The 111,968-nt window shown below is 63.4% G+C and carries 111 protein-coding genes (2 of these 111 cut by a window edge); 67 read left to right on the top strand and 44 right to left on the bottom strand.

Translation table 11 applies throughout. The annotated features are described in order from the left end of the window. Positions 1-908, bottom strand: partial view of a 2-hydroxyacid dehydrogenase gene (locus tag BLW71_RS14550; protein WP_091796970.1) — the 5' portion only. The gene continues 34 nt to the left of window position 1, outside the view; only the first 908 of its 942 coding nucleotides appear in the window; the start codon lies at positions 906-908; the stop codon falls past the left edge of the window. Positions 909-1,266: 358 nt separating this feature from the next. Between BLW71_RS14550 and BLW71_RS14545 the strand changes: the two genes are divergently transcribed. Both BLW71_RS14545 and BLW71_RS14540 read left to right on the top strand, forming a co-directional pair. Further along, complete coding sequence (locus BLW71_RS14545; RefSeq protein ID WP_091796968.1) at positions 1,267-1,869, top strand: RBBP9/YdeN family alpha/beta hydrolase; 603 nt, start codon at positions 1,267-1,269, stop codon at positions 1,867-1,869. Positions 1,870-2,003: 134 nt separating this feature from the next. Further along, positions 2,004-3,029: a sulfate ABC transporter substrate-binding protein gene (locus BLW71_RS14540; RefSeq protein ID WP_091796966.1), complete on the top strand. Its 1,026-nt coding sequence runs from the start codon at positions 2,004-2,006 to the stop codon at positions 3,027-3,029. Positions 3,030-3,119: 90 nt separating this feature from the next. Here BLW71_RS14540 and bioB read toward each other — a convergent pair whose 3' ends face one another. The 12 genes from bioB to BLW71_RS14475 all read right to left on the bottom strand — a co-directional run bounded on the left by bioB (position 3,120) and on the right by BLW71_RS14475 (position 17,333). Continuing rightward, positions 3,120-4,199 carry a biotin synthase BioB gene (gene bioB, locus BLW71_RS14535; RefSeq protein ID WP_091796964.1) on the bottom strand — a complete coding sequence of 360 codons (1,080 nt, stop codon included), beginning with the start codon at positions 4,197-4,199 and terminating at the stop codon, positions 3,120-3,122. A 34-nt stretch (positions 4,200-4,233) separates the two neighbouring features. Continuing rightward, complete coding sequence (bioD, locus tag BLW71_RS14530; protein WP_091796962.1) at positions 4,234-4,965, bottom strand: dethiobiotin synthase; 732 nt, start codon at positions 4,963-4,965, stop codon at positions 4,234-4,236. Next, positions 4,962-6,146 carry an 8-amino-7-oxononanoate synthase gene (gene bioF, locus BLW71_RS14525; RefSeq protein ID WP_091796960.1) on the bottom strand — a complete coding sequence of 395 codons (1,185 nt, stop codon included), beginning with the start codon at positions 6,144-6,146 and terminating at the stop codon, positions 4,962-4,964. The genes bioD and bioF overlap by 4 nt, the downstream gene beginning before the upstream one ends. Next, positions 6,146-7,507: an adenosylmethionine--8-amino-7-oxononanoate transaminase gene (gene bioA, locus BLW71_RS14520; RefSeq protein ID WP_091796958.1), complete on the bottom strand. Its 1,362-nt coding sequence runs from the start codon at positions 7,505-7,507 to the stop codon at positions 6,146-6,148. The genes bioF and bioA overlap by 1 nt, the downstream gene beginning before the upstream one ends. Positions 7,508-8,774: 1,267 nt before the next feature. Next, a complete protein-coding gene (locus tag BLW71_RS14515; RefSeq protein WP_091796957.1) occupies positions 8,775-10,049 on the bottom strand; it encodes a dienelactone hydrolase family protein in 1,275 nt (424 codons plus the stop codon). A gap of 570 nt (positions 10,050-10,619) precedes the next feature. Beyond that, positions 10,620-11,069 (bottom strand): YchJ family protein, encoded by a 450-nt coding sequence (locus BLW71_RS14505; protein WP_091796955.1) that lies wholly within the window; start codon positions 11,067-11,069, stop codon positions 10,620-10,622. A gap of 7 nt (positions 11,070-11,076) precedes the next feature. After that, complete coding sequence (locus tag BLW71_RS14500) at positions 11,077-12,207, bottom strand: acyl-CoA dehydrogenase family protein (RefSeq protein WP_091796953.1); 1,131 nt, start codon at positions 12,205-12,207, stop codon at positions 11,077-11,079. Positions 12,208-12,231: 24 nt separating this feature from the next. Then, entirely contained in the window at positions 12,232-12,909 is a 678-nt protein-coding gene (locus tag BLW71_RS14495; RefSeq protein ID WP_091796951.1) for an SDR family oxidoreductase, read from the bottom strand. Positions 12,910-12,945: 36 nt separating this feature from the next. Then, a complete protein-coding gene (locus BLW71_RS14490; protein ID WP_177205038.1) occupies positions 12,946-14,154 on the bottom strand; it encodes an acetyl-CoA C-acetyltransferase in 1,209 nt (402 codons plus the stop codon). Further along, the gene (can, locus tag BLW71_RS14485) at positions 14,147-14,923 is read right to left on the bottom strand and encodes a carbonate dehydratase (protein ID WP_091796949.1); all 777 of its coding nucleotides are present in this window, start codon (positions 14,921-14,923) and stop codon (positions 14,147-14,149) included. Before can ends, BLW71_RS14490 begins: the two co-directional genes overlap by 8 nt. Before the next feature lie 93 nt (positions 14,924-15,016). Further along, positions 15,017-16,846: a bifunctional isocitrate dehydrogenase kinase/phosphatase gene (gene aceK / locus BLW71_RS14480; protein ID WP_091796947.1), complete on the bottom strand. Its 1,830-nt coding sequence runs from the start codon at positions 16,844-16,846 to the stop codon at positions 15,017-15,019. Between the two features lie 82 nt (positions 16,847-16,928). Next, the gene (locus BLW71_RS14475; RefSeq protein ID WP_091796945.1) at positions 16,929-17,333 is read right to left on the bottom strand and encodes a MerR family transcriptional regulator; all 405 of its coding nucleotides are present in this window, start codon (positions 17,331-17,333) and stop codon (positions 16,929-16,931) included. 187 nt (positions 17,334-17,520) lie between these two features. On the opposite strand from BLW71_RS14475, the gene BLW71_RS14470 reads away from it, so the two are divergent. After that, positions 17,521-18,594, top strand: a complete 1,074-nt coding sequence (locus tag BLW71_RS14470) for an MBL fold metallo-hydrolase (RefSeq protein ID WP_091796944.1) — start codon at positions 17,521-17,523, stop codon at positions 18,592-18,594. A 78-nt stretch (positions 18,595-18,672) separates the two neighbouring features. On the opposite strand, the gene BLW71_RS14465 is transcribed toward BLW71_RS14470, so the two are convergent. The 6 genes from BLW71_RS14465 to argS form a co-directional block, all read right to left on the bottom strand. Then, the gene (locus tag BLW71_RS14465) at positions 18,673-20,259 is read right to left on the bottom strand and encodes an ABC transporter substrate-binding protein (RefSeq protein ID WP_091796942.1); all 1,587 of its coding nucleotides are present in this window, start codon (positions 20,257-20,259) and stop codon (positions 18,673-18,675) included. Between the two features lie 261 nt (positions 20,260-20,520). Then, positions 20,521-21,339: a cobalamin-binding protein gene (locus BLW71_RS14460; protein ID WP_091796940.1), complete on the bottom strand. Its 819-nt coding sequence runs from the start codon at positions 21,337-21,339 to the stop codon at positions 20,521-20,523. 3 nt (positions 21,340-21,342) lie between these two features. After that, positions 21,343-22,122, bottom strand: coding sequence for an SDR family oxidoreductase (locus BLW71_RS14455; RefSeq protein WP_091796938.1), 780 nt, complete (start codon positions 22,120-22,122; stop codon positions 21,343-21,345). 15 nt (positions 22,123-22,137) lie between these two features. After that, on the bottom strand, positions 22,138-22,776 hold the full coding sequence (locus tag BLW71_RS14450) for a thiol:disulfide interchange protein DsbA/DsbL (protein WP_091800849.1): 639 nt from the start codon (positions 22,774-22,776) through the stop codon (positions 22,138-22,140). Between the two features lie 172 nt (positions 22,777-22,948). Continuing rightward, a complete protein-coding gene (locus BLW71_RS14445) occupies positions 22,949-23,767 on the bottom strand; it encodes an SPOR domain-containing protein (RefSeq protein ID WP_091796936.1) in 819 nt (272 codons plus the stop codon). Positions 23,768-23,828: 61 nt separating this feature from the next. Continuing rightward, positions 23,829-25,619 carry an arginine--tRNA ligase gene (gene argS, locus BLW71_RS14440; protein WP_091796934.1) on the bottom strand — a complete coding sequence of 597 codons (1,791 nt, stop codon included), beginning with the start codon at positions 25,617-25,619 and terminating at the stop codon, positions 23,829-23,831. 450 nt (positions 25,620-26,069) lie between these two features. On the opposite strand from argS, the gene BLW71_RS14435 reads away from it, so the two are divergent. Beyond that, on the top strand, positions 26,070-26,396 hold the full coding sequence (locus BLW71_RS14435) for a DUF1840 domain-containing protein (protein ID WP_091796932.1): 327 nt from the start codon (positions 26,070-26,072) through the stop codon (positions 26,394-26,396). A 141-nt stretch (positions 26,397-26,537) separates the two neighbouring features. Here BLW71_RS14435 and BLW71_RS14430 read toward each other — a convergent pair whose 3' ends face one another. The 7 genes from BLW71_RS14430 to BLW71_RS14400 all read right to left on the bottom strand — a co-directional run bounded on the left by BLW71_RS14430 (position 26,538) and on the right by BLW71_RS14400 (position 35,038). Further along, the gene (locus BLW71_RS14430; RefSeq protein WP_091796930.1) at positions 26,538-26,747 is read right to left on the bottom strand and encodes an acid-shock protein; all 210 of its coding nucleotides are present in this window, start codon (positions 26,745-26,747) and stop codon (positions 26,538-26,540) included. 182 nt (positions 26,748-26,929) lie between these two features. Further along, complete coding sequence (gene metH / locus BLW71_RS14425) at positions 26,930-29,647, bottom strand: methionine synthase (protein ID WP_177205037.1); 2,718 nt, start codon at positions 29,645-29,647, stop codon at positions 26,930-26,932. 91 nt (positions 29,648-29,738) lie between these two features. Beyond that, the gene (locus tag BLW71_RS14420; protein WP_091796928.1) at positions 29,739-30,809 is read right to left on the bottom strand and encodes a homocysteine S-methyltransferase family protein; all 1,071 of its coding nucleotides are present in this window, start codon (positions 30,807-30,809) and stop codon (positions 29,739-29,741) included. 286 nt (positions 30,810-31,095) lie between these two features. After that, positions 31,096-31,353 (bottom strand): BTH_I0359 family protein, encoded by a 258-nt coding sequence (locus BLW71_RS14415; protein WP_007179533.1) that lies wholly within the window; start codon positions 31,351-31,353, stop codon positions 31,096-31,098. 117 nt (positions 31,354-31,470) lie between these two features. Continuing rightward, positions 31,471-32,259, bottom strand: a complete 789-nt coding sequence (locus tag BLW71_RS14410; RefSeq protein ID WP_091796925.1) for an alpha/beta fold hydrolase — start codon at positions 32,257-32,259, stop codon at positions 31,471-31,473. A 182-nt stretch (positions 32,260-32,441) separates the two neighbouring features. Then, on the bottom strand, positions 32,442-33,818 hold the full coding sequence (locus tag BLW71_RS14405; protein ID WP_091796923.1) for a DUF3108 domain-containing protein: 1,377 nt from the start codon (positions 33,816-33,818) through the stop codon (positions 32,442-32,444). Positions 33,819-34,138: 320 nt separating this feature from the next. Beyond that, entirely contained in the window at positions 34,139-35,038 is a 900-nt protein-coding gene (locus BLW71_RS14400) for an IclR family transcriptional regulator (RefSeq protein ID WP_091796921.1), read from the bottom strand. Positions 35,039-35,164: 126 nt separating this feature from the next. On the opposite strand from BLW71_RS14400, the gene BLW71_RS14395 reads away from it, so the two are divergent. From BLW71_RS14395 to rfaE2, 6 genes are all read left to right on the top strand, one after another. Continuing rightward, positions 35,165-36,148, top strand: a complete 984-nt coding sequence (locus tag BLW71_RS14395; RefSeq protein WP_091796919.1) for a fumarylacetoacetate hydrolase family protein — start codon at positions 35,165-35,167, stop codon at positions 36,146-36,148. A gap of 226 nt (positions 36,149-36,374) precedes the next feature. After that, positions 36,375-37,607 (top strand): ABC transporter substrate-binding protein, encoded by a 1,233-nt coding sequence (locus tag BLW71_RS14390; RefSeq protein ID WP_091796916.1) that lies wholly within the window; start codon positions 36,375-36,377, stop codon positions 37,605-37,607. 134 nt (positions 37,608-37,741) lie between these two features. Then, positions 37,742-38,629, top strand: coding sequence for an enoyl-CoA hydratase/isomerase family protein (locus BLW71_RS14385; protein WP_091796914.1), 888 nt, complete (start codon positions 37,742-37,744; stop codon positions 38,627-38,629). 82 nt (positions 38,630-38,711) lie between these two features. Beyond that, on the top strand, positions 38,712-39,533 hold the full coding sequence (locus BLW71_RS14380) for a PhaM family polyhydroxyalkanoate granule multifunctional regulatory protein (protein WP_091796913.1): 822 nt from the start codon (positions 38,712-38,714) through the stop codon (positions 39,531-39,533). Positions 39,534-40,096: 563 nt separating this feature from the next. Next, positions 40,097-40,969, top strand: coding sequence for a ferritin family protein (locus BLW71_RS14375; protein WP_091796911.1), 873 nt, complete (start codon positions 40,097-40,099; stop codon positions 40,967-40,969). A gap of 157 nt (positions 40,970-41,126) precedes the next feature. Continuing rightward, positions 41,127-41,609 (top strand): D-glycero-beta-D-manno-heptose 1-phosphate adenylyltransferase, encoded by a 483-nt coding sequence (rfaE2, locus tag BLW71_RS14370; RefSeq protein WP_091800843.1) that lies wholly within the window; start codon positions 41,127-41,129, stop codon positions 41,607-41,609. Positions 41,610-41,716: 107 nt separating this feature from the next. Here the strand turns inward: rfaE2 and BLW71_RS14365 are convergent, their stop codons facing one another. The 3 genes from BLW71_RS14365 to BLW71_RS14355 form a co-directional block, all read right to left on the bottom strand. Further along, entirely contained in the window at positions 41,717-41,956 is a 240-nt protein-coding gene (locus BLW71_RS14365) for a hypothetical protein (protein ID WP_091796909.1), read from the bottom strand. A 74-nt stretch (positions 41,957-42,030) separates the two neighbouring features. Next, on the bottom strand, positions 42,031-42,831 hold the full coding sequence (locus BLW71_RS14360) for a type III pantothenate kinase (RefSeq protein ID WP_091796906.1): 801 nt from the start codon (positions 42,829-42,831) through the stop codon (positions 42,031-42,033). Continuing rightward, the gene (locus tag BLW71_RS14355) at positions 42,828-43,745 is read right to left on the bottom strand and encodes a biotin--[acetyl-CoA-carboxylase] ligase (RefSeq protein ID WP_091796904.1); all 918 of its coding nucleotides are present in this window, start codon (positions 43,743-43,745) and stop codon (positions 42,828-42,830) included. Before BLW71_RS14355 ends, BLW71_RS14360 begins: the two co-directional genes overlap by 4 nt. Positions 43,746-43,850: 105 nt before the next feature. Here BLW71_RS14355 and BLW71_RS14350 point away from each other — a divergent pair, with 105 nt between their 5' ends. The 10 genes from BLW71_RS14350 to BLW71_RS14305 all read left to right on the top strand — a co-directional run bounded on the left by BLW71_RS14350 (position 43,851) and on the right by BLW71_RS14305 (position 52,551). Continuing rightward, positions 43,851-44,984 carry an MlaE family ABC transporter permease gene (locus tag BLW71_RS14350; protein WP_091796903.1) on the top strand — a complete coding sequence of 378 codons (1,134 nt, stop codon included), beginning with the start codon at positions 43,851-43,853 and terminating at the stop codon, positions 44,982-44,984. Then, positions 44,981-45,859 (top strand): ABC transporter ATP-binding protein, encoded by an 879-nt coding sequence (locus tag BLW71_RS14345; RefSeq protein WP_091796902.1) that lies wholly within the window; start codon positions 44,981-44,983, stop codon positions 45,857-45,859. Before BLW71_RS14350 ends, BLW71_RS14345 begins: the two co-directional genes overlap by 4 nt. 16 nt (positions 45,860-45,875) lie before the next feature. Continuing rightward, positions 45,876-46,838 (top strand): MlaD family protein, encoded by a 963-nt coding sequence (locus BLW71_RS14340; RefSeq protein ID WP_091796901.1) that lies wholly within the window; start codon positions 45,876-45,878, stop codon positions 46,836-46,838. A 30-nt stretch (positions 46,839-46,868) separates the two neighbouring features. Beyond that, complete coding sequence (locus tag BLW71_RS14335; RefSeq protein ID WP_091796900.1) at positions 46,869-47,495, top strand: ABC-type transport auxiliary lipoprotein family protein; 627 nt, start codon at positions 46,869-46,871, stop codon at positions 47,493-47,495. A gap of 31 nt (positions 47,496-47,526) precedes the next feature. Beyond that, entirely contained in the window at positions 47,527-48,684 is a 1,158-nt protein-coding gene (locus tag BLW71_RS14330; RefSeq protein WP_091796899.1) for a VanZ family protein, read from the top strand. A gap of 124 nt (positions 48,685-48,808) precedes the next feature. Further along, on the top strand, positions 48,809-49,132 hold the full coding sequence (locus BLW71_RS14325; RefSeq protein ID WP_091796898.1) for a (2Fe-2S) ferredoxin domain-containing protein: 324 nt from the start codon (positions 48,809-48,811) through the stop codon (positions 49,130-49,132). Positions 49,133-49,140: 8 nt separating this feature from the next. Continuing rightward, a complete protein-coding gene (locus BLW71_RS14320; RefSeq protein WP_091796897.1) occupies positions 49,141-49,785 on the top strand; it encodes an alpha/beta hydrolase in 645 nt (214 codons plus the stop codon). Between the two features lie 316 nt (positions 49,786-50,101). Then, entirely contained in the window at positions 50,102-51,331 is a 1,230-nt protein-coding gene (locus BLW71_RS14315) for a D-alanyl-D-alanine carboxypeptidase family protein (protein WP_091796896.1), read from the top strand. Between the two features lie 13 nt (positions 51,332-51,344). Then, the gene (locus tag BLW71_RS14310; RefSeq protein WP_091796895.1) at positions 51,345-52,310 is read left to right on the top strand and encodes a D-amino acid aminotransferase; all 966 of its coding nucleotides are present in this window, start codon (positions 51,345-51,347) and stop codon (positions 52,308-52,310) included. Further along, on the top strand, positions 52,282-52,551 hold the full coding sequence (locus BLW71_RS14305) for a DUF493 family protein (RefSeq protein WP_091796894.1): 270 nt from the start codon (positions 52,282-52,284) through the stop codon (positions 52,549-52,551). Before BLW71_RS14310 ends, BLW71_RS14305 begins: the two co-directional genes overlap by 29 nt. A gap of 20 nt (positions 52,552-52,571) precedes the next feature. On the opposite strand, the gene BLW71_RS14300 is transcribed toward BLW71_RS14305, so the two are convergent. Beyond that, positions 52,572-53,540, bottom strand: coding sequence for a transcriptional regulator GcvA (locus tag BLW71_RS14300; RefSeq protein WP_091796893.1), 969 nt, complete (start codon positions 53,538-53,540; stop codon positions 52,572-52,574). A gap of 98 nt (positions 53,541-53,638) precedes the next feature. Between BLW71_RS14300 and BLW71_RS14295 the strand changes: the two genes are divergently transcribed. The 3 genes from BLW71_RS14295 to lipA all read left to right on the top strand — a co-directional run bounded on the left by BLW71_RS14295 (position 53,639) and on the right by lipA (position 55,939). Beyond that, the gene (locus BLW71_RS14295; protein WP_091796892.1) at positions 53,639-53,965 is read left to right on the top strand and encodes a DUF2917 domain-containing protein; all 327 of its coding nucleotides are present in this window, start codon (positions 53,639-53,641) and stop codon (positions 53,963-53,965) included. 230 nt (positions 53,966-54,195) lie between these two features. After that, the gene (gene lipB, locus BLW71_RS14290; RefSeq protein ID WP_091796891.1) at positions 54,196-54,921 is read left to right on the top strand and encodes a lipoyl(octanoyl) transferase LipB; all 726 of its coding nucleotides are present in this window, start codon (positions 54,196-54,198) and stop codon (positions 54,919-54,921) included. 13 nt (positions 54,922-54,934) lie between these two features. Then, positions 54,935-55,939 (top strand): lipoyl synthase, encoded by a 1,005-nt coding sequence (lipA, locus tag BLW71_RS14285; protein WP_091796890.1) that lies wholly within the window; start codon positions 54,935-54,937, stop codon positions 55,937-55,939. Positions 55,940-56,053: 114 nt separating this feature from the next. Here lipA and BLW71_RS42260 read toward each other — a convergent pair whose 3' ends face one another. Then, positions 56,054-56,188 carry a hypothetical protein gene (locus tag BLW71_RS42260; protein ID WP_286161997.1) on the bottom strand — a complete coding sequence of 45 codons (135 nt, stop codon included), beginning with the start codon at positions 56,186-56,188 and terminating at the stop codon, positions 56,054-56,056. 385 nt (positions 56,189-56,573) lie between these two features. Here BLW71_RS42260 and tauA point away from each other — a divergent pair, with 385 nt between their 5' ends. Genes tauA through BLW71_RS14270 form a run of 3 tightly spaced genes read left to right on the top strand, consistent with a single transcriptional unit; the run spans position 56,574 to position 59,301 of the window. Continuing rightward, on the top strand, positions 56,574-57,596 hold the full coding sequence (tauA, locus tag BLW71_RS14280) for a taurine ABC transporter substrate-binding protein (protein ID WP_091796889.1): 1,023 nt from the start codon (positions 56,574-56,576) through the stop codon (positions 57,594-57,596). A 41-nt stretch (positions 57,597-57,637) separates the two neighbouring features. Next, entirely contained in the window at positions 57,638-58,435 is a 798-nt protein-coding gene (locus BLW71_RS14275) for a taurine ABC transporter ATP-binding protein (RefSeq protein ID WP_091796888.1), read from the top strand. A 26-nt stretch (positions 58,436-58,461) separates the two neighbouring features. Beyond that, a complete protein-coding gene (locus BLW71_RS14270) occupies positions 58,462-59,301 on the top strand; it encodes an ABC transporter permease subunit (protein WP_286162051.1) in 840 nt (279 codons plus the stop codon). A 43-nt stretch (positions 59,302-59,344) separates the two neighbouring features. Here the strand turns inward: BLW71_RS14270 and BLW71_RS14265 are convergent, their stop codons facing one another. Next, a complete protein-coding gene (locus tag BLW71_RS14265; RefSeq protein WP_091796886.1) occupies positions 59,345-60,028 on the bottom strand; it encodes a histidinol-phosphatase in 684 nt (227 codons plus the stop codon). Positions 60,029-60,247: 219 nt separating this feature from the next. On the opposite strand from BLW71_RS14265, the gene BLW71_RS14260 reads away from it, so the two are divergent. Next, a complete protein-coding gene (locus BLW71_RS14260) occupies positions 60,248-61,915 on the top strand; it encodes a Na/Pi cotransporter family protein (RefSeq protein WP_091796885.1) in 1,668 nt (555 codons plus the stop codon). 52 nt (positions 61,916-61,967) lie between these two features. On the opposite strand, the gene BLW71_RS14255 is transcribed toward BLW71_RS14260, so the two are convergent. Next, positions 61,968-62,738, bottom strand: a complete 771-nt coding sequence (locus BLW71_RS14255) for a DeoR/GlpR family DNA-binding transcription regulator (protein WP_091796884.1) — start codon at positions 62,736-62,738, stop codon at positions 61,968-61,970. Between the two features lie 217 nt (positions 62,739-62,955). Between BLW71_RS14255 and BLW71_RS40905 the strand changes: the two genes are divergently transcribed. From BLW71_RS40905 to BLW71_RS14215, 9 genes are all read left to right on the top strand, one after another. Further along, positions 62,956-63,291 (top strand): hypothetical protein, encoded by a 336-nt coding sequence (locus BLW71_RS40905; RefSeq protein ID WP_143048337.1) that lies wholly within the window; start codon positions 62,956-62,958, stop codon positions 63,289-63,291. Between the two features lie 13 nt (positions 63,292-63,304). After that, positions 63,305-64,090, top strand: coding sequence for a glycerophosphodiester phosphodiesterase (gene ugpQ, locus BLW71_RS14250; RefSeq protein ID WP_091796883.1), 786 nt, complete (start codon positions 63,305-63,307; stop codon positions 64,088-64,090). Positions 64,091-64,192: 102 nt separating this feature from the next. Beyond that, positions 64,193-65,308: an ABC transporter substrate-binding protein gene (locus BLW71_RS14245; RefSeq protein WP_091796882.1), complete on the top strand. Its 1,116-nt coding sequence runs from the start codon at positions 64,193-64,195 to the stop codon at positions 65,306-65,308. A 146-nt stretch (positions 65,309-65,454) separates the two neighbouring features. Beyond that, a complete protein-coding gene (locus BLW71_RS14240) occupies positions 65,455-66,393 on the top strand; it encodes an ABC transporter permease (protein WP_091796881.1) in 939 nt (312 codons plus the stop codon). Beyond that, positions 66,390-67,181 (top strand): ABC transporter permease, encoded by a 792-nt coding sequence (locus BLW71_RS14235; RefSeq protein ID WP_091796880.1) that lies wholly within the window; start codon positions 66,390-66,392, stop codon positions 67,179-67,181. Before BLW71_RS14240 ends, BLW71_RS14235 begins: the two co-directional genes overlap by 4 nt. A 59-nt stretch (positions 67,182-67,240) precedes the next feature. Further along, the gene (locus BLW71_RS14230; protein WP_091796879.1) at positions 67,241-68,311 is read left to right on the top strand and encodes an ABC transporter ATP-binding protein; all 1,071 of its coding nucleotides are present in this window, start codon (positions 67,241-67,243) and stop codon (positions 68,309-68,311) included. A gap of 406 nt (positions 68,312-68,717) precedes the next feature. After that, positions 68,718-69,998: a dicarboxylate/amino acid:cation symporter gene (locus BLW71_RS14225; RefSeq protein WP_091796878.1), complete on the top strand. Its 1,281-nt coding sequence runs from the start codon at positions 68,718-68,720 to the stop codon at positions 69,996-69,998. Between the two features lie 55 nt (positions 69,999-70,053). Continuing rightward, on the top strand, positions 70,054-72,054 hold the full coding sequence (locus tag BLW71_RS14220) for a sensor histidine kinase (protein ID WP_091796877.1): 2,001 nt from the start codon (positions 70,054-70,056) through the stop codon (positions 72,052-72,054). 17 nt (positions 72,055-72,071) lie between these two features. Continuing rightward, positions 72,072-73,424: a sigma-54-dependent transcriptional regulator gene (locus BLW71_RS14215; RefSeq protein ID WP_177205036.1), complete on the top strand. Its 1,353-nt coding sequence runs from the start codon at positions 72,072-72,074 to the stop codon at positions 73,422-73,424. Positions 73,425-73,503: 79 nt separating this feature from the next. Here the strand turns inward: BLW71_RS14215 and BLW71_RS14210 are convergent, their stop codons facing one another. Then, positions 73,504-74,034 carry a TlpA disulfide reductase family protein gene (locus BLW71_RS14210; RefSeq protein ID WP_091796876.1) on the bottom strand — a complete coding sequence of 177 codons (531 nt, stop codon included), beginning with the start codon at positions 74,032-74,034 and terminating at the stop codon, positions 73,504-73,506. Positions 74,035-74,216: 182 nt separating this feature from the next. Between BLW71_RS14210 and BLW71_RS14205 the strand changes: the two genes are divergently transcribed. Beyond that, a complete protein-coding gene (locus BLW71_RS14205; RefSeq protein ID WP_091796875.1) occupies positions 74,217-74,894 on the top strand; it encodes a hypothetical protein in 678 nt (225 codons plus the stop codon). Between the two features lie 343 nt (positions 74,895-75,237). On the opposite strand, the gene BLW71_RS14200 is transcribed toward BLW71_RS14205, so the two are convergent. Both BLW71_RS14200 and BLW71_RS14195 read right to left on the bottom strand, forming a co-directional pair. Next, on the bottom strand, positions 75,238-76,830 hold the full coding sequence (locus BLW71_RS14200; protein ID WP_091800836.1) for a YifB family Mg chelatase-like AAA ATPase: 1,593 nt from the start codon (positions 76,828-76,830) through the stop codon (positions 75,238-75,240). Positions 76,831-76,953: 123 nt separating this feature from the next. Beyond that, positions 76,954-77,208, bottom strand: a complete 255-nt coding sequence (locus BLW71_RS14195; RefSeq protein WP_012431591.1) for an accessory factor UbiK family protein — start codon at positions 77,206-77,208, stop codon at positions 76,954-76,956. Positions 77,209-77,593: 385 nt separating this feature from the next. On the opposite strand from BLW71_RS14195, the gene BLW71_RS14190 reads away from it, so the two are divergent. The 7 genes from BLW71_RS14190 to ptsP all read left to right on the top strand — a co-directional run bounded on the left by BLW71_RS14190 (position 77,594) and on the right by ptsP (position 85,300). Then, positions 77,594-77,932, top strand: a complete 339-nt coding sequence (locus tag BLW71_RS14190) for a P-II family nitrogen regulator (protein ID WP_006048089.1) — start codon at positions 77,594-77,596, stop codon at positions 77,930-77,932. 44 nt (positions 77,933-77,976) lie between these two features. Beyond that, the gene (locus BLW71_RS14185; RefSeq protein ID WP_091796874.1) at positions 77,977-79,437 is read left to right on the top strand and encodes an ammonium transporter; all 1,461 of its coding nucleotides are present in this window, start codon (positions 77,977-77,979) and stop codon (positions 79,435-79,437) included. Positions 79,438-79,673: 236 nt separating this feature from the next. Further along, positions 79,674-80,963: a glutamate--cysteine ligase gene (gene gshA / locus BLW71_RS14180; protein WP_091796873.1), complete on the top strand. Its 1,290-nt coding sequence runs from the start codon at positions 79,674-79,676 to the stop codon at positions 80,961-80,963. Between the two features lie 102 nt (positions 80,964-81,065). After that, positions 81,066-82,022, top strand: a complete 957-nt coding sequence (gene gshB, locus BLW71_RS14175; RefSeq protein ID WP_091796872.1) for a glutathione synthase — start codon at positions 81,066-81,068, stop codon at positions 82,020-82,022. A gap of 340 nt (positions 82,023-82,362) precedes the next feature. Further along, entirely contained in the window at positions 82,363-82,893 is a 531-nt protein-coding gene (locus BLW71_RS14170; RefSeq protein WP_091796871.1) for a PTS sugar transporter subunit IIA, read from the top strand. 94 nt (positions 82,894-82,987) lie between these two features. Continuing rightward, the gene (locus tag BLW71_RS14165) at positions 82,988-83,257 is read left to right on the top strand and encodes an HPr family phosphocarrier protein (RefSeq protein WP_007179472.1); all 270 of its coding nucleotides are present in this window, start codon (positions 82,988-82,990) and stop codon (positions 83,255-83,257) included. 294 nt (positions 83,258-83,551) lie between these two features. After that, on the top strand, positions 83,552-85,300 hold the full coding sequence (gene ptsP, locus BLW71_RS14160; protein WP_091796870.1) for a phosphoenolpyruvate--protein phosphotransferase: 1,749 nt from the start codon (positions 83,552-83,554) through the stop codon (positions 85,298-85,300). A gap of 65 nt (positions 85,301-85,365) precedes the next feature. On the opposite strand, the gene BLW71_RS14155 is transcribed toward ptsP, so the two are convergent. From BLW71_RS14155 to gpmA, 3 genes are all read right to left on the bottom strand, one after another. Further along, positions 85,366-86,124: a HesA/MoeB/ThiF family protein gene (locus BLW71_RS14155; RefSeq protein ID WP_091796869.1), complete on the bottom strand. Its 759-nt coding sequence runs from the start codon at positions 86,122-86,124 to the stop codon at positions 85,366-85,368. A gap of 162 nt (positions 86,125-86,286) precedes the next feature. Continuing rightward, positions 86,287-87,873 carry a S41 family peptidase gene (locus BLW71_RS14150; RefSeq protein WP_091796868.1) on the bottom strand — a complete coding sequence of 529 codons (1,587 nt, stop codon included), beginning with the start codon at positions 87,871-87,873 and terminating at the stop codon, positions 86,287-86,289. 342 nt (positions 87,874-88,215) lie between these two features. After that, complete coding sequence (gene gpmA / locus BLW71_RS14145; protein ID WP_091796867.1) at positions 88,216-88,962, bottom strand: 2,3-diphosphoglycerate-dependent phosphoglycerate mutase; 747 nt, start codon at positions 88,960-88,962, stop codon at positions 88,216-88,218. Positions 88,963-89,099: 137 nt separating this feature from the next. Here gpmA and BLW71_RS14140 point away from each other — a divergent pair, with 137 nt between their 5' ends. The 5 genes from BLW71_RS14140 (at position 89,100) to BLW71_RS14120 (ending at position 91,651) form a co-directional block, all read left to right on the top strand. Next, complete coding sequence (locus BLW71_RS14140; RefSeq protein WP_012431601.1) at positions 89,100-89,525, top strand: rhodanese-like domain-containing protein; 426 nt, start codon at positions 89,100-89,102, stop codon at positions 89,523-89,525. Next, a complete protein-coding gene (gene grxC, locus BLW71_RS14135; RefSeq protein WP_007179466.1) occupies positions 89,522-89,785 on the top strand; it encodes a glutaredoxin 3 in 264 nt (87 codons plus the stop codon). The genes BLW71_RS14140 and grxC overlap by 4 nt, the downstream gene beginning before the upstream one ends. 151 nt (positions 89,786-89,936) lie before the next feature. Next, the gene (gene secB / locus BLW71_RS14130) at positions 89,937-90,407 is read left to right on the top strand and encodes a protein-export chaperone SecB (protein ID WP_007179465.1); all 471 of its coding nucleotides are present in this window, start codon (positions 89,937-89,939) and stop codon (positions 90,405-90,407) included. Between the two features lie 22 nt (positions 90,408-90,429). Then, positions 90,430-91,428, top strand: coding sequence for an NAD(P)H-dependent glycerol-3-phosphate dehydrogenase (locus tag BLW71_RS14125; RefSeq protein WP_091796866.1), 999 nt, complete (start codon positions 90,430-90,432; stop codon positions 91,426-91,428). Between the two features lie 97 nt (positions 91,429-91,525). Further along, a complete protein-coding gene (locus BLW71_RS14120) occupies positions 91,526-91,651 on the top strand; it encodes a hypothetical protein (RefSeq protein ID WP_286161996.1) in 126 nt (41 codons plus the stop codon). Here the strand turns inward: BLW71_RS14120 and trmL are convergent. Together trmL and BLW71_RS14110 are read right to left on the bottom strand one after the other, a co-directional pair. Next, positions 91,624-92,094: a tRNA (uridine(34)/cytosine(34)/5-carboxymethylaminomethyluridine(34)-2'-O)-methyltransferase TrmL gene (gene trmL, locus BLW71_RS14115; RefSeq protein WP_091796865.1), complete on the bottom strand. Its 471-nt coding sequence runs from the start codon at positions 92,092-92,094 to the stop codon at positions 91,624-91,626. The genes BLW71_RS14120 and trmL overlap by 28 nt on opposite strands. Before the next feature lie 18 nt (positions 92,095-92,112). Next, positions 92,113-92,898 carry a ComF family protein gene (locus tag BLW71_RS14110; RefSeq protein WP_091796864.1) on the bottom strand — a complete coding sequence of 262 codons (786 nt, stop codon included), beginning with the start codon at positions 92,896-92,898 and terminating at the stop codon, positions 92,113-92,115. A gap of 84 nt (positions 92,899-92,982) precedes the next feature. Between BLW71_RS14110 and BLW71_RS14105 the strand changes: the two genes are divergently transcribed. The 8 genes from BLW71_RS14105 (at position 92,983) to BLW71_RS14070 (ending at position 100,202) form a co-directional block, all read left to right on the top strand. Then, positions 92,983-93,948, top strand: coding sequence for a methyltransferase domain-containing protein (locus BLW71_RS14105; protein WP_091796863.1), 966 nt, complete (start codon positions 92,983-92,985; stop codon positions 93,946-93,948). Between the two features lie 313 nt (positions 93,949-94,261). Then, positions 94,262-94,735, top strand: a complete 474-nt coding sequence (locus BLW71_RS14100; RefSeq protein WP_091796862.1) for a DUF2244 domain-containing protein — start codon at positions 94,262-94,264, stop codon at positions 94,733-94,735. Between the two features lie 66 nt (positions 94,736-94,801). Beyond that, entirely contained in the window at positions 94,802-96,403 is a 1,602-nt protein-coding gene (coxB, locus tag BLW71_RS14095) for a cytochrome c oxidase subunit II (protein WP_091796861.1), read from the top strand. Positions 96,404-96,447: 44 nt separating this feature from the next. Continuing rightward, the gene (gene ctaD, locus BLW71_RS14090; RefSeq protein WP_091796860.1) at positions 96,448-98,061 is read left to right on the top strand and encodes a cytochrome c oxidase subunit I; all 1,614 of its coding nucleotides are present in this window, start codon (positions 96,448-96,450) and stop codon (positions 98,059-98,061) included. 115 nt (positions 98,062-98,176) lie between these two features. Then, positions 98,177-98,311 carry a cytochrome oxidase small assembly protein gene (locus BLW71_RS42020; protein ID WP_091796859.1) on the top strand — a complete coding sequence of 45 codons (135 nt, stop codon included), beginning with the start codon at positions 98,177-98,179 and terminating at the stop codon, positions 98,309-98,311. Between the two features lie 42 nt (positions 98,312-98,353). Further along, positions 98,354-98,968 (top strand): cytochrome c oxidase assembly protein, encoded by a 615-nt coding sequence (locus tag BLW71_RS14080; protein ID WP_091796858.1) that lies wholly within the window; start codon positions 98,354-98,356, stop codon positions 98,966-98,968. Between the two features lie 35 nt (positions 98,969-99,003). Continuing rightward, the gene (locus BLW71_RS14075; RefSeq protein ID WP_091796857.1) at positions 99,004-99,213 is read left to right on the top strand and encodes a DUF2970 domain-containing protein; all 210 of its coding nucleotides are present in this window, start codon (positions 99,004-99,006) and stop codon (positions 99,211-99,213) included. A 131-nt stretch (positions 99,214-99,344) separates the two neighbouring features. After that, complete coding sequence (locus BLW71_RS14070) at positions 99,345-100,202, top strand: cytochrome c oxidase subunit 3 (RefSeq protein WP_091796856.1); 858 nt, start codon at positions 99,345-99,347, stop codon at positions 100,200-100,202. Positions 100,203-100,365: 163 nt separating this feature from the next. Here the strand turns inward: BLW71_RS14070 and BLW71_RS14065 are convergent, their stop codons facing one another. Next, positions 100,366-100,575: a twin transmembrane helix small protein gene (locus tag BLW71_RS14065; RefSeq protein ID WP_007179452.1), complete on the bottom strand. Its 210-nt coding sequence runs from the start codon at positions 100,573-100,575 to the stop codon at positions 100,366-100,368. A gap of 111 nt (positions 100,576-100,686) precedes the next feature. Here BLW71_RS14065 and BLW71_RS14060 point away from each other — a divergent pair, with 111 nt between their 5' ends. The 5 genes from BLW71_RS14060 (at position 100,687) to BLW71_RS14040 (ending at position 104,801) form a co-directional block, all read left to right on the top strand. After that, the gene (locus tag BLW71_RS14060) at positions 100,687-101,403 is read left to right on the top strand and encodes an SURF1 family protein (protein ID WP_091796855.1); all 717 of its coding nucleotides are present in this window, start codon (positions 100,687-100,689) and stop codon (positions 101,401-101,403) included. Between the two features lie 69 nt (positions 101,404-101,472). Further along, positions 101,473-102,135, top strand: coding sequence for an SCO family protein (locus BLW71_RS14055; protein WP_091796854.1), 663 nt, complete (start codon positions 101,473-101,475; stop codon positions 102,133-102,135). Between the two features lie 22 nt (positions 102,136-102,157). Continuing rightward, the gene (locus tag BLW71_RS14050; protein WP_091796853.1) at positions 102,158-103,267 is read left to right on the top strand and encodes a COX15/CtaA family protein; all 1,110 of its coding nucleotides are present in this window, start codon (positions 102,158-102,160) and stop codon (positions 103,265-103,267) included. A 6-nt stretch (positions 103,268-103,273) separates the two neighbouring features. Further along, positions 103,274-104,179: a heme o synthase gene (cyoE, locus tag BLW71_RS14045; RefSeq protein WP_091796852.1), complete on the top strand. Its 906-nt coding sequence runs from the start codon at positions 103,274-103,276 to the stop codon at positions 104,177-104,179. Positions 104,180-104,183: 4 nt separating this feature from the next. Continuing rightward, positions 104,184-104,801 carry an SCO family protein gene (locus tag BLW71_RS14040; protein WP_091796851.1) on the top strand — a complete coding sequence of 206 codons (618 nt, stop codon included), beginning with the start codon at positions 104,184-104,186 and terminating at the stop codon, positions 104,799-104,801. A gap of 66 nt (positions 104,802-104,867) precedes the next feature. Here BLW71_RS14040 and BLW71_RS14035 read toward each other — a convergent pair whose 3' ends face one another. Further along, positions 104,868-105,158: a YciI family protein gene (locus BLW71_RS14035; RefSeq protein WP_091796850.1), complete on the bottom strand. Its 291-nt coding sequence runs from the start codon at positions 105,156-105,158 to the stop codon at positions 104,868-104,870. Between the two features lie 253 nt (positions 105,159-105,411). Between BLW71_RS14035 and BLW71_RS14030 the strand changes: the two genes are divergently transcribed. Together BLW71_RS14030 and BLW71_RS14025 are read left to right on the top strand one after the other, a co-directional pair. Next, positions 105,412-107,235 (top strand): methyl-accepting chemotaxis protein, encoded by a 1,824-nt coding sequence (locus BLW71_RS14030; protein ID WP_091796849.1) that lies wholly within the window; start codon positions 105,412-105,414, stop codon positions 107,233-107,235. A 253-nt stretch (positions 107,236-107,488) separates the two neighbouring features. Next, complete coding sequence (locus BLW71_RS14025; RefSeq protein WP_091796848.1) at positions 107,489-108,301, top strand: MetQ/NlpA family ABC transporter substrate-binding protein; 813 nt, start codon at positions 107,489-107,491, stop codon at positions 108,299-108,301. A 12-nt stretch (positions 108,302-108,313) separates the two neighbouring features. Here the strand turns inward: BLW71_RS14025 and BLW71_RS14020 are convergent, their stop codons facing one another. Further along, on the bottom strand, positions 108,314-109,240 hold the full coding sequence (locus BLW71_RS14020; RefSeq protein ID WP_091796847.1) for a bifunctional helix-turn-helix transcriptional regulator/GNAT family N-acetyltransferase: 927 nt from the start codon (positions 109,238-109,240) through the stop codon (positions 108,314-108,316). Positions 109,241-109,613: 373 nt separating this feature from the next. On the opposite strand from BLW71_RS14020, the gene BLW71_RS14015 reads away from it, so the two are divergent. The 3 genes from BLW71_RS14015 to BLW71_RS14005 all read left to right on the top strand — a co-directional run. Continuing rightward, positions 109,614-110,348 (top strand): GntR family transcriptional regulator, encoded by a 735-nt coding sequence (locus tag BLW71_RS14015; RefSeq protein WP_091796846.1) that lies wholly within the window; start codon positions 109,614-109,616, stop codon positions 110,346-110,348. A 102-nt stretch (positions 110,349-110,450) separates the two neighbouring features. Next, positions 110,451-111,554 (top strand): N-acetylglucosamine-6-phosphate deacetylase, encoded by a 1,104-nt coding sequence (gene nagA / locus BLW71_RS14010; protein WP_091796845.1) that lies wholly within the window; start codon positions 110,451-110,453, stop codon positions 111,552-111,554. Then, positions 111,547-111,968, top strand: partial view of an SIS domain-containing protein gene (locus tag BLW71_RS14005; RefSeq protein ID WP_091796844.1) — the 5' end (the start) only. It continues 586 nt past the right edge of the window; only the first 422 of its 1,008 coding nucleotides appear in the window; its start codon is at positions 111,547-111,549; the stop codon falls past the right edge of the window. The genes nagA and BLW71_RS14005 overlap by 8 nt, the downstream gene beginning before the upstream one ends.

Below are 111,968 nucleotides of genomic sequence, written 5' to 3'. Positions count from 1 at the left end.
ACGGTAGCACCGCCTACCAGCGCGGTGATCTTCCTCGCGACCTGAGCGACGCTTTCTTCGCGCAACGTCAAAGCCGACACGTGCGGCGTAATCGTGATGCGCGGCTCCTGCCAGAACAGATGATCCGCCGGTAGCGGTTCTTCGCGGAACACGTCGAGCGTGGCGGCGGCAATCTGGCCGCTCGCGAGCGCGTCGAGCAGGTCCGGTTCGACCAGATGTCCGCCGCGCGCCACATTGATCAGATACGCGCCGCGCGCAAGCCTCGCGAAGGTGCGCGCGTTCAGCACGTCGCCGGTTTCAGGCGTATGCGGCAGTAGATTCACCAGCACTTTTACACCGTCGAGAAACGCGTCGAATTGCGCTTCTCCGGCGAACGTCGCGATGCCGTCGATCTGCCGCGGGCTGCGGCTGTAACCGCGCACCGGCATGCCGAACGCCGCCACCGCCTGTGCGACATGCGCGCCGAGCACGCCGAGTCCCAACACGCCGACGGTAAAACTTTCGCGCGGATGCGGCTCCAGCACTTCCCAGCGGCGCTCGTTTTGCCGCGTTTGATATTCGTCGAAGCGACGCAGATAGCGCAGCACCGCATGCGTGACGTACTCGGCCATTTGCAGCGCCATGCCGGTGTCTTCGAGGCGGATCAACTGCGCGTTGCGCGGCAACGTGCCGGGCTGTTCGTGTTCCAGCGCGAGGATCGCGTCGACGCCCGCGCCGAGATTGAAGATGGCGCGCAGATCGTCGCGGCCGGCCAGCATCTCGCGCGGCGGCCGCCACACCACCGCGAAATCGGCGGGCGCGGTATCGCCCGGCTGCCATTCACGCAGATCGGCCTCCGGCAGCGCGCGGGCGAAGTCGTGCAGCCACGCGGCGGCGTCGGCATGCGGCATGTAGAAGAGGATTTTCATACGGTCCGGAAGGCGCCTGCGAGGTCGAGTCGAGTAACGGAGAAGCCACGACATGGCCGATGCGGCAGATGCAATGCTGCGGACGACGCGTGCGGCATGAGGCCTCCTCCTTTTATGGATAGGCTTCATTCTACTTTTTCGACGCGGATTGCGCGCGTTTGCGCACGAGCGTGCGGTTTTGGTGGTGCGCTTTCCGTCGGGAGACCTCTATCTGGCGGTGCTTACGAGCGTTTGGCGCTCCATTTGCCCGCGCGTTTGCTCGCGCATTTGCCCCATAACCAAAGCACAAAAACTTGGTTCGCCCACGCGGGCCCCGGCGAGACAATCATTATCCGGAATTCCGCAGCGAGGCACCCACATGCTTTCATGCACCAAATCGACATGGCCGCCGCGGCTCGTCACCGTTCCCGGCCTGCACGGCAGCGAGGGCGCGCACTGGCAGACATGGCTGGAGCGGCAGTTCGCGCGCTCGCTGCGCGTCGAGCAAGCCGACTGGGACGCGCCGGACCTCGCGCGGTGGTCCAAATCGTTGCGCGATCTGCTGGCGCGCGAGCGCGGGCCGTTCGTGCTGGCCGCGCATAGCTTCGGCTGCCTCGCGACCGCGCATGCGCTGCAGCAGGCGTCGTACGCGAACGACGTGATCGGCGTGCTGTTCGTCGCGCCCGCGAGTCCGCAGAAATTCACCTTCGCGGGACCGTTCGACGCGCGGCGTCTCGGCGTGCCATCCATTCTGATCGGCAGCGAAACCGATCCGTGGATGTCGCTCGCCGGATCACGCGATCTGGCGCAGCGTTTCGGCAGTGCGTTCGTCAATCTCGGTGACGCGGGACATATCAACACCGCGGCCGGATTTGGTCCGTGGCCGCGCGCGAAGTATTTCGTCGACACGCTGGTGCATTGCGCGGCGCCGTTGCGTTTTCGCGAGGAGTCGTTCGACACCGCGCAGCACGCGTTCGTTTGAGTGGCCGGGCCTGCGTTCGCGCATCGCCGGGCGCGCGGACGGCCCGCTAGCCAAGTAAGCGATCCGTTAGAATCCCGCTTCATGCCGCGCGTTCATGCGGCCACTGGTTTTCATCAACGATAGGCGGGGACAGGATGGCAGGCAAGACGGGGACATCGCGCTGGCTGGCAGCCGGCATGACGGCAATCACGCTCGCGCTGGCGGGTGTGTCGACGGCGCACGCGGATGCGTCGCTGCTCAATGTGTCGTACGACGTGACGCGTGAGTTGTATAAGGACATCAACGCCGGCTTCATTGCCGCGTACAAGGAGAAGAGCGGCGAGACCGTGTCGATTCGCCAGTCGCACGGCGCGTCGAGCGCGCAGGCGCTGTCGGTGCTGCAAGGCCTGCAGGCCGATGTGGTGACGATGAATCAGCCCAACGACATCGACCTGCTCGCCGAAAAAGGCCAACTGGTGCCGGCCAACTGGCGCGCACGTCTGCCCGACGGCAGCGCACCGTACACCACGACGATGGTGTTCCTCGTACGCAAGGGCAACCCGAAGCACATCAAGGACTGGGACGATCTCGCCAAGCCCGGCGTGCAGGTGGTGATCGCCAATCCGAAGACATCGGGTAACGGGCGCTATACGTATCTGGCCGCGTGGGGCTATCGCAAGCAACACGGCGGCACCGACGCGCAGGCGCTCGACTTCGAAAAGGCGATCTTCAAGAACGTGCCGGTGCTCGACACGGGCGGACGAGGCGCGACCACCACGTTCACGCAGCGCGGTATCGGCGACGTGCTGGTGACGTTCGAAAACGAAGTGGCGCTGATGGACACGGGCGTGGGCGGGGGCAACTTCGAGGCCGTCTATCCGTCGGTGAGTCTGCTGGCGGCGCCGCCGGTTTCGATCGTCGACAAGGTGGTCGACAAGCGCGGCACGCGCAAGGAAGCGCAGGCCTATCTCGACTATCTGTGGTCGCCGGCCGCCCAGGAAATCATCGCGCAGCATCACCTGCGTCCGCGAGACAAGACGGTGCTCGCGAAGCATGCCGCGGAGTTCAAGCCGATCAAGACGTTCACGGTCGAAGAAATGTTCGGCAGCTGGCAGAAAGCGCAGCAAACCCATTTTTCCGATGGCGGGACGTTTGATCAGATCATCGTCGACAAGAAATAAAACTTCGGCTTCTTAAGTAAAAAGGCTGTCTCGTACAAAACGAGGCAGCCTTTTTTATCGCGCGTGTTTTATTGCACGCGGCGCATGCGCTCAGTTCGGCGCAGCGTGTTTATCGCAGCCATGCTCGCAGCCGCTTTGATCGAGCGGCATTTGTTGCGCGGCCTCGGCGCGAATGCCGAGTCGTTCGAGCAGCTTGCGGTCGGCTTCCGCCTGCGGATTGCTCGTGGTCAGCAACTGATCGCCGTAGAAAATCGAGTTCGCACCGGCGAGGAAGCACATGGCCTGCAACGCTTCGTTCATCTGCTCGCGGCCCGCCGACAGACGCACCATGGCGCGCGGCATGGTGATGCGCGCAATCGCAATCGTGCGCACGAAATCGAACGGGTCGATCGCTTCCGTGCCGGTCAGCGGCGTGCCTTCCACCTGCACCAGATTGTTGATGGGCACCGATTCCGGATACGGCTCCATGTTCGCCAGTTGCGCGATCAGGCCGGCGCGCTCACGACGCGACTCGCCCAGTCCGACAATCCCGCCGCAGCACACGTTGATGCCGGCATCGCGCACGCGTTCGAGCGTGTCGAGGCGATCCTGATACGTACGCGTCGAAATGATCTGGCCGTAGAACTCCGGCGACGTATCGAGATTGTGGTTGTAGTAGTCGAGGCCTGCTTCGCGCAGCCCTTGCGCCTGATGCGTTTCGAGCATGCCGAGCGTCACGCAGGTTTCGAGACCCATCGCCTTCACGCCGCGGATCATGTCCTTGATCGGTTCGAGGTGACGGTCTTTCGGATTACGCCATGCGGCGCCCATGCAGAAACGCGTCGCGCCGTTTTCCTTGGCGACCTTCGCGGCGGCGAGCACTTCGTCGACCGGCATCAGTTTGTCGGCTTGCAGGCCCGTGTCGTGATGCACCGACTGCGGACAGTACGCGCAATCTTCTTCGCAGCCGCCGGTCTTGATCGACAGCAGCGTCGACAGTTGCACGGTATTCGCATCGAAATGTTCGCGATGGGTTTGCTGCGCCTGGAACATCAGGTCGTTGAACGGCAGTTCGTACAACGCCACGATGTCCGCCACGCGCCAGCGCGCGACCTGCTTCGTGCCGGCTGCGGCGTTGTTATTGGCGGCGGCCGTATCGGCGGACGCCGGAGCGATGTTCAGTTGCGTCATGTCGTCGATCCTCATGGATGGATGTGATGGGGGTTCAGCGCTGCGCGTGGCGCAGCGTCTGCAAAAGGCGGTTGATGTCGAGCTGCTCCGCCGCGAACTCGGGCGAAGCGGGGCTCAGATGCGGCACGATGCCGAGCAGCGGCGCGTCGTATTCGCGGGCGAGATGCGCGCGGATCGACGCGATGTTTTCGTCGGGAAACGTCATGTCCGGATCGATGCGGTTGGCAACCCAGCCGGCGAGCGTGAGCCCGCGCGCGGCGATCGCTTCGGCGGTGAGCAGCGCATGGCTGATGCAGCCGAGCCGCATGCCGACCACCAGCACGACCGGCAGTTTCAGGGCAACGGCGAGATCGGCGGTGTCCTGAGTGGCGGTCAACGGCACGCGAAATCCGCCGACGCCTTCCACCACGACGATCTCCGCGCGCTTGAGCGCTTGCGCGTGACAGTCGACGATACGGTCCAGATCGAGCGAGACGTTTTCCAGCGCGGCCGCAATATGCGGCGCGGCCGGTTCCTTCAACAGATACGGTGTGCGCATCTCGGGCGGCAGCAGGACGTTCGACGCGGCGTCGAGTTGATCCGCGTCCTCGTTATGCAGCACGCCGTCCACTTCGAACGCGCCGGCGGCGATCGGCTTCATCGCGGCGGCTTGCAGCCCTTCGCGAACGAAGCCGCGCAACAGTGCAGCCGAGACGAACGTCTTGCCGATTTCCGTATCGGTGCCGGTGACGAACAACGACAGTGCGTTTTGATTCGCGCTACTCATGCCGCTTTCGCTCCCAATTGCTGCAAGCCGGCTTCGAGCCGATCGAGGTCCGCCTGCGAGTGCGCGGCCGACAGCGAAATGCGCAAGCGCGATGTGCCGGCGGGCACGGTCGGCGGACGGATGGCCGGCACCCATAGACCCGCACGTTCGAGGGTGGCCGCGATATCCAGCGTGGCATCGTTCGCGCCGATGATGAGCGGTTGCACGGCCGTATGCGAATCGACCGGTATCCACGGCGTTGCCTTGAGCATGGCGCGCGTGCGCTCGATCAACTGCTGAAGATGCGCGCGCCGCGCGTCGCCTTCTTCGCCGCCGATGATACGCAGGCTTGCCGACACCGCGTGCGCGGCGGCCGGCACCGACGCCGTAGTGAAAATGTACGGACGTGCGCGCTGCACGAGCCATTCGATCACCGTCTCATGCGCCGCGACGAATGCGCCGGAAACGCCGGCCGCTTTGCCGAGCGTGCCGATCGAAATGAGGTTCGGCGAACGCAGCGCTGCTTGCGCGATCGCGCCGCGGCCTTGCGGGCCGAGCACGCCGAAACCGTGCGCGTCGTCGACGATCAGCCACGCGCCGTGTTTTTCCGCGAGTTCGAGCAGGCGTGCTAGCGGTGCGATGTCGCCGTCCATGCTGAAAACGGTGTCGGAGACGACCACTTTGACATCGGCGTCCGAGGCTTCGAGCATCGCGCTCAGCGCTTCGGTATCGCAGTGCGGGTAGATCTGCACGTCGGCGCGGGACAAACGCGCACCGTCGATCAGCGACGCGTGATTCAGCGAGTCGGAGAAGAGCGTCGTGCCACGGCCCGCGAGCGCGGTAAGCGTGGCGAGATTTGCCATGTAGCCGGTGCTGAAGTAGAGCGCGCGCGCATTGTCGACGAAGCCGCCGACGAATTCCGCGAGATCGTCTTCGAGTTGCGCATGCGCGCGCGAGTGGCCGCCGAGCAGATGCGAGCCGCCGCTGCCCGCGCCGTAGCGCTCTGCGCCTTCGGCGATGGCCGCGACCAGTTGCGGATGCGCGGCGAGCCCGAGATAGTCGTTGCTGGCGAAGCCGATGATCGCGCGGCCGTCGACCGTCATGTGGGCCGCGCACGGCGTGTCGGCGGTGCGGCGGCGACGGCGCAGGCCGCGCGCGTCGATCTCCTTCAGCCCTTCGGCGAGCGTGTCGAGCAGATGCATTAGCGGGTCTCCGCAAGCGTGGCTTCGAAGGTTTCGCGCGTGCGTGAAGCGAGCAGCGCGAGTTCTTCGCCGTCGAGGATATAAGGGGGCATCAGATACACCGTGGTTCCGATTGGGCGCAGCAGCAGTTCGCGCTGCAACGCGTTTTCGAAGAAGCGGCGCGAGAATGTTCTGGCTTGCTGAGCATCGTCGATCACGGCGTCGAACGCGAAGATCGTGCCGCGCTGACGCAGATTGCGGACTTGCTCGTGATCGGCGAGCGGCGCGAGCGCGGCTTTCAGCTTCGCGGACTTCTGCGTGTTGGCGGCGAGAACGTTGTCGCTCTCGAACAGATCGAGCGTAGCGAGCGCCGCGCGGCAGGCGAGCGGATTGCCCGTGTACGAATGCGAGTGCAGGAAGCCGCGCGCGGTGTCGTCGTGATAGAAGGCATCGAAAATTTCGTCGCGCGACAGCACGATCGAAAGCGGCAGATACCCGCCGCTGATACCTTTCGACAGACAGATGAAGTCCGGCCAGATGCCGGCCTGTTCGCATGCGAAGAAGGTGCCGGTGCGCCCGCAGCCTACGGCGATTTCATCGGCGATCAGGTGCACGCCGTATTGATCGCACAAGGCGCGCAATCCGGCGATATACGACGCGTCGTGCATGGCCATGCCGGCCGCGCATTGCACGAGCGGCTCGACGATCAGCGCGGCGATTTTCGTGGCGCGTGCTTCGAACAGTGCGCGAACGTGATCGAGTGCGCGGCGCGCGACATCGGCGGCGCTTTCGCCAGCTTGCGCGAGACGAGCATCGGGCGATGCCACGACATGCGCGTGGCGGATCAACGGGTCGTAGGCGTCCTTGAACAGCGCGACATCCGTGACACCGAGTGCGCCGATGGTTTCGCCGTGGTAGCTGTTGGCGATGCAGACGAATTCCTGCTTGTCGGAGAAACCGCGATTGCGCCATGAGTGGAAGCTCATCTTCAAGGCGATTTCGACGGCGGACGCGCCATCCGATGCGAAGAATGCGTGGCCGAGCGTATTGCCGGTGAGCGCGCTGAGCCGCTCTGCGAGTTCGATAGCCGGTTCATGCGTGCAGCCGGCGAGCATGGCGTGTTCGAGCGTGTCGAGTTGGTCTTTGAGCGCCGCGTTGATGCGCGGGTTGGCGTGACCGAACAGGTTGACCCACCAGGAGCTGATGGCATCCAGATAGCGATGGCCGGCGCGATCGTAGAGCCACGCGCCTTGACCACGCGCGACGGGCACGAGCGGCAGGCGCTCGTGGTGCTTCATCTGCGTGCAGGGGTGCCAGACGGCGCGCAGGCTGCGGGCGATCCAGTCTTCGGGGGCTGTTGACTGTGCTGCTGACTTTTCCAAAGGGTACTCCAGGGTGCTTTTTGGCCGCTGTGCGGCGTGGCTTTTTTAGGGCCATCTTCGAGCGTGCTGCGCTTCTTTTTTCTGCGCTGCGCGCGGCCCTTGGCGGGCTTGCGGGGTCGAGATTAGCGGTTTATTTCGTGCTGTGCACTAGGGGCGGATGGGCGGTTTTTGCCTGCGGCGCTGGGGTTGTTGGCTGTTCGATGCAGGTGGTTTCTGTTTTCCGCGGAAGGTTGCTGATCGGTGCAGTTAGCGACGGCAAAGTAGTTGGGTTTTACTGGCGGGAAATTGGGGTGGGCGGGGGTTTTTTGCCTGTTCGGCGGTTTTTTGGCTGGGGTCTTTGTGGTGTTGGCCTTTCCTTGCTTTGTTAGTGGTCTATTGGCGTTGCCCCTGTGCGGGGCGGCACCTACTTTCTTTGCCGCGGCAAAGAAAGTAGGCAAAGAAAGCCGCTTTGCACCGCCAGCCCATAAGCGGGTCCCCCGCGCAGCCACGGTAGTGGTCCATCTGGAATCCGTGCCCTCGCACATGCGGCCTTCGTGACAAGGCCGTCATACTTCCTGCTTCGCGCTGCGCGCTCGCCAGAACGGTCAGCCTGAAACCCGAGGCTGCGTTCGTATGCGGCGGGAGCCATCGGCTTCGCCTCGGCGTGGCGCCGATGCGGCCGGCGCAAGGAGCGAGCGGAATTCTTGGAAGCCCGGCCGATACATGAAGCGAGCCGAAGGATTAGAAGTACCGCCAGCGTAAGAACCGAGCCGTGGCATTAGAGATACTGCCGGCGTAAGAGCCGAGCCGAGGCATAGAAATACTGCTGGGGTAAGAGCAGAGTCGCGGCATTAGAAATACTGCCGGGGTAAGAAATGCAGGGGCTTTAGAAATACTGCTGATGCCAGAAGGGGCCTGCGATGTGAAGTCGAGCACGCGTGAAAGAAGGACAGGCGATTAGGAAATCCCGCTGACCTACAAACGACCGATGGTTTTAATGAAGTACCGCCTCGGCACGCGCAGCGCCGCCGGAAGAATGACTGCTGTGTCACAAGCGCCGAATGTGCGAGGGCACGGATTCCAGATGGACCACTACCGTGGCTGTGCGGGGACCCCGCTTAAGAGCTGGCGGTGCAAAGCGGCTTTCTTTGCCTACTTTCTTTGCCGCGGCAAAGAAAGTAGGTGCCGCCCCGCACAGGGGCAACGCGAATAGACCACTAAGAAATCAAGGAAAGGCCACCACCCGAGGGAAACAACCAAAAACACCGCCAATCAGGCAAAAAACCACTCACTCCCGACTAGCAATAGCCCGCCGCGCATCAGCGCTACCCCCAGCCCCACCATCAGCCGTCTGCGAAGACTGATCCCCCCAAACAACCGCATTATTCACCGCATACAACCGGCAAGGCGCCGAACTCTGCTTCTGACAATTGGCCACGGCAACCGACATAGGATCATCGCCACCCTCAGCCCACGACCAAGCCCCAGTATCAGACACAGCAAACGCCCGGCTAGGAAACTGATGCAGGAAATTCCGATACCCATTGCGCCCGGCTTCGTCGACAAACGGCACGGCATCGACCGCATCGACAGCGGCAAACCCGCTCGCCTTCGGCATGGAAGGATCCGACACACGATACTGCACACCAGTCGGCATCCCCACTCGCGCAAGGAACGCTTCCACGGCCGGCCACCACACATGCACGCCATCGCGGTCGCCGACCAGCCGGTGCGCATCGTTCTTGTAGTTGCCGAAATCCACCATCTTCGCGCTCGCGCCGTGCGCACCGAACGCGGCATACATGCCCGCCACCAGCGGCGCATTCCAGACCGAATCGTTATCGCCGTACATCCACAGCGACGGCACCTTGGTCTTCTCGCCGTAAGCGCCGAAGGCGCGCGTCAGGTTGCCCTGCCAGTCGCTGCAAGCATCCTGCCGCAAGCCGCCCGAGAAATTGATCAGCGCGCGCACGCCCGGCGCCGCTTCCGTACCGTAGGCAATCGTCGCAAGACCGCCGTGCGAGGTGCCGGCCACGACGATGTGCGTGGCGTCCACGTAAGGTTGCTTCGACATGAAGTCGACCGTCGCGGCGACGTCGCCGGCCTGGCTGATGCCGTTCTTTTCGACGTCGCAACCGTCCTGCTGATAAGCGCCGTCCGAATGGCCGAAACCCTGACGGTTCGGCGCCACCACCACATAACCACGGCGCACGAATTCGCGCGCGAACGGCAGCGGGTCGCTGCGTTCCTGCGTGCGCGGATCGCCGGGAATCTTGCCGTGGTTGAAAACAATCATCGGAAACGGGCCTGCGCCGTCCGGTTTGTAGATCGTCGTTTCGAGGGTAATCGTGCCGGCTGCGTCGACCGGTACGCGGATGATCTGTTCGTTCAGACCTGCGCTGGGCAGATAGACGTCGTCGTCGAGCGCAATACGCGGCACGTGCGCGCGTGTCAGCGGTCCAGCCTGAATGTCGGCGAGCGGGTCGGCGTGCGCGAGTGCGACAGCGCACGTGGCCGCTGCACACATCACCGCACACTTCGTCAGAACCTTGCTGAACACCATTGACGCACCTGCCTCAAAAACCTGCCCTGAACACCGTGATGCCCGTTTATCGAAAGCCATTACTGACATTTGCCTTTCGGCTGGCCTTTCGACAAACAAAAGCTCACTCGCGCACGGAGTGCGCCAAAGGCGCACGCACGCTAATCGAGATCGCACGGGATGAACCCAAACGGCCGACGCGACCCCACGCGCCGATGATGAGCGTCACGCCTGCTGCCTGAAACCGCCGCCGGAACCACACTCTCTGGTGCCCGGCAGGGCGTCCTGCGCAATTTGCGGAGCGGTATGGACCGGCTCTCGCAACGTGACGTCATGAAGCTACGGCCTCATCCTGGCACGACAATTTTGTTTTGTGCAATCAAGGAGAACCCGCGACGCAAAATTTGCCGCGCGTCGATCGGCCACCTCCGGCCGGTCGTGCGGGCCTCGCGGGTGTTTGGTGCAACGAAGCAATCAGGCGCGGCGCGGGCGTTGTGGCATGGAGCCAACACGAAAAAATGGCCCCGCTATCGGGGCCATATGTGAGCGCGGCGTGAGGTCGCTGCGGCGTCGTGTAAGGGTCGGGAAGGGTTATTCGCTCACGTCGCCATCCACGTAACGCCAGCGACCGTCTTCGTCGCGAACGAAACGGCTCAGTTCATGAAGCCGGTGCGCGCGGCCGCCCACCTTGTAACGCGCGACGAATTCGACGGTCGCGTGATGAGCGTCGGTTTCAGCAAACGCCTTGATCTGCAGTCCGAGCCACCGTGGCGCGTCGGGCGAAGCGGGATCCGCGTCGAGATCGGCGGGGCAGGTGTGCGGCGCCCAGGTTGCGCGCAGATAATCCGTTGCACCGACCACATAGGCACTGTAGCGCGAGCGCATCAATTCAAGGGCCCGTGGCGCCGCTTCGCCGCCGTCGATATAGCGGCCGCAGCATTGCGCGAAGCGGGGCGCCTTGGCGCCGCTGCGTTGATCGGGCGCGGCGCCCCCACAGGGACAGTCGGCAGGTCGTTGTAACGGCAACAATTGCTTATTCATCAGTCTTTCAGCCAAGACCGCGTGCGATCAAAATTTTCTGAATGTCGCTGGTGCCCTCGTAGATCTGGCAAACGCGCACGTCGCGATAAATCCGCTCGACCGGGAAGTCGCTGAGATAGCCGTAGCCGCCATGAATCTGTAAGGCGGCCGAACAGATGCGCTCGGCGGCTTCGGAGGCAAACAGTTTGGCCATAGCGGCTTCAGTAAGGCACGGCTGGCCGGCGTCTTTCAACGAGGCGGCGTGCCAGATCAACTGGCGCGCCGCTTCGAGTTGCGTCGCCATGTCGGCGAGGCGGAATTGCACGGCCTGGTGCGAAAAGAGCGGCACGCCGAAGCTCTCGCGCTCCTTCGCATAACTCAGCGCCGCCTCGAACGCGGCGCGCGCCATGCCGACGCTTTGCGCGGCGATGCCGATACGGCCGCCTTCGAGCCCTGACAGCGCGATCCGGTAGCCTTCGCCTTCTGCGCCGATCAGGTTCGCGGCCGGCACGCGGCAATCCTCGAAAATGATCTGCGCGGTGTCCGACGAATGCTGGCCGAGCTTGTCTTCAACCCGCGCGACGACGTAACCCTTCGTATCGGTCGGCACGATAAACGCGCTGATGCCGCGCTTGCCCGCGGCCTTGTCCGTCACGGCCATGACGATCGCAACATTGCCGTTCTTGCCGCTCGTGATGAACTGTTTGACGCCGTTCAACACATACGAATCGTCGTCGCGGGTCGCGGTGGTGCGCAGCGCGGAGGCGTCGGAACCGGCTTGCGGTTCGGTCAGGCAAAACGCGCCGAGCATGTCGCCGCGCGCGAGCGGCGTCAGCCAGTCGCGTTTCTGCGCGTCGTTGCCGTAGGTGAGCAGAATGCTGCACACGGGGCAGTTGTTGACGGAGATCGCCGTCGAAGTGCCGCCGTCGCCGGCTGCGATTTCTTCGAGTATCAGCGCGAGCGCCAGCGCGTCCATGCCGGCGCCGCCGTACGTTTCGGGCACGAGCACGCCATACGCGCCGAGTTCCGCCAGTTGCCGATGCACGTCCTGCGGAAACGTGCGTTCGCGGTCCCATGCCGCCGCATGCGGCGTGATCGCTTCGCGTACGAACGTGCGCAGCGCGTCGCGGACCATCAGGTGATCCTGATCAAGCACCATAAGTGATCCCGTTCAAGTAGTTGCTCACCAGTCGAGCGGTGTCCCGTCGTATTGATAGAAGCGGCCGTTGAACGCTTCGCGCGCACCCGCGGCCTGCGCCAGCACATCACGCATGCCGGTCACGCTGCGCGCGGGATCGATCGCCGCCTGGGCGCCGCCCATGTCGGTTTGCACCCAGCCTGGATGCAGCGAAATGCACGTGGCGCGCCGAGCGTCCAGCGACGCGAGTTTCAACGCGTCGTTCAGCGCCGCCTTGCTCGCGCGATACAGCCAGCCGGTCGTGCCGCTCGCGTCGCCAATGCTGCCCATCTTGCTCGAAATCACCGCGAATACGCCGCCGGCCTCTTCGACGAGCGGCAGCAGGATCGGCATCAATTGCATGGGTCCGCGCACATTGGTGTGCATGACGTGGTCGAAGTCTTCAGCAGTGATCGTCTCGATGCCTTCCGTGCGCGGGCCGTAGACGCCCGCCACCACGATCGCCGCATCGAGCCGTTCACCGTCGAGCTTCCAGCCGAGCGCGGCGATTTCCTCTGGCGCGCTCACGTCGAGCGAGAACGTTTGGGCGCCGAGTTCATTCAACGCATCGAGCGCGGCGCCGTCACGCGCGGTGGCGAGCACGCGCCAGCCGCTCTTTTTGTACTGCCGCACAAACTCCTGGCCGATGCCACGCGACGCACCGACGATCAACACTGTTTTCATCGAATACTCCAAGCTGTCAAAACGCCCCGAATCGCGTTACACGAGTTCGATACCCATGGCCGTCGCTTCGCCGCCGCCGATGCACAGCGTCGCGACGCCGCGCTTGCCGCCGCGTTGCTTGAGCGCGCCGATCAGCGTGACGAGAATGCGCGCGCCCGACGCGCCGATCGGATGGCCGAGCGCACAGGCGCCGCCGTTCACGTTGACCTTTTCGTGCGGCAGATGGTGTTCCTTCATGGCCGCCATGGTGACGACGGCAAATGCTTCGTTGACCTCATACAGATCGACTTCGTCGGCGCGCCAGCCATTCTTCTCGAACAGCTTGCGAATCGCCCCGACCGGCGCGGTGGTGAACTTCGCCGGTTCCTGTGCGAAGGTCGAGTGGCCGACCACGCGTGCAATCGGCTCCACGCCGAGGCGCTTCGCCGTCGACTCGCGCATCATGACGAGTGCGGCCGCGCCATCGGAAATCGACGACGAGTTCGCCGCTGTCACCGTGCCGGTTTTGCTGAATGCGGGTTTGAGCGTTGGAATCTTGTCGAGGTTCGCCTTGAACGGCTGTTCGTCGTGATCGATGGTGACTTCGCCCTTGCGGCTTTGCACCTTCACCGGCGCGATTTCCCAGCTGAACGAACCGTCTTCGTTCGCGCGCTTCGCGCGGTGGAGCGACTCGACGGCGAACGCGTCTTGCGCTTCGCGCGTGAAGTCGAACGAGGCCGCGCATTCTTCGGCAAAGGTGCCCATCAGACGGCCTTTTTCGTAGGCGTCTTCGAGACCGTCGTAGAACATGTGGTCGATCACCTGGCCGTGGCCCATACGCATGCCGGCGCGCGCTTTCGGCAGCAGGTACGGCGCATTCGTCATGCTTTCCATGCCGCCCGCGACGATCACGTCGACGGAGCCGGCCGCGAGCATGTCGTGCGCGAACATTGCCGCACGCATGCCGGAGCCGCACATCTTGTTCACCGTGGTGCTGCCGGTGGCGAGCGGCAAGCCGGCGCCGAGCGCGGCCTGACGCGCGGGCGCCTGGCCGAGGCCTGCGGGCAGCACGCAACCCATCACCACTTCGTCGATCTGTTCGGGTTTCAGGCCCGCGCGCTGCACGGCCGCCTCGATCGCCACCGCGCCCAATTGCGGCGCGGTCAGTGTGGCGAAGTCGCCCTGAAAGGCCGCCATCGGCGTGCGGGCCACGCCCACGATAACGATCGGATCAGTCTTTGTCTCACTCATGCTTGTCTCACTCATGTTTAAGCTCCTTGATGACGCCTTCGACGATGGCCGGCACGTCGCCGAGCTGAGCCGCATCGGCGGCCACCACGTCGTTGTCTGCCTTGTGCGGGCCACTCGCCGACACGGCCGCGACACACTTCTGATAGGTTGCGTCGAGCGCGGCCGGCTCGCTGATCGTCATGCCGAGATTGCGCACCTTGCCGTCATGCACGCCGTACGCCCAGCCATGTACCGTCAACGCCTGGCCGCGCGCCCATGCATCGTTGACGATGGTGGTGCGGCACACGTTCATCACCTGTTCGATCGCGTTCAGTTCGACCAGACGCCGGTGACGCGCCTCGCCGATCGGCCATTCCTCGATCAGCGCGGCATGCTTGGCGCGCACGTCCTGCACGTGGTGCAGCCAGTTGTCCGCGAGACCCACGCGGCGGCCGTGCAGCGCCGCGCCGACACCCGAGCAGCCGTAGTGGCCGACCACCATGATGTGCTTGACCTTCAGCAGATCGACGGCGAACTGGATCACCGAGAGACAGTTCAGATCGGAATGCACCACCACGTTAGCGATGTTTCTATGCACGAACACTTCGCCCGGCGGCAGGCCGATGATCTGGTTCGCCGGCACGCGCGAATCGGAGCAGCCGATCCACAAATACTCGGGCGTTTGCTGATGTGCGAGACGCGAAAAATACTCGGGGTCTTCGGACAGCTTGCGGGCGACCCACGCTTCGTTGTTGTCGAACAGATGCGCGAGCGGATTGTCAGGAGTGGAAGCGTTCGTGTTCATGGTGCGTCTTGGCGGTTGCTCGACCGGTTGACCGGTCGATGTCGTTACATAAGGTTCGGACGAGGCATCAACACTGCGGGCGGCACAGGCGCCTCATGCGACCCGCGCGCTGCGCTCGTCGGCCGGTGCGTCCGGTGCGGAGCTGGCCGCATCGGCAAAGCGTTCCGGGTAGCGCACGCAGAAGCGCACGCTGTCGTCGTACGGGAAAAAGTCGGGCAGTTCGCCTTTCAGTAGATGATCCTTGTGCCGTTGCCATAGCGCAGGTTCGAAGAAGTCCGCGTGATGTTGCATGAACGAGCGGCGCACGCGTGGGTCGCCGAGCAGAAACGTGCCGTACGTCTCCGGGAAAATGTCGTGCGGGCCGACCGAGTACCACGGCTCGCCCGACATTTCGTCCTCCTCGTTACGCGGCGCCGGCACCGCGCGCACGTTGCAGTCGGTCAGATATTCGATTTCATCGTAGTCATAAAACACCACGCGGCCGTGACGTGTCACGCCGAAGTTCTTGTACAGCATGTCGCCCGGAAAAATGTTCGCCTGCATCAGTTCCTTGATGGCGTTGCCGTATTCCTTGATGCCGTGCTCGATGTCCTCGTCGTTGCCGTTCTGCAGGAACAGATTCAACGGCACCATGCGGCGTTCAATATACATATGGCGAATCACGAGGCTGTCGCCGTCGTATTCGATCAGCGACGGCACTTCCTTTTCGAGTTCACGCACGAGCGCTTCGTCGAGCCGCGAGACCGGCAACGCTACGCTCGAATATTCGAGCGTGTCGGCCATGCGGCCCAGACGGTCGTGCCGTTTGACGAGCTGATACTTTTCCTTGATCTGCGCGCGCGTGGTTTCCTTCGGCGGCGGGAAGCTGTCCTTGATCAGCTTGAACACATACGGAAACGACGGCAGCGTGAATACGAGCATGACGAGGCCCTTGATGCCGGGTGCGACGATGAACTGATCGCTCGAATGCGACAGGTGATGCAGCAGGTCGCGATAGAACAGATTCTTACCCTGCTTCTGCAAACCCACGGACGTGTAGATTTCCGCCTTCGGTTTGCCCTGCATGATGGTGCCGAGAAACTCGACGTAAGCGGACGGCACTTCCATATCCACCAGGAAATACGAATGCGAAAAGCTGAAGATGATCAGCAACTGGTCGCGCTTGAGCAGCACCGTGTCGAGTGCGAGCACGCCCGGCTTCACATGGCGCAGCGGCACCGCGAACGGCAACAGCAGATCACCGTTGATGATTCGCCCGACGATATACGCAGACTTGTTCCGGTAAAACAGTGACGAGAGCACGTGAATCTGGAAATTGGGCGCTTCGTCGAACACGCCGAACGCGTCGCGGATCGCCTGCATCAGGCAGCCGACGTCGCGGGTCAGATCTTCAAACGGCGGTTCCAGCTGGAAGTTCGTGACAATGCGCTCGAGCGTCGCCGCGAGGCCGTCTTTGCCGGGATAGTACGCGCGGTAAGTTGGCTTCGCCGCGGGTTCGTCGTTCTCGATGTATTCGGTCGAGATGGCCGGGCGCACGAAAATGAAATCGTTGTTGAAGTACGAGCGGTGCAGGATCTTGCAGCACACCGAATTGAAGAACGTCTCCGCGCATTCGGGCTGCCGGTGCGTGGTGAGGAGGCCGATGTAGTGCAGCTTGATCTGCTGCCAGACTTCGTCGTCGATATTTTCCGCGTCGTATTCGTCTTCGAGCAGTTCGACGCATTCCTCGACGCGTTCGTCGTACGAGGCAATGCGGTCGCGCGCGAGCTTCTGCAGGCCGTGCCAGTCGGCCTGTTCAAACAGCGTCTTGGCGTGGATCGCGGCGTCGCGAAAGACCCGGTAGTGCCGGTCGAATCCTTCGAGCATGGTCTGTGCGACGTCAAAGCCGATTTGCGACGACAGCAGTTTGGGGAAGTGATTCATGTCGACCGTGCATCCGCCTCATGTCGTAAAGACACCCGGGATTGTATCGCCCAGGTGGGCCCGCGCCGCATCGCGCCGTGGTTCATGCCGGCTTGGCTTCGCGTGCGCCGGTCGCGAGCAGCGCGCGCGCCTGCGTTTCATATTGCGCGAGGTCTTCGAGCGTCGCGTTCAGGTCTTCCAGTTGACGCTCCAGCACTTCGCGATGACGCGCTACCGTGGCGAGGAACGCGTGCAATTGCGGCACCGTGTCGGTCGGCGACTCGTACACGTCCAGCAGATCGCGAATTTCCGACAACGTGAAGCCGAGCCGTTTGCCGCGCAACGTGAGCTTCAGACGCGTTCGGTCGCGGCCGGAATACACACGCCGCAAGCCGCTCGATCCTTCCCGGCTCGGTGAGAGTAAACCCTGATCCTCATAGAAGCGGATCGCGCGCGGCGTGACGTCGAATTCCCGCGCGAGCTCGGTGATCGTGTATTGCGTGTTCATCGGGGCATTCCGTGGCCAGGCAGAAAATCGGATTGAACGATAGAATCAACGTTTACGTTATCGTCAACTTGAGCTGAACGCAACCAGGCGCAGTACGGCCGCTGTTCGGCGCCAGCACGCCGCAACCACGCTATCCGGCATCGCATACCTCGCCATGCCGGACGGCCGACGGAGGAAGACACCCACAATGAATGCACTCGAACACCAACTCGACTACCCGTTCAACGACGCGTTGCCGGACGCGGGCCACGCCATGGAAGTCTCGCCAGGCGTCTTCTGGCTGCGCATGCCGCTGCCCTTCGCGCTGGATCACATCAACCTCTGGCTGTTACGCGACGAGATCGACGGGCAGCAGGGTTGGACCGTGGTGGACTGCGGCATCACCTCGGACACGATCAAGGAAAACTGGGAAAAGGTGTTCGACTCGGTGCTCGGCGGCCTGCCGGTGCTGCGCGTGATCGTCACGCATTGCCATCCCGATCACATTGGCCTTGCACACTGGATTTGCGCGGGCGGTGACAAAAAGCGCTGGGACGTGCGGTTGTGGACGACGCTCGGCGAATACATGCAGGCCCGCGTGATGGCTGCGGGCGACGGTTCGAATGCGGGCGGCGAAGGCGCCGCGCGGCACTTCGCGCGGCACGGTGTGACCGACGAGGAATCGCTCGAGAAACTGCGCAATCGCAAGAGCTATTACGCGAGCCTCGTGCCGGCGATTCCTGGCCAGTATCGGCGCTTGCGCGAAGCGGACGGCGTGAAGATCGGCGGCAAAACGTGGCGCGTGGTGACCGGCTTCGGTCATTCGCCCGAACACTGCGCGTTGTTCTGCGAGGAGACCGGCGTGCTGATTTCCGGTGACATGGTGCTGCCGCGCATTTCGACCAACGTGTCGGTGTTCGATATGGAGCCGGAAGGCTCGCCGCTTGCGCTCTATCTGGAGTCGCTCGGTCGCTACGAGACGATGCCGGAAGAGACGCTGGTGCTGCCGTCACATGGCAAGCCGTTCCGCGGCGTGCGCACGCGTATCCGGCAATTGCGTGAGCATCATGAAGCGCGTCTGGCGGAAGTGCGCGAGGCATGCGCGGAAAAACCGCAAAGCGCTGCGGATATCGTGCCGCTCATGTTCAAGCGTCAGCTCGACATTCATCAGATGACGTTTGCGATGGGCGAAGCGCTGGCGCACTTGCATCTGCTGTGGCTGGCGGGGGAGTTGAAGCGTGCGCAGGACGCGGATGGGGTGATTCGGTTTTCGCCGGCGTGATTGCGGTGGCGTGCAGATGAAAAAGCCCGGTGCTTACGCAACCGGGCTTTTTCTCGCGCGCTGCAGACGCAGAAGCGATTACTGCACCGACACCGTCCCGAAGTTCTGCCGTCCGAACGGACTTACGTGATAACCGCTCACGTTCGTGCGCGTGATGGCCGCCGCGGTGGGATAGCCGAGCGGAATCCACAGCGCCTGATCGTGAATGACCTGCTGCGCCTGTTCGTACGCTTTCGCGCGCTTCGCCTGATCCGGCGTCGCCTTGCCGTCGGCAATCAGCTTGTCCAGGTCCTGATCGCAGAAGCGCGCGAAGTTGATGCCCGACTTGACCGCGTTGCAACTGAATAGCGGCGACAGGTAGTTGTCCGGATCGCCGTTGTCGCCCGCCCAGCCCATGAATAGCGAATCATGCTGGCCTTGCTTGGCCTCCTTGATCAGCTCACCCCATTCGATCACCTTCACCTCGGCCTTCACGCCGATCTTCGCGAAGTCGGCTTGCAGCAGTTCCGCGCCGGCCTTCGGATTCGGGTTCAGCACGCTGCCGTTCGGACGCACCCAGATCGTCGTTTCGAAGCCGTTCGGATAGCCCGCGTCGGCGAGGAGTTTCTTCGCCTTTGCCGGGTCGTACGGCCACGCCTTAACGGACTTGTTGTAGCTCCATGTGTTCGGCGGATACGGGTTCACGGCCGCCGTTGCCGTATTGTCGAACACGGTCTTCAGATACGTGGTGCGGTCGAACGCCATGTTGAGCGCGGCGCGCACCTTCTGGTTGTCGAGCGGCTTCTTCTGCGTGTTCAGCGCGACGAACGCCGTCATGAAGGCGGGCGTCTGCACGATGGCGAGCGACTTGTCGCCCTTCGCGTCGGCGAGATCCTGCGGCTTCGGCGACAAGGCGATCTGGCATTCGCCGGTTTTCACCTTCTGCGCGCGCACCGTGGCGTCCGGCGTGATCGCGTAGATCAAACGGTCGATCTTCGGTTTTGGACCCCAGTAGGCAGGATTCACGTCATAGCGGATCACGGCGTCTTTCGTATAGCTCTTCAGCTCGAACGGACCCGTGCCGATCGGTTTCGAATTCAGATCGGCCTGCTTGCCGGCCTTGAGCAACTGGTCGGCATATTCAGCCGAATAGATCGAGGCGAAACCCATGGTCAGGATGGACACGAAAGTTGCGTCGGGCGCGTTCAGCTCGAACTTGACGGTGTTGTCGTCGACCTTGCTGATGGACTTGATGAGCTTCGGCAGGCCCATCGACTGCGCATGCGGGAAGCCGCTCGCGCCCGCCACCTTGTGCCACGGATTGCTGTCGTCGAGCATGCGCTCGAACGTGAAGACGACGTCGTCGGCGGTAAGCGGCCGGGCGGGCTTGAAGTAGTCGGTGGTCTGGAACTGCACGTTCGGGCGCAGATGGAACGTGTAAGTGAGGCCGTCGGCGCTCACGTCCCACTTGTCGGCCAGCGCCGGCACGACTTTCTTCGCCGCCTCGTCGTACGAGACCAGCGAGTTGAAGATCACATCGGCCGACGCATTGGTCGTGACGAGCGAATTGAACTGCACGACATCGAAGCCGTCGGGGCTCGACTCGGTGCAGACGGTCAGCGGTTTGGCGAGCACGAGCGCGGGCGCCGTGAACAGTACGGCGGCTGCGAGCAGTTTGAAGCGCATAGGATCTCCCATAACGAGCGCAGTCAGGCAGTGCGTCTGGTTGTGTGGTTATATTCCGTTGACGAGAGCGACGGGCGGCCGTCCAGCATAGCCGCCGTCTTCATTGTGATACGTTTCCGGCGCTGGCGCATGGCTTGGACAATGCCGCCCACGCGCGCGCCGGCCTTCGCGAAAGCTTATCGAAGGGTGGTTGCGCCGACAACAACATAATCCGCATATTCATATGGAAGGTTGTCCGGCCTCGCGGCGCGGCGTCGACGCTTATGCCGCCGCTGCGCGCCGCAGCAGATAAGCGATACCTTCGATCGCACGCACGCCGTACCACGAAACCATTTCCCCATCGATCAACTCGATACGCTTGCCGGCCAGCCGCGAATCACGTTTCAGCGTGTCGCAATGGGCCTGCGTGAAGCGATACGGCTCACTGGAGAGCAGGATGCGATCGACGTGGGCAAGCCATGGCGCGGTGTCGAAATCGAGCGTTGGGTAACGTCCTGCGCCTTGCGCACCGCCTTGCACATCAGGGAGCGTGCGCCAGTTCACGAGTCGCAGCATCGCGGAGATATAGGTGTCGCGCGCCACGGTCATCCACGGCTCGCGCCAGATCAGATAGAGCACGTTTTGCGGCGCGAATGCGTGCGCAGCCGCTTCGTCTAGCCGGGCTTCGAGCGCTTCGCTCAGGCGCTGCGCTTCCCGCGTCCGATCGAAGATCGCGCCCAGCAGCGTGTAGAGCACCAGATTGTCCTGCGGTGTCCGCGGATGCGTCACGACGATATGCGGCACGAACGCGCGCAGTTGCTCGACGGTATCGCGTTCGTTTTCGTCGATATTGACGATCAGATGGGTGGGGCGCAACGCACGAATGGCGTCGAGGTTCACGGCCTTGGTGCCGCCGACCTTGCGGACCTCGCGCACCTTGTCGTGAGGATGCACGCAAAAGCCGCTGCGGCCGACAATCTGCCGGTCGAGACCGAGCGCGAACAGCAGTTCGGTGATGCTCGGCACCAGCGAGACGATGCGTGCCGCGGCGCCGGCGGGTTCGTGCGCGACGCCGGCTGCATCGACCGCACGGGGGGGCATGCCTTACTCGGCTTCTGTGGCGGCGCGCGGCTTGCGCGGCGCGCGTTCGAACGCGCGGTCGTAGAGCCAACGCGGCAGCACGTGCAGCAGCATGGCCACGATGCGCATCTGCCAGGGGAACACCGCGAACGCCGTTTGACGTTCGATCGCCTGCGCCACCTTCACCGCGAAACGGTCGGCGTCCATCAGGAACGGCATGGTGTACGGGTTGTGCTCGGTCATGGGCGTGCGGATATAGCCGGGCGCGATGGTGACCACACCGACGTCATGCGGCCGCATTTCCACGCGCAACGCTTCGAGATACTTGAGCGCCGCCGATTTCGACGCGCTGTACGCGCCGGACCCAGGCAAGCCACGCACACTGGCGACGCTGGCGATACCCACCAGCGTGCCGCGTTTCGCGGCGATCATCGCGGCGGCGAACGGCTCGAAGGTGGCGACCATGCCGAAGTAATTGATATCCATCACTTCGCGAAAGGTGCGCAAATCGCCGTGGCCCGTGACCGCGCCGCGGCTGATGCCGGCGTTGGCGATCACGACGTCCGGCAAGCCGTGCCGCTCGATGAACTGCGCGGCCGCGTCGGCGAGCGCTTCGGCGTCGCGAACGTCGACGGAATAGATGGAGACGGTGTTCTGCGGATGGGACTGCTGGAACGCGGCGAGGGCGTCGCCGCGGCGGGCAACGAGGCCGAGAATCGCGCCGCGCCGCGCATATTCGGCGGCGAGCGCGAGGCCAATGCCACTCGAAGCGCCGGTAATGAAAACCTTCAGCGGTGAACTCATTCCGGCGCCTCGGCTTTACATCTTCTTGGCGCGGACTTGCGCGACCAGGTAGTCCAGCACCTGGAGCGTGCCCGGCAGGCTGTTGGTCGCGGCCGGGCCGGTTTCATACTTGCCCTGCACGGCCAACGTCGGCACGCCGTCGATCTTGTAGTCTTCCAGCAGCTTCTTGTCTTTCTGCAGCGCGCTTTGCGTCGAGAACGAGTTGTACGCGTCCATATATTTCTTCGGATCGACGCCGTTCTTCGCGAGGAATTTGGCCTGATCTTCCGGCGTCAGCAGGTAGTTCTTGTTGACGTGGATTTCATTGAAGACCTTCGGCGTGAGCTGCGAGGCGAGGCCGAGTGCGTCCAGCGCGTGATACATCTTGGAATGCGGAATGAAGTCGTCGCGGAAGGCGACCGGTACGCGCTTGAACACCACGTCCGGGTTTTGCTTCTTCACCCACGTTTCGAGGTACGGGTCGAATTCGTTGCAGTGCGGGCAGCCGTACCAGAAGAATTCGGTGACTTCGATCTTGCCGGCGGGCACGTCGGTCGGCTGCGCCGTGGGCAGCACGGTGTAGTCCTTGCCCGACACCGGCGCGGCCGGCGACGCTTGCGCCGTGGCGGCAACGAGTCCCAGCGAGAGGAACAGAATGCTCAGCAGTTTTTTCATGTTGTGTTGACCCAAGTAGGCGTAAAACAGTGGCGCCACGCGAAAGCCCGCCACCGTCTTCAGATTTCGGCGTTGGACGGTTTCAGCCGTCCTTCGTGCTTGTGACACGCGCCGCGCGCCGATAGTTCGGCGGCGGCGCGTCCCGGCAAATCACCGTTTGTTTTTTGTTGGCTTATTGCTTCGTGAAGCGGATCACCGCGGTATCCACGCCCGCATCGGACAGACGCTGACGGCTCGAATTCATGTCTTCGAACTTCGAGAACGGCCCGATACGCACGCGGTAATACGTGACGCCGCCGGCGTCGCGCTGCGTGACCTTCGATTCGAAGCCCTGGAACGCGAGACGCGCACGCTGCTGTTCGGCGTCCGCCGCGGTCTTATAGGCGCCGACTTGCAGGAAGTAGCCAGTGTTCGCGTCGCCCGCTGCCGGCGCCGCGCCCGAACCGGGCTTGGCGTTGGCGGCGGTGGCCGACGAACCGCTCTTCGGCGCGGAACCTGCCGCGGTGGCGGCCGGCGCGCTGGAAGCTTGCGGCTTCTTAGCCGGCGTGGCGGCCGTGCCGTTGCCGTTGTCCTGCGCGGGCTTCGGCGCAACCGCTGTGCCATTCGCATTGCCACTGTTGCCGTTAGCCGGTGGCACTTCGACGATTTGCGGCTCTTCCAGCATGCCCGACTGCGTCTGCGGGTTGGTCTGGCCCGGCGCCGTGTTCGGCGGCGCGGGTTGCGCGGCTTGCGGCACCGGCTGACCCGGCGTCTTGCCTTGCAGCGGACGGTTCGGGTCGTATTGCGGCTGGCTCGCGCCGGCGTCGGACGCCGCGGGCGGCGCCACCTTCGAGACGAATGGCGTGGGCGCACGGGTGATATACAGCGCCACCACTACCGCGATCGCAAGGCCAACGATCAGGCCCAGCACGATGCCGAGAAAAGTCCCCCCGGTTTGTTTCGATTGCTTTGTTGCGCGGCGTGGTTTTGCCATCGTATGAATCACCTGCAAAAAGAATCCTGGAACGGCCGCCGATTATAACGACGGCCGCATGCATGTTGCGCCGGAGGACTTACATCTTGACGGGAGCGGAGACGCCGATCGTCGCGAGACCGTTGGCCAGCACCTGACGCGTGGCCGCGAGCAGCGCCACGCGTGCATTGCGCTCGGCCGCATCGTCGACCAGCACGCGTTCGGCACGGTCATTGTAGAACGAGTGGAATTCCCCGGCGAGGTCGCGCAGATAGAACGCGACCGCGTGCGGCGCGAGTTCGTCGGCGGCGTGTTGCAGCATGTCCGGGAATTCGGCAAGTTTGTTCAGCAGGGCCATCGCGCGTTCGCTGGTGAGCGGGGCGACGTCGACCTCGGCCAGCGTGCTTTCGTCCGTGCTGTAGCGTGCCTTGCATTCGGCGATCACCGAGCAGATCCGTGCATGCGCGTACTGCACGTAATGCACCGGGTTCTCGTCGTTCTGTTTCAACGCGAGGTCGATGTCGAACACGAATTCCGTGTCGGCTTTGCGCGAGATCAGGAAGAAGCGCACGGCGTCGCGGCCGCGGCGGATCGTTTCCTCGTCGATCAGATCGACGGCGGCTTCCGAGCCCGGCGTCGCGCCGCCCGACCATTCGATCAGGTCGCGCACCGTCACGTAGCTGCCGGCGCGCTTGGAGATTTTCACCTCTTCACCGTTGCGCATGACGGTGACCATCTTGTGCAGGATGTAGTCGGGATAGCCCTTCGGAATGCCGATGCCGAGACCCTGCAGGCCGGCGCGCACCCGCGCGATCGTGCCGTGGTGGTCCGAGCCCTGAATGTTGATCACCTTGGTAAAGCCGCGTTCCCACTTGGCGACGTGATAGGCGACGTCCGGCACGAAGTACGTGTAGGTGCCGTCGGTCTTGCGCATCACGCGGTCTTTGTCGTCGCCGTCGTCCGTGGTGCGCAGCCACAGCGCGCCTTCCTGCTCGTAGGTCTTGCCGGCGGCGATCAGCGCCTCGACGGTCTTCTCGACGCGGCCTTCCTTGTACAGCGACGATTCCAGGTAGTACTGGTCGAACTTCACGCCGAACGCCTGCAAGTCCATGTCCTGCTCGCGGCGCAGATACGCCACGGCAAAGCGGCGGATCGCTTCGAGGTCTTCCACGTCGCGCGCGCCGGTGACCGGCTCGCCGTCGCTCGCGGCCACGGTGGCGCCGTTCAGATAGTCCTTCGCGATGTCGGCGATGTACTCGCCGTTGTACGCCGAAGCCGGCCAGCCTTCGTCGCCGGGGGCGAGGCCGCGGGCGCGCGCCTGGGTCGACAGGGCGAGCGTCTGGATCTGCACGCCGGCGTCGTTGTAATAGAACTCGCGGTGCACGTCCCAGCCTTGGCTAGCCAGCACGTTCGAGAGCGCGTCGCCGAGCGCGGCCTGGCGGCCGTGGCCGACGTGCAGCGGGCCGGTCGGGTTGGCCGAGACGAACTCGATCAGCACATGCTTGCCGGCGTCGCGTTGCGAACGGCCGAAGTGCTCTTTTTCAGCGAACACGGCGGCGATCACCGCCTGCTTGGCAGCGGCCGCGAGGCGCAGGTTGATGAAGCCCGGGCCCGCCACTTCAGCCGCTTCGATCAGGCCCTTGGCCTGCGGCTGCGCGAGCAGCGCGTCGACGATCTGTTGCGCCAGCTGGCGCGGATTGGCGCGCAGCGGCTTGGCGAGTTGCATCGCCACGTTGCAGGCGACGTCGCCGTGCGCGGCGACCTTGGGCCGCTCCAGCGTGATGGTGGGCGACACGAACGCGGCTTCGGTCGCGCCTTGCGAGGCAGTCGCGACCTGCTTCACCGTGTCGGCGAGCAGTGTTTCGAGGGTATGTTTATGTGCAGGCAGCATGCTTGTTGCGAGTCCAGTGAGGCAATCCGGTGATGCGGAAGAGGCGCCGGCCGCGCGGCAGGCGCGACCGGTTCGTCAGAAGCGTGGAAAGCGGCCTGCACCCGCCGCGGCGCGTTGGGCGCAATGGGTGTGCGGCGTCAGGCACGTTGCCTGCAACGCGTTAAGCGCGGTGCGCGGCGACCGGCCGTGTCATGGGCTGCCGCGGCGGGCAGGGTATGAGGCGAGTTGCGGCCAACCGGCCCAGCCACGCCACTTTTGCTTCGCCGCGTGCGGCGCATTGCGGCACGCTTTTCCGTCCAGACGGATTTTAGCAGGTGCTAATATGTTCAATGAGATGCCCAGCAAGGGCCGTGGCCGCCACGCCTGATCGGCGAGCCAACGTAACGCGCGCCGGCGGTCGCCTTTGAGCCGCTCGCGCGCCAATCGAACATAACGAAAAAGGGAACAGTCATGCTGATTACTTTCAAATGCCACGCCTGCCCGGACGTGATGATGCTGGAAAATCTTGCGCAGTATCTGGTCGGCATCGTCGGCAAGCGGCTGGGTGAGCGCGGCGTCATTACTCACGACGAACTGGCCCCGGCCATTCAGAAACTCGAAGCAGCCATTTCCGTCGACAAACAGGAACGTGCCGAGCACGACGGCCATTTCCACGAAGGCGAAGACGGTCACGATCATCACGAGATTCCGCCGGGGCTCGCGCAGCGCGCGTATCCGTTCCTCGACATGCTGCGCGCGGCGCAGAAGGAAAACGCGGATATCGTCTGGGGTCTCTGATCCCGCGCCGGTCCGCCGGCCGCTGCGCTCTGACGAGCCGCGGCGCTTCGCGGCGCGAACCCTGACGCACCAATGAAAAGAGCCCGCTTTCATGCGGGCTCTTTGTCGTTCAGCGATCCGGACCGGCCGCCACCATGCTGCTTACTGGCTGGCGGCGTCCGCCGGAGCGGCCGCAGGAGCCGACGCACCTTTCTTCGCTTTCTGTTTCTTCGGTTTCTTGACGTGTTTCACCGTGGGCGGCGAATACGAACTGACCGAACTGGAACCGCCAGGCGCGGCGGGTTGGGCCAGCGCCACCGAGGCACCCAAAGCAAGCGAAACAGCGGTCAACAACAGCGTCAGCTTCTTCATACGATTTTCTCCGTTGACGATTGCAAATTAATGAGCCGACGCGTTTTGGCCGCGTCTGGCGGGGTCAAGCCGCCTCAGTCTACAAAGCCGAAAATTACGTTGCCGCAAATATTCAGTCTTTCTCGCCCGATATAGTGGGTTTCCCGCCACGCCTCGCCGCGCCTCGCTTTGCCGCTTCGCGCTTAAAGCAAAGGCGCCAAGGCCCGCTCCGCATCCGTCTTCGACAACGACATGCGCTTTGCGTAATCTTCCAACTGGTCTTGCCCGATCTTGCCGACCGAGAAATAGGTGCTGTCCGGATGCGCGAGATAGAAACCGGAGACGCTTGCCGCCGGCAACATGGCGAGCGATTCGGTCACGCTCATACCGATTTCGGTGGCGTGCAGCACGTCGAACATGTCGCGCTTCACCAGGTGATCCGGGCAAGCCGGATAGCCGGGCGCCGGGCGAATGCCACGGTACTTTTCCGCGATCAGGTCGTCGTTGGCGAGGGTTTCGTCGTTCGCGTAGCCCCACAGGTCGCGCCGTACGCGTGCGTGCAGCGCTTCGGCGAAGGCTTCGGCGAAGCGGTCGGCGAGTGCCTTCAGCATGATCGCGCTGTAGTCGTCGTGGTCCTTTTCGAACTGCTTTTCCTTCACGTCGACACCCAGACCCGCCGTCACCGCGAACATGCCGATGTAGTCGGCCACGCCCGAGTCTTTCGGCGCGATGAAGTCGGCAAGCGAACGGTTCGGGCGCATCACGCCGTCCACCACCGGACGCACGCTTTGCTGGCGCAGATTGCGCCACGTGAGCGCGACTTCCGAGCGCGATTCGTCCGTGTAGATTTCGATGTCGTCGTCGTTCACCGTGTTGGCGGGCAACAGCGCGATCACGCCGTTCGCCTGCAGCCAGCGGCCCTGGATCAGGCGCGCGAGCATCGACTTGCCGTCCGAGAAAACACGCCGCGCCGATTCGCCCACGATCTCGTCGTTCAGAATGGCCGGATACGGGCCGGCCAGATCCCACGTCTGGAAGAACGGACCCCAGTCGATATAGTTCGCCAGGTCGCTCAGATCGAAGTTCTTGAACACGCGGCGGCCGATGAACTTCGGCTTGACCGGCTGATAGTTCGCCCAGTCGATCCAGGTCTTGTTGGCGCGCGCTTCGGCCAGCGTGACCATGGGCTGCGCTTTCTTGTTGGCGTGCTGGTCGCGGATCCGGTCGTAATCGGACTTGAGTTCGTCGAGGTACTTGGCCGCGCCTTCGTCGGACAGCAGGCTCGACGCCACGGACACCGAGCGCGACGCGTCCGGCACGTAGACCACCGGCCCTTCGTAATGCGGCGCGATCTTCACGGCAGTGTGCACGCGCGAGGTGGTGGCGCCGCCGATCAGGAGCGGAATCTTCTTGATGCGGAAGTAGTCGTCGCGCTGCATTTCCGACGCGACGTAGGCCATCTCTTCGAGGCTCGGCGTGATCAGCCCGGAGAGCCCGATGATGTCGGCGCCTTCGACCTTCGCCTTGGCGAGAATGTCGTTGCACGGGACCATCACGCCCATGTTGACCACTTCGAAGTTATTGCACTGAAGCACCACCGAGACGATGTTCTTGCCGATATCGTGCACGTCGCCCTTCACCGTGGCGATGACGATCTTGCCCTTCGCGCGCACGTCGGCGCCGGCTTCAGCGAGCTGCTTCTTTTCTTCTTCGATGTACGGAATCAGATGCGCGACGGCCTGCTTCATGACGCGCGCCGACTTCACCACTTGCGGCAGGAACATCTTGCCCTGACCGAACAGGTCGCCGACGATGTTCATGCCGTCCATCAACGGCCCTTCGATCACGTTGATCGGGCGGCCGCCTTCGGCCGCGATCTTCGCGCGAACTTCCTCGGTGTCTTCGACGATGAAGTTGGTGATGCCGTGCACGAGCGCGTGCGACAGACGTTTCTCGACCGGCTGGTTGCGCCACTCGAGATTCTCTTCCTTCTTCGCGGCGCCAGTCTTGAACTTGTCGGCGATTTCGAGCAGCCGGTCGGTGCCGTCTTCACGGCGGTTCAGCACGACGTCTTCAACCCGTTCGCGCAACTCCGGATCGAGGTCGGCATACACGCCGAGCTGGCCCGCGTTGACGATGCCCATGTCCATGCCCGCCTGGATCGCATGGTAGAGGAACACGGTGTGGATCGCCTCACGCACCGGGTCATTGCCGCGGAACGAGAACGACACGTTCGACACGCCGCCGCTCACCTTGGCGTATGGCAGGTTCTGCTTGATCCAGCGCGTCGCGTTGATGAAGTCGACGGCGTAATTGTTGTGCTCTTCGATGCCGGTTGCGATCGCGAAGATGTTCGGATCGAAGATGATGTCTTCCGGCGGGAAGCCGACTTCGTTCACCAGGAAGTCGTACGAGCGCTTGCAGATCTGCGTCTTGCGCTCGAAGGTGTCGGCCTGGCCCTGTTCGTCGAATGCCATCACCACCGCGGCCGCGCCGTAGCGGCGAATCAGGTTGGCGTGGTGGCGAAACGCCTCTTCGCCTTCCTTCAGCGAGATTGAGTTGACGATCGCCTTGCCTTGCACGCACTTCAAACCCGCTTCGATCACGTCCCATTTCGACGAGTCGATCATGATCGGCACGCGCGCGATATCCGGTTCCGATGCGATCAGATTCATGAAGCGCACCATCGCTGCTTTCGAATCGAGCATCGCCTCGTCCATGTTGACGTCGATGATCTGCGCGCCGTTTTCGACCTGCTGGCGCGCGACCGCGACCGCCTCGTCGAACTGGTCGTTCAGGATCATGCGCGCAAACGCCTTCGAGCCGGTTACGTTGGTACGTTCACCCACGTTGATGAAGAGCGTCCCGGACGTGACGTTGAACGGTTCGAGGCCGGCAAGGCGCAAGGTGTGATCGGTCATGGCGTATGTGCTCGATTGCTGCGATTAAGTGCGTCGTGTTCGATGGCGATACTGCGGGCGGGGGAGGCGGCTCAGCGAGGCGCCGCTCGCCTCAGGCTGCGTCGCGGTATTGCGTCGGCCATTGGCGCGGCTTCACTTCGGCCAGCGCCTGCGCAATCGCCGCAATATGTTCCGGCGTCGTACCGCAGCAGCCGCCGGCAATATTCACGAGACCAGCCTGCGCGAACTCCTTCAGCAAGCCCGAGGTATCCGCGGGCAATTCGTCGAAGCCCGTGTCGCTCATCGGATTCGGCAAGCCGGCGTTCGGATAGCACGACACATAGGTGTCGCACAGCTTGGCCAGTTCGGCGATGTACGGGCGCATCAAAGCCGCGCCCAACGCGCAGTTCAGACCGAACGTGAGCGGCTTGGCGTGACGCAGCGAATTCCAGAAGGCTTCGACCGTCTGGCCCGACAGAATGCGGCCCGACGCGTCGGTGACGGTGCCGGAGATCATGATCGGCAGACGCTCGCCAGTATCTTCGAACAGTTCATCCAACGCAAAGAGCGCAGCCTTCGCATTGAGCGTGTCGAAAATGGTCTCGACGAGGAACAGATCGGCGCCGCCGTCGAGCAACGCCTTGGCCTGCTCGTAGTAGGCCGCGCGCAGTTCGTCGAACGTCACGTTGCGCGCGCCCGGATCGTTCACGTCGGGGGAAATGCTCGCGGTCTTCGGCGTCGGTCCGATCGCGCCGGCGACAAAGCGTGGCTTGTCGGGCGTCGAATACTTGTCGCAGGCGGCTCGCGCCAGTTTCGCCGACTCGAGGTTCATCTCGATGGCGAGGTCTTCCATGCCGTAGTCCGCCTGAGCAACCGTGGTCGCACCAAACGTGTTGGTTTCGATGATGTCCGCGCCCGCCGCCAGATACTGCTCGTGGATCTCGCTGATGATCTGCGGCTGTGTGATCGACAGCAACTCGTTGTTGCCCTTGATGTCGCGCCCGTAGTCCTTGAAGCGTTCACCGCGATAGCGGGCTTCGTCGAGCTTGTAGCGCTGGATCATCGTGCCCATCGCGCCGTCCAGGATCAGGATGCGCGACTTGAGCAGCGCGGGCAGCGCCGTGCCGCGCGTGTAGGCGGCGTCGGGACGGACTGGCGTGGCGGTTTGAGCGGGCTGGTTCATGGCGGACGAGGGCTTGCGCCGGCTTTTTCGGGAAACCTGTCATTGTAGCCGCTGCCGGACGAAACCGCCCGGCGCGGGCGGGCGGCCGGCCGCCTGCCTGTCGAGGCGTGCCGCATGCGAAAGAGCGCGAAAGCGGCGCTACAAAGAAAACGGCCCAGTCAGGCAAAAGCTGCTGGGCCGCTTCACAATTGCCGACCAACTTGTAAAAACCGCCGGGCTGCCCAGGAACGGGGCCAGACGGCGTGGTCGATGTATGTCGCCAAAAACGTAAAGCCAGACCTCTCGCTTAGTGAAGAATCACCGGTTGATGCATCAGGCTGTCGAACTGGCCGAGGAATTCGTCAACTTCATCCAGCGACGGTTCCTCTTCGATCAACTTCTGCACGTGCTCGCGAAAGCGCGCCGCCATTGCTCCGTCGATATAGATCTCGCGCTGCATGTTCTTGTCGACGATCTCATAGCCACCTGACTTCATGGCCAGAGGACCTTCCTGCGGCGGAAACTCGACGACACAATAATTGGGGCTGTTGTAGATCATTTGCATGGCGACACTCCTTATTTCCGTTGGCTCCTGGCCATTCCTGCGCCATAGGTGGAGCGTATGGTTTGGAATTCAAGGGGTGGGTCCGGATTGACGGATGTAAAGCTCCGAACCTACCGGTTAGACCGGCCTTTCAAGAAACGTTTCAAGCAGTGCAGCAAAACGGTGAGATTGCTCGATGGGCGCAAGATGAGCGGCATCGAGCAGTTCGAAACGTGCGCCTTCGATGGCGTCTGCTATCGCCTGAGTGGAAGCAGGCGGCGTGCCCGTGTCGTGGCGGCCCGCCACGGTCAATGTTGGGCATCGGATTGTTGTCAGCTTACTGCGTACGTCGAAATCGCGCAGGGCTTCGCACGCCATGGCGTAGCCTTCTGGCAACGTCTGCATCAATACGTCGCGGATCTGCTCGACTGCTTCGGGGTGCGCAGCCTGAAAATCGGCTGTCAGCCAGCGGCTCAAGGTCGCGGGCACGAGCGCGGCCATGCCCTCGCTGCGGGCCGCGGCAGCCCGCTGGTCCCAGGTGGCGCGGGCCTCCGGCAGCGTGCCGCCGCTAGTGTCGGCGATCGTTAGCGTGTCGACGCGCGTAGGATGATCCAGCGCGAATTGCTGCGCGATCATGCCGCCCATCGACATGCCGACCAGATGAGTACGAGGTGCATCGAGTGTATCGAGCAGTGCGGCGAGATCGCGTGACAGGTCTGCCACGCCAAAGGGCGCGCCGGATGCCGCGGTCTTGCCATGGCCGCGCACGTCGTAGCGCAATACGGTGTAGTCGTCGCGGAAATAGCCGGCGAGCTGGTCCCAAACGGACAGATCGCCGCCGAGCTGGTGAACGAACGTCAGCCATGGGCCGCCGCCCTCGTTGCTCAACACATAGCGCGTTTCGATACCGTTGATGTTCACTTGCATGCGGGCTCCTTTAAGGGGAACGCAGTGGAAGGGTCCATTCACGCGCGCTGTCGCCCATCTGGGCCGTACGACTTCTTTGTATACGCAGCACCGGCGCGAACGGTTGCAGCAATGTGTTGCGAGTCGGTCTCGTTGTGGAAGTTTCGTCGATTTGATCGAGGCCGCGCTCGGATTGGCGGCTCTCAGGGTTTGATGATGCCAGGCGCGTTGGCGGGCTCGGTCGAATCGACTGGCGGGGCTGCTGGGGAAGGCGCTGCACCACCGGGCGAGGCGGGTGCAGAAGGTCCAGCGCCGGGTGTATCCGCCGGGGAAGTGGGTGTAGAAGGTCCACCGCCGGTTATAGCTGCCGGTGAAGCGGGGGTAGAGGGCCCGGTCGAATTGTCAGAGGAAGCCGTGCTCGTTGCGCCATTGCTGTCGGGCGAGCCGTCGGCGTTGCCGGCATTGAGCTTGCCGCGCCATACCAGTTCGAACTGCGTGCCGTTCGGTTCCGTCTGGACAATACGCGCGGGCAGCCAGCCGAGCGACGGCGCGAGCCACACGTCGATGCGGCGTAGATCGCCGTCATGGCGGGGCAGGCGCTTGAAATGGCGCGTGTCGAGGAAGCCTTGGTCCGTGCGGATGGTTTCGTCGCCAATCGTCTCGACCGGCCAATTTTCGCCGCTATCGTTGTCGACCACGAAGAACTGCCGCGTCACGCCCGGTTTGTAAGCGGCGGGATCGCCGCGCACGAGGCTGGCGAGTTGCATCACCATGCTGAAACGGTCCTGCGCGCCATCGGGCAACGGCAGCGCGGCCGGGGTACGCGTGAAGGCGATCTTCTTGTCGGTGCGATTGAAGATCGCGACGTCTTCAGCCCGGCGGCCGCGCTTTTCGATGTACTGGTCCGGCGCGAGGCCGAATGCATCGATGCGGCCATGACTCGAATACACGAAAGTGCCGACGAAAGGCAATGGCACCGAGACGACCATTTCGTAGCTTTGCGCGGTGCTCGTCCAATGGATCGTGCCGGGTTGGTTGCGCACGCCGTTGTAGAACGTGTCGTACTGCAGTTCGCCGGATGGCGGGACCGAGAATTTCACGCCTGGCGACGCTTGCGGCGCACTCGCGGCAGCGGTGGCACTGGCCGCGCCGGCGGCGCTCGCGGCAGCATTCGGAGTCGCGTTGGCGCCTGCTGCATCTGGTGCACTCGCCGCCGCGTTCGATGCCGCGGCAGGCGCAACCGGCGCCGCTTGCTTCGCCGGTTGCAGCGCCGTCAACACATGTTCGCGCGGCTTGCGCGCCGGTGCCCGCCGCGCGGGCGCTGGTTCAGGCGTGGAGGTCGCGGCGGCGGCCGGTTGACGTTCGATCCGTTCGGGCGTCAGCAAAGCGACCTGCACGGGCACATGCTCGTTGTCCGAAGGATTCAGCGTCGCGCGATTGCGCTCGACCCATTGCGCGGCAATCCAGTGCAAAACGGCCACGATCAGCAACACCGCGATCCAGCGCCCCGCGCGCATACCGGTGCGCGGCCCGCTGGGCGGGGTGCGATCGGAACGGCGGGCTGCGGGAGCTGAGGACATCGGCAAGTGAACGTGTTCGGAAGGAAAGCGTCGGGATTGACGGCCAGGGTGTATGGGCTGCGGCTATGGGGAAAAGTCGGGCGCAAGCTCATCTGAAAGCGGCGAGGCCGGCCGCGAACCAATTCGACTGCACGGCTGCGAGCGATGTTCCGCGCTCATGCGATACGCACGGTCCAACGCGCAGTGAACGGACGATCAACGCGCAGTCAACGCACAGTCAACGCACCGAGCAACGCATACAACACATGCAACGCCGAGCGGTCCGCTCACCAGGTTTTCTGTTTCCGAGCCGACGATTGCGCCGCACCTCGCGTACGGCATCATGCCTTTTCGTCACGCGGCGCCGCACTATACCCCAGCTCATACGAGAGCTTTTGCGCGCACTCGCGCAGCGCCGTGTCGATTTCTCCGCCCCAGCGAATATCGAACGCGCCCTCATGACCGAGCGCGACGAGGCCGAGCGCGAGTTCGCCGGTCGAGTCGAATACGGGCATCGAGAACGCGTGGATGGTGGGCAGCAACATGCCTTCCACGCGCGCCGCCTGGTGCTCGCGCACTTGCGCGAGCACCTGCTCGACTTCGTCTCGCGTGCGCGGACCACCCATATGTGACGAGCGCCGCGAATCGGCCAGTTCACGTTCAAGCATCGCGGCGGTCTTGCTCGACGGCAGATATGCCGCGAACAGCAGGCCGGTGGCGGAACTGAGCAGCGGCATCACATCGCCGAGTTTCAGCGACGCCTTTGCCGGATAGCTCGATTCCATCCAGTGCACCATGGTCGGCCCCTGATTGCCCCATACCGCGATGCCGACCGTGAGATCGAGCCGGTCGCGCAATTCGGACAGCGCGATGCGCGCGAGCTTCACACCGTCCACGCGGGCGAGCCGCGCGAGTCCCAATTGCAGCGCAAAACCGCCCAGTTCGTAACGGCCCGACAAAGGATCTTGCGACACCACGCCGAGGCGCAGAAAACTCACCAGGTAACGATGCGCCTTTGCCGGGCTCATGCCGGCACGCTGGGCGAGATCGCGCAGCATCATGGCGCGCGGTTCGTGAGTCAGGACATCGAGCAATCTGAAGCCGACTTCGATCGACTGGATGCCCGAGCGCAGTTTTTCCTCGCCGCTGTCGGCGCTTTCGTCTTCGGATTCGGGCGTGTCGAGCGGTTCGGCGGAGTCGGCGTCGGTGCGGATCGCGCCGGAGCGGGCAATAGGAGGCATGAGCGAGGCGCACGAAGCGCATTCAAAGGTGATACACGGGTGAGGCGGACGCGGGCATTTGGGCTGCGCCGATTCACCATCGTAGAATAGATTCCTTCTATCGTCACTAACACGGTTCACTCATCTATGAAACTTGCCACGCTGAAGGACGGCACGCGCGACGGCCAGCTGATCGTCGTGTCCCGCGACCTGCACACCGCGGCCGTCGCCGACGCAATCGCGCCCACGTTGCAGCGCGTGCTCGACGACTGGGCCTTCTATGCGCCGCAACTGCACGATCTGTATGACGCGCTCAATCAGGGCCGCGCGCGCAACACCTTCGCTTTCGACGCGAGGGAATGCATGGCGCCGCTGCCGCGCGCGTTCCAGTGGGCCGACGGCTCGTCGTATGTGAACCATGTCGAACTGGTGCGGCGCGCGCGCGGCGCGGAAATGCCGCCGGAGTTCTGGACCGACCCGCTGATGTATCAGGGAGGTAGCGACGACTTCATCGGACCGAAGGATGACGTGCTGTGCGCATCCGAGGCATTCGGTATCGACTTCGAGGCGGAAGTTGCCGTGATCACCACCGACGTGCCGATGGGCGCCACGCCCGATCAGGCGCTCAGGAGCGTGCGTCTGATCACGCTCGTCAACGACGTCTCGCTGCGCAACCTGATTCCCGCCGAACTGGCGAAGGGCTTCGGCTTTTTCCAGAGCAAACCGGCCACGTCGTTCGCGCCGGTCGCGGTGACGCCCGACGAACTCGGCGAACACTGGCGCGAAGGCCGCGTGCACCGGCCGATGATCGTCCACTGGAATGGCAAGAAAGTCGGTCAGCCGGACGCCGGCACCGACATGGTGTTCCACTTCGGCCAGTTGATCGCGCACGCAGCGAAGACGCGCAACCTGCGCGCGGGCGCGATCGTGGGCTCGGGCACGGTATCGAACAAGGACGCCAAGCGCGGCTATTGCTGTATCGCCGAGAAGCGCTGCCTCGAAACGATCGAGCACGGTGCGCCGCAAACCGAGTTCATGAAGTACGGCGACACGGTGAAGATCGAAATGTTCGATGAAGCGGGCAAGTCGATTTTCGGTTCGATCGACCAGGGCATCGCGCCGCTGGATTGATGCACGCTCCGGCGCGCGCCGCGCCGGATGCGAAAGGGTTTAGCCCGATGCCGCGGCCGGTGCGCGCGGCTACACTGACTGGCGCGGCGGCGCGGCCCGGGGCGGGCTGGCAGTGGGGACATCGCATGAACGCCGTGACGCAGAACAGCGCGTGAATGACACGTGAGCCGGGCACGAGCAAGTCCATCGGCAGCACATCAAAAACGAAAAACCGTGAGGAGACAGCATGCCGCAAATCGAAACCCTTGAACCTGGAAGCCGGCGCGCTCGCGCATCGAGCCTGCGCGTGAATCGATCGCATAACCGGCTCGCGCGTCGTGCCGTTGCATTGTGCGCGGCAGTTGCGGGCATCCTGCCCGGCATTGCACTGGCGCAGGTGAAAATCGGCCTCGTGCTGTCGCTGACCGGGCCGGCCGCGTCGCTCGGCATTCCCGCACGCGATACGGTTGCGTTGCTGCCCAAGCAGATCGGCGGTCAGCGCGTCGAATACATCGTGCTCGACGACGCGTCCGATACCACTCAGGCCGTGCAGGACACCAAGAAGCTGATCTCCGAAAATCACGTCGATGCGATCATCGGCTCGTCGATCACGCCGAATTCGCTGGCGATGATCGACGTGGTCGCCGAAGGTGAAACACCGATGATCTCGCTGGCGTCGTCGGCGAAGATCATCGAGCCGGTGGACGCGAAACGCCACTGGGTCTTCAAGACGCCACAAACGGACGCGATGATGGCGTCGGCGATTGCCGAACATGCCAGCCTGCACGGCGTTAAAACCATTGCGTTCATCGGCCAGGCCGACGCGCTCGGCGAAACCTTCTACACCGAGGTCGCGAAGTTCGCGCAACTGCATCACATCAGTATGGTGGCGAGCGAGCGCTTCAATCGCACCGATCCGAGCGTGACCGGCCAGGTCCTCAAGATTCTGGCGACGCATCCCGATGCCGTGGTGGTCGGCGCGGCCGGCACGCCCGCCGCGTTGCCGCCGAAGACGCTGCGGGAACGCGGTTACAAAGGGCTGATCTATCACAATCACGGGGTCGGCAATAACGACTTCCTGCGCGTGTGCGGCGCGGATTGCAACGGCACCTTCCTGCCCGCGAGTCCGGTGCTGGTCGCCGCGCAATTGCCGGCGGATCATCCGGCCAAGCGCCTCGCGCTCGACTACATCGCGCGCTTCGAAGCCGTGCGCGGCACGGGCAGCGTGTCGGCGTTCGGCTCGTACACATGGGACGCGGGCATGCTGCTCGGTCAGGCTGTACCGGTCGCGCTGAAAAGCGGCGCGCCGGGCTCGCCGGAATTTCGCCGTGCACTGCGCAATGCGCTCGAAGCGACGCGCGGTCTCGCGGATACCAACGGCGTCGTCAACATGAGCGCCACCGATCACCTCGGGCTCGATCAACGGGCGCGTGTGATGGTCGAGATCAAGAATGGGAAGTGGGTTTATCAGCCGCGCTGAACGAGCGGCGCATGCGCCACTCAGTAAAACGCTGGGCCGTTTCATGTTTTTCGCGCCGCTTGCACGTGCGGTGGCGGCGCGCTCAATGAACGCGGCCCGGTTCAACAGATACACCGATATACGGATTGCTCATCATGTCTCAGGCACCACACCGTAACGACGCGTTTTACGCGCACTATCAGTCGCTCCAGTTGCATCGCCATCCGCACGGCGTGCTCGAAGTCGTGATGAGCGGCGAGGGCGCCAACAAGAGCGGACTCGCCACCGCCAACGCGCGCATGCACTTCGAACTCGCCGAGATCTGGCGCGACATCGACCGCGATCCCGATACGCGTGTGGCGATCATTCGCGGTGAGGGCAAGGGATTTTCGGCCGGCGGCGACCTGCAACTCGTCGAAGACATGGCAACCGATTTCGACGTGCGCGCGCGCGTGTGGCGCGAGGCGCGCGATCTGGTCTACAACGTGATCAATTGCAGCAAGCCGGTCGTTTCCGCCATGCACGGCCCGGCGGTGGGCGCGGGGCTCGTGGCGGGCCTGCTCGCCGACATCTCGATCGCGGCGAAGACGGCGCGCATTATCGACGGCCACACGCGTCTGGGCGTGGCCGCGGGCGATCACGCGGCGATCGTGTGGCCGCTCCTGTGCGGCATGGCGAAAGCCAAGTATTACCTGATGCTATGCGAACCGGTGAGCGGCGAAGAGGCGGAGCGTATTGGCCTCGTGTCGCTTGCCGTCGACGAAAACGATCTGCTGCCGAAGGCTTTCGAGGTTGCGCAGAAGCTGGCCAACGGCTCGCAAACGGCGATCCGCTGGACCAAATACGCGTTGAACAACTGGCTGCGCTCGGCAGGGCCCGCGTTCGATACGTCGCTCGCGCTGGAATTCATGGGCTTTGCCGGGCCGGATGTGCGCGAAGGCGTGAACTCGCTGCGCGAGCGGCGGGCGCCGGACTTCGGCGGCGCCGACCCGTGGCGCGGGAAATCGTCGGGCGGCGGCGCGGTGGACGGCGAGCGCTCGTGACGCCACTGTCCGCGCGGTATGATCGAATCAGACGCGCGCGGCACGGCGCCCCTTCCTTTCTTTATGCAGCGAGGCGACAAGCATGACCGACACTCCTGGCTCCACGCCGCCCTTTCCCGGCTTTCCTGGATTTCCGCCCGCTGAAATGCTCGAGCGCATGTGGGGCATGATGCGCATGTCGCCGTTCGGCTCGGCTTTCTCCGGCGCGCAACCGGGCGGCAGCCTCGGTCCCTCGCTCTCCATGATGTCGGACATGATGGCACCGCTCACGAATGTCGAGGAACTCGACAAGCGCATCACCGACATGCGCGCAGTCGAGCAATGGCTCAAGCTGAATCTGAACATGTTGCAGTCCGCGATTCAGGCGCTCGAAGTGCAGCGCGCGACGCTCGCGACGCTGCGCGCGTTCGGCGCCTTCGCGCAGTCGTCGATGACGCAGCCCGCGGCGGCCTCCGCCGCGCCGAGTCCCACAGCGCCGACGGGCTGGCCGCATCCGGCCGCACCGGCGCCCACCCCGGCGCCGGCTGCTTCGGCGAGCGCCGGTTCGTCGGCCGAAGAGCCCTCCGGCGACGAAGAGCAAACGCCGGCAACGCCGCCCTTCGACGCGTCCGCGTGGTGGAATCTGCTGCAATCCCAGTTCAACCAGATCGCCCAGTTCGCGATGACGCAGCCGGCGGCCGCGGCTGGCAGCGCGGCAACCGATTCCGCGCCAGGCGAAGAGGCGGCGTCGGCATCCGGCGCTGAACCGGCGAGCGACGCGCCGCCGCCCCCCGCGCAGGAAGCGGAGCACGCGGCTACGCGGCCGGCGGCGAAGCGGGCGCCGACCTCGGCCAGGCGCACGAGTGGTACGAGCACCACAAGTGGTGCGAGCGCCAGCCCGAGAACCACGAAAAAGTCTATCTAACAGAAGGAATGAAACGCGGCGGCGCGAGTCCGAGCCCTGGCGCTGCCGGAAACGGCGAATTCGCCGTCTGTCATGGTTTTGACGCCGATCTTCGACACACTCCGCGAATCTCGCAATGGGTTGCGCGAGATCAGTCAGGCACCGGAATTGCGTCTGTTGCAGTGCGGGTTGCGTCAGGTCAGCGTGCTATCATTGTGTAAGCTATTTATGTGGCTTTTGGGCGTGCGTTGAAAACAACCAATCCAACCGCCCTTGCTGCATCGCCGCCGGTATCCCCGGCGCAGGGCTGGACGGTGCGGCCTTGATCGCAGACTGGCTCGACCTCAGGCACGGGTATCCCTCACCCACGGTTGGCCGCGCAGCGCATAACCTAAGGTTAGGCGTAGGCGCAAAACGCCAGGACTTCTTTGCCGCCAGGTGCATCTGGGCGGCCGATTACCGCGTAAAATTGAATGCTTGGCCGGCAAACGGCGCGCACCCGGTGCGATCCGTTCGTCGTGAGCAAAAGTGCTACACGTAGTAGTAACAGACACAGACAGTATGCGCAGAACAGGGGTGGGACTATGAACACCATGCTTTATCCGGAACTTTATAAATCGCTCGAATCCGTTCGATGGGACATGGAGAAAGACATTCCCTGGGACAAGTTCGATGCATCGCTATTGACCGACGAGCAGGCAGCGACGATCAAGATGAACGCGATCACCGAATGGTCGGCGTTGCCCGCCACGGAAATGTTTCTGCGTGACAACCATCACGACAGCGATTTCTCCGCGTTCATGAGCGTGTGGTTCTTCGAAGAACAGAAGCATTCGCTGGTCCTGATGGAATATCTGCGCCGCTTCAAGCCGGAAATGTGCCCGACCGAAGAAGAGCTGCACGCGGTGCGCTTCGAATTCGATCCGGCGCCGCCGCTCGAAACGCTCATGCTGCACTTCTGCGGCGAAATCCGCCTGAATCACTGGTATCGCCGTGCCGCCGAATGGCACACCGAGCCGGTTATCAAGCACATCTACGAAACGATCTCGCGCGACGAAGCGCGTCATGGCGGCGCATATCTGCGCTACATGAAGAAGGCCATGTCGCAAACCGGCGACATCGCGCGCGCTGCGTTTGCGAAGATCGGCGTGCTGATGGCATCGGCTCGCCGCACGGAAAAGCCGCTGCACCCCACCAACCTGCACGTGAACCAGGCGCTGTTCCCGCGCGACACGATTCAATCGCGTCTGCCGGATCCTGAATGGCTCGAACGCTGGCTCGACGAGCAGATCCGTTTCGACGACAGCTGGGAAAAGAAGGTGGTGGAGCGCATTCTGCACAACCTGTCGATTCTCTTCGAGCGCACGTTCAACACGGCGCAGGAACTGAACCGCTACCGCAAGGAAGTGGTGCTGCGTCTGCAGGCCGAGCAGAAGTCGGCCGAACAGCCGGCTTGATGGTCGAAAGCGCCTGACTCCGGTTTGCGGCGCGCGCCGCGAACCGGCTCGAGGGTTTCAGGAAAGGCCTGGCACGCGCGAGCTTGCCGGGCCTTTTTGCTTCATGCCGTTCACCGTGTATCGTGACGGCACTTCCTTGTCTCTTTCCGACTCCGTCATGGCTGCCATTTTTGAACGCAAGATCCTGACGCGCGATGCTCTGGCGACGCTGCGTCCTTCGCTGAGCGCGCCAGTTGTGTTTACCAACGGTGTGTTCGATATCCTGCATCGCGGGCATGTCACTTATCTCGCGGACGCCAAGGCTTTGGGCGCCTGCCTGATTGTCGGCGTGAATAGCGATGCATCGGTTCGCATGCTCGGTAAAGGCGACGACCGGCCCATCAATAACGAGGCGGACCGCATGGCGTTGCTGGCAGCGCTGGAGAGCGTCGACTACGTGGTGTGCTTCGGCGAGAAGACGCCCGTGGAGTTGATTTCGGCGCTTCGGCCGGATGTGCTCGTCAAGGGCGGCGACTACGACATGGACACGTTGCCCGAGTCGGCCATTGTGCGAGGCTGGGGCGGCAAGGCGTTGGCGATTCCCTTCGAGCATGACCGCTCGACCACCGCGTTGCTGAAGAAAGTCCGTACTCAGGGCTAATGGCTGAGTGGCGCTCAATGGCGCTTAATGGTGCCGCGGTAAAGTTGCCGTGTCGAACCGGCTCCTTGCGTTTCGAATCTTGACGGCCGGACGCGTAACTGCCCGCGTTACTGCGACAGCGCGGAGGCCGCGATCGGCGCCGCCGGTGCCGGTCCGCCCACCACTGCCTGATCGGCGGCCTCGGCTGCCGTGACCGGCTTCACCTTCAACCATTCCGGATGAACCTGGCGGTTCAGATGGTTGGGCTCGCGTCCGCCGGCTGTGGGCGTCGGGCCGAATACGCCGCGCACCGCGACGAATGCCAGCATGTTGGCAAGAAACAATATGGCGATCAGCCAGCGCAGCATTGTTGGTTTTCCCCGTCCAGAAGTTGAGCCGCCGTTATACGCGGTTATCCATATCGCCGCGATCAGGCCGCGCGTTAAGCTGCGCGCTCGGCGGCGATCAGCGCAAGACCGGACAGCACGAGCGAATCGTGGCGAGTATGCGGCACTTTCAGTGCACTCGCCACTTCGTCCACAGCGCCGCCGCTGACTACGAGCCGTACCGGCACCCGCCACTCTTCCTGCAGATCACGCCACATCCGCTCGATCAACCCCGCTTGCGCCAACGTGCAGCCGGCGGACAACGAGCGCGGCGTGTCGGTTGCGAAGAACGGACCACGGCGTGCGGCGTCGGCCGAACTGCCGTCGAGCAGGCCGCGGGCCGCATTGGCGTCGAGCGTCGGCAGTTGCGCCGTGTGCTCGCCGAGCGAGCGCATCATCAAAGTCCAGCCTGGCGCGATCAGACCGCCGACAAAGCAGCCGTCCGCACGCAATGCCTCGAGCGTAGTGGCCGTGCCGAACGTCGCGATCAGGAGATGTTCACCGGGAAACGCCGCGTGCGCGCCGATCATGCCGGCCCAGCGGTCGCTGCCGAGCGTATGCGGCGCGGTGTAGCTGTTGGTCACGCCGCATTGCTCTGGGCACGCGCGGATCGTGGTGAGCGGCAGGTGTGGCCAGTGCGCGTCGAGCAATGCGGCAATCCGCTGCGCGACACTTTCACCCGCCACATTCGACAACCATGCGCCGCCGGGCGTGGGCAAGTTCGACCAGTCCGGCTGATCCTCGCCGCCGTGCCCCAGCGCGCCGCCCGCAATCTGCGAACCGCCCGTCTGCACCAGCGCCCACTTGATGCGGCTATTGCCCGCGTCGATCAACAGATCAGGCTTGCCGCTCGTCATGCAGCACCGTCGGCCAGACGCAGCGAGATGTCGCCCGTCGCGACGATCTGGCGGCCGGTCGCGGTATCGAGCAGCAACTGACCGCGCTCGTCGACGCCCGCCGCCACGCCGCGCATCTGTTCCTCGCCTTGTTCCAGCAACACGACTTCGCGGCCTGCGTAAGCGTGCACCGCGTTCCAACGCGCCTGGAACGGCGCGAAGCCTTCAGCGCCGAAGCGCTGCAAAGCCGGTTCGAGTGCATTCAGTTCGGCGGCGAGCGTATCGGTGAGGTTGGCGTTGGGGAGCGCGCGCTGCAATGCGGTCGGAACGGTGCCGCGCGCCTGCGGCGGCGCACTGGCGTTCAGCGCACCGACTTTGGCGGCGAGTTCGTCCGCGCCCTTCACGTTGGTGCCGATGCCGATCACCACCGCGCTGGCTTTATCCGTGCTCCACGCGGTTTCGATCAGGATGCCGGCCAGCTTGTCGCCTTCGAGCAGGACGTCGTTCGGCCACTTCAGCGCGATCTGGCCGGGACCCGCGACCGGCAGCGAGCGCAGCCCGTCGACCAGCGCCACGCCCACGGCGAGACTCAGGCCCGCGAGTCCTTCGAGCGGGCGCGGCAGCACGCAGGCCACCGAAAATAGCAGCGCATTGCCCGGCTCCGCGTACCACGGACGGCCGCGGCGGCCACGCCCGGCCGTCTGCAGATACGCGACCCGCACGATCGGCCGCGGCAATGCGCCGGCCTTGCGCGGCAACGCTTTGACGCGGGCCATCAAATCGGCGTTGGTCGAGCCGGTTTCCTCGACGATCTCGATCGGCCAATCGTTCGCCTGCGGGCCGAACAGGGCGACGGCGCGCTCGCGGTCGATGCGCCAATCGGTTGGGTGCGCGGCTGCGGCGGCGGCCTGCGGGGGAGTCTTGGAAGCGTTCATGACTCATATTGTAGCGACAGCGAACGCGCTCAGCCCACGTGGACGGTCCTTCTGCCGCGCCTTCGTTACAATGGCCCCTAAACCGATAACCAGATTCAGCGATCCTTGAACTACGACACTCCGCCCGGCCTCGAAGTCGCGGCAGGCAGCCAAGGCAAGATCGTCCGGCTCTCGGGCCAGTGGACGGCGCTCGCGCTCGCCCGCGACCGGGCCACCGGGCACGTGATTCCGCTACTGCGTTCACTGGTCGGCACCGAAGGTATCGGCCAGTGGGACCTGTCGCGCATCGACCGGATGGACCACGTCGGCGGCCAGGCGCTGTGGCGCGTGTGGGGGCACAAGATGCCGGCGGATACCACGCTCACCGACACGCAGCGCGACATTTTCGAGCGCATCGCGCTGCTCGACACCGTGCGCGAGACAGCCGAGCCGGTAATCAAACTCGATCCGTTCACGCGGCTGGGACTCGCGATCTTCTCGTTCTTCGAGCATCTGTATGGCGGCGTGGCCATGCTCGGGCGCGTCGTGCTCGATCTGATAGAGATCGTGCGCAAGCCGAAAATCACGCCGTGGACCGAGATCTCCGCGAATATCTATAACGCCGGCACCAAGGCCTTGCCGATCACGGCGCTGGTCGCGTTCCTGATCGGCATCGTGCTGAGCTATCTGTCGGCGCAGCAACTGCGGCTTTTTGGCGCAAACCAGTACATCGTCAATATTCTCGGCCTCTCGGTGATTCGCGAACTCGGACCGGTGCTCTCGGCGATTCTGGTGGCGGGCCGCTCGGGCTCGGCCATCACCGCGCAGATCGGCGTGATGCGCGTGACCGAGGAACTCGACGCCATGCGCGTGATGGGCATTCCGCACGGCCTGCGGCTTATCCTGCCGCGCGTGCTCGCGCTCGGCGTGGCCATGCCGCTGCTCGTCATGTGGACCAACATCATTGCGCTGACCGGCGGCGCACTGGCCGCCAAGATCGTGCTCGGCATCGACATGAGCTACTTCGCGCGGGCGTTGCCGGGCGTCGTGCCGGTTGCGAATCTGTGGATCGGGCTCGGCAAGGGCGTGGTGTTCGGTATGCTGATCGCGATCGTCGGTTGTCACTTCGGTTTCCGTATCAAGGCCAATTCGCAAAGTCTCGGCGAAGGCACGACGACCTCGGTGGTGACCTCGATCACGATCGTGATTCTCGCGGACGCCGTGTTCGCGATCCTCTTCCAGAACGTGGGGCTCGGATGATCGCGCCACTCACTCAGGCCGTGCGTGGCCAACCCGTCCCCTCGATCGCCGAGCCGGTGATCGAAGTGATCGACGTGACCAAGCGCTACGGCCGCAACATCGTGCACCAGCATCTGAATCTGGACGTGCGGCGCGGCGAGATCATGGCGATCGTCGGCGGCTCGGGTTCCGGCAAGACCACGCTGGTGCGGCAGATTCTCGGTCTCGAGCGTCCGTCGTCCGGCACCATCAAGCTGTTCGGCGAGAATCTCGCGACCATTTCGCCGGAAACCGCGCTGCTCATGCGCAGCCGCTCGGGCATGCTGTTTCAGCGCGGCGCGCTGTTCTCGTCGCTCTCGGTGTTCGACAACATCGCGCAGCCGGTGCGCGAACTCGGCCAGGTGCCCGAAGATCTGTTGCGCGACATCGTGATGCTCAAGCTCGAGATGGTCGGCCTGCCGTGCAAGCATGCGTCGAAAATGCCGTCGGCGCTGTCGGGCGGCATGATCAAACGCGTGGGCATTGCCCGGGCTATCGCGCTCGAACCCGAACTGCTGTTTCTCGACGAGCCGACGGCCGGACTCGATCCGCAGGCGTCCGATGAATTCGTCGAACTGATCTCCGCGCTGCACCGCGCGCTCGGCCTGACGGTGGTGATGGTCACGCACGATCTCGACACGATGATCGCGCTGTCCACCCGCGTCGCCGTGCTGGCGGATCGCAAGGTGCTGGTCGCCGCGCCGGTCGAAGAGGCGGCGGCGGTCGATCATCCTTTTATCCGCGAGTATTTCCTCGGCTTGCGCGGGCGGCGCGCATTGCAGGCGTTGCCGCCGGAGCGCCGCGCGAAGCTGCCGCGCGCCGCGCTCGAGCCGGCGTCGTCCGAATTGCCGCTGTGAACCAGGGAACCTGACAATGGAAAACAAATCACATGCCTTCTGGGCCGGGCTCTTCACGATCGTTTTGCTGGCGGCAGTCGCGGTGGCGGCTTTTTTGTTCAACGTCGACCGTTCCGTGCGGGTGCCGTACGATCTGATTGCGCGCACCAACGTCACGGGCCTGTTTACCGACGCTGCGGTGCGCTACCGGGGGCTCGACGTCGGCAAGGTGCAGTCGATCAAATTCGATCCGGATCATCCCGGGCAGATTCTGATCCGTATTCTCGTGGACACGCACGCGCCGATTACGCATTCGACATTCGGCAGCCTGGGTTTCCAGGGCGTGACCGGTATCGCCTTCATCCAGCTGGATGACAACGGGCGCGATCCGACGCCACTGCCGTCGTCGGCCAAACAGGTCGCGCAGTTGCCCATGCGCCCCGGCTTGCTCGATCAACTGCAGCAACGCGGCGACGTGCTGCTGCGTAAACTCGAAAAAGTCGCAAACGACGTCGACAATCTGTTGTCGCCGGAAATGGCCGCGCAGTTGCAAGGCACGGCGGCGAGCCTTCAGAAGGCTGCGGACGGCGTCGCCACGCTGACCCAGCAGATCGCGCCGGCCGCCGGCAAGTTGCCCGGCACGCTGGATCAGTTGGACCGCACGCTGGCGTCGACCAATCAGTTGATCACCGGGCTGAACCGCCCGAACGGTCCGTTCGAGACCAACCTGAACAAGGTCGGCACGGCCGCGCAACAGGCGGGTGATGCGCTGACGTCGATGAACGGCTCGTTGCAGGAACTGTCGGCGCGGGTCGGCTACGACACCTTGCCGCGCGTCAATTCGCTCGCTGAAGACGTGCGCTCCGCCGCCCGCTCGGTGGATCGCGCAGCCGATACGTTCAGCACCAATCCGCGCAGCGTGCTGTTCGGCGCGCCGGGTGTGGCGCCTGGCCCTGGCGAAGCAGGATTCCAGTGGCCTGCCGCCCGCGCCGCCAAATGATTTTGAAGGTTTGAAGAAAGGAAGATTGTCATGTCACGCTCGATTCACCGATTGTTCTCCTCGAGCGCCGCGCTAGCGGTGTTGCTCGCATTCGGCGTGCTGGCCGCGGGCTGCGCCGGTAACCCCGCGGCGCTCTCGGACATTCGCTACGACTTCGGGCCGCCGGCTCCGGCGGCGTCCGCGGGTACGTCACCGGCTGTGAAGGTGCTCGACGTCAGCGCACCGGACGTGCTCGAATCGGACAAGCTGGTTTACCGTCTTAGCTTCGCCGACGCACAGCAGACCGCTGCTTACGCGAACAGCCACTGGACCATGATGCCTTCGCAGTTGCTGACGCAGCGTCTGCGTGGCGCGCTCAGCTCGCGCGGCACCGTGCTGACGGGCGCCGACGGCGTGTCCGCGCCGGTGTTGAAGGTCGATCTGAGCGAGTTCGAACAGGTTTTCGACAGCCAGTCCGAAAGTCACGCCGCGGTTACCGCGCGCGCCACGCTGATTCAGAGCGGCAAGGTGATCGGTCAGCGCACCTTTATCGCGCGCGCGCCGTCCAGGTCGGCGGACGCTGCCGGCGGTGCGCAGGCGCTCGCTACCGCCAGCGACGATCTGGTCGCGCAGATTGGCGCGTGGCTCGGCGTGCAGGCGCTGGTCGCCGCGCAATGACCGGCTCGCAGCGCACGCAACGGAGCGCTGCATGAGCGAACGACCCTGGCTGCGCCGTCCGTCGGCGCTCGCCCGGCAAGCGCTGGTGCTGTATGCCGCGTTGATCGTCTACGGTTCGTGGTATCCGTTTTCGGGCTGGCGTTCGCTCGGCCTCGGTCCGTTTGCTTTCCTGTCCGATCCCATGCCGCAGTACCTGACGGCGTTCGACGTCGTCACCAACGTGCTCGGCTATATGCCGTTCGGCGCGCTGGTGGTGCTTGCGCTCTATCCGCGCTGGCGCGGCACGCTGGCAGTCGCGCTCGCCTTCGTGCTCGGCGGCCTGCTCTCGGGCGCGATGGAAGCCGTGCAAACCTATCTGCCGACGCGTGTCGCTTCCAACCTCGATCTCGCCGCCAATGCGCTCGGCGCGCTGCTCGGCGCGGCCATCATGTCGCCGGCCACGGGCGCGCTGCTCGACCGCGGTTTGCTGCGGCGCTTGCGGCTCGTGTGGTTCGAGCGCGATCGAGCCGCGCTCGCGTGTCTGGTCGCGGCGTGGCCGTTCGCGACGATGTACCCGGCGCCACGCCTGTTCGGTCTCGGCAACTGGCCGCGCGCGCTCTGGCTGCGTTTCGATTCGACCACCCAGGATGCGTTGCTCGCGTGGACGCCGCCGGGCTGGCACGTTGGCGCCTGGCCGGCCGTCGTCGCCGCCTGGATGCCCGACGACGTGTGGGAAGCGGTGATCACCACGCTCAACCTGTTCGCGGCGCTCGCGCTGGCGTCGTTGCCGGTGCGTCGGCATGCGCCGCGCGTGCGTTTGTTGCTCCTGTTCATTTTCATGACCTTGTGCGTGAAGGTCGGCGCGACGTTTTTGCAGTCGCAGTCCGGTCTCGCGTTCGACTGGGCCACGCCCGGCGCGCTCGCGGGGCTCGTGTGCGGCACCGCGGCCGCACTGTGCGCGCTGCGACTGCGGCGCCGGTCCCGCGCGATGCTGGCAGGTGTCGCGCTGACGGTCGCGCTGGTGTTCGTCAATCTGTTGCCCGTGAATCCTTATTTCGATGCCGTGCTCGCCGACTGGCGGCAAGGGCGCTATCTGCACTTCAACGGTCTGGCGCACTGGCTCGCATGGATCTGGCCGTACGCGGCGCTGGTGTGGCTGGCGTATGTGGTCGAGCAGGCGTGGCTCAGACGGCGCGTGAAGCACGCATAAAGCCCGAGCGAAGCGCAGCCGGCATCGGCGGCCTCCGGTCCCGCTCGTTATAATCGTTCGCACAACAGGCGCGCCGTCGTGCATTCAGCGCCATTCCCACCCTGGCAGTTTCGCCCCGGACATCATGGACTCCTTCTACAAGTACCACGTCTTCTTCTGTCTCAATCAGCGCGAGCCCGGCGCGGAGCGCCCGAGCTGCGCGAACTGCAACGCGCAGGAGATGCAGGAATATGCGAAAAAACGCGTGAAGAAACTCGGTCTCGCAGGTCCGGGTCAGGTACGCATCAACAAGGCCGGTTGCCTCGACCGCTGCGAGCTCGGCCCAACGCTCGTCGTGTATCCGGAAGGCGTCTGGTACACGTATGTCGACGAGAGCGACATCGACGAAATCGTCGACTCGCATCTGGTGACCGGCAAGATTGTCGAGCGTCTGAAAATCGATCAATAAGCCTCGCCATGAACACACATACGAAGAAGTATCTGATCGACGGCCCGGTCGGCAAGATCGAGGTCGCGCTGGATCTGCCCGACGCAACGCGCGAGAGCGGCGCCGCGCCGCGCGGCATCGCGCTGGTCGCGCATCCGCATCCGCTGTTCGGCGGCACGATGGACAACAAGGTCGCGCAAACGCTCGCGCGCACGCTCGTGCAGTTGAACTACGTGACCTATCGCTCGAATTTTCGCGGCGTCGGCGAAACGCAAGGGGAGCATGACGCGGGCATCGGCGAGCGTGACGACTTGCGCGCCGTGCTCGATCACATGCGCGCCGAACCGGGTCAGGCCGATCTGCCGCTCGTGCTCGCGGGTTTTTCGTTCGGCACTTTCGTGCTGTCGCACGTGGCCGCGAAGCTGCGCGAAGAAGGTCAGGAGGTCGAGCGAATGGTGCTGGTCGGCACGGCGGCGAGCCGCTGGGAGGTCGCGCCCGTGCCGGAAAACACGCTCGTGATTCACGGCGAGACCGACGAGACGGTTCCCATTCAATCCGTTTACGACTGGGCGCGTCCGCAGGAACTGCCCGTGGTCGTGATTCCGGGGGCGGAACATTTTCTGCATCGCAAGCTGCACGTTCTGAAGCGGATCATCGTCGACGCGTGGCGGTGATCGGCATGCGCCGTGTGTTTTCCGGGGTACAGGTACGCGCAAACGCAAATTAATCGCCGGCCTTTGCGCAAAGTTACCGGGAGAGCACGCGTATAATGGCGACTCTTTTTTGGGCGCAGCGCCGCCCATCCGGCAGTTCGCGCGACGCGTAGCGTCTTTTCGCCGCAGCGGTGCCGGATGCAGGGCGTGCTGCGCGAACCGATCGCGTGGCCGGAAGTCCAATGGCGCTGTGTCGTTTTACGGCCAGACGCCGCCGACCGGCTCTTCCAAACAATGCGCCCTGCGCGCGATGTACTTTTCTGCACGAATCGACCCTATGCGTTTCTCCACCTCCGGCCGCACGTCGTTCCCTTCTGTTGCTTCCTTCGTTTCCCCTACGCTTAGCCGTGCCGTGACTCTCGGCATCGTGTTGCCGGCCACGCTCGCCGCCAGCACGGCGTTCGCGCAGGTGCCGCCGCCGGCGGTGAACGCGCGTTCGTGGGTGCTCGTCGACGCCACCAGCAACCAGGTGCTCGCCTCGGGCAACGCCGACGAACGCGTGGAACCCGCGTCGCTCACCAAGCTGATGACGGCGTACCTCGTCTTCGAAGCACTGCAGACGAAGAAGATCACGATGGAACAGACGGTCATGCCGAGCGAAGCCGTGCGCCGCGTGCGCACCGACGAATCGCGCATGTTCATCGAAGCGAACAAGCCGGTGACCGTGCACGATCTGGTCTACGGCATGATCATCCAGTCGGGTAACGACGCGGCGATCGCGCTGGCCGAACTGGTAGGCGGCAGCGAAGCGCAGTTCGTCAACATGATGAACACCGAAGCGCAGCGCCTCGGCATGAAGCACACGCATTTCGCCGACGTGAACGGCATGCCCGACCCGCAGCACTACACGACCGCGGGCGACCTCGCGATCCTGTCGGCGCGTCTGATTCGCGACTTCCCCGACTACTACAACATTTTCTCGGTCAAGGAATTCACGTACAACAAGATCAAGCAGCCGAACCGCAATCGCCTGCTGTGGATCGACCCGACGGTGGACGGTCTGAAAACCGGTCACACGCAAGCCGCCGGTTACTGCCTGATCGCGAGCGCGAAGCGTTCGCTGCCGGGCACGACGGACGCATCGCGCCGTCTCGTCTCGGTCATGATGGGCGAGACCAAGGAACACGACCGCGTGCAGGACAGCCTGAAGATGCTGAACTACGGCTACACCGCGTACGACACGGTGCGTCTGTACAAGGCGAATCAGGTGGTGGGCACGCCGCGCGTCTATAAGGGTGCGCAGGACACCGTGCAGATCGGCGTGAAGGGCGATCAGTACATCACCGTGCCGAAGGGCATGGGCGACAAGGTGAAGCCGCAGATCGAGCAGATCGATCCGCTGATCGCGCCGCTCGCGAACGGTCAGCAGGTCGGCACGGTGAAGCTGGTCGCCGACGGCAAGGTGCTGGCGCAGTTCCCGGTGGTGGCCTTGCAGGCCGTTCCGCAAGCCGGCGTGGTTGGCCGCGTGTGGGATTCGCTGATGCTCATGTTCAACAAGAAGAAGTAAGAGCCCGATTGCAATGACCGCTGTTTCCGATGTTTCGCCTGATCCGATTGTCTATCTGAACGGCGAGTTGGTGCCGTTGTCCGAAGCGCGAGTGCCGGTTCTCGACCGCGGCTTTATTTTCGGCGACGGTATCTACGAAGTCGCGCCGCTCTACGCTCATCCCGCGCAAGCGGGCGGCCGTACGCCGTTTCGTTTCCAGCAGCACCTCGCGCGGCTCGCGCGCTCGGTCGGCAAGATCGGCATCGCCAATCCGTTCGACGACGCCGGCTGGCGCGCGCTGATCGGGCAGGTGGTCGCGGCGAACGAGGCGGATGGCGGTTTGCGCGCCGATCAGGACGCAATTGCCTATATTCAGGTCACGCGCGGTGTCGCGAAACGCGGACATGCTTTTCCTGCGGGCATCCAGCCGACCGTGTTCGTGATGGTCACGCCGCTGAACCTGCCGGACGCGGCACAGCGTGCGCAAGGCGTGCGTTGCGTCACTGCGGAAGATCGTCGCTGGCTCAATTGCGATATCAAGTCGGTCTCGTTGCTCGGCAACGTGCTGATGGCGCAATACGCCGCGGAGAACGACGCGTTCGAGACCATCCAGTTTCGCGACGGCATGCTGACCGAAGGGTCGTCGTCGAATGTGTGGATGGTGAAGGACGGCGTGTTGTCCGCGCCGCCGCGCAGCCACAAGATTCTCGAAGGGATTCGGTACGGCCTGATCGAGGAACTGGCGGGCGAATGCGGCATCCGTTTCGAGGCGCGTGAGATTGGCGAGGCCGAACTGCGCGCGGCGGACGAGATCATTGTCAGTTCGGCAACCAAGGAAGTGCTGCCGGTCACGCAGCTCGACGGCCAGCCGGTCGGCGAGGGCAAACCGGGTGCGGTCTTTGCGGCGCTGTACGCGGCTTATCAGCGAGCCAAGACCCAGGAAGCGCGCGAGGCGCAGCAAGGAGTAGAAAATGAGTCCCGTGAACGAATCACTGTTTGAGTTTCCCTGCGATTTCCCGATCAAGATCATGGGCAAATCGCATCCCGAGTTCGCCGAGACGATCGTTACGGTGGTCCGGCGGTTCGACAATGAAGTCGACGAATCGCGCGTGGAGATGCGGCCGTCCAGCGGTGGCAACTACACCGGCCTGACCGTCACGGTGCGCGCCACGAGCCGCGATCAGCTCGACGATATCTACCGCGCACTCACCGGCCACCCGATGGTGAAGGTCGTGCTGTAACGCATCTCCCCGCGTCTGATTTACGGCGTGATGCGCAATGCGTCCGCCGTCCTTCCCGCGCTTGAGCCGGGTCCCGCCTCGCAAGCACGGTCAAAAAGCTGCTTGAAGCGTCCCACCTCTTCGAACACCCAGTCGCGAAATGCTCTGACCCGGGCGGTTTCGAGCATCTGCGGCGGGCAGATGAAGTAGTACTGCCACGGGCTCGGTCCATCCACATCGAATAGACGCACAAGGCGGCCTGCCGCGATCTCGTGCATGGCCAGTGAGCGGCGCGTGAGCGCGACGCCCTGGCCGTCGATGGCCGCTTGCAGCAGATTCGACGAATCCTGGTACAACACGCCGCGCTTCGGCTCGGGCCAGTCGGTGAGGCCGGCGGCGTCGAACCAGGGACGCCATAGCTCGTCGTCGGAACGCAGCAGCGGGACGTTGGCCAGATCGGCCGGCGTTTGCGGCAGCTTGCCGCCGTTGAAATTCGGCGCGCAGGCGGGAAAGAAAATCTCCTCCAGCAATAATTCCGAATGCAACCCCGAATATTTGCCGAAGCCAAAACGGATCGCCACGTCGACGTCGTCACGCGCGAAATCCGTTAGTGCGTTGGTGGATAGCAGTTCGAGGTCCCACTGCGGATGCGCCTCGATAAAGCTGCCGACGCGCGGCGTCACCCAGCGCGCCGCAAACGACGACAGCATGGACACGACGAGCCGCCGCTCGCGGTCGCCGGCGCGGATCTGGCGGGTGGCGTCGGCGAGCGCCATCAGCGCGGAGCGCACGTGCGTGGCATAGCGCCGGCCGGTCTCGGTGAGCCGCACGCGCTTGCCGTCGCGCGCGAACAGCGAGACGCCCAGTTCGGCCTCGAGCGCGCGGATCTGGTGGCTGACGGCGCCGTGGGTGACGAAGAGTTCGTCGGCCGCGCGCGAGAAGCTTTCGTGACGGGCGGCGGCCTCGAACGCCTTGATCGCGTTCAGTGCGGGGAGTTGCCGGAGGTCCATGCCAATATTTCTCACATAGAGGTGAAAATAGATCGTTTTGCGTAAACCCTTGCTACGCCTAGGATTGTAGTCACGAAACGTTTTTTGGCGAGGGCATCATGCGAGAAATTTCCTCTAGCATAGCGTTTGAAATCCGCAGTGGCGAAACACTTCCGTTGAAGGTGGCGCGCAGTACCAAGCTGGTCGTTCGCGGCGGCGCGGTATGGGTCACACGCAGCGACGACATCGAGGATTACTGGCTGCAACCCGGTCACACGCTGCGACTTCGGCGCGGAGAACGGTTGTGGCTGAGCGCTGAAGGCGACACGCAGGCAAAGGTGGCGTTTTCCGTGCCGACGCGTTGCGATGAGCGTGCGCTGAACTGGTTCGCGCGGATCGGCGAACGGCTGGCGGCGCGCGTGCGGGGTGGCTGGCGGACGGTTTGACGGATGCGAGGGGCGCGCCAGGTTCGGCGAACGATGCTGCTGAACGGTTGAGCGTCGCCTCTGGCCTGAGCACGCTGCTGGCTCAGCCACGCGACGGCGGCTGGCAAGACCGGCGAGGCTGGACCACACCGGTTTTGCCCTTCAAGGGCGAACGAGTCGCCCCCGACGTGACACTCCCAACGCGCCCAGTTCCGGCGAGGATTCCCGTATTTCGGTAAACTGGCGAAATCATGTGCGCCACCCCGGTTTTACCCATCCCCTTGCCTGCCTCTGTGCCGCTTACGCTGCGTTGGCGTGGCAGCGAACCCTACCAGACCAGTTTCGACGCCATGCGCGCGTTCACCGACGAGCGCACGGCAGATACCCCCGACGAAATCTGGCTGGTCGAACACCCTCCCGTCTTTACGCTAGGCCAGGCGGGCGATCCCGCCCATCTGCTGGCCGCCGACAGCGGCATTCCTCTGGTCAAAGTCGACCGGGGCGGGCAAATCACGTATCACGGGCCCGGCCAGGTCGTGGCTTATCTGCTGCTCGATTTGCGCCGTCGCAAGCTGATGGTGCGCGAGTTGGTCACGCGGATCGAGCAAGCCGTGATCGACACGCTTGCGGCGTATAATCTCGCCGGAGAACGAAAGGCGGGCGCACCCGGTATCTACGTGGCGCCCGGGCCGGACGCCGGGTTGCATGCCGGCGCCAAGATCGCGGCGCTGGGTTTGAAAATCCGCAACGGCTGCAGCTATCACGGCGTGAGCCTGAACGTGAGCATGGATTTGCGACCGTTTCTGGCCATCAATCCGTGCGGCTACGCAGGGCTCGAAACGGTCGATATGGCAACGCTAGGCGTTACCGCCGGCTGGGACGACGTGGCCCATACCTTTGCAGCACGCCTCACCGCAAACCTCGACGGCAGTCCCGCGGCCGTCGCCCAACCACAGGCCGGTGCACTCACCGCCTGACTGGACCGAACGAATGACTGACGTTACCGCGAACCTCGCAGCTTCTCCCGCTCCTGATGCCGTGCCGGCCCCCGCCGCCTACGACGCTACCGCGAAGCAGAAAGCCCAAGCCAAGACCGCCCGTATTCCCATCAAGGTCATCCCGATCGAGAAGCTGAAGAAACCGGACTGGATTCGCGTCAAGGCGGCCACCGGCAATTCGCGTTTCTACGAAATCAAGCAGATCCTGCGCGAGCACAATCTTCACACGGTGTGTGAAGAAGCGAGCTGCCCGAACATTGGCGAATGCTTCGGCAAGGGCACCGCGACCTTCATGATCATGGGCGACAAGTGCACGCGCCGTTGCCCGTTCTGCGACGTCGGCCACGGTCGCCCAGATCCGCTCGACGCGGATGAGCCCGGTAATCTCGCGCGCACAATTGCTGCGCTGAAACTGAAGTACGTGGTGATCACCAGCGTTGACCGTGACGATTTGCGTGACGGTGGCGCGGCCCACTTCGTGGAATGTATCCGTCAGACGCGTGAGCTTTCGCCGGAGACGCGCATTGAAATTCTGACGCCGGACTTCCGCGGCCGCCTGGATCGCGCGCTCGGCATCCTGAACGCCGCACCGCCCGATGTGATGAATCACAACCTCGAAACGGTGCCGCGTCTGTACAAGGAAGCGCGGCCGGGTTCGGACTACGCGCATTCGCTGAAGCTGCTGAAAGACTTCAAGGCGCTGCATCCCGACGTGGCCACCAAGTCCGGTCTGATGGTCGGCCTTGGCGAAACCGAAGAAGAGATTCTGCAAGTAATGCGCGATCTGCGCGAGCACGACGTGGACATGCTGACGATCGGTCAATACCTGCAGCCGTCTGAGCACCATCTGCCGGTGCGCTCGTACGTGCACCCGGACACGTTCAAGATGTACGAGGAAGAAGCGTACAAGATGGGTTTCACGCACGCCGCAGTGGGCGCAATGGTTCGTTCGAGCTACCACGCAGATTTGCAGGCGCATGGAGCCGGTGTGGTCTGAGTATTTTCGCTAGCGGTTGGATTGAGAAAAGCCTGCACGTGTTGCAGGCTTTTTTCTTTGGGGCGGCGAAACATCGAGAACAGGAATCGCGCGCTGTTGTTCTGCTCCCGCGAGTTACCGGTAGTACCGTGCAAGCAGCATGCAGATCGAGGACATCGTTCCACCGATGATGGAAAAAGGAATGCTGAGCTCGATAATGCGATAGCGCAGCTCGCGGTTCTCGATAATGTAGTCGATCAGATTGGGCATATTGGATATCCCTGTTGGACGTGCATGGAAGTATAGCCGGGGCAATTAAAAATTAGTTAGGTTAACGAATAATGAGGTGGTGCGAATGAGGCGGCGACGGTCGCGGTCATGATTAGCGAAGGCCACATCAGCCTGCCTTCCTGTGCTGTGTCGCCGCTACGGTATTCAAGGTGTGGCGATGAGTCAGCCGCGCCGAACGACACGAGGATAGACGCCGCCTGGCGCACATCGAAATGACGCAGCAGCAGTCGCCGCTAACCAACCGAACATGAAAAGCAATGCTAAAACAGCGTGATTAGCAATCGCGGATTAATTAGAACCGGCCGCGAGCAAACTGCCTATAGTCGAAAGCCTCCCGAACCCTACCTACTCATGAGGCTTCACGATGAACCGCTTTCGCCGTTCGCTTACCGCGTTCGCCACGCTGCTCGCACTGTCCGCGCCGTTTGCTTCCGTGGCGCACGCCGACACCAAAGAAGTCGTGATTGCGTATCAGGACATGGTGGTGCCGTGGCGCTACGCGCAGGCCACCGGCGAAGTGGAGAAAGCCACCGGCTACAAGATCACTTACCGCAAACTCGGCAGCGGCGCCGACGTGATCCGCGCGTTGGCGTCCGGTTCGGTGCAACTCGGTGAAGCCGGCTCCAGCCCGATCGCGGCCGGGCTGTCGCAGGGCGTGGATATTTCGCTGTTCTGGATTCTCGACAATATCAACGACGCCGAAGCGCTGGTCGCCCGCGACGGCTCCAATGTCACGAGCATCGCGGGCCTCAAGGGCAAGAAAATCGGCGTGCCGTTCGTGTCCACCTCGCACTTTCATACATTGGTCGCGTTGCAGAGCGCAGGCGTGAATCCGGCCGACGTCAAGATCGTCAACCTGCGCCCGCCTGAAGTCGCGGCGGCGTGGGAGCGTGGCGACATCGACGCAACGTACATCTGGGATCCGGTACTGGCCAAGGTCAAGAAGAGCGGCAAGGTGCTCATCACCTCGGGGCAGGTCGCGCAGCAAACCGGCAAGGCGACGTTCGACGGGTTCGTGGTCGATCGCAAGTTCGCCAGTCAGAACGCCGAATTTGTCACGCGCTTCGTGAAGGTGCTGGCCGCAACCGACGCGAATTATCGCGACCACACCTCCGCATGGACGGCTTCGTCGCCGCAGGTCGAGGCGGTCGCGAAAGAGTCCGGCGCGAACGCGCAGGAAGTGCCGGCGAGCCTCGCGTTGTACGCGTTCCCGACGCCCGCCCAGCAGGCTTCGAATGCATGGCTTGGCGGCGGCGCGCAATCGGGCGCGGCGAAGTCGCTGGCTGCGACCGCGGCGTTTTTGAAGACGCAAGGCACGATCCAGAACGTGCTGGCCGATTACTCGACCGGTGTCGATCCGCAGTTCGTGCAACGCGCGGCGCACTGATCGGCGCAGTCAGTTTTCAATCAGCATCATGAGGTCCGGCGATGAGCGGTCTTGAAATACGGCAATTGCAAGTCGCCTACGAAGGCACGCGCGGCGCGGCGCCGCATGTCGCGCTAGCCGATGTCGATCTGCGTATCGAACCCGGTGAGTTCGTGGTCGCGCTGGGCGCGTCGGGCTGTGGCAAAACGACTTTGCTCAACTGCATTGCAGGCTTTATCCAGCCGACTGAAGGCGAGGTGCGGCTGAACGGCGAACCCGTCATCGGGCCGGGTGCGGACCGCGGTGTGGTGTTCCAGAAGTATGCGTTGATGCCGTGGCTCGACGTGCTCGACAACGTCGCACTCGGCTTGCGTTTTCAACGCGTACCCAAGGCGGAGCGCGAGCGCATTGCGCTCGACATGCTGAAGCTCGTCGGACTCGAAAAGCATGCGCGCTCGCAAGTCTATGCGCTGTCGGGCGGCATGCAGCAGCGTGTGGGAATCGCCCGCGCGCTGGCCAGCGATCCGCAAGTGCTGCTAATGGACGAGCCGATGGGCGCACTCGACGCCATGACGCGCGAGTCGATGCAGGAACTCGTACTCGACGTCTGGGGCCGCACGCGCAAGACGGTGTTTTTCATTACCCACAGCGTCGAAGAGGCGCTCTTTCTCGCGACCCGCCTCGTCGTCATGACGCCGGGTCCGGGCCGCATCGCCGATAGCTACGGCTTACCGTTCGCGCAGCGTTTCCTGCAGACGCGCGATGCACGCGCGGTGAAGTCGTCGGCGGATTTCATCGAGTGGCGCGAGCTGTTGGTGCATCGGCTGCGCGAGCGTAATCAGGAAGAGGTGGTGTCGTGACGGCTTCGCGTGAATCATTGGGCAATGTGCCGCTCGCCGGGACCGGCAAGCGGCCGCAGCGTACCGCGCGTCCCGTACGCGGCTGGCGTTTGCCGGGCGAAGGTCCGAGCGCGGCACTCAGCGCGCTCTCGGTCACGACGCTCGCGGCGTTGTGGTGGCTTGCCACGCATCTGCATTGGCTGCCGCCGCTCTTTCTGCCGGCGCCCGAAGCCGTCTGGGCCGCCTTTGTCGACGCGTGGCACGGCCGCATTCAAGGCGGCTTGCCGCTTTCAGAGCATCTCGCATGGAGTGCGTTGCGCGTGTTCGGTGCGTTTGCGCTCGCCGCGGTCACGGCCGTGCCGGTCGGTATCCTGATGGGCGTGAGCCGGGTCGCGCGCGGCCTTCTCGATCCGCCGCTGGAGTTCTACCGGCCGCTGCCGCCGCTCGCTTATCTGCCGCTGGTGGTGATCTGGTTCGGCATCGACGAAACGGCGAAGATCGTCGTGATCTATCTCGCCTGCTTCGCGCCGATTGCTATGGCCGCACGCGCCGGCGTGCGCAGCGCAACGATCGAGCAGATTCATGCGGCGTATTCACTGGGCGGCCGCTTTTCGCAGATCGTGCGGCACGTGGTCCTGCCCGCCGCGCTACCGGAGATTCTGACGGGCCTGCGGATCGCAATCGGCTTCGGCTGGACCACGCTGGTCGCCGCCGAAATGGTCGCGGCCACCACGGGCCTGGGTCAGATGGTGCTGAACGCGTCGAGCTTTCTGCGTACCGACGTGGTGGTGATGGGCGTCGTGCTGATCGGTCTGATCGCGTGGTTCTTCGATCTGGGTATGCGAGCGCTCGAGCGGCGGCTCGTGCCGTGGAAAGGGCGCGTGTAGCGCGGCGGCTGCCGCGCCGCATCGAACTCAATAAAACACAAGCTCAGGCAAATAGTTCGATCACCGGCCAGCCGCGTTCCGCGGCGACCGCACGCAAGCGTGGATCGGGATTGGTCGCGACCGGATGCGTGACGCGTTCCAGCAAGGGGACGTCGTTGATCGAGTCGCTATAGAACCAGCTCTGCGGGAAATCCTGCAGGCGGTGCCCAAGCGACGCGAGCCAACTCTCGGTGCGCGTGATCTTGCCTTCGCGGAAGGTGGGCGTGCCGACAGCCGTTCCCGTAAAGCGCGCCAACGGATCGCCGCCTTCGGTGCCGAGCTCGATGCCCAGCAGATGCTCGAAACCGAGTGCCTTGCCGATCGGCTCCGTGATGAACACGTTCGTAGCGGTGACGATGCAGCACAGGTCGCCCGCATCAAGATGGCGTTGCACGAGTTCGCGCGCAGCCGGCAGGATGGCGGGCGCAATCACCTCTTGCATGAACTGCGCATGCCACGCGTCGAGTTGCTCGCGCGAGTGGCGAGCAAGCGGTGCTAGCGTGTAGTTCAGATAGGCGGTCATGTCGAGCGTGCCGGCCACATACTGCCGGTAGTAATCGTCGATTTCCTGCGCGTGCCGCACGGCGCCTTCTATACCCAATCCGGCAATGAAGTGGGCCCACGCCTGATCGCTATCGAGCGGCAGCAACGTGTGGTCCAGGTCGAACAGCGCAAGGTTGCGGCTCATCCAGAGTCCTCATGATTAAGTGGTCAAGCCGTCGAACCCGATGCATGACTGACCACGAGCCGGCACACAGTCATCCACAGCTTGACACGAGCGTATATTTAAACGCACAAAATTACAATAAGGCAAAAATGTGCAACACTACTGTCATATACGCCCCGGTGCCGGTTCACGCGGCATGCGGTTCGGGTCATGGCAGCAGGAACGGATGCGCAGTGCCTTATGTTGATTCTCCTAAACCTTCTGGCCGGTGTAGCGCTCCTCGTGTGGGGCTCGCACATTGTGCGCACCGGCATCCTGCGGGTTCTCGGCGCCGATCTGCGCAGCGTGCTGGGGCGCAGCACCAGTAGCCGCTGGCGGGCCTTTCTCTCGGGTGTCGGCGTTACGAGCCTCGTGCAGAGCAGCAACGCCACCGCGGTGATCGTCACGTCGTTCGCGGCGCAGGGCCTCTTGCCAATCACCAGCGGCCTCGCGATCATGCTCGGCGCCGACGTCGGCACCGCATTGATGGCGCGGGTTCTCACTCTCGATCTATCCTGGTTGTCGCCGATCCTGATTCTGCTCGGCGTGCCGCTCTTCCTGTCGCGCAAGCAAACCCGTCTCGGCCAGGCCGGGCGCACGTTGATCGGTCTCGGCTTGATCCTGCTGGCGCTGCGTTTGATCGTCGAAGCCGCCCAACCCATGATGCAAGGCGCCGGCGTGCGCGTAATGTTCGGTGCGCTGACCGGCGATACGATGCTCGACGCACTGGTCGGCGCCGCGTTCGCCATGCTGTCCTATTCGAGCCTTGCCGCCGTGCTGCTGACCGCGACGCTCGCCTCATCCGGTGTGATTTCGCTGAAGGTCGCGCTGTGCCTCGTGATCGGCGCGAATCTTGGCAGCGGCTTGCTCGCGCTTCTCGGCACCGTCGCGCAGAACGCGGCCGCGCGGCGTCTCGCGTTGGGCAGCTTTGCGTTCAAGCTGGCCGGCGCGTTGCTGATTTTGCCGTTCACTTCGCTGCTCGCGCGCGGGCTGCCGGTGTTGATCGCGAATCCGCGTGAAGCGACAGTCGGATTTCACCTGATCTACAACACGCTGCGCTGCTGCGCGTGCCTGTCGCTGATCGATCCGGTGTCGCGCATCTGTGTGCGCCTTCTGCCGAACCGGCCGCTGCCGAATGGTGAGCTTCGGCCGCTTCACCTGGATGCCGCCGCGCTGTCCACGCCTACGCTCGCGCTTGCGCATGCCGCACGCGAGGTGCTGCGCATCGGCGACATTGTGCGCACCATGCTCGACAATGTTTCAGACCTGATTCATCACAACAATCTGGACAAGGCGCGGGAAACCGTCCGCATGGATGACGATGTCGACGAACTTTACGCCGCGGTCAAAACCTATCTGACGCTGATCTCGCGCGAACAGCTCGACGAAGCGGATAGCCGCCGCTGGACCGACATCATTTCACTGACGATCAATCTCGAACACGCGGGCGACATCATCGAGCGGATCGTGGGCGACATCGAGGAAAAGAAGATCGCCCACCGGCTGTCGTTTTCGGAAGAGGGGCTGGGTGAGCTGGACGACTTGCAGGCACGCCTCGTCAGCAATCTGCAGCTTGGGCTGTCGGTGTTTCTGAACAACGATCTGCGATGCGCAGAGCGCCTGCTTGCGGAGAAGGAACGCTTTCGCGATCTGGAGCGGGCCTATTCATACCGGCATCTGGACCGGCTTACCGGTCAGACCTTGCGAAGCATCGAGACCAGCGCACTGCATCTCGATCTGATCAGCGACATGAAGCGCCTCAATTCGCTGTTCTGTTCGACCGCCTATCCGGTGCTCGATGCAGCCGGCGCGTTGCACGACACTCGCTTGCGCAAGCGCTCGCTCGATACGATGCATGTGAAGGAATAGACATCAGACCTCAAGGCTCCGGCATGGAGCCTCGGGCCTTGTGTCTGGTGCGTCAGGCAAGAACGATCTCTTCGAGCTTCTTTTTCAGCGATGCAAAATCGGCGGCTTCGGCCGCCTTTTTGTTGGTGACGAGCACGTCGATCCGATCGACCGGGCAGTAGGAGATGCGGCTGCGTTGGCCGATCTTGCTGTAATCGGCGAGGATCGCCACGCGGTCCGCATTGGCGACCATGGCGCGCGCCACTTCGGTTTCAGCGTGGTCGTAATTGGTCGCACCGTGCCGGTGATCGATGCCGACGGGCGATAGCAGCGCGAGGTCCGCGCGATAGCGCTGGATATCGAGCACGGTGGTGGCGCCGGTGGTCGCCATGGCGCGGTCGCTGATCGAGCCGCCGAGCAGGATGACCTCGTTGGCGGCTTCGGTTTGATCGACCCCGCCGCGCATCTTCAGCGCGACATCGATCGAGTTGGTGACGATGGTGAGGTTCGCGAGTTTCGCCAGTTCTTCGGCCAGCGCGGCGGTGGTGGTGCCCGCGTCGATGAACAGTGTCTGGCCGCTCGCGATCAAGCCTGTGGCCGCCTTTGCGATCGCGGTTTTAGACTTGACGCGCATGTGCGCGCGCTCGGCGATCGGCGCTTCGTCGGCTGGTTTGATCGCGCCGCCGTGCACGCGCCGTAATTCACCTAGCGCTTCGAGGTCGAGCAGATCGCGCCGTACTGTTTCGCGCGACACCCCGAGGTCCGCCATGATCCGTTCCGTGGACACACGTTGAAGCGTGGACAGCAACGCGCGAATTCTCTGATGACGGTCTTCCTGCCACATGCATGTTTCCTTGGCTGCGTACGCGCGTTTATTTAGCTTGTTGTTAACTGCGACATCGTGCTCACGAATGTGTGTCCGGACGATGTCAAGCGTACTACTTTAGTCGAATTGTGTTGTATTTTTTTGGCAGCTTGCAAGTTTGTGTATTTAACTTTAGCCTTCGCAGATCGAAGCGCCAAGCCCGTTTCGAACATCAAATGTTCGAAAAGGAATTGAAATGTCCGATTTCGAGCATTTTGCGGCGTTTTTTGGCAATCTGATTGGCAAGTGTCGCCGCCATAATGGATCTTGGGATTGGCCGCCTGAACGAAGCACGCCCGGTGTCGAGTTACACGGTGGCGGCACGCTTCGTCATCCTGACAAAGACGCAGCGGGGTCCGGCGCGGTGAATGCCTGGAGCGTACGTCCGACTATCGCAGCGCCTGCCTTAGCGCGATACTACGCGCCAGGCTCGCGCGTGAACGGACAACTAGAGAACTGCGTGGATCATGAAGGTCAAGGCGGCAGTGACGGCTGGGAACGTGTCGAGAGCATGGTCAACCGCTCTATCTGAAAGGTAGCGAGACGTGGGAAACGGGATTAATCGCGCTTTATCCGCAGACTGGCCTTATCCGCGACTCGCCGCGCATCGCTGCGGCGGCACGCTGGCGCCGGAGAACACGCTCGCCGGTTTCGACGCCTGCGTGCGCTATGGCTACCGCATGGTCGAGTTCGACGCCAAGCTTTCCGCCGACAACCAACTCTTTCTGCTGCACGACGACACCCTCGAGCGCACCACCAACGGCCATGGCGCCGCTGCGGAACACACGTGGCAGCAACTGGCCGCGCTCGACGCCGGTGCATGGTACGGGCCGCAATTCGCCGGCACGCGTTTGCCGACGCTCGCCGAGGCGGCGGGGCGCTGTGCGCGCGACGGCATTGCCGCCAACATCGAAATCAAACCGTGCCCCGGCCGTGACGAGATCACCGGGACTCTGGTCGCAAGCGGCGCGCTGACACTATGGCAAGGCCAGACGCCGCCGTTGCTCTCGTCGTTTTCATTCGAGGCGCTCGCCGCCGCGCGTGACGCGGCGCCGTCATTGCAACGCGGCATGCTGTTCGACGAGGTGCCGGCGGACTGGCTGCGCGTGGTGCGCGAACTCGACTGCGTGTCCTTTCACGCGAACCACCGGTACCTGACCGAGCCGCTGATCGAGGAGATTCATGCCGCCGGCCTGCGCGTGCTCGCCTACACCGTCAACGATCCGGCGCGCGCGCAACTGCTCGCGCAATGGGGCGTCGACATGATTTGTACAGATCGCATCGATACACTGCGACACGACATGTTCTCCATGCCGGCCAACCCGGCCTGAACATGGCGAGGCCGCGCAAGTGCAAGGGTGCACGGGCGCGTCCTGAGGCTCGAAATAGAAATTTTCCAAACGTAGCAATTTCGGCAGAGGATGGGGAAGACTATGAACCGCACCGCGTTAGCTCGCATACTCTCGATGTCGGCCGTTGCGGGTGTCACCGCCGCCGGCGTCAGCAGCAGCGCTTCGGCCGCGCCGCTCGATGCACTGATCGCCGCCGCCAAGCAGGAAGGCCAACTCACCGTGATCGCGTTGCCCCACGATTGGTGCAACTACGGTGAACTGGTCGCCGGCTTTCAGAAGAAGTACGGCATTAAGATCAACGAACTGAATCCGGATGCGGGTTCGGGCGACGAAGTCGAAGCCATCAAGGCGAACAAGGGCAACAAGGGCCCGCAAGCGCCCGACGTGATCGACGTGGGCCTCTCGTTCGGTCCGTCCGCGAAGGCCGAAGGGTTGCTGCAGCCGTACAAGGTCGCCTCGTGGAACTCGATCCCGAAAGAGTCGAAAGACGCCGACGGCTATTGGTATGGCGATTACTACGGCGTGCTGTCGTTTGAAGTGAACGCCGACATGATCGACAAGGCGCCGTCCGACTGGAGCGATCTGCTCAAGCCGGAGTACAAGAACGCCGTCTCGCTGGCGGGCGATCCGCGCTCGGCCAATCAGGCAATCCAGGCCGTCTATGCCGCGGGCCTCTCGCAAAGCAAGGGCGATGCGAGCAAAGCCGGACAGGCTGGCCTCACTTATTTCGCCAACCTGAACAAGAACGGCAACTTCGTGCCGGTGATCGGCAAGGCCGCATCGCTCGCGCAAGGCACCACGCCGATCGTCGTGCGTTGGGATTACAACGCGCTGGCCGATCGCGACACGCTGAAGGGCAACCCGAAGGTGCAGGTGGTGATTCCGAAAACGGGCGTGGTCGCGGGTGTGTACGTTCAGGCGATCAGCGCGTATGCGCCGCATCCGAACGCAGCCAAGTTGTGGATGGAATATCTGTACTCGGACGAAGGTCAGATTGGCTGGCTGAAGGGCTACTGCCATCCGATGCGCTACAACGAACTGGTGACCGGCAAGAAAGTGCCGCAGGCATTGCTGGACAAGCTGCCGCCGCCTTCGTCGTACAAGAACGTCGTGTTCCCGACGCTCTCGCAACAGGACGCGTACAAGGAAACCATTACGAAGCACTGGGACGAAACGGTCGGCGCGAACGTCAAGTAAGCGGCGTAGTGGATGTCGCGGCCGCAGGGGAACACGCGCGCCGCGACGCCGAACAGTAGCGTGAAGTTTTGCCGCTCCGGCGCGCCGCTCTTCGTCATGAGCGCGGCGTGCCTGGTGCGTTTGCCAGATTGCCCCAAGGGTGAGCTATGAGCGCTTCATCGGATGCTGGATCGGTGCAGCCGGAATTGCTGGTTCCGCCTGTACCCACCCCAACGCCTCGCGTCGACGGTCCGGGCCGCGCGTCGCAGTTCCTCGCCTGGATCGGCGTGGTGCCGTTTTTTACTTTTGCGCTGCTGTTCCTGATTCTGCCGACCGGCTTCCTGATGGTCGGCGCGTTTCAGGATTCGCAAGGCCACTTCACGCTCGCCAACTTTCGCGACCTGCTCCAGCCGACCGTGCTGGACGCGTACTGGATCAGCTTCAAGGTGAGCGCGGCCTCGTCGCTCGGCGGCGCGGTGATCGGCTCGCTGCTCGCATGGGCGGCGGTGCAGGGCAAGCTGCCCGGCTGGATTCGCCCGACCCTGATGACGTTTTCCGGCGTCGCGTCGAACTTTGCCGGCGTGCCGCTCGCATTCGCTTTCATCTGCACGTTGGGACGCGTCGGGCTCGTCACCGTATTGCTGAAGAAATACCTCGGCTTCAATCTGTACTCGACGGGTTTCAGCATCCTGAGCTTTTCCGGGCTGACGCTGACCTATCTGTATTTCCAGATTCCCTTGATGGTGCTGATCGTCACGCCCGCGCTCGACGGTCTGAAGCGCGAGTGGCGCGAGGCCTGCGACTGCCTCGGCGGGACCTCGTATCAATACTGGCGCTACGTCGCGCTGCCGGTGCTGTGGCCGAGCGTGCTCGGCGCCGCGCTGCTGCTGTTCGCCAATTCGTTCGGTGCGGTCGCCACGGCTTATGCGCTGACCGGCAGTTCGCTGAACATCGTCACGATCCTGCTGTATGCGCAGATTCGCGGCGACGTCATGCATAACCAGAATCTCGGTTATGCACTCGCGCTCGGCATGGTGCTCGTCACCGGTCTGTCGAATGGCGGCTACATCTGGCTGCGCTCGCGCGCTGAAAGGGGGCGTCGATGAAAAGCCAATCGCGCGTGGGTGCGTGGACCGCGATGATCGTCGGTTCGCTGTACTTTCTCATTCCCTTGATCGCGACGTTCGAATTCAGCCTGCGCATGAAGCGCGGCACCTACAGTTTCGAAGCGTATAGCGTCGTACTCGGCGATCCGCGCTTTCAGGCCTCGTTCGGCTACTCGATTCTGATGGCGCTGCTGACGATCGTGGTCGGCGTGCTGCTGGTGGTGCCGACGGCTTACTGGGTGCAGTTGCGCTTGCCGAAGCTGCGGCCGGTCGTCGAATTCATCACGCTGTTGCCGTTGGTCGTGCCGGCCATCGTGATCGTATTCGGTTATCTGCGCATCTATAACAGCAGTTCGATTCTGCCGCTCACCGGCAATGAGCGCGCCACGGATCTATTGCTGGTGTTTGGCTACGTCACGCTCTCGCTGCCGTACATGTACCGCGCCGTCGACGCCGGCCTGCGCGCGGTCGACGTGCGCTCGCTCACCGAGGCGGCCGAGTGTCTCGGCGCGAACTGGCCGACCATTCTCTTCAAAGTGATCTTCCCGAATATCCGCTCGGGCATTCTGTCCGGCGCGTTTCTCACCTTTGCGGTGGTGATCGGCGAGTTCACACTGGCGAGTCTGCTGGACCGTCCCGCGTTCGGCCCGTATCTGCAATTGATCGGCGCGAACCGCGCGTATGAACCCTCGGCGCTCGCGATCATCGCGTTCGTGATCACGTGGGCGTCGATGGGTTTGATACAGGTGTTCGGCTCGGCCCGCGCCATGAGCGGCCAGAAAGTGTGACCAACGAGTTTGGCCGATAAGTTTGATCCAATGAGTTTGACGGACTGGGGCAGCGAATCATGGCATTCCTGGAAATCGAAAATCTGCATAAGTCCTTCGGGGCGAACACGGCGCTGCATCACTTCGATATGAAGATCGAACGGGGCGAGTTCATCACTTTCCTCGGGCCGTCCGGCTGCGGCAAGACGACGGTGCTGCGCATGATCGCCGGCTTCGAAACGCCCACGCGCGGCATCATCCGGCTGGACAACAAGGACGTCACGCACCTTCGCACGCGGCAACGCAAGGTCGGCATGGTGTTCCAGTCGTATGCGCTGTTTCCGAACATGACGGTGGCCGAGAACATCGGCTTTGGGCTGAAGATTACGCATCGGCCGCAGGCGGAGATCAATCAGCGCGTCGACGAGATGCTGCAACTGATCAAGCTGCCGCACCTGGGCGGCCGTTATCCGTGGCAATTGTCGGGTGGCCAGCAGCAACGCGTGGCGCTCGCGCGGGCGCTTGCCGGCAAGCCGCAAGTGTTGCTGCTCGACGAACCGCTTTCCGCGCTGGATGCCAAGATCCGCATTTCGTTGCGCCAGGATATTCGCGCGTTGCAGCGCGAGTTGGGTATCACGTCGATTTTCGTCACCCACGATCAGGAAGAAGCGCTGTCCATTTCCGATCGTATCGTCGTGATGAACGAAGGCCGCGTCGAGCAGATCGGTACGCCGTCCGAAATCTATAACTATCCGCGCACCCGCTTTGTCGCGTCGTTCGTCGGCACGCTGAACATTCTGGCCGGACATGTGGTCGATCCGGCGACCGGCAAGATGGTGGTGGACGGTCAGGAGTTGATCACCACGCAGGAGTTGCCGTCGGCCGATGCGGGCAAGAAGCGTTTGCTCGCGCTGCGTCCCGAGGCCATCGTGCTGGAGCCGGCCGCGCCTGGACGCAACACGTTGAACGCGACCGTCGAAGAAGTCAATTTCCTCGGCGCGGTGGTGCGCATCAGAACGCGCGTGAAAGACGCCGTGATTTCTCTCGACGTGTTCAACGACCCGAATCGCGGTTTGCCTGAACGCGGGCAGCCCGTGTCGCTGGGGTTCTCGCACGAGAATCTGCTGGTGTTGGAAGAGGGCGCGGTTTAGAGGCCGCACGTTGGACGGCGCGCAGGCTTCTGGCCAGCGCGCGTCGTCGTAGAAAGCCTTACGGGTTATCCCGTAGCCGCCGCCGCGTTCGATTCCGGATTCCCCGACACCCCTCGTCCGGATTTCCGGAATCCCGGACGGCGCATCCTGTGTGGCGCCAAAAAACCCATAGAAATCAACGCGCCGAGCCCGGCTTCGAGCTGGCATCGACCTTGCGAAATAGATATCGCGGCCGCAACGGTCCGACAACTAAAGCAAGGAGACAACGATGTCCGATTTCCCTTCCCGGTATTTCTGAATTCGTCCCTTGTCGCGGCCTAATGCCGTGCACAGGCGTGACGACTATTCGTTCGCATGATGCGCAGCGTGGCAGGCCATTGAGCTCATCCACATCGCAGGAACCATCGTGAAGAAACCTATCCACAAAGTACTGTACGTCCAGGTGATCGTGGCGATCCTTATAGGTATCGCGCTCGGACATTTCTATCCGAATCTCGCCGTCGACATGAAGCCGCTCGGCGACGGCTTCATCAAGCTGATCAAGATGGTGATCGGACCGATCATCTTCTGTACGGTGGTGACGGGTATCGCCGGCATGGAGGACATGAAGAAGGTTGGGCGCGTCGGCGGCAAGGCGTTGCTGTACTTCGAAATCGTCTCGACCTTCGCACTGGTGCTCGGCCTGATTGCCACGCACGTGCTCAAACCGGGCGTCGGCTTCAACATCGACCCGGCCACGCTCGACGGCAAGGCGGTCGCCTCGTATGCCGCGAAAGCGCACGGGCAGACCACGGTCGACTTCCTGATGCACCTCATTCCGGACACGCTCGTGTCAGCGTTCGCGCAGGGTGAAATCCTGCAGATCCTGCTGATCGCGCTGCTGTTCGGCGCGGTGCTCGCGACCGCCGGTGAGAAAGGCAAGGTCGTAACGAGCTTCATCGACGGGCTCTCGCATGTGCTGTTCGGCATTGTGCGCATCATCACGAAGCTGGCGCCGATCGGCGCGTTCGGCGCAATGGCGTTCACGATCGGCAAGTACGGTATCGGCTCGTTGCTGCCGATGCTCAAGCTGATCGGCACGTTCTATCTGACCTCGATCGTGTTCGTGGTGGTCGTGCTCGGCATCATTGCGCGTGCGGTGGGTTTCAACATCCTGCGCTTCGTTGCGTACATCAAGGAAGAGATGCTGATCGTGCTCGGCACGAGCTCGTCCGAAGCCGCGCTGCCGCAACTCATGCTGAAGCTCGAAAAGCTCGGCTGCTCGCGCTCGGTGGTGGGCCTCGTGGTGCCGACCGGTTATTCGTTCAACCTCGACGGCACCAACATCTACATGACGATGGCCGTGCTGTTCATCGCGCAAGCCACTAACACCGACCTCACCTGGACGCAGCAGCTCACGCTGCTGGCGGTGACCATGCTCACCTCGAAGGGCGCGAGCGGCGTGACGGGCGCGGGCTTCATCACGCTGGCCGCGACGCTTGCGGTGGTGCCGACCATTCCGCTGTCGGGCATGGTGCTGATTCTCGGTATCGACCGCTTCATGAGCGAATGCCGCGCGCTGACGAACATTGTCGGCAACGGCGTGGCGACGGTGGTCGTGTCGGCATGGGAAAAGGAACTGGATCGCAACAAGCTGAACGCCGCCTTGCGTGGCGACGTGGCGATCAAAGAGCCGGCCGGCGTCTGAGCCGCGCATCGGCAACGCCTTTTAACGTCATCCTCACAGCCGCGGACACCAGCGTATGAAACCGGTGTCCGCGCGCCAAACCCCCGCCTCGTCGGCCGACGAGGCTGACGCCGGCGACGCGTCGCCTTATGCCACAATAAACGATCCTTACCGATCGGATATTGCCAACGTGACGCGACGCCTGCTGATCCTCTTCGCGCTCGTCGCCGGGCTCGTCGCAGCATGCGGGCTCACGTACAGCATCGCTTGGCAAAGCGGCATCGACCATTTGCGGCGCAACGCCTCAGTGCGGGTCGACCGTACGACCAGCGCGCTGAAGAGCACGCTCGAACGCTACGAATCGCTACCTTATCTGCTCGCGGAACATCCGATCGTGCAGGACGTGCTGGTCAATCCCAGTGCGGCCAATGTTGCGCGCGCCAATCTTTATCTCGAAGACCTGAACCGCCACGCGCGCGCCACGGTCACCTACATCATTCCACTCGACGGCTTTTGCGTCGCGGCGAGCAACTGGCGCGGGCCGGGCAGTTTCATTGGCGCCGGCTATCAGTTCCGGCCGTATTTTCTCGACGCGGTGAAAGGCGGCGTGGGCCGCTTCTTCGGCATCGGCACGATCTCGCAAGCGCCGGGTTATTACATCTCTCAGCCGGTGCGGCGCGACGGCAAGATCGTCGGCGCGGCGGTCGTCAAACTCGATCTCGAATGGTTTCAGGGCGCGGATGCGTCCGAGCCGCTTGTCGTGACCGACGACCACGGCGTGATTTTCCTGTCGTCGATGCCGGCGTGGAAATACCACACGATCCGGCCGCTGTCGGGGCCGGTCGCGGATTCGATCTACCAGGCGCGTCAATACGCGCAGCAGCCGATCGCGCCGCTGCCGGTGACGATCGAACGCACGCTCGAAGGCAACGCGCAGATCGTGCGCATCGGCGGCGGCCGCTATGCACCGCGCTATCTCGCGTCGCGCCGCGGCATGGGCGAGCCGGACTGGCATCTGATCACCATGTCGCCCGTCGATCCGGTCGACGCCGACGCGCGCAAGGCGACCATCGTCACCGGCTTCGGCTACGTGTCGCTCGTGTTGCTGGCGTTCTACTGGAGAATGCGCCGGGCTCGCGTGCGCGAAGTGATGCGCAGCCGGGCGCTGCTGCAAAAAGCCTACGCGGAATTGAACCGGCGGGTCGCCGAGCGCACGGCGGATCTCTCAGAGGCGAACGAACAGTTGCAAAAGGAAGTGGCCGAACGAACCCGCGCCGAACAGGAATTGCGCGCGGCGCACGACGAACTGATTCAGGCGAGCAAGCTTGCCGCGCTCGGTCAGATGGCCGCCGGCATCACGCATGAGCTGAACCAGCCGCTCGCCGCGTTGCGCGGTTTCTCGGACAACACGCGAGTGCTGCTCGAACGCGGCGACCAGGCGTCGGCGCGCGAAAATCTCGAAGCGATCGCGGCGCTCACGGAGCGCATGGGCAAGATCACCAACCAATTGAAGCTGTTCGTCGGACGCGCGCGGCCGCGCAGTGCGCGAGCGCCGATCATGCGGGCGTTGCGCAACGTGGTCGCGCTGTTGCAGAAGCGCCTGGCAGGCGTCGAGGTGGAGTTCGCTCTGCTCGACGCGCAAAGCGGCACGCGCACGCCGCTGAGTCTCGCCGACGACCATCCGGAACTGATTGCGCATTGCGACGATTTGCGGCTCGAACAGGTGCTGATCAACCTGCTCGGCAACGCCCTCGATGCGACGGCCGACATCAGCGCGCCGCGCATTTCGATCGAGATCGAAGTCGCCGATGCGAATCTGTCGTTCGCCGTGAGCGACAACGGCCCCGGCATTGCCGAGGATGTTCTGCCGCGGCTGTTCGAGCCGTTCTTCACCACCAAAGAAATGGGCCAGGGTTTGGGGCTTGGCCTCGCGATATCGTCGTCTATCGCGCGCGACTGCGGTGGCTCGCTGGTGGCGCGCAACGCGCCGCACGGCGGTGCATTATTCGTGTTGACGCTGCGCCGCGCGCGCGTGCAGACGAGCCACACACCGGACCCGCTGACAACGGGCTCCTGAATCACACGGAAAACGCCATGCTGAACCACGGCCTGCAAGTGCTGTATATCGAAGATGACGAACTGGTGCGGCGCGCCAGCGTGCAGAGTCTGCAACTGGCGGGCTTCGACGTGATCGGCCATGCGTCGGCGGAGTCCGCGGCGAAGATGATCGGCGCGGACTTCTCCGGCGTGATCGTCAGCGATATTCGCTTGCCGGGCGCAAGCGGCCTCGAACTGCTTGCGCAATGCCACGAGCGCGCGCCCGATGTGCCGGTGATTCTGGTGACGGGTCACGGCGACATTTCAATGGCCGTTCAGGCCATGCGCGACGGCGCGTATGACTTCATCGAAAAGCCGTTCGCGTCCGAACGTCTGATCGAAACCGTGCGGCGCGCGTTGGAGCGCCGCAAGCTGGTGCTGGAGAATCTCGCGTTGCGCCGCGAACTGGCGGAGCAGAACTCGGTGGCGCCGCGGATTATCGGCAGAAGTCCGGCTATCGAACAGGTGCGGCGGCTAATCGCCAATATCGCGCCGACGGATGCCTCCGTGCTGATCAACGGCGACACCGGCGCGGGCAAGGAGCTGATCGCGCGCAGCCTGCATGAACTGTCGCCGCGGCGTGACAAGCCGTTTATCGCGGTGAATTGTGGCGCACTGCCGGAGCCAATGTTTGAGTCGGAAATGTTCGGCTACGAGCCGGGCGCTTTCACGGGCGCTGCGAAACGGCGCATCGGCAAGCTCGAGCATGCGTCGGGCGGCACGCTGTTTCTGGATGAAATCGAAAGCATGCCGCTCGCGTTGCAGGTCAAGCTGCTGCGCGTGCTACAGGACGGCGTGCTGGAACGGCTCGGCTCGAATCAGCCGATCCGCGTGAATTGCCGCGTGGTCGCCGCCGCCAAGGGCGACATGGCCGAGCACGTCGCGGACGGCTCGTTCCGGCGCGATCTGCTGTACCGGCTGAATGTGGTGACGATCGCACTGCCGCCGCTCGGCGAGCGGCGCGAGGACATCGTGCCGCTCTTCGAACACTTCCTGCTGGACGCGGCGGTGCGTTATCAGCGTCCCGCGCCGATCCTCACCGATCGTCAACGCGCCGGCCTGATGCAGCGTGACTGGCCGGGCAACGTGCGGGAGCTGCGCAATGCCGCCGACCGCTTCGTGCTCGGCGTCGCCGACGATCCCGTCATGTCTTTCGGCGACGACGGCGCGGCCACGCAGCCTTTGAAAGAGCGCGTCGAACAATTCGAGCGGGCGGTGATCGCGGAGGCGCTGGAGCAGGCCGGCGGCGCGGTCGCGGTCGCGGCAGACAAGCTGCAGCTCGGCAAAGCCACGCTCTACGAGAAAATCAAGCGATATGGCCTCGCGGCCAAAGGGGAAGCGGAGCGGTGAGGATATGAAAACGCCGGCGTCGAAGTGCGACGCCGGCGTGTTTGAATCAGTATGAATCCGGTCGGGCGACGCCGCGCGTTCAGGCCGGTTTCAGCGCCTTTTCCAGCAGCTGGTCGAGTTCCGCGAATTGCGGCTCGCCGACATAGCGCTTGAGAATCCGGCCGTCCTTGTCGATCAGGAAAGTGGTCGGCGTGAGCTGGACGTTGCCGAACTGCTTGGCGGCCGAGCCGTCGTCCATGGCAACCTTGAACGGCAACTGGCGGGTTTGCGTGTAGTTGGCCACGTACATGGGCGCGTCGTAGTTCATCGCCACGGCGACGAATTCGAGGCCCTGGTCCTTGAAGCGGTTATACGTCTGGACCATCTGCGGCATTTCCTTCATGCAGGTATCGCAGCTCGTCGCCCAGAAGTTGACGAGGTAGACCTTGCCTTTCAGGTCGGCAGTCGAGACTTTCTGGCCGGACAGCAACGTGAAGGTCGCATCGGGCACACGCTGCTGGCCGGCAAAGGCGAAATAACCGGCGACGGCGATCGCAAGGGCCACGGCGGCAATGATGAGGTAGCGAAGCGGATTCGCGCGCCGCGATGCGGTGGTCGGAGTGGAACTCATGAACGGAACCTCGAGAGTCGCGCGGAACGCGCGGAACAGTGCGTCGCTTCGGGCTTACGGCCCTGTGCTGGAGGCGGCGCGACAGCGTCGCTATTGTAGCCCCATTCCGGCGGCACGGCAGGAGCCGCGCCGGGAGCGGATAATAGGGTTTTACGTCCCCGTCCGTCCGATCTTCTGTCCCCATGCTCCAAACCGTTTTTTGCCTTGATCAAATCCGTCCCTTCCTTGCACGAATTCTGTCTCGCAGTCCCCGGGCGGGCCGCTCGCTGAGCCGGCTTTCGAGCCAAGCTGCGGCCGTTGACGCTTCCCGGACGCAAAGCGCGCGGGCAGTGTTGAGCACGCTGGCTTGCAGTATCGCGTTGGGCTGCGCGTTGAGCGCATGCTCGCCGACCTTCGACTGGCGCACCATCACGAACAACGACAACGGCTACACCGTCGACCTGCCGGCGAAACCGGGCAACGATCAGCGTGCCGTCCAGATCGACGGCACGCCTATGCAGATGGCGATGCAGACGGCCGAAGCCGGCGACGCTGTCTTCGCGGTCGGCACGGTGATGTTGCCCAACGACAGGGAAGCCACGCAGCGCGCCGCACTCGAGTTCCTGCGCAACGGTCTTGCCCGCAACGTGGGCGCCGCGCCGGAAGCTCGCGCGGTGCAGATCCCACTGGCGGCCGGCGGCCAGGTGCTCGGTCTGGAAATGAAGCTGAGCGGTGAGGCGGGCTCGCAGCACGAAGCCCGCACTGTCTACGCCCGGCTGGTGGCGCGCGGGCGGCATGTCTACCAGGCGGCCATCATTTCACCCAAGCCGATGCAGCAGGAACAGGTCGACCAGTTTTTTTCGTCGTTCCAACTGTATTGAGAGCCGTATTTTTGGCCGATGCGACGCCTGATGGATCGCGGTGCATGCGCGCCGCACAGTGAAAGTTCCTTCGCAGAATTGCACGCTAATTCACGGTTTACGTTGAAGTTTTTCTATTACTCACAGAGCCTGTGGATAACTCTGTTGAGAACTCGCCCGAATCGCTCGGAGATGCCCATTCTATGGGCACTCTGTCAGATTCGCCCGGTTCGACGCCGCTGAAAAAAGCCAGTCAAATCAATGCCTTTTGGATGCTGCTCGCGGTGGACCTTTCAGATGTATCAAAATCTGTCTGGAACGTGAGCATGTGCATAAGTCAAGTCTTGACAGCAAGTTTTTCGCCTCATAGAGAGCCAAAAGCCCGCCGATATTGGATCGCTTCGCCGATCTGCGCGGCGTTCGGCATGGCTGTGCCGGCAAGGTCGGCAATGGTGCGCGCCACCTTCAGAACCCGGTAGTACGCACGCGCGGACCATCCGAAGCGCTCTCCGGCTTCGCGTAGCAAACCTTCGCCCGCTGCGTCGGGGCGGCAGACCTCGTCTACTTCCCGTCCTCCCAATTCCCGATTGGTTTTGCCCTGGCGGCTCAACTGGCGCTCGCGTGCGCGGTTCACGCGCACGGCAATGGCCGCGCTTGTCTCCCCGGCGGCTGTCGAACGGGCGGACAGTTCCGACGGTGTGAGCGCCGGAATTTCGAGTTGGATGTCGATCCGGTCGAGCAGGGGCCCGGAGAGCTTGCGCAAGTAACGCGCGGCGATCTCGGGTGTGCACCGGCAGCGGCCTTGGGGATCGCCGCGCCAGCCGCACGGACACGGATTCATGGCGGCGATCAACTGGCAGGCAGCCGGAAAGTCCACCTGCAAGGCAGCGCGTGAAATCGTGATGCGGCCCGCTTCGAGCGGCTCACGCAGCGTTTCGAGCACGTCGCGGTGGAACTCGGGTAGCTCGTCCAGAAACAGCACGCCAAGGTGCGCCAGCGTGATTTCACCGGGCTGCGGCGGATTGCGCCCGCCCACCAGCGCTGCGGCGCTAGACGAGTGATGCGGAGCGCGAAACGGCCGTCGACGCCATTGCGACGGCGTAAAACCGGCCCGGCTGGCGGACAGCAAAGCGGCGGAGCTGAGCGCTTCGTCGTCGGTCATGGGTGGCAACAGGCTCGGCAGGCGGGCGGCGAGCATCGATTTGCCCGCACCGGGCGGCCCGACCAGCAGCACGTGATGCCCGCCGGCCGCAGCGACTTCGAGAGCCCGGCGCGCGCCGCGCTGACCGATCACGTCGCCCATATCCGGAACGACGGCGGTGGCGCACTCGGCGAGATCCGGCGCGGCGAGCGGATAAAGCCGCGCGTCGGGCGCACCGGCCAGGTGAGCGCACAGCGAAGGCAGATCGGCGGCGCCGTAGACGTCGACGCCGGGCACGAGCGCCGCTTCCGCCGCGCTCGCGGCGGGCAGATAGAGCTGTGGAGTGGAATGAGCAGGCGGCCCGGATGCAGCAAGCTCGCCAGACATACCAGACGAAGTTGCTCCGGCGTGAGCCACGCCGCTGCGCGCGGTTCCGCAGGCCATGGCGAAGGCGCCGCGCATTGGCCGGAGCGCGCCCGTCAACGAGAGTTCGCCCGCGAATTCGCGATGCAGCAAGGACTCCGCGGGAATCTGGCCGCTCGCCGCGAGAATGCCCAAAGCGATCGGCAGATCGAAGCGGCCGGATTCCTTTGGTAAATCGGCCGGCGCGAGATTGACGGTAATGCGCCGCACAGGAAAGTCGAAGTTGCAGTTCTGCAGCGCCGCGCGCACGCGCTCGCGGCTTTCGCGCACTTCCAGATCAGGCAGGCCGACAATCGAAAAAGAGGGTAATCCGTTCGCGAGGTGGACCTCGACGGTTACTTCGGGCGCGCGGCCAGCGGCCGGCGCGCGACTGCGCACCACGGCAAGCGACATGTTTTCTCCCGTCGGACGGCGCGCCAGCGGCGCGCGCAAGTCCCCTAAAACGCTGATGACGTCACGGCTCGCTTGCCTGTGATGTGCAGCACTGCGCGGCGGATGAGCCGCGAGCAGACCTATTTAGGGTGTTTGCGTGACCGGCAGCTTCTGTTCGAGTTCGGCGACACGGCGCTCCAGTTCTTCGAGGCGCGCGCGGGTGCGCACCAGCACCTGGGTCTGCGTATCGAATTCTTCGCGGGTGACCAGGTCGAGCTTCGAAAAGCCCTGCGACAGCATGGCCTTCACGTTGCGTTCGACATCTTTGGCCGGCGAGTTCTTGAACAGCTCGCTCATGCGGGCCTGAAAGTCGTTAAAAACATCATTCGGTTGTTTCATGGTGTTCCCTTTGTTGCACAAAAAGTGTGCATGTTTCGTTGCGTCTGTGCTTTGTCGCGTTAAATGGGCGCTGTTGGTGCATGACCCGTTGCGCGCCGCGGCCGTATGGGCCCCTTTGGTGCGCGCCCGTGCGTTCAGAACCTTCGAACACTCTAGCAACGATCCATAAGCCGCGCCAGCTTGCCCCGCCAGCGCTGGCCTTCCGGCCAGGGCCCTTTGCGCCCCTTTTGCGAGGCCTGCGGTGCGGAGTCTGACACAACATGGCATGCGAGTTGCTGTTACTGCCCCGCGCGCTCTGCCGGCACCTGTTTGCCGGCAGCGAAACGAGACCACGCGAACGGGTTACGGGTACGCAAAACGGGTTACGCAACTAGCGAGGGATTTCATGAAACTCATTACCGCAATCATCAAGCCGTTCAAGCTCGATGAGGCGCGCGAAGCCTTGTCGGCCATCGGCGTCTCGGGCATCACGGTGACTGAAGTCAAAGGTTTTGGTCGCCAGAAAGGCCACACGGAGCTGTATCGCGGCGCTGAATACGTCGTCGATTTCCTGCCGAAGGTGAAGATCGAGGCTGCGGTCTCGGACGACATCGTCGACCAGGCGATCGAGGCGCTCGAGCGCGCGGCACGCACCGGCAAGATCGGCGACGGCAAGATCTTCGTCACGCCGATCGAGCAAGTGATTCGGATTCGCACCGGGGAGACCGGCGCGGACGCTCTGTAATACCAAAAGATAGCGACACAGATAGCGACAAGAGGAAACGAAAGATGCGCAAATTAATGATGTCCTTGCTGATGGCCGGTTCGCTGCTCGCGGGCGGTATCGGCGCCGCCCTCGCGGACGACGCTTCCGCCCCCGCAGCCGCTTCGGCAGCGCCTGCTGCCGCCGCGGCTTCGGCACCGGCCGCGGACGCGTCCGCCGCACCGGCTGCCAGCGCGGCCGCCGCCGCACCCGCAGCATCGGACGCTGCGCCGGCTGCCCCGACCGCGCCGTTCTCGGTCGATTCGTCGAAGATCAACTCCGGCGATACCGCCTGGATGCTGACCTCCACCGCGCTCGTGCTATTCATGACGATCCCGGGTCTGGCACTGTTCTACGGCGGCATGGTCCGCAAGAAGAGCGTGCTCGCGATCCTGATGCAAAGCTTCGCGATCACCTGCCTCGTGTCGATCATCTGGGTCGTGGTGGGCTACACGCTCGCCTTCACGCCGGGCAATTCGTTCATTGGCGGTTTCTCGCGCTTCTTCATGGCGGGCATGAACTACATCAAGGGCGACAAGGCCACGACGCTGACCGTCAGCCACCTCGCGCCGACGATCCCGGAAACGGTCTATGTCGTCTATCAGATGACGTTCGCGATCATCACCCCGGCACTGATCACGGGCGCGTTTGCCGACCGTATGAAGTTCTCGGCGATGCTCGTTTTCATGACGCTGTGGTCGATCATCGTCTACTCGCCGATCGCGCACATGGTCTGGGAACCGACCGGCTGGCTGGCTAGCGCGGGCGTCCTCGACTTCGCGGGCGGCACGGTGGTGCACATCAACGCCGGTATCGCGGCGCTGGTCTGCGCGCTGGTGCTCGGCAAGCGCGTCGGCTACGGCAAGGAAGCCATGGCGCCGCACAACTTGACGCTCACGCTGATCGGTGGCGCCATGCTGTGGGTGGGCTGGTTCGGCTTCAACGCGGGTTCGGCAGTGGCGGCAGACGGCCGTGCCGGTTTCGCGATGTTCGCAACGCAAGTGGCAACCGCAGCAGCAGCACTCGCATGGATGTTCGCCGAATGGGCAACCAAGGGTAAGCCGTCGGTACTCGGTATCGTGTCGGGCGCCGTGGCAGGTCTGGTGGCGATTACGCCGGCTTCGGGCTTCGTCGGTACGGCGGGTTCGCTGGTGATCGGTATCGCGGCAGGCGTGATCTGCTTCTGGTCGGCAACGTGGCTCAAGCACAAGCTCGGTTACGACGACTCGCTCGACGCGTTCGGCGTGCACTGCATCGGCGGTATCGTGGGTGCGATCCTGACCGGCGTGTTCGCGGTCAAGGACATCGGCGGCGCGGACGGCAGCGTGATCCTGCAGGCCAAGGGCGTGCTGACGACGCTGATCTACAGCGGCGTGGTGAGCTTCATCCTGCTGAAGATCATCGACATGGTGATGGGCATCCGCGTGACGGAAGAACAGGAACGCGAAGGTCTGGACGTGAGCCTGCACGGCGAACACGTCGAGTAAGCAACGTACCGCGAGCCCGCGCTCCCGGGCTCGCCGGTTCAGAAATAAGCACAGCGACTTTGGCCCGCCTTCATGGCGGGCTTTTTTCTTGCGCGCTATCTTGTAAACGGTAGTTTTCCCTGCCTATCATGGCGATAGCGAGAATGCATTCGCGTCCGCTTGCGAATGGAGAAACCGTCCCCAAATGGACAAAGCATTTGCTCTACAATCTTTTTTCTCCAGTCTGCGAGTGATCAATGGTTCCGCACCTAGTTACGGCGTTAAACGGCCCGCTGCTCGATCTTGAGCGGAAGATCCTCGACGCCACACCCGCCATCGAACGCTGGTTCCGGCTCGAATGGCAGGAGCACACGCCGCCGTTCTACTGTTCCGTCGACCTGCGCAACGCGGGCTTCAAGCTCGCGCCGGTCGACACCAATCTGTTTCCTGGCGCATTCAACAATCTGCCGCAGGAAGTGCTGCCGCTCGCCGTGCAGGCCGCCATGGCCTCGATCGAGAAGATCTGCCCGGACGCCAAGAATTTGCTGGTGATTCCCGAGCGCCACACGCGCAACGCGTTTTATCTCGAGAATGTCGCCCGGCTGGCTGCGATCATGCGCCAGGCCGGCTTGAACGTGCGTTTCGGCACGCTCGACGAAACCATCAACGGGCCGGTCACGATCGCGCTTTCCGACGGGCAGAAGCTCGTGCTCGAACCGCTCGAGCGCTCGCAGCGTCGTCTTGGTCTGAAGAATTTCGACCCGTGCTCGATTCTGCTGAATAACGATCTGTCGGGCGGCATTCCGCCTGTGCTCGAAAATCTGCACGAACAATATTTGCTGCCGCCGCTGCATGCCGGCTGGGCCGTTCGCCGCAAATCGACGCATTTTTCCTGTTATGACGACGTCGCGAAGAAGTTTGCGAAGATGGTCGAGATCGATCCGTGGATGATCAATCCGTATTTCGCGCATGTGGAAGGCGTCGATTTCCAGGAACGCACCGGTGAGGAAGCGCTAGCGGATGCGATCGACGGCGTGCTGAAGAAGATTGCCAAGAAGTATCGCGAGTACGGCATCTCCGAGAAACCGTACGTCGTCATCAAGTCGGATGCGGGCACTTATGGCATGGGTGTGATGACCGTGCACGACGCGTCGGAAGTTGCCGCGCTTACCAAGCGCGAACGCGCCAAGATGGCGGCGACCAAAGACGGCCTGGAAGTGCACGACGTGATCGTGCAGGAAGGCGTGTACACCTTCGAGCGCATTGGCGAGGAAGTGGCCGAGCCGGTCGTGTACATGATCGACCGATATGTCGTGGGCGGCTTCTACCGCGTGCACGGCAGCCGCGATCGCGATCAGAATCTGAACGCACCCGGCATGCACTTCGTGCCGCTCGGCTTCGAGCACACGGCGCTGCCCGACGCGCACGCCAAACCCGGCGCGGCGCCGCCGAACCGCTTCTATATGTACGGTGTGGTGGCGCGGCTGGGGCTGCTGGCCGCCTCGGTCGAACTGGAAAAGACCGATCCGGAAGCGATTCAGGTCTAAGCAACCTTGGGTGGTCGATGGCGGCATGCGTGCCGCCATCGCCATTTTCAACGACTATATTTACGATCAACGCCAAGCCCATCAGGGCGCACCAGGACCTTCATGGACATTCTTTTCATCGCCGACCCGCTCTCGCAATTCAAGATCTACAAAGATTCGACCTACGCGATGATGGCCGAGGCGGCGCGCCGCGGTCATGTGGTCTACACGTGCGAGCCTAAGCATCTGGCGTGGACGGGCGGCGACGTCGAGGCGAACGTGCAGCGCGTGGCGATTGTCGGCGACGGCGCCGATCTTCATCGCGACGTCTGGTACGACGCGGAAGCCGCCACGCCGCGCGCGCTCAAGACATTCAGCGCGGTGGTGATGCGCAAAGACCCGCCATTCGACATGGAATATGTCACGTCGACCTGGCTGCTGGAAATGGCCGAACGCGCCGGCGCGCGCATTTTCAACAAGCCGCAATCGATTCGCGACCACTCGGAAAAACTCTCCATCGGCGAATTCGCGCAGTTCGTCACGCCTACGCTGGTCACGCGCGACGCGACCCGCTTACGTGCCTTCCACGAGGAACATGGCGACGTGATCCTGAAGCCGCTCGACGGCATGGGCGGCATGGGCGTGTTCCGCGTGAAAGCCGACGGCATGAACCTCGGCTCGATCATCGAAATGCTGAGTCACGACGGCGCGCGTTCGGTGATGGCGCAGAAATTCATTCCCGAAATCAAGGAGGGCGACAAGCGTATTTTGCTGATCGGTGGCGAAGCCGTGCCTTATTCGCTGGCCCGTATTCCTCAGGGTAATGAAGTGCGCGGCAACCTCGCGGCCGGCGGCCTTGGGGTAGCGCGTCCGCTGACCGAGCACGACCGCAAGATCGCCGATACGCTGGCGCCGGTGCTCGCCGCGCGCGGTCTGCTGCTGGTCGGGCTGGACGCGATCGGCGACTGGCTGACCGAAGTGAATGTGACCAGCCCGACATGTTTCCGCGAGATCATGGATCAGACCGGTTTCGACGTCGCCGCCATGTTCATCGACGCATTGGAGCGGGCGGCAGGTTGATGATCTGGGCCGATTTGCGCTCTTGAATGGCCGCCATGATCCCCAAACTGTGTATTAAATCCGCATCAGGCAGCACGCCGGCTTTGGCGCGAAAATGAGCCTGATACAATGCCCGCTCTCGCGCGCCAAGCCGTTTCGATGGCACCTCGACGGTGTCATGGAGATGGATCGCGGGCAATGAGCGGGCAGGTTTTCGCTAGCGCCGGCTCGGTGCCGCGCGGCGGGGCGCTCGTCGATTCACGCGTTCCGGCCCTCATGGCCCACGGCCGGTCGAGGGCGCTGACGAACCGGGCTTCGTCCCGGTCCACGGTTGGGGCCGTTCTTTCGCAGTAAGGCTGACATGGCAGGCATTCTGATCATTGCGCACGCTCCGTTCGCCACCGCGTTGCGCGATTGCATTTCGCACATCTATGGTGGCTTGCCGGCGCGCATCGGCGTGATCGACGTATCGCCGGATTGCGATCCCGCGCAGCAGGTTGCATTCGCGCACGCGGAGATCGAACGTCTCAAGGAAGAAAACGGCGCGCTCGTCCTCACGGATATGTTTGGCGCCACGCCGGCGAATATCGCCGGCCGGCTCGCTTCAATACCGGATGTGCGCGTGCTGTGCGGCGTCAACCTGCCGATGCTGGTGCGCGCGGTCTGTTATCGCGCCACACCGCTCGACACGTTGGTCGACAAGGCACTCGCCGGCGCCACCAAGGGCGTGCACGCCATCGGACCGGCCACGCCGGCACCCGTCGCGCCCACCGCGGAGTCCGGCGACTGTTTGCCCGCACTGCCGCCCGATGCGGCATCCGGCGGCGCGTGTTTGCCGGCCTTGCCGGTCGACGCCGATCTGACGCAAAAAGCCGACTCAGCCGGCTTGTAAGCGGATCGCCCGGTTGCCGGGTTTTCGCCCGCAATGCCACTGGTTTGCGGATTCACCTTTCATAACCACACTTACCCGCGCTTCGGACCATCACATGCTGCAACAGGAAACGACTATCGTGAACAAGCTGGGGCTGCACGCGCGCGCGTCGGCCAAGTTGACGCAACTCGCAGGCAACTACCAGGCGGAAATCTGGATGAGCCGTAACGGCCGCCGTATCAATGCCAAGAGCATTATGGGCGTGATGATGCTGGCCGCGGGCATCGGCAGCACGGTGCTGATCGAAACAGAAGGCGCTGACGAAAAAGAAGCGATGGACGCATTGCTGAAACTGATTGCCGATAAATTCGGCGAGGGTCAGTGAGCACCTCCACGTTGCGATATGCGCAAACGCCGCGGCTGTCCGCGGCGTTTTTTTTAGCGCGTGACAATGGTCGGGCGAAAGCGCGTGAGGCCCGCACATCGACATTCGCATACGGTTCACGTTGCTGGAACGCGAGTCAGATGAAGGCTCGTTGGCAGCTCGCTTACGGTAATTCGTGCTGCGCTGCACACAGGCCCGACATACCGGCGAAGGGCGCGGAATTTATAATGGCGCAGAGTGTCTGAGAGCATTGCAGCGGTTTGCCGCGGCATCACACAACTAGAGGAGGTGCGCGTGTCCTTCACGCTGCATGGAATTCCCGTGTCACGCGGTATCGCCATCGGGCGGGCTTATCTGATCGCCCCGGCTGCACTCGACGTAGACCACTATCTGATCGAGCCCGCCCAGATCGAAGGTGAGGTGGAGCGCTTTCGCGCGGCCCAGCAACACGTGCATCACGAGCTCGACGCGTTGCGCGCCGATCTCGCCGTCGACGCACCCAGCGAGATGGGCGCGTTTATCAACGTTCATTCAATGATCCTGAACGATGCGATGCTCGTGCAGGAAACCATCGACCTGATCCGCACGCGCCGCTACAACGTGGAATGGGCGCTGACCGAACAACTCGAGCGCCTGTCGCGCCATTTCGACGATATCGAAGACGAGTACCTGCGCGAGCGCAAAGCCGACATCGAACAGGTGGTGGAGCGCGTGCTGAAGGCGCTCGCGGGCGCGTCGGTGGCGCTCGTGGACGGCGTGCACGGCGCCTGCGACGAGATGATCGTAGTCGCGCACGACATCGCGCCGGCCGACATGATGCAGTTCAAAACGCAAACGTTTCAGGGTTTCGTCACGGATCTGGGCGGCCGCACGTCGCATACGGCGATCGTCGCGCGCAGTCTCGGTATTCCGGCCGCGGTCGGCGTGCAGCACGCGAGCGCGTTGATTCGCCAGGACGACCTGATCATTGTCGACGGTGATCACGGCATTGTGATCGTCGATCCCGCGCCGATCGTGCTGGAGGAGTATTCGTACCGGCAAAGCGAAAAAGCGCTCGAGCAGCGCAAGCTGCAACGGCTTAAGTTTTCGCCCACTCAAACGCTGTGCGGCACGCGTATCGAGTTGTGCGCGAATATCGAGTTGCCGGAAGACGCGAGCGCCGCGCTCGACGCGGGAGCCATGGGCGTGGGTCTGTTCCGCTCCGAATTCCTGTTCATGAATCACAAGGACCGTTTGCCCGAAGAGGAAGAGCAATTCGCCGCGTACCGTCGCGCGGTCGAATTGATGAACGGCCTGCCGGTCACGATTCGCACGATCGACGTGGGCGCCGACAAGCCGCTCGATTCGATGGGCGGGGGCGATGGTTATGAAACCGCCGCGAACCCGGCCTTGGGTCTGAGAGCGATTCGCTGGAGCCTCTCCGAGCCGCAGATGTTTCTCACGCAGTTGCGCGCGATACTGCGCGCGTCTGCGTTCGGTACGGTGAAAATTCTGATTCCGATGCTCGCGCATGCGCAGGAGATCGATCAGACGCTCGACCTGATTCGCGAAGCCAAACGTCAGCTCGACGACGCCGGCATGGCCTACGATCCGAACGTGCAGGTCGGCGCGATGATCGAGATTCCGGCCGCCGCCATCGCCTTGCCGCTGTTTCTCAAGCGGCTCGATTTCCTGTCGATCGGCACGAACGATCTGATCCAGTACACGCTGGCGATCGATCGCGCGGACAACTCCGTCGCGCATCTGTACGACCCGCTGCATCCGGCGGTGCTGCACCTGATCGCGTTCACGCTGCGCGAGGCGAAGCGCGCGGGCGTGCCCGTGTCGGTGTGCGGTGAGATGGCCGGCGACCCGGCGTTGACGCGTCTCTTGCTCGGCATGGGTCTCACCGAGTTTTCTATGCATCCGAGCCAACTGCTGGTGGTCAAGCAGGAAGTGCTGCGCGCGCATTTGAAGACGCTCGAAAAGCCGGTGGCCGATGTGCTGGCTTCGTTCGAACCCGAAGAAGTGCAGGCTGCGTTAAAGCGCGTGTCGCTGGCCTGAGTTCACGTCTTCGAATAAGAAACGCCGCCTCACGGGCGGCGTTTTTTTAGCCTTACGGCAGCAGATCAAGCCGGGTGCGTCTGCCCGCATACCGGGCAATCCGGCTGCCGCGCAATACGCATCGTGTTCCACTCCATGCGCAGCGAATCGAGCATCATCAGGCGGCCGAGCAGCGGCGTGCCGATTCCGCCGATCACCTTGAGCGCCTCGGCGGCCTGCATCGAACCGACGATACCGACTGTCGGCGCGAACACACCCATGGTCGAACACGCGACTTCCTCGAACGGCTGGTCTTCGGGAAACACACACGCATAGCAGGGCGACGCTTCGTCGCGGAAGTCGAAGGTGCTGATCTGGCCGTCGAAGCGCAACGCCGCGCCCGACACGAGCGGCACGCCGTGCTTCACGCACGCGCGGTTGATCGCATGGCGCGTCGCGAAGTTATCCGTGCAGTCGAGCACGACCGTGGCATGCGGCACTTGTGCGTCGAGCCACGCGTCGTCCACGCGCTCGGCCACCGCATTCACCACCACCTCGGGATTGATCCGCGCGATTGCCTCGCGCCCGGACTCGACCTTCTTGCGCCCGATAGATGCGGTCACATGCAGGATCTGGCGCTGCAGATTGGTCAGGTCGACCGTATCGGCATCAACCAGCGTCAAACGGCCGACACCCGCGGCGGCGAGATACATCGCGGCCGGCGAACCCAGGCCACCCGCGCCGACGATGATCGCGTGAGCGTCGATAAAGCGCTGCTGAGCCTCGATGCCGATTTCGTCGACGAGGATGTGGCGGGAATAGCGAAGCAGTTGATCGTCGTTCATGGCGGGGCGCGTAAGTGTGTCGCGCGTTGAGATGCAGGACCGAAGGGTCTGCCGTGCGCGGTTTCTTTATTTTAATCGCGCGGGGAGCGGGTGTTCTGGCTGATGCCCGGTATGGCAGCGTGTCTTCGCAGCAGCTTGCGCTGCGAAGACACGCTTTGATGCTTACTTGCTTTGCGTAGCAGGCGTCGAGGCCGGCGCCGGGCCCGATGCGCCCGGCACCGGTTGCGTCGGCTTGACCGCGACCGGCGCGGACGCCGACGTGGCCGGCTTGTTCTGCGCGAGACGACGCTCGGTCAGCGACTTCGATTCCTGCACCGGCTTGCCTTCCAGCTTGTTCAGCGCCTGTTGCAGCATGAAGTCGTCGGTCGAACCGAATTCCACCGGCTTGCGCTCACGATCCTTCTGACGCTGTTCCGGCGTCTTCTTGTCGTTCTGCTCTTCAAGCAGGCGCAACTGGTCCATGCGTTCCTGCTCGCGCTGTTCCGCTTCCTTCTTCTCGTTCGGATCCTGCGTGTTCGCAAGGTGATTCGAGTAGTCGACTTCGCGGGTCACGAGTGCGTCGTCCGGATCGCCTTCCGCGTATTGATCGACCGCGATATCAGGACGGATGCCCTTGTTCTGGATCGAACGGCCACTCGGCGTGTAGTAGTACGCCGTGGTCAGACGCAGTGCCGTGTCCGCCGTCATGGGTCGCACGGTCTGCACCGAACCCTTGCCGAAGGTGGTCTTGCCGACGATCAACGCACGATGCTGATCCTGCAGCGCGCCTGCGACGATTTCCGACGCCGACGCGGAGTACGCGTTAGTCAGCACGATCATCGGCACGGTCTTGAAGATCGGCGCTTCGTCCTTCAGCGGATCGCTGTCGAAGGACTGCAGGCGGTAGTTGTCGTAGGTGTCGCGATAGACCTGCTTCGAATCCGGAATCTGGCCATTGGTGGACACCACAACCGAATTCGGCGGCAGGAACGCGCCGGCCACGCCGACCGCGCTTTGCAGCAGGCCGCCGCCGTTGTTGCGCAGGTCGAGCACGAGACCCTTCAGATTCGGCTGCTGACGCGCGATATCTTGCAGCTTCGCGGCGAGGTCAGGCGTGGTGCGTTCCTGGAAGCTCGTGATCCGCACATAGGCGTAGCCCGGCGCGAGGATCTTCATCTTGACCGACTGGACCTTGATGACCGCGCGCGTGACGGTGAGCGGGAAGGTGCGGTCGTCGGTCTTGCGGAAGATGGTGAGCGTGACCTTGGTGCCCGGCTCGCCGCGCATCTGCTTGACCGCCTGGTCGAGCGTCATGCCGCGCACGGGCTTGTCGTTGATACGCGTGATCAGGTCGCCCGGACGGATGCCGGCGCGGAACGCGGGCGTGTCTTCGATCGGCGAGATCACTTTGATCAGGCCGTCTTCCGACGAAATTTCGATACCGAGTCCGGCGAAGCGACCCTTGGTCTGCTCCTGCAGTTCCTCGTAATCGGTCTTGTCGAGATACGACGAGTGCGGGTCGAGGCTCGACACCATGCCTTTGATGGCGGCGGTGAGAAGCTTTTTATCGTCGACGGGTTCGACGTACTCGTGCTTGATTTGCCCGAACACTTCGGCAAAGAGCCTGAGCTGGTCCAGCGGCAGCGGGGCGACAGCGTTGGACGCTGCGCTGGCCGGTTGCTGCGCCGAAGCGGAAAGTTGCAGGGTGGCAAATACACCGGTAGCAAGGCCCGCGGCAATCAGGCCGATATTTTTCAGGTTCTTTCGCATAGAGTCTGTTGCGGTCGGAAGCGCGTGGCAGCGTCGATAGAGATGGGGACGGACAAGTATAACTGCACACCCGCCCAGTCAGGGCGTAGCGCAGGCAATCGTGATTCGACAGCGCGAGCGGGGCGTGGTTCGTGAGATGCGGCCCGCGACGCCGAAGTAATGTGCGGTAACGGATTGATGGCGCGAGAATGGCGCGCTTGACAGACGTGACAGGCGCGAGCCGCGCCGACCGGTATGTCTTGCCGGTCGGCGCGGCCATTAGCCGCCATGTGTCACCAATCGCCGCCAGTAGCCGCCGTTGCGCTGTATTGACGGCGGCAGCATGGCGGCGAGATGGCGGAATCAGCCGGCTTTGCCTTGCTTGGCGACTGCGGCTTGCGCCTTGGCGATCGCGTCCTGATCGCCCAGATAGTAGTGCTTGAGCGGCTTGAGATTTTCGTCGAGCTCATAGACGAGCGGCACGCCGTTCGGAATATTCAGACCGACGATGTCGTTGTCCGAAATATTGTCGAGGTATTTCACCAGCGCGCGGATCGAATTGCCGTGGGCGGCGATCACGACCTTGCGGCCCGACTTGATCGCCGGCGCAATCGACTCGTTCCACAGGGGCAGAACGCGCGCCACCGTGTCTTTCAGGCATTCGGTGAGCGGCAGCTGCTCGCGCGGCACCTTGGCATAGCGCGGATCGCTGTAGGGCGCGCGTTCGTCCGTCGGCTCGAGTGCGGGCGGCGGCGTGTCGTAGCTGCGGCGCCAGACCAGCACCTGCTCGTCCCCGAATTTGGCGGCCGTTTCCGCCTTGTTCAGACCCGACAACGCGCCGTAGTGGCGTTCGTTCAGACGCCACGAATGCACCACCGGCAGGTACATCAGATCCATTTTGTCCTGCACGTGCCACAGGGTGCGGATCGCGCGCTTGAGCACCGACGTGTAGGCGATGTCGAACGTGTAGCCCGATTCCTTCAGCAGCACGCCGGCTTGCTGCGCTTCACTGTTGCCCTGCTCGGTGAGGTCGACGTCGACCCAGCCCGTGAAGCGGTTTTCCTTGTTCCACGTCGATTCGCCGTGGCGGATGAGAACGAGTTTGTACATGAGATTGCCGGTCGGTAGTGAGGAAGCGGTAAAGCGTTGCGGGGGTCCTCTGGAGGAGCGCCGCCATCGCGTCAGACGGTTATTTTATAATGGCTGGATTGCCCTTTTCGATTTCTCTCTTTTTCGGCGGATTTTCCGTGAAGTTTTTCACTGATTACACAAACCTTGTACTGATCGCGATCGTCCTCATCTCCGGTGGGTTGCTGCTGTGGCCGACGATCAGCCGGCGCGGCCGCGGTGGCCTGTCGGCCGCTGAAGCCACGCAACTGATCAACCGGCGCAATGCGGCGGTCATCGACCTTCGTCCGTCCGCCGACTACGCCAAGGGGCATTTGCCCGCGGCCCGGCACCTTGAATTTGCGGAGTTGCAGGCGAAAGTCGCGCAACTCGTGAAGAATAAGAGCAACCCGGTGCTGCTGGTTTGCCAGACCGGCCAGCAGTCGAACAAGGCAGCGCGTATCGTGCAGGATGCAGGGTATGCGGAAGTCCATGTTCTCGAAGGCGGTGTCGACGCCTGGCAGAAAGCCGGCATGCCGGTTGTGAAACAAGGAGCAGCCAAGTGAACAAAGTGATCATGTACAGCACCCAGGTGTGCCCGTATTGCCAGATGGCCGAACGTCTTTTAAAGTCGCGCGGCGTCGAGCACGTTGAAAAGGTACTGATCGACAAAGACCCGGCCCGTCGTGAGGAAATGATGACCCGGACCGGTCGCCGCACGGTGCCGCAAGTGTTCATCGGCGAGACGCATGTGGGCGGGTACGATGACCTCTCCGCGCTCGATCGGGCGGGCGGGTTGATGCCGCTGCTCGAAGCAACCGCCTGAATTCGCGCGCCCGCGGGTGCGCGCCAAGGGCGGGTGAATACCAAGCCGGTGCGGTCTCGCCTCATCAGGGCGGGCGGCGCGCCGCAACGATCTGGCGGCCCATGCAACCATGGGCCGCCGCCATGCATACCTATCAGGGAATCACTTCATCATGTCCGACGAGAATAACCAGCCGTTCTTCAACATCCAGCGCATCTACCTGAAGGACATGTCGCTCGAGCAGCCGAATTCGCCGGGCATCTTCCTCGAGCAGGAAATGCCGTCGGTCGAAGTCGAAGTCGACGTGAAGGCCGAGCGCCTCGCCGACACCGTGTTCGAAATCCTCGTTACGGGTACGGTCACGGCCAAGGTGTCGGACAAGGTTGCGTTCCTGATCGAAGCCAAGCAAGCCGGCATTTTCGACATCCGCAACATTCCGGCTGAGCAGATCGACCCGCTGGTCGGCATTGCTTGCCCGACCATTCTGTTCCCGTACCTGCGCTCGAACATCGCCGACGCGATCACCCGCGCCGGTTTCCCGCCGATCCATCTCGCCGAAATCAACTTCCAGGCACTGTACGAGCAACGCCTCGCGCAGATGGGCGGCCAGGACGGCGCGGCGCAAAACGGCGTCACGCACTAACGTGTCGCCAGCAGTGCCGGCTATGAAGGTTGCTGTCCTTGGCGCCGGCGCATGGGGCACCGCCCTTGCCGGCCATCTGGCCGTACGGCACGACACGGTATTGTGGGCGCGTGAGCCCGCGCTCATCGCCGATCTCCGCGCTTCGCACGAAAACGCCCGCTATCTGGCGGGCGTTGCTTTGCCGCCCGCGCTGCGCTACGAGGCGGATCTCAACGCAGCGCTCGAGCACGCGCTCGCCGGCGACGCGTTATGCGTCGTGGCAACGCCCGTGGCCGGACTGCGTAGTCTCTTTCGGGCCATGCGCGATGCGGGCAAAGTGCCGGCGCATGTGGTGTGGCTGTGCAAAGGCTTCGAGGCCGATTCGCAGTTGATGCCGCATCAGGTGGTCGCGGCCGAGCTGCCGGAACATGGCAGCAACGGTGTGCTGTCCGGTCCGAGCTTCGCGCGCGAAGTCGCGCAGGGCTTGCCGGTCGCGTTGACCATCGCGAGTGCTTCGGCGGCGTGCCGGGAGCGCACGGTCGCTGCGTTCCATCACGGCGCCATGCGCATCTATACCGGCGACGACGTCGTCGGCGTGGAAGTGGGCGGCGCGGTGAAAAACGTGCTCGCCATTGCAACGGGCATTGCCGATGGCCTCGGGCTCGGTCTGAACGCGCGCGCGGCATTGATCACGCGCGGCCTCGCTGAAATGTCGCGCCTCGGCGTGACGCTCGGCGGGCGCGCGGAGACGTTCACCGGCTTGACCGGTCTGGGCGATCTGATCCTGACCGCAACCGGCGATCTGTCGCGCAATCGTACGGTCGGCCTGCAACTCGCCGCGGGCCGTACGCTCGACGATATTCTCGGCGGCCTCGGTCATGTGGCCGAAGGGGTGCGTTGTGCGCAAGCGGTCCTCGCGATCGCCCGTGCTCATGCAATCGACATGCCGATCACGCAGGCGGTCTGTGCCGTGCTGTTCGACGGCGTGGCTCCTCGCGACGCCGTCAGCGCCCTGCTGCGGCGCGACTCCAAAGCTGAATAAGCCTTGTCTTTCAGCCGTTTAGCGCGCCAAAGCGCTGAACGGCTGCCCGCTGTCGCTGTCCACGTTTTTATCGACGCTTCGCATCAGCGAGATTGCCATGCTCCGTCTCAATCGTTGCACGCTGGACGAGCGGATGGTGTTCGCCTGTTTCAGCGACACCATGTTCGCGCGCTACGAGGCGGAATTGCAGCGCCGTCAGGCCCCGCCTTCGAAGCCCGTCTGACGCCAGGCCTCGAACACCACGACCGCAACGGTATTCGACAGGTTCAGGCTGCGGTTGCCCGGCCGCATGGGTAGGCGTACGCGCTGCTCGTTAGCGAACTGGTCGAGCACGGAGTCGGGCAGGCCGCGCGTTTCGGCGCCGAACACGAACCAGTCGCCCGACTGAAACGCGTGCTCGTGAAAGCGGCCCGAACCTCGCGTGGTGAAGGCGAACATGCGCGCCGGATCTGGCGATTCCTTGCCGATAAACGCTGCCCAGTCGGCATGCACGTTCATTTGCGCGTACTCGTGATAGTCGAGACCGGCGCGGCGCAGCTTGGCATCGTCGAGCGGGAAGCCGAGCGGTTCGATCAGATGGAGGCGCGCGCCGGTGTTGGCGCACAGACGGATCACGTTGCCGGTGTTCGGCGGGATTTCCGGTTCTACGAGAACGACATTGAACATGGTGAGCTCAGGTTGAGACTAGTTTTTCGGCGTGCGCAGCGCGACGAAGTTGGTGATGCGCCTTGCTCCGGCGGCCTTGAGCGTGCGAGCCAGCGCTTCGAGTGTCGCGCCGGTGGTCATCACGTCGTCGACAATGCCGACGTGCAGACCTTGCACGGATCCGGCGACCTCGAAGGCGCGGCCTACGTTCAGGCGGCGGGCGGCGAGATCGAGCCGCGACTGCGGTGCGGTGTGAATCATTCGATGCAGCAGGGTTGCGTCGCTGCGTACACTGAGCGTGCGAGCCAGTGGCCTCGCGATCTGCCAGGCCTGGTTGTAGCCGCGCTCGATGAGACGTTTTTTGGCAAGCGGCACGGGTGTGACCACATCGGGCCATTCAACCAGCTCTTGCCAGGAATCCCGGGCGAGGCGCGCGAGGCGTTGCCCGAACTCGCGCGCCAGCATCAGCCGGGCGCGGAATTTCAGGCCGACGGCCAGCGTGTCGAGCGGTGCCCGGTAGTCCGCAAGGGCGAACGTGGCGTCGAACGGTGGCGGCTCGCCAATGCAATCCGCACACCGGTATTGCGCGTGGATCGGCGATCGCGTGGTGGATAACGGTACCGCGCAGACAGTGCATCGCAACCGGCCTTCATTCCAGTAGGCCTCGTCGCAACCGGCACAAAGCGTCGCGTGCGACAAATTGCCGCACAACGCGCACAGGTTCGGCAACGCAGCCTGCGCCACCCGCGGCCATGCGGAATTGACAGCACGCGCGAAACGCGCGAACCGGGCGCCGGAAGATGACGAAGTGGGTCGGAGTGGCATGGCTGGACCGCCCGCAAAGGCCTTTCACACTGAATGGAGGGGAGCGAGCGAGTATACTTCGGGCTCTACGCCAGTACGACACTCATGTCCTCAACTTCCGCTCAATCAGGCCGTCCGGCCTATGATTCCCAGCGCCTCCAGCGGATCTTCGACCGCCGCGCGGCGACCTTTGGCGACGTCGCGTTCCTGCCGCGCGAAATCGCGCAGCGCATGCGCGAGCGTCTCGACTACATCAAGGTCACGCCGGCGAGCGTGCTCGACGCCGGTTGCGGGATGGGCGAAGACATCCCTGCTTTGCGCGAGCGCTTTCCCGAGGCGCCGGTGTTCGGCTCCGACCTGTCGCACGGCATGCTCACGCGCGCGCTGCAGCACGATTCGGGTGACACGAGCTGGCGGCGCTTTCTGCCGGCCACGCTCGGCAAAGCGCTCGGCGCCCGCGGGCCGCGCTTCGCGCAAGCCGACTTTTCGGCGCTGCCGTTCGCGGCCGGCGCCTTCGAATTCATCTGGTCCAATCTTGCGCTGCATTGGCACTCGCGGCCCGATCTCGTGTTTCCCGAGTGGCAGCGTGTGCTGAAGGTCAACGGCCTCTTGATGTTCAGCACGCTCGGCCCCGACTCGCTCAAGGAGTTGCGCGGCGCCTACGCCGAAGTCGAAGCCGCGCACGGCGTTGCCTCGCGCAAGCATGTGATCGATTTCGTCGACATGCACGACCTGGGCGACATGCTGGTGGAAAGCGGTTTCGAGATTCCGGTGATGGACCAGGAAGTGCTGACCATTACCTATAAGTCGCCCGAGTCGCTGCTCGCCGACGTGCGCCGCTGGGGCGCCTATCCGTTCGAGCGCGAGGCCTCGTCGGGCGCCGTCGCGCGCAGGCTGCACAAGGCTTTGCTGGCAGCGCTCGAAGCCCGTCGGCGCGCCGACGGCACGATCGCGCTGACCTTCGAGGTGATCTACGGGCACGCATGGAAAGCCGTGCCGCGCACGACTGCCGAAGGTCATGGGATCGTGCGGATCGAGGACATCGGGCGAGGTTCGGCGAGGAATCGTTGAGGAATCAGTGAGGCGGTAAAGAGGACATCTGTTATGTCTGAAATTACCGCTTCAAAAGACGCGCAAAAGCTGCGTCAAAACGGCGCGGAGGCTTGTCACGCCTGGGTTGTGGGCCAATTGACGCTTGCTTGTGGATGCTATGGATCGCGCCTATAATGCGTCAGTTTGTCGCCCGGAGTTCCCACATTTGGGGCGGCAGCCCCGAGGCATAGGGCAGCAAGATAAGATGACGCGGCGGTGATCGGGTGACCGGATTAGCGGTCGCAAGAAATGGCCGCAGGCGGCGATTGGAGACAATCGGCGGGAGGCAGCGATGGAAGCATCAGATCTGCTGGCGGATTCAGAACCGGTTCTCAAAGACTGGACGATGAAACGCAACTGTTCGATATCGCCGCGGCAGTTCGTCTGTTTCTACGTGTCGCTTGCGTTGTTCTCGTTGGCAATTGCATTCATGCTGGTTCTGGTCGGCGCCTGGCTGGTGTTGCCGTTCACCGGTGTCGAATTGCTGGCGGTGGGCATCGCGTTTGCCATATATGCGCGTCATGCTGTGGACTACGAGCGCATCCGGCTGTTTCAGAACCGGCTCGTGGTCGAGCAGGTCAGCGCCGAGCAGCTCACGCAGTTCGAGTTCAATCCGCGCTGGGTGCGGATCGAGGCAGGCGCAACGCCACGTGACCGGATCAAACTGGTCTCACGCGGCCAGACGATCATGATCGGGCAACATCTCGCGCAGTATCGGCGCGCGCAGTTCGCGGGCGAATTGCGTATGTGGCTCACACGTTGTTAGACGTGTTGAGAAGCGCGGCGTTCACGGGGAGCGCGAGGTTACCTGCCAGCGGGGTCGAGGGTTTGAATGGAAATTTTGGGTAAGGAAGCTATGAAAACAATCAAGCGAGCCCTCATGGGCGTGCTGGCGATGAGCGGACTGCTTTTCGCCGGTGCCGCCCTGGCAGTGGGCGATGTTCCGGGCGGCCCTGCCGTCAACGAGATCAATCTCCAGCCGCCTGCGACGAAAATCGCTGAGGAGCTCTTCAGCCTCCACATGTTCATGCTGGTGCTTTGCACGGTGATTTTCGTCGGCGTGTTCGCCGTGATGTTCTATTCGATCTTCGCCCACCGCAAATCGAAAGGCCACAAGGCATCGAATTTCCACGAAAGCACCACCGTCGAAATCATCTGGACGATCGTGCCGTTCATCATCGTCGTGTTGATGGCGCTGCCCGCCACCAAGACCGTCGTGGCAATGAAAGACACCACCAACGCCGACGTCACCATCAAGGTCACGGGCTATCAGTGGAAGTGGGGCTACGACTACGTGAAGGGCCCGGGCGAGGGCATCAACTTCCTGTCCACGCTGACCACGCCGCGTGCGGAAACCGATGGCCGCCAGCCGATTTCCACCACGTACCTGCAGGAAGTGGACAATCCGCTGGTCGTGCCGGTCGACAAGAAAATCCGCATCATCACCACCGCGAACGACGTGGTCCACTCCTGGTACGTGCCGGCCTTCGGCGTGAAGCAGGACGCGATTCCGGGTTTCGTGCGCGATACGTGGTTCAAGGCTGACAAGGTCGGCACGTTCCGGGGCTTCTGTACCGAGTTGTGCGGCAAGGAGCACGCGTTCATGCCGGTGGTAGTCGAAGTGCTGTCCGCCGACGACTACGCGAAGTGGGTCGACACCCAGAAGAAGAAAATGGCCGCAGGCCAGGACGATCCGAACAAGACCTACACGATGGCCGAGCTGATGGAGCGCGGCGGCAAGGTGTACGCGGCGAACTGCGCGGTCTGCCACCAGCCGACCGGCAAGGGCGTAGGCGCATTCCCGGCGCTCGACGGCAGCAAGATCGCCAACGGCGCGATTGCCGAGCACGTCAGTCTGGTGCTGAAGGGCAAGAACGCGATGCCTTCGTGGGCGCCTACGTTGAACGACGTCGAAATCGCATCGGTCGTCACGTACGAACGTAATTCGTGGGGCAACCACACGGGCGACATTCTCCAGCCGAAGCAGGTTGCGGACGCGCGCAACGGCAAGCTGCCGGAAGGTGGCAACCATCTGGCCGACGCAGGCGCGGCTGCGAGCGGCGCTGAGGCGGCTTCGGGCGCCTCGGGTGCGGCAGCGGACAGCGCGGCATCGCCGGCAACACTTCCGGCCAGCATCTACTTCGACACCGGCAAGAGCACGCTGCCGGCCGACGCGAAAGCGGCGGTCGACGCAGCTGCGGCCTATGCGAAAGCACATCCGGACGCGAAATTCACGCTGTCGGGCTTCACCGACGCCACCGGCTCCGCCGACCTCAACGCGAAACTCGCGAAGAGCCGCGCCGAAGCCGTGCGCGACGCGTTGAAAGCAGCCGGCATTGCCGAAGACCATATTATTTTGAAGAAGCCGGAAACGATCACGGGCGGCAGCGACGCGAAAGAAGCCCGGCGTGTTCAGATCAGCCCGGCTGCCTGACGTGTTCATGGTCAGCACCGCAGTATTCGCTTTAGGAGATTGTCATGTCTAGCATCGGACACGATGTAGTCGCGGGCCACGAGCACGTGCACGGCGACCATGCCCACGAAACGCCGCATGGTTGGCGCCGTTGGCTGTTCGCAACCAATCACAAGGACATCGGTACGCTGTACCTGATCTTCTCGTTCACCATGTTCCTCTCCGGGGGCGTGATGGCGCTGATGATCCGTGCCGAACTGTTCGAGCCGGGTCTGCAGATCATGCGTCCCGAGTTCTTCAACCAGTTGACCACCATGCACGGCCTGATCATGGTGTTCGGCGCGATCATGCCGGCTTTCGTCGGCTTCGCGAACTGGATGGTGCCGCTGCAGATCGGCGCATCGGACATGGCTTTCGCCCGCATGAACAACTTCAGCTTCTGGCTCCTGCCGGTGGCGGCTGTTCTGCTGGTCGGTTCGTTCTTCTCGCCGGGCGGCGCGACCGCCGCAGGCTGGACGCTGTACGCGCCGCTGTCCACGCAGATGGGCCCGGGCATGGACTTCGCGATTTTCGCGGTCCACTTGATGGGTGCTTCGTCGATCATGGGCGGGATCAACATCGTCGTGACGATCCTGAACATGCGCGCGCCCGGCCTCACGCTGATGAAGATGCCGATGTTCGTCTGGACGTGGCTGATCACCGCGTACCTGCTGATCGCCGTGATGCCGGTTCTGGCAGGCGCGATCACCATGGTGCTGTTCGATCGCCACTTCGGCACGTCGTTCTTCAATGCGGCAGGCGGCGGCGACCCGGTCATGTACCAGCATATCTTCTGGTTCTTCGGGCACCCCGAGGTGTACATCATGATCTTGCCGGCGTTCGGGATCGTCTCGCAGGTGATTCCGGCGTTCTCGCGCAAGCCGCTGTTCGGCTACAGCTCGATGGTGTACGCAACCTCGTCGATCGCGATTCTGTCGTTCATGGTGTGGGCGCACCACATGTTCGCAACCGGCATGCCGGTGACGGGCCAGTTGTTCTTCATGTACGCCACCATGCTGATCGCCGTGCCGACGGGCGTGAAGGTGTTCAACTGGGTCGCGACGATGTGGCGCGGTTCGCTGAGCTTCGAAACGCCTATGCTGTTCGCAGTCGGCTTCCTGCTGGTGTTCACGTTCGGCGGCCTGTCGGGTCTGATGCTGGCCATGGCGCCGCTCGACATCCAGTATCACGGTACTTATTTCGTGGTGGCGCACTTCCACTACGTGCTGGTGGCGGGCTCGCTCTTCGCGCTGTTCTCCGGCTGGTACTACTGGGCGCCGAAGTGGACCGGCTGGATGTACAACGAAACGCGCGGCAAGATTCACTTCTGGGCGTCGATGTTCTTCTTCAACCTCGCGTTCCTGCCGATGCACTTCGTCGGCCTCGCAGGTATGCCGCGTCGTTATGCTGACTACCCGGCGCAGTTCACCGACTGGAACCAGGTCATCTCGATCGGCGCGTTCGGCTTCGGTCTGGCGCAGGTCTACTTCCTGTTCGCGGTTGCACTGCCGGCCTACCGTGGCGGCGGCGAACTCGAAAAAGCTGGCGACAAGCCGTGGGACGGCGCAACGGGTCTCGAGTGGACCGTGCCGAGCCCGGCTCCGTTCCACACGTTCGAAAACCCGCCGACCGTCGAGTAATCGATAAGTTGGTGAGATTGCCGGCTCGGGCAGCGCAGCAGTTGGTTACCTGAGCCGGCGATCACGAAGGTAGTGGCGGCGTCCGTAGTCACGAAAAGTATTCAGAAAGTCGAGCATGACGCGCAATCCTCAAGAAAGACGTACGCCCGAGCAGATTCGCGCGGGTAACCGGCGGATCGGTTTCGTGATGTTGTTGATCGCCGCGGTCTTTTTCGCGAGCGTCATCATTCATCAGAAGTGGTTCTCCTGACAAAGCGGTTCGAGTCAGTTTGCAGGTTTGTTGAGGATTGAGATGTCGACGCAACCGCCGGCTCAAGCCGACCGCTCTTTTAACCGTTCGATGCTGATCAAGCTGTTCATCGTCGCCTTGATGATGTTCGGTTTCGGCTTCGCGCTGGTGCCGATGTACCGTGCGATCTGCCAGATCACCGGCATCAACAACCTCGTGCAGCGCGATGCCACGGCGCGCGAGGCGAAGAATACGCAGGTCGACATGAGCCGCACGATTTCGATCGAATTCGATGCGAACGCGCGCGGCCCGCTGGGTTTCAAGCCGGAGCAGCGTAGTCTCGACGTGCACCCTGGCGAAGTGACAACGGTGATGTACGAGGTGAGCAACGAACAGGCGCGCACGATTCAGGCGCAAGCCATTCCGAGCTACGCGCCGAAGCAGGCCACCGAGTACTTCAAGAAGATCGAGTGTTTTTGCTTCACGCAGCAAACCTTGACGGCGAATCAGACGAAGCGGATGCCGGTGGTGTTCGTGGTCGATCCGAAGTTGCCGAAGGACGTCAAGACGATCACGTTGTCGTACACGTTTTTTGAATTGAATACGCCGGCGGCGGCTAAGGCCGGAAACGCAGCACCCACGGCCAATACGGCGGCCACCACCGGCAATCCCGCCTGACGGCTCGTGCCGCAGACGAAGGAAGACGAAACAAGATGAGCGATAACGGCGGCAGCCCGCGCAAGAGCAGCTTTGGTCAGTCGATGCGTGCGGTCTTCTGGTCGTTTTTCGGAGTGCGCAAGCGCCGCGATCTGGAGGCAGACGCCACGCAGCTGAACCCGCTGCACGTGATCGCGGCAGCATTGATCTGCGCGGCCATTTTTATCGTGGCGTTGATTCTGATCGTGCGTGCCGTGGTAGGTTGAAGCAGCGGGCGCAGACGTAGCACCGGGCGAAGCAGCGCCCAACAATTAGAGCGAAGCGGTGCGGTATCGACGCGCCGCCGAAGATACAGCCGGAGATTCCGGAACAACTGGACTGAAGTGGAGAATCAAGAATGAGCGGTCAAAACGAGAGCCCGTACTATTTCGTACCGCATCCGTCGCGGCATCCGATCAGCGCCGCCGCCGGGTTGCTGGTCATGCTCGGATCGCTTGCGGCCTGGATCAACGAACATGACTGGGCGCCGATCGGCGTCGTCGCCGGTTTGTTGTGGCTGCTCTTTACGCTGTGGCACTGGTTCGGCGACGCGATCGCCGAGTCGGAAGGCGGCATGTATGGCAAGAATGTCGACAAGTCGTACCGCTGGAGCATGAGCTGGTTCATCTTCTCCGAAGTCATGTTCTTCGGCGCGTTCTTCGGCGCATTGTTCTACGCGCGCGAAATCGCGTTGCATCAATTGGGCAGCCTCGATTACAAGCTGATCTGGCCGGACTTCTCGGCCGTGTGGCCGAACAACGGTCCGGCAGCGCTGGTCTCGACCTTCAAGTCGATGCAACCGTGGCCGGTGCCGACCATCAACACGGCGTTGCTGCTTTCCTCGGGCGCGACGCTGACGGTATCGCACCACGCGTTGCGTGAAAATCATCGCAAGAAGGCGATCGTCTGGCTGGCTGCAACGCTCGTGCTCGGCGTCTGCTTCCTGTTCCTGCAAGGCTTCGAGTACTTCCACGCGTACAACGAACTGAACCTGACGCTGTCGTCGGGCGTGTACGGTTCGACATTCTTCCTGTTGACGGGCTTCCACGGCTTCCACGTGTTCCTCGGCGGCACGATGCTGGCAGTCGTGCTGGTGCGTATGATCCGCGGTCACTTCACGGCGGACCATCACTTCGCGTTCGAAGGCGCGGCCTGGTATTGGCACTTTGTGGACGTCGTGTGGCTCGGGCTGTACGTCGTCGTGTACTGGCTGTAACGCAGTCTGGCCTGCGCCGACCGGCAACCCGGAATGTGCAGGCCGTTCGCGCAACGTCCTTCAGGACGCGGCGCACGAGCAGTATGCAAGGCTTATGCAGCGCCGCCCTCGACCCTGTCAGGGCGGCGTTTTGTTTGGCGGCGTGGGGATTTTTCCGCCGGGCTCAGCGCCCGTAAGGAATGCCGGTCGATTGAATCCAACCCATCCAATGAGCGAACAGGATGAACAGGAATAGCGAGATCGACAGGCCCACCCGCGTGGCGAGCGACCAGACCATCCGCTTGGTTTTGCCCTTGTCATGCATCATGAAGTACAGCGCCGACACCATGCTGGCGATGATCAGGACGAAGGCGATGGGAACGAGAATGTGCATGGAACCAGCTGAAATCAGGAAGCGCAGGGGCAAGACATTTATTATCGCACCGCGCGCCGGCGTTTGCCGCACGTTCCCCATCGCGCCGCGAGTGGTGGTGGAGCGTGCCCGATGAAGATCCGCCTCGTTCCCGCGCTGTTGATTCTGCTGGTGATCGTGGTGATGGTGCGGTTGGGTTTCTGGCAACGTGACCGCGCGCATCAGAAAGAAGCGCTCGAAGCGCACATCACGCAGTTCGAGAACGCGCCCGCCCAACCGGTGAGCGCCGCGCCGGTCGCATTGAAGGACATCGAGTTTCATCGCGTGAAGGCACGCGGCAGTTTCGTCGCGGATAGAGTCGTCTACCTCGATAATCGTCCGTATAACGACCAGCCGGGCTTTTACGTCGTGATGCCTTTTAAACTGGCCGACGGCGGCTACGTGCTGGTCAATCGCGGCTGGCTGCCGCGCAACATGAACAATCGCGAGACCATCGCGCCGTATACGACGCCGCAAGGCGAAATCGAGATCGAAGGCATTGCGCGGGCCGACGCGTCGCGCGCATACGAGTTGGGGCAGGGTGGTTCGGCCGAGCATCAACTGATCCGCCAGAATCTGGACACCGCCGCGTACGCTGCGGAAACCGGTTTGCCGCTGCAGTCGTTCGTGATTCAGCAGTTGAGCGACGACGGCGACAAGCTGGTGCGCGATTGGCCCGCGCCCACCAACGGTGTCGAGCGCAACTATGGCTATATGTTCCAGTGGTGGGGCATGGCGGCCGCGGCGCTCGTCTTCGGCCTTTATGCCGCGCGTCGTGCCGCGAAGAAAGAGCACGCGCCGGGCGTGTAACGCAGCACATGCGGCTTCGTGGCCCGAGCTAGGCCGCGGCGCCGTGCAATCATTGAAAGAGGTCCTGTAGTGTCGACGCAATCTCCCCGTTCGCCGCAAGCCGGCAAACCCGCAGCGCCCAAGCCCATGCCCGGCCAACCCAACGGCAAAGGATCGTGGGAGCGCGGCCGCTGGATTCTGCTGCTGCTGGCGATCATCTGCGCGGCACCGATCGCCGTGTCGTATTTCACGTACTACGTGATCAAGCCGACCGGCGGCAGCACGAGTTACGGCACGCTGGTCGAACCGCAACGCCCGATTCCCGATTCGCTCGTGGTGACGGGCGAAGATGGCAAGCCCATCAAGTTCGCAACGCTGCGCGGCCGCTGGCTGCTGATCTCGGTCGACAACAGCGCGTGCGACAAAGCCTGCGCCACCAAGCTCTACTTCATGCGACAAATCCGCGCAGCTCAGGGCCCGGAACGCGAACGCGTCGTGGAAGTCTGGTTGCGTACCGATGCAGGCAACGTCGCAGACGTGATACAAAAGGCCTACCCCGACACCAACATGATGATCGCCGATCCGGCACAGGTGTCCGCGTGGCTGCCCACTGAGAACGGCACGCAAATCACCGACCACATTTACATGGTCGATCCGAACGGCAATCTGATGATGCGTTTCCCGAAAGATCCGAACCCCAGCAAGATCAAGGGCGACGTGACCAAGCTGCTCAAATGGTCGAGCATCGGCTGATGCCGCAACATAGGTAAGAGAGATGTTCGTACTGCAACTGGCCCTGATCGGCTTGTGTATCGCGTTGTTGCCGCTGTCCTACGTGTGGGTCAAGGCAGACGACAACAAATTCCGTAAGCTGGTCTGGCTCACCACCTTCCTCACGCTCGACCTGGTGATGTTCGGCGGCTTCACGCGGCTCACCGATTCCGGGCTCGGCTGTCCGGACTGGCCGGGCTGCTACGGCACGTCGTCGCCGTTCATCGCGCACGCGGCGATCACGGCCGCGCATCAGGCAATGCCTACCGGACCGGTCAGCATGACGAAGGCGTGGATCGAAATGATCCACCGCTACTTTGCGATGGCGATCGGCGTGCTGATCATCGCGCAGACCATCATCGCGTGGACGGCGCGCGTCAAACGGCGTCCGCTGCATGTGTCGCCATGGTGGCCGACCTCGCTGTTGCTGCTGATTCTGGTGCAAGGCGCGTTCGGCGCGTGGACGGTGACGATGAAGCTGCAGCCGATCATCGTGACGACGCACTTGCTGCTCGGCCTCGCGCTGCTGGGCACGCTCGGCTGGCTGGCCGCGCGGCAGACGCCGTTGCCCGCGTTCGAACCCGAAGCCGCGCGCTGGCGCGCGGCCGCGCTCGCGGGCCTCGTGCTGCTGATCGCGCAAATCGCGCTGGGCGGCTGGGTCAGCACGAACTACGCGGTGCTCGCGTGCACGGATTTCCCGACCTGCAACGGCCAATGGGTTCCTCCCATGGACTTCGCGCACGGCTTCCACCTGTGGCGTGCGCTCGGCATGACCGGCAACGGCGACATGATCACCCAGGACGCGCTGGTGGCGATTCACTGGACGCATCGCACATTCGCGATCGTCGTGGTTGCTTATTTGGTCTGGCTGGCGTTGAAACTACGCCGCTTCGAGTCGCTGCGGCGGCCGGCGAACGGCGTGCTGCTGGTGGTGCTGATCCAGTTCATTACGGGCCTCTCGAACATCGTTCTGCAATGGCCGTTGCCCATTGCGGTGGCGCATAACGGTGGGGCCGCAATCCTGCTGCTTCTGCTCGTTATGTTAAACTTTCGGATCGCTTATAGCCGTCCCGGCCGCGCCGTGTTCCCTGCGCGCGATGCCGCGCCAGCGTGACTCCACATGGACAGCACAACACTTTCCCAAACGCCCGGTAGCCGGGTCTCCCAGTACATCGCCCTGACGAAGCCGCGCGTCACGCAACTCGCCGTGTTCTGCGCTGTCATCGGCATGTTCCTGTCGACGCCCGGCATGGTGCCCTGGACTCCGCTGATCGGCGGCACGGTCGGCATCTGGTTGCTGGCCGGCGCGGCGTTCGCCATCAATTGCCTCGTCGAACAGAAAATCGACGCGAAAATGCGCCGCACTTCGTGGCGGCCGTCCGCGCGCGGTGAAATCACCACCGCGCAGATTCTGCTGTTTTCGGCCGTGCTCGGCGGCCTCGGCATGTGGACGCTCTATACGTTCGCCAATCCGCTCACCATGTGGCTCACGCTGGCCACGTTTGTCGGCTATGCGGTCATCTATACGCTGCTGCTCAAGCCTGCCACGCCGCAGAACATCGTGATCGGCGGCGCCTCGGGCGCCATGCCGCCTGCGCTAGGCTGGGCCGCGGTCACCGGCCACGTGCCGGGCGATGCCTGGATTCTGGTGCTGATCATCTTCGTGTGGACGCCGCCGCATTTCTGGGCGCTTGCACTGTATCGCCGCAAAGACTACGAAAACGCCGGCCTGCCGATGCTGCCGAACACGCACGGCGAGAAGTACACGCGCCTGCATATTCTGCTGTACACGGTGATTCTGTTCGCGGTCACGTTGATGCCCTTCGTCTCCGGCATGAGCGGTGTGGTGTACCTCGTGGCGGCCGTGCTGCTGGGCGCCGTGTTCCTCGCCTACGCGTGGAAGATCTACCGCGAGTACTCGGACGACCTCGCGCGCAAAACCTTCCGCTATTCGATCGTCTACCTGTCGCTGCTGTTCGCCGCGCTGCTGATCGACCACTATGCGCGCGTCGTGATCGGCGCGTAATACCATGCTCAATAACCGCTTCGCGCGTACGGCGCGTGCCGCTGTGATAGCTTGCGCGCTCGGCGGCGCCTTGCTGGTGGCAGGCTGCGGCAAGCAGCCGCCGGCATTCCAGAATCTCGACATCACCGGCAATACGCAGTTTGGGAGCAACTTCTCGTTGCCCGACACGTCCGGGCATCTGCGCAGCATGGCGGACTATAAGGGCAAGGTGGTGGTGCTGTTCTTCGGCTACACGCATTGTCCGGACGTTTGTCCGACCACGATGGCCGAATTGTCGCAAGCGTTGCAGCAACTCGGCCCGGAAGACGCAAAGCGCGTGCAGGTGCTGTTCGTTACCGTGGACCCCGAGCGCGATACGCCGGCTCTACTCGCGCAATACGTGCCGGCGTTCAACTCGACGTTCGTCGGCTTGCGCCCGGCCGATCAGGCGCAACTCACCAAAATCACGAAAGACTTTCGCGTCTACTACGCGAAGGTGCCGGGCAAGACGCCCGATAGCTACACGATGGATCACACGGCAGCAAGCTATGTGTTCGACACGGACGGCAAGCTGCGCCTATTCGCGCGCGACGGCCAGGGCGCAACGCCGTGGGTGCACGATATCAAGCTGCTGCTCGACTGACGCACCGATCCATGGCGGGCGCACGCCACATCGCGCCCGTTTTCAACGCCCCTCGCTTTACTCCTCTCAGGTCGGAATCGGCAGATTCAACCCCGGCGCAAGCCGCGTCGTCTTGAACTCCGTCACCTCGTAACGCGCCAGCTTCTGCTGCGCGAACGGGTCGCTGGCGAGAATCTCATCCAGCTTATCGCGCTCGATGCGCACCGCCAGAATGATGCCGCCGTCGCGCGGCACTTTCGGTCCGGCGGCGACGAACACACCTGCTTCAAACTGCCGCGCCAGAAATGCGCGATGCGCTTCCAATGCGTCGTCGATACGTTCGAGCGATGCGGTGTAGATGAGGTCGATAACGTACATGGTGTCTTCTCGAGCAAGGGAATGCGCCGCCAGAACGCGACCGCAGCTTCGGATTATCGTTCAGGGCACGATTCGTTGCGCGCGATCAACCTGCGTGCAGACCGCCGGACCACGCCGGCGCTCTCCTTACAGCGTCTCTCAAGTTGTCGGTAAATCATGCCGTTATCTCGCTAGCAATCGTTTGCGCGCGACGCGAAACCGTGTGCTTGCGACTGCGAACGAAACACGAATCACACGAAGAGAGACCACAACAATGAGCAGGATGAGTTTGAATCGCAAACTATGGCTGTCGCTTGCGCTCGTCTGGCTGGGACTGCTGGGTGTCGGGCTGTGGAGCGCGGTCGAAACGCGCAGCACGATGCTGGCCGAGCGCAAGGCCGGCATGGTGAATCTGGTCGATGCTGCGCAAGGCATTGTCAGCGGCTATTACGCGCTCTCGCAGAGCGGCAGGATGAGTGCGGCCGATGCGCAGCGCGAAGCGCTCGCCCGCCTTGCGACCATGCGCTACGGCGAGTCCGGCTATCTGTTCGTGATGGATTCGAAGCCGGTGGTGCTGATGCATCCCACGCTGCCGCAAATGACCGGCAAGGCGGTCGGCGACTTCAAGGATCCGGACGGCAAGCTCCTGTACGTGGCGATCGTCGACGCGGCCAAGGCAAGCGGCCGCGGCTTCGCGCAGTATCGCGGGCGCCTGCCGCACACCGAAACCGCCGTGCCGAAACTCAGTTATGTGGTGCGCTTCGCGCCTTGGGACTGGAACATCACGAGCGGCGTGTTCATCAAGGACATCGATACGGCGTACTACCAAACGCTGCTCGGCCACCTCGTCGTCGTACTGGTGATCGGCGCGATCATCTCGCTTGCGATGGTGCTGATCATCCGCAACGTGCGCGCGAGTCTCGGCGGCGAGCCGGACCAGGCGGCGCGGCTCGCGGCGAGTATCGCGCAAGGCGATCTGACCCAAGTGGTCGACGTTCGTCCGCACGACAAGACCAGCATGATGGCGGCCATGCATGAAATGCAGAGCCGTTTGCAGCGGACCATCGGCGAGATTCGTCGCTCGGCGGAATCTATCGCCTCGGCTACGCAGCAGATCGCCGCGGGCAACGGTGATCTGTCGCAGCGCACTGAGCAGCAGGCCGCGTCGCTGCAGGAAACGGCGGCGAGCATGGAAGAACTCACCGCGACGGTCAAGCAGAACGCCGACAACGCGCGGCAGGCGAGCGGACTCGCGCATAACGCGTCCGAAATCGCGACGCGTGGCAACGTCGTGGTGAGCCGCGTGATCGGCACGATGGGCGAGATCAACGACAGCTCGCGGCAGATTGCGGACATCATCGGCGTGATCGAAGGCATTGCATTCCAGACCAACATTCTGGCGTTGAACGCCGCCGTGGAAGCTGCGCGCGCCGGTGAGCAGGGGCGCGGTTTCGCGGTCGTCGCGGGCGAGGTGCGCAGCCTCGCGCAGCGCTCGGGAACGGCGGCCAAGGAGATCAAGCAGTTGATCAGCGCATCGGTCGAGCGCGTGCATAACGGCTCGACGCTCGTGCAGCAGGCCGGCACGACGATGGGCGAGATTCTGCAAGCCGTGCAGCGCGTCACCGACATCATGGGCGAGATCGCGGCCGCTTCCGAAGAGCAGAGCAGCGGTATTTCCCAGGTCGGCCGCGCCGTCACGCAAATGGACGAAGTGACGCAGCAGAACGCGGCGCTGGTCGAACAGGCTGCGGCTGCGGCGGCTTCGTTGCAGGATCAGGCGGGGCGTTTGCGCGACACGGTGAGCGCATTTCGCTTGAGCGGCACGGACGGTGGTTCGCAGAGTTCGGCTGCGCTCGCGGCACGCAGAGTGACGGCTACGACGCACACGGCGGCTGCTCGCGAAGTCAGCGCGGCTGCGCAGTCTGCGCCGGCATCGTCGCGCGCCGAACCGAAGCTGCCGGTGCCAGTGAAAGCGGCTGCGGCGCCGGCTCCGGCACCAACTGCCGCCGTTGCGAGCGCAAAGCCGGTTGGCAAGCCGCGCGCAGCGGCAGAAGCAGCCAAGGCCACGCCGCGCGATGATGAATGGACCACCTTCTGATTTCCATGTGCCGCCGACCGTTTGCCGCTTTCACGCGCTGGCGGTTCAACGCCGTTCGGCGCGCATAACCATATGCGATCGCGGTATTTCCCATCTCGCCGGGCATATGAGACCATTTGAGGTCCAGTTGGCGGCGCATTGCCAGAAGCAATCTTTGCCGCCGGCTTCCACCCGAATCTGACATCGATCAGAACTCGATAAGCCGTCGATGAAATCGTCGGCCAGGTCATTGATTAGAAACAGCGAGAATCACATGCAGCGCAGAAACATCCTCAAAGCCCTCTCGGCAGTCATCGCCGGTGCGGCGATCGTTACCAGCTTCGGCGCGCACGCCGACGACAAAGTGATCAAGGTCGGCACGATCGGCGGCCCGGATGCGCAAATCTGGGAAGTCGTCACGAAAGTGGCGAAGCGCGAAGGCCTCAACGTGAAGGTCGTCGAATTCAACGACTACGTGCAGCCGAACGCCGCACTCGACGCAGGCGATCTCGACGCGAACAGCTTCCAGCATCAGCCGTACCTCGATAGCCAGATCAAGCAGCGCGGCTACAAGATCGTCAGCGCCGGTCTCACCTACATCTCGCCGCTCGGCATCTACTCGAAGAAGCTGAAGTCGCTGAAGGACCTGCCGCAAGGCGCGAAGGTCGCGGTGCCGAACGATCCGTCGAACGAAAATCGCGCGCTGCTGTTGCTGCAAACGCAAGGCGTGATCAAGCTGAAGGCCGGTGCGGGCGCGAACGGCAATAACGCGACGGCGCTCGACGTTGCCGAGAATCCGAAGAAGATCAAGCTGGTCGAACTCGATGCCGCGCAACTGCCGCGCTCGCTGTCGGACGTCGATGCCGCCGCGATCAACACGAACTTCGCGCTGGCCGCCGGCCTGCAACCGACCAAAGATGCGATCGCGCTCGAAGACGTGCATAGCCCGTACGCGAACCTGATTGCCGTGCGCACGCAGGACAAGGACAAGCCGTGGGTGAAGAAGCTGGTTGCCGCGTATCAGTCGGAAGACGTGCGCCAGTTCATCAAGACGCAGTTCAAGGGTTCGGTGGTGCCGTCGTTTTAAGAGCGACGCGTTCTACAGTTCCAGTTCCCATCGCTCGATCGTCAGATCCTTGCCAAAGCGGCACTCAGCCGCCGCGCTGGCAAGCCTGAAACCGGCGCGCTCGCACAGGCGCCGCGGTTGTTCCAGCGAGGTGGCCGTTGTTAGCGTGAGCTTCGTGTAGCCCGCGCGCCGCGCGAAACGCACGCATTCGCTCAGCAATTGGGTGCCTACGCCGAGGCGCTGCACGTCGGGCTCGACCCATAAGAGCCGCACACCCGCCACCGTCGTCGACACCCCGACGACACAGACCGAGCCGACCACGACCCCTTCCTGATCGGCGACCCAGCACATCTCCCGCACCGGATCGTTGCGTTGCGTGTAATCGGCGACGACCCGCGCGAGCAATCCTTCGAACGACTGATTCCAGCCGTATTGCGCGGCGAACCACTGCGCCTGCCGATGCACGAGCCAGCCGCATTCACCCGGGCGCGGCGGGCGGAGCATCACGAGTTCATGCTTTGGCTCCTTACCGAGCAGCCGTTCGATGATTTTCATCGCGGCGATCAACTGCTCCTGGGAAAGCGCCGGGAGGCCTGCTAGCAATACAGACACTTCTTCGATCGCCGCGGTATCGAGCGGCGCGTAGGCGGCGTGGCCGCTGTCGGTGAGGGCGATCAGCGACTGGCGCGCGTCCGTTTCAGACGGGCGGCGCGTGATCAGATTGCGCCGTTCGAAACTGGTCAACAGGCGGCTGAGATACCCGCTGTCGAGACCGAGCGCACGCCCGAGCACCGAGGCTGTTTGCGCACGTCCGCGGTAGAGTTCGTGCAACACGCGCACCTCGGTCAGAGAGAACGCGCTCTTTGCCAGGTGCTCGTGGAGTGCGCCAATGTGCTGGGTGTAGAAGCGGTTGAAATGGCGGACGGCCTGAGCGCGCCGCAGCGCCTCGGAATCGGTCAAATGCTGCTCCCCGGGGGAATGTTATGGCTTGCTTCCCAGCACTATATTGGAACGCCTCTCTTTTGCAAAAGCCATACCGGTAAAGGGTTGATTGAACTGGTATTAAAAAGGTATCGATCAGGGTTCTATTTCTTACGCGGAAAAGACCGCGCTCCGGCCACCCAGCCGCCTTCCCACGCTCGGATACGGGTAAGTCCTGGGCTCCAGAAACCGCGTTCCAACTGCTCCTCAGATCCCTTCCGGCCTTATCCGGCAAGGCTTTGCGCCTCGTCATGCCAGTATAGAACCAGTCGATTGACTGGTATTATGTTGGTTATATAATGGGCTCTCATTTTTCGTAGGCCTACCTTTCCGCGTCGGCCGCCGGAGTCCCATGGAAACTCGCTGGTCCGCACTGATGCCTGACGCCCGCAACGTCACGCCGCTCTATTTGCAGCTCGCGCGCAATCTCGCGACGGCGATTCATTGCGGCGTGTGGTCAGCGGGTGAGGCGCTGCCCTCGGAGCGCACGCTCTCGGACGCGATCGGCGTGTCGCGCATTACGGCGCGCAAGGCGATCGAGTTGCTGGTCGAGCAAGGCTTGATCCGGCGCGCTCGTGGCGCGGGCAGTTTCATCACGCCGCGCGTCGAAGATCCACTCTCGCGTCTCACCGGTTTTACGAAGAAGATGCAGCAGCGCGGCTTCCGGCCAGATTCGGTGTGGCTCGAGCGCGATATGCGCGCCGCCAACCGCGAAGAGCTGGTGCATCTCGGACTCTCGCCAGGCGCGGCGGTGGCGAGTCTGCGGCGCTTGCGGCGCGCGGACGGCATTGTCATGGCGGTCGAGCATTCCGCGCTGCCGGCCGCCATCGTGCCCGACCCGCAAGCCGTCGGCGACTCGCTTTACAGCTATCTAGAACATCGTGGCGCGGCCGTGGTGCGCGCCTTGCAGCACTTTCGCGCGGTCAACGCGTCGAGCGAGATCGCCGCGTTGATGGATATCGAACCGCGCTCGGCGCTGCTGGTCATTACCCGTATCGGCTATAGCGCCGATCAGCGCGCGATCGAGCTGACCGACACCTATTGCCGCGATGATTACTACGACTTTGTCGCTGAATTGCGCACCTGAGCGGCTCGACTGAGCCACGCGCGAAGTCCGCGAGTCCAGGAGCACGGCCGCCGTCAGGCCTCATTCAGTCACGCCCCGTATCACGCCTTACCAGAGAGACTCATGCTGACCGGAAACATACTCACCACCGATGGGTGGATTCACGGCACGCTCGAATTCGAAAACGGCCGCATCACGGCGCTCGCCGGCGAACGTGTCGACCCGTCGACCAACGACGCGCCCTACATCCTGCCTGGCTTCATCGATCTGCACGTGCATGGAGGCGGCGGCGCCGACGTGATGGAAGGCGACAACGCGATCGAAACCATCACCCGCACGCATGCGCGTTACGGCACGACGAGCCTGCTCGCCACCACCATGACCGCGCCGCGCGATGAACTGATGAGCGTCGTCGCGGGTCTGGGCAACAACGCGCGGATTCGCACGCCCGGCGGCGCGCGCGTGCTCGGCGTGCATCTGGAAGGGCCGTACATCAATCCCGGCAAGCTCGGCGCGCAACCGGACGCGGCGGTCTCGGCGGTGATGGACGAAGTGCTGAAGTATCTGTCCATCGCACCGATTCGCGTGGTCACGCTGGCGCCGGAAATTGCCGGCCACATGGAGATCATCTCCGAGATGGCGGCGCGCGGCGTGCGTGTGCAGTTGGGCCATTCGCTCGGCACCTACGACGACGCCGTCGCCGCGCTCAAGCACGGCGCCTGCGGCTTCACGCACCTGTTCAACGCGATGTCACCGCTGCACCATCGCAATCCCGGCCTCGTCGGCGCGGCGCTCGCGCACGCCGAGTTCGCCGAAATCATTCCCGATCTGCTGCACGTCCATCCTGGTGCGATCCGCGCGGCATTGCGCGCGATTCCGCGTCTCTATGTGGTGACGGACAGCACCTCGGCCACCGGCATGCCCGACGGCGAATATCGCCTCGGCAGCCAGCATGTGACGAAGTGCCTCGGCGGCGTGCGTCTCGCCGACGGCACGCTCGCCGGCAGCACCCTGACCATGGATCAGGCGCTGCGCAATCTCGTGTCGATCGGCTTGCCGATCGCCGATGTATCGAACCGTTTGTCGCGCTACGCCGCCGACTACCTGGGCATCGAGGACCGCGGCCGCATCGCGCGCGGTGCGTGGGCCGACGTGGTCGTGTTCGATCGTGAACTGGCGTTGAGCGCGACTTACGTCGAAGGAGAAGCAATTGTCGAATATGCTTAAAGAGGCGCTGGCGTCTGCTGAAACGGTCGCTGCGCAACTCACGGATACCTCGCGCGTCGAGGCCCTCGCGGCAAAGCTTGCACAGCAGCCGCGCCATGTCGCGCTGACGGTCGCGCGCGGCAGCTCGGACCATGCGGCGAGTTACTTCGCATGCCTGACGATGAGCCGACTCGGCGTGCCGGTCGCCTCGCTGCCGATGTCGGTCGCGACGCTCCAGCAAGCGCCGCTGCAGGTGCGCGATCAGCTCGCGCTGGCGTTCTCGCAATCGGGCAAGAGCCCGGATCTGGTCGGCACGATGGAAGCATTGCGCCAGGCAGGCGCGTTGACCGTCGCCGCCGTGAACGTGTCGGGCTCACCCTTGGCCGATGCGTGCGAATTCGAGTTGCCGCTCGAAGCCGGTCCGGAACTGAGCGT

This window comes from Burkholderia sp. WP9 (genome assembly GCF_900104795.1).
GTDB lineage: Bacteria > Pseudomonadota > Gammaproteobacteria > Burkholderiales > Burkholderiaceae > Paraburkholderia.
This window is presented reverse-complemented; position numbering and strand designations above follow the sequence as displayed.

What these genes read in the sequence shown, in the direction of transcription:
- BLW71_RS14545 (WP_091796968.1), top strand. Translation starts at nt 1,267, where the DNA reads ATGCTTTCATGCACCAAATCGACATGGCCGCCGCGGCTCGTCACCGTT.
- BLW71_RS14540 (WP_091796966.1), top strand. Translation starts at nt 2,004, where the DNA reads ATGGCAGGCAAGACGGGGACATCGCGCTGGCTGGCAGCCGGCATGACG.
- bioB (WP_091796964.1), bottom strand. Translation starts at nt 4,199, where the DNA reads ATGACGCAACTGAACATCGCTCCGGCGTCCGCCGATACGGCCGCCGCC.
- bioD (WP_091796962.1), bottom strand. Translation starts at nt 4,965, where the DNA reads ATGAGTAGCGCGAATCAAAACGCACTGTCGTTGTTCGTCACCGGCACC.
- bioF (WP_091796960.1), bottom strand. Translation starts at nt 6,146, where the DNA reads ATGCATCTGCTCGACACGCTCGCCGAAGGGCTGAAGGAGATCGACGCG.
- BLW71_RS14515 (WP_091796957.1), bottom strand. Translation starts at nt 10,049, where the DNA reads ATGGTGTTCAGCAAGGTTCTGACGAAGTGTGCGGTGATGTGTGCAGCG.
- BLW71_RS14505 (WP_091796955.1), bottom strand. Translation starts at nt 11,069, where the DNA reads ATGAATAAGCAATTGTTGCCGTTACAACGACCTGCCGACTGTCCCTGT.
- BLW71_RS14500 (WP_091796953.1), bottom strand. Translation starts at nt 12,207, where the DNA reads ATGGTGCTTGATCAGGATCACCTGATGGTCCGCGACGCGCTGCGCACG.
- BLW71_RS14495 (WP_091796951.1), bottom strand. Translation starts at nt 12,909, where the DNA reads ATGAAAACAGTGTTGATCGTCGGTGCGTCGCGTGGCATCGGCCAGGAG.
- BLW71_RS14490 (WP_177205038.1), bottom strand. Translation starts at nt 14,154, where the DNA reads ATGAGTGAGACAAGCATGAGTGAGACAAAGACTGATCCGATCGTTATC.
- can (WP_091796949.1), bottom strand. Translation starts at nt 14,923, where the DNA reads ATGAACACGAACGCTTCCACTCCTGACAATCCGCTCGCGCATCTGTTC.
- aceK (WP_091796947.1), bottom strand. Translation starts at nt 16,846, where the DNA reads ATGAATCACTTCCCCAAACTGCTGTCGTCGCAAATCGGCTTTGACGTC.
- BLW71_RS14475 (WP_091796945.1), bottom strand. Translation starts at nt 17,333, where the DNA reads ATGAACACGCAATACACGATCACCGAGCTCGCGCGGGAATTCGACGTC.
- BLW71_RS14470 (WP_091796944.1), top strand. Translation starts at nt 17,521, where the DNA reads ATGAATGCACTCGAACACCAACTCGACTACCCGTTCAACGACGCGTTG.
- BLW71_RS14465 (WP_091796942.1), bottom strand. Translation starts at nt 20,259, where the DNA reads ATGCGCTTCAAACTGCTCGCAGCCGCCGTACTGTTCACGGCGCCCGCG.
- BLW71_RS14460 (WP_091796940.1), bottom strand. Translation starts at nt 21,339, where the DNA reads ATGCCCCCCCGTGCGGTCGATGCAGCCGGCGTCGCGCACGAACCCGCC.
- BLW71_RS14455 (WP_091796938.1), bottom strand. Translation starts at nt 22,122, where the DNA reads ATGAGTTCACCGCTGAAGGTTTTCATTACCGGCGCTTCGAGTGGCATT.
- BLW71_RS14450 (WP_091800849.1), bottom strand. Translation starts at nt 22,776, where the DNA reads ATGAAAAAACTGCTGAGCATTCTGTTCCTCTCGCTGGGACTCGTTGCC.
- argS (WP_091796934.1), bottom strand. Translation starts at nt 25,619, where the DNA reads ATGCTGCCTGCACATAAACATACCCTCGAAACACTGCTCGCCGACACG.
- BLW71_RS14435 (WP_091796932.1), top strand. Translation starts at nt 26,070, where the DNA reads ATGCTGATTACTTTCAAATGCCACGCCTGCCCGGACGTGATGATGCTG.
- BLW71_RS14430 (WP_091796930.1), bottom strand. Translation starts at nt 26,747, where the DNA reads ATGAAGAAGCTGACGCTGTTGTTGACCGCTGTTTCGCTTGCTTTGGGT.
- metH (WP_177205037.1), bottom strand. Translation starts at nt 29,647, where the DNA reads ATGACCGATCACACCTTGCGCCTTGCCGGCCTCGAACCGTTCAACGTC.
- BLW71_RS14420 (WP_091796928.1), bottom strand. Translation starts at nt 30,809, where the DNA reads ATGAACCAGCCCGCTCAAACCGCCACGCCAGTCCGTCCCGACGCCGCC.
- BLW71_RS14415 (WP_007179533.1), bottom strand. Translation starts at nt 31,353, where the DNA reads ATGCAAATGATCTACAACAGCCCCAATTATTGTGTCGTCGAGTTTCCG.
- BLW71_RS14410 (WP_091796925.1), bottom strand. Translation starts at nt 32,259, where the DNA reads ATGCAAGTGAACATCAACGGTATCGAAACGCGCTATGTGTTGAGCAAC.
- BLW71_RS14405 (WP_091796923.1), bottom strand. Translation starts at nt 33,818, where the DNA reads ATGTCCTCAGCTCCCGCAGCCCGCCGTTCCGATCGCACCCCGCCCAGC.
- BLW71_RS14400 (WP_091796921.1), bottom strand. Translation starts at nt 35,038, where the DNA reads ATGCCTCCTATTGCCCGCTCCGGCGCGATCCGCACCGACGCCGACTCC.
- BLW71_RS14395 (WP_091796919.1), top strand. Translation starts at nt 35,165, where the DNA reads ATGAAACTTGCCACGCTGAAGGACGGCACGCGCGACGGCCAGCTGATC.
- BLW71_RS14390 (WP_091796916.1), top strand. Translation starts at nt 36,375, where the DNA reads ATGCCGCAAATCGAAACCCTTGAACCTGGAAGCCGGCGCGCTCGCGCA.
- BLW71_RS14385 (WP_091796914.1), top strand. Translation starts at nt 37,742, where the DNA reads ATGTCTCAGGCACCACACCGTAACGACGCGTTTTACGCGCACTATCAG.
- BLW71_RS14380 (WP_091796913.1), top strand. Translation starts at nt 38,712, where the DNA reads ATGACCGACACTCCTGGCTCCACGCCGCCCTTTCCCGGCTTTCCTGGA.
- BLW71_RS14375 (WP_091796911.1), top strand. Translation starts at nt 40,097, where the DNA reads ATGAACACCATGCTTTATCCGGAACTTTATAAATCGCTCGAATCCGTT.
- rfaE2 (WP_091800843.1), top strand. Translation starts at nt 41,127, where the DNA reads ATGGCTGCCATTTTTGAACGCAAGATCCTGACGCGCGATGCTCTGGCG.
- BLW71_RS14365 (WP_091796909.1), bottom strand. Translation starts at nt 41,956, where the DNA reads ATGCTGCGCTGGCTGATCGCCATATTGTTTCTTGCCAACATGCTGGCA.
- BLW71_RS14360 (WP_091796906.1), bottom strand. Translation starts at nt 42,831, where the DNA reads ATGACGAGCGGCAAGCCTGATCTGTTGATCGACGCGGGCAATAGCCGC.
- BLW71_RS14355 (WP_091796904.1), bottom strand. Translation starts at nt 43,745, where the DNA reads ATGAACGCTTCCAAGACTCCCCCGCAGGCCGCCGCCGCAGCCGCGCAC.
- BLW71_RS14345 (WP_091796902.1), top strand. Translation starts at nt 44,981, where the DNA reads ATGATCGCGCCACTCACTCAGGCCGTGCGTGGCCAACCCGTCCCCTCG.
- BLW71_RS14340 (WP_091796901.1), top strand. Translation starts at nt 45,876, where the DNA reads ATGGAAAACAAATCACATGCCTTCTGGGCCGGGCTCTTCACGATCGTT.
- BLW71_RS14335 (WP_091796900.1), top strand. Translation starts at nt 46,869, where the DNA reads ATGTCACGCTCGATTCACCGATTGTTCTCCTCGAGCGCCGCGCTAGCG.
- BLW71_RS14330 (WP_091796899.1), top strand. Translation starts at nt 47,527, where the DNA reads ATGAGCGAACGACCCTGGCTGCGCCGTCCGTCGGCGCTCGCCCGGCAA.
- BLW71_RS14325 (WP_091796898.1), top strand. Translation starts at nt 48,809, where the DNA reads ATGGACTCCTTCTACAAGTACCACGTCTTCTTCTGTCTCAATCAGCGC.
- BLW71_RS14320 (WP_091796897.1), top strand. Translation starts at nt 49,141, where the DNA reads ATGAACACACATACGAAGAAGTATCTGATCGACGGCCCGGTCGGCAAG.
- BLW71_RS14315 (WP_091796896.1), top strand. Translation starts at nt 50,102, where the DNA reads ATGCGTTTCTCCACCTCCGGCCGCACGTCGTTCCCTTCTGTTGCTTCC.
- BLW71_RS14310 (WP_091796895.1), top strand. Translation starts at nt 51,345, where the DNA reads ATGACCGCTGTTTCCGATGTTTCGCCTGATCCGATTGTCTATCTGAAC.
- BLW71_RS14305 (WP_091796894.1), top strand. Translation starts at nt 52,282, where the DNA reads ATGAGTCCCGTGAACGAATCACTGTTTGAGTTTCCCTGCGATTTCCCG.
- BLW71_RS14300 (WP_091796893.1), bottom strand. Translation starts at nt 53,540, where the DNA reads ATGGACCTCCGGCAACTCCCCGCACTGAACGCGATCAAGGCGTTCGAG.
- BLW71_RS14295 (WP_091796892.1), top strand. Translation starts at nt 53,639, where the DNA reads ATGCGAGAAATTTCCTCTAGCATAGCGTTTGAAATCCGCAGTGGCGAA.
- lipB (WP_091796891.1), top strand. Translation starts at nt 54,196, where the DNA reads ATGTGCGCCACCCCGGTTTTACCCATCCCCTTGCCTGCCTCTGTGCCG.
- lipA (WP_091796890.1), top strand. Translation starts at nt 54,935, where the DNA reads ATGACTGACGTTACCGCGAACCTCGCAGCTTCTCCCGCTCCTGATGCC.
- BLW71_RS42260 (WP_286161997.1), bottom strand. Translation starts at nt 56,188, where the DNA reads ATGCCCAATCTGATCGACTACATTATCGAGAACCGCGAGCTGCGCTAT.
- tauA (WP_091796889.1), top strand. Translation starts at nt 56,574, where the DNA reads ATGAACCGCTTTCGCCGTTCGCTTACCGCGTTCGCCACGCTGCTCGCA.
- BLW71_RS14275 (WP_091796888.1), top strand. Translation starts at nt 57,638, where the DNA reads ATGAGCGGTCTTGAAATACGGCAATTGCAAGTCGCCTACGAAGGCACG.
- BLW71_RS14265 (WP_091796886.1), bottom strand. Translation starts at nt 60,028, where the DNA reads ATGAGCCGCAACCTTGCGCTGTTCGACCTGGACCACACGTTGCTGCCG.
- BLW71_RS14260 (WP_091796885.1), top strand. Translation starts at nt 60,248, where the DNA reads ATGTTGATTCTCCTAAACCTTCTGGCCGGTGTAGCGCTCCTCGTGTGG.
- BLW71_RS14255 (WP_091796884.1), bottom strand. Translation starts at nt 62,738, where the DNA reads ATGTGGCAGGAAGACCGTCATCAGAGAATTCGCGCGTTGCTGTCCACG.
- BLW71_RS40905 (WP_143048337.1), top strand. Translation starts at nt 62,956, where the DNA reads ATGTCCGATTTCGAGCATTTTGCGGCGTTTTTTGGCAATCTGATTGGC.
- BLW71_RS14245 (WP_091796882.1), top strand. Translation starts at nt 64,193, where the DNA reads ATGAACCGCACCGCGTTAGCTCGCATACTCTCGATGTCGGCCGTTGCG.
- BLW71_RS14240 (WP_091796881.1), top strand. Translation starts at nt 65,455, where the DNA reads ATGAGCGCTTCATCGGATGCTGGATCGGTGCAGCCGGAATTGCTGGTT.
- BLW71_RS14235 (WP_091796880.1), top strand. Translation starts at nt 66,390, where the DNA reads ATGAAAAGCCAATCGCGCGTGGGTGCGTGGACCGCGATGATCGTCGGT.
- BLW71_RS14230 (WP_091796879.1), top strand. Translation starts at nt 67,241, where the DNA reads ATGGCATTCCTGGAAATCGAAAATCTGCATAAGTCCTTCGGGGCGAAC.
- BLW71_RS14220 (WP_091796877.1), top strand. Translation starts at nt 70,054, where the DNA reads ATGAAACCGGTGTCCGCGCGCCAAACCCCCGCCTCGTCGGCCGACGAG.
- BLW71_RS14215 (WP_177205036.1), top strand. Translation starts at nt 72,072, where the DNA reads ATGCTGAACCACGGCCTGCAAGTGCTGTATATCGAAGATGACGAACTG.
- BLW71_RS14210 (WP_091796876.1), bottom strand. Translation starts at nt 74,034, where the DNA reads ATGAGTTCCACTCCGACCACCGCATCGCGGCGCGCGAATCCGCTTCGC.
- BLW71_RS14205 (WP_091796875.1), top strand. Translation starts at nt 74,217, where the DNA reads ATGCTCCAAACCGTTTTTTGCCTTGATCAAATCCGTCCCTTCCTTGCA.
- BLW71_RS14200 (WP_091800836.1), bottom strand. Translation starts at nt 76,830, where the DNA reads ATGTCGCTTGCCGTGGTGCGCAGTCGCGCGCCGGCCGCTGGCCGCGCG.
- BLW71_RS14195 (WP_012431591.1), bottom strand. Translation starts at nt 77,208, where the DNA reads ATGAAACAACCGAATGATGTTTTTAACGACTTTCAGGCCCGCATGAGC.
- BLW71_RS14190 (WP_006048089.1), top strand. Translation starts at nt 77,594, where the DNA reads ATGAAACTCATTACCGCAATCATCAAGCCGTTCAAGCTCGATGAGGCG.
- BLW71_RS14185 (WP_091796874.1), top strand. Translation starts at nt 77,977, where the DNA reads ATGCGCAAATTAATGATGTCCTTGCTGATGGCCGGTTCGCTGCTCGCG.
- gshA (WP_091796873.1), top strand. Translation starts at nt 79,674, where the DNA reads ATGGTTCCGCACCTAGTTACGGCGTTAAACGGCCCGCTGCTCGATCTT.
- gshB (WP_091796872.1), top strand. Translation starts at nt 81,066, where the DNA reads ATGGACATTCTTTTCATCGCCGACCCGCTCTCGCAATTCAAGATCTAC.
- BLW71_RS14170 (WP_091796871.1), top strand. Translation starts at nt 82,363, where the DNA reads ATGGCAGGCATTCTGATCATTGCGCACGCTCCGTTCGCCACCGCGTTG.
- BLW71_RS14165 (WP_007179472.1), top strand. Translation starts at nt 82,988, where the DNA reads ATGCTGCAACAGGAAACGACTATCGTGAACAAGCTGGGGCTGCACGCG.
- BLW71_RS14155 (WP_091796869.1), bottom strand. Translation starts at nt 86,124, where the DNA reads ATGAACGACGATCAACTGCTTCGCTATTCCCGCCACATCCTCGTCGAC.
- BLW71_RS14150 (WP_091796868.1), bottom strand. Translation starts at nt 87,873, where the DNA reads ATGCGAAAGAACCTGAAAAATATCGGCCTGATTGCCGCGGGCCTTGCT.
- gpmA (WP_091796867.1), bottom strand. Translation starts at nt 88,962, where the DNA reads ATGTACAAACTCGTTCTCATCCGCCACGGCGAATCGACGTGGAACAAG.
- secB (WP_007179465.1), top strand. Translation starts at nt 89,937, where the DNA reads ATGTCCGACGAGAATAACCAGCCGTTCTTCAACATCCAGCGCATCTAC.
- BLW71_RS14125 (WP_091796866.1), top strand. Translation starts at nt 90,430, where the DNA reads ATGAAGGTTGCTGTCCTTGGCGCCGGCGCATGGGGCACCGCCCTTGCC.
- BLW71_RS14120 (WP_286161996.1), top strand. Translation starts at nt 91,526, where the DNA reads ATGCTCCGTCTCAATCGTTGCACGCTGGACGAGCGGATGGTGTTCGCC.
- trmL (WP_091796865.1), bottom strand. Translation starts at nt 92,094, where the DNA reads ATGTTCAATGTCGTTCTCGTAGAACCGGAAATCCCGCCGAACACCGGC.
- BLW71_RS14110 (WP_091796864.1), bottom strand. Translation starts at nt 92,898, where the DNA reads ATGCCACTCCGACCCACTTCGTCATCTTCCGGCGCCCGGTTCGCGCGT.
- BLW71_RS14105 (WP_091796863.1), top strand. Translation starts at nt 92,983, where the DNA reads ATGTCCTCAACTTCCGCTCAATCAGGCCGTCCGGCCTATGATTCCCAG.
- BLW71_RS14100 (WP_091796862.1), top strand. Translation starts at nt 94,262, where the DNA reads ATGGAAGCATCAGATCTGCTGGCGGATTCAGAACCGGTTCTCAAAGAC.
- coxB (WP_091796861.1), top strand. Translation starts at nt 94,802, where the DNA reads ATGGAAATTTTGGGTAAGGAAGCTATGAAAACAATCAAGCGAGCCCTC.
- ctaD (WP_091796860.1), top strand. Translation starts at nt 96,448, where the DNA reads ATGTCTAGCATCGGACACGATGTAGTCGCGGGCCACGAGCACGTGCAC.
- BLW71_RS42020 (WP_091796859.1), top strand. Translation starts at nt 98,177, where the DNA reads ATGACGCGCAATCCTCAAGAAAGACGTACGCCCGAGCAGATTCGCGCG.
- BLW71_RS14080 (WP_091796858.1), top strand. Translation starts at nt 98,354, where the DNA reads ATGTCGACGCAACCGCCGGCTCAAGCCGACCGCTCTTTTAACCGTTCG.
- BLW71_RS14075 (WP_091796857.1), top strand. Translation starts at nt 99,004, where the DNA reads ATGAGCGATAACGGCGGCAGCCCGCGCAAGAGCAGCTTTGGTCAGTCG.
- BLW71_RS14070 (WP_091796856.1), top strand. Translation starts at nt 99,345, where the DNA reads ATGAGCGGTCAAAACGAGAGCCCGTACTATTTCGTACCGCATCCGTCG.
- BLW71_RS14065 (WP_007179452.1), bottom strand. Translation starts at nt 100,575, where the DNA reads ATGCACATTCTCGTTCCCATCGCCTTCGTCCTGATCATCGCCAGCATG.
- BLW71_RS14060 (WP_091796855.1), top strand. Translation starts at nt 100,687, where the DNA reads ATGAAGATCCGCCTCGTTCCCGCGCTGTTGATTCTGCTGGTGATCGTG.
- BLW71_RS14050 (WP_091796853.1), top strand. Translation starts at nt 102,158, where the DNA reads ATGTTCGTACTGCAACTGGCCCTGATCGGCTTGTGTATCGCGTTGTTG.
- cyoE (WP_091796852.1), top strand. Translation starts at nt 103,274, where the DNA reads ATGGACAGCACAACACTTTCCCAAACGCCCGGTAGCCGGGTCTCCCAG.
- BLW71_RS14040 (WP_091796851.1), top strand. Translation starts at nt 104,184, where the DNA reads ATGCTCAATAACCGCTTCGCGCGTACGGCGCGTGCCGCTGTGATAGCT.
- BLW71_RS14035 (WP_091796850.1), bottom strand. Translation starts at nt 105,158, where the DNA reads ATGTACGTTATCGACCTCATCTACACCGCATCGCTCGAACGTATCGAC.
- BLW71_RS14030 (WP_091796849.1), top strand. Translation starts at nt 105,412, where the DNA reads ATGAGCAGGATGAGTTTGAATCGCAAACTATGGCTGTCGCTTGCGCTC.
- BLW71_RS14025 (WP_091796848.1), top strand. Translation starts at nt 107,489, where the DNA reads ATGCAGCGCAGAAACATCCTCAAAGCCCTCTCGGCAGTCATCGCCGGT.
- BLW71_RS14015 (WP_091796846.1), top strand. Translation starts at nt 109,614, where the DNA reads ATGGAAACTCGCTGGTCCGCACTGATGCCTGACGCCCGCAACGTCACG.
- nagA (WP_091796845.1), top strand. Translation starts at nt 110,451, where the DNA reads ATGCTGACCGGAAACATACTCACCACCGATGGGTGGATTCACGGCACG.